123 protein-coding genes, 7 pseudogenes, 1 riboswitch and 1 other annotated feature (2 of these 132 cut by a window edge) are annotated in these 115343 nt (G+C 34.6%); of the genes and pseudogenes, 44 read left to right on the forward strand and 86 right to left on the reverse strand.

Going from position 1 to position 115343, the window contains the following annotated elements; translation table 11 throughout:
• Together ACQKMV_RS12770 and ACQKMV_RS12775 are read left to right on the forward strand one after the other, a co-directional pair.
• A protein-coding gene (locus tag ACQKMV_RS12770; protein ID WP_427504348.1) for an Ohr family peroxiredoxin crosses the window boundary here: on the forward strand, positions 1-355 show its 3' portion. It extends 50 nt beyond the left edge of the window; only the last 355 of its 405 coding nucleotides appear in the window; its start codon lies beyond the left edge, outside the window; the stop codon is at positions 353-355.
• A gap of 28 nt (positions 356-383) precedes the next feature.
• Positions 384-1010: a nitroreductase family protein gene (locus tag ACQKMV_RS12775; RefSeq protein ID WP_427504349.1), complete on the forward strand. Its 627-nt coding sequence runs from the start codon at positions 384-386 to the stop codon at positions 1008-1010.
• A gap of 660 nt (positions 1011-1670) precedes the next feature.
• Here ACQKMV_RS12775 and ACQKMV_RS12780 read toward each other — a convergent pair.
• The 7 genes and pseudogenes from ACQKMV_RS12780 to ACQKMV_RS12810 all read right to left on the reverse strand — a co-directional run bounded on the left by ACQKMV_RS12780 (position 1671) and on the right by ACQKMV_RS12810 (position 7600).
• A complete protein-coding gene (locus ACQKMV_RS12780) occupies positions 1671-2330 on the reverse strand; it encodes an AroM family protein (RefSeq protein WP_427504350.1) in 660 nt (219 codons plus the stop codon).
• Positions 2323-2463 (reverse strand): hypothetical protein, encoded by a 141-nt coding sequence (locus ACQKMV_RS12785; protein WP_427504351.1) that lies wholly within the window; start codon positions 2461-2463, stop codon positions 2323-2325. The genes ACQKMV_RS12780 and ACQKMV_RS12785 overlap by 8 nt, the downstream gene beginning before the upstream one ends.
• A gap of 784 nt (positions 2464-3247) precedes the next feature.
• Positions 3248-4009, reverse strand: a pseudogene (locus ACQKMV_RS12790) (ANT(4')-I family aminoglycoside nucleotidyltransferase).
• 125 nt (positions 4010-4134) lie between these two features.
• On the reverse strand, positions 4135-4650 hold the full coding sequence (locus ACQKMV_RS12795; RefSeq protein ID WP_427504352.1) for a hypothetical protein: 516 nt from the start codon (positions 4648-4650) through the stop codon (positions 4135-4137).
• Positions 4651-5024: 374 nt separating this feature from the next.
• Positions 5025-5813 (reverse strand): class I SAM-dependent methyltransferase, encoded by a 789-nt coding sequence (locus ACQKMV_RS12800; protein ID WP_427504353.1) that lies wholly within the window; start codon positions 5811-5813, stop codon positions 5025-5027.
• Entirely contained in the window at positions 5801-6232 is a 432-nt protein-coding gene (locus tag ACQKMV_RS12805; RefSeq protein ID WP_427504354.1) for a BrxA/BrxB family bacilliredoxin, read from the reverse strand. Before ACQKMV_RS12805 ends, ACQKMV_RS12800 begins: the two co-directional genes overlap by 13 nt.
• 390 nt (positions 6233-6622) lie before the next feature.
• The gene (locus tag ACQKMV_RS12810; RefSeq protein WP_427504355.1) at positions 6623-7600 is read right to left on the reverse strand and encodes a transglutaminase domain-containing protein; all 978 of its coding nucleotides are present in this window, start codon (positions 7598-7600) and stop codon (positions 6623-6625) included.
• A gap of 655 nt (positions 7601-8255) precedes the next feature.
• Between ACQKMV_RS12810 and ACQKMV_RS12815 the strand changes: the two genes are divergently transcribed.
• The 6 genes and pseudogenes from ACQKMV_RS12815 (at position 8256) to tnpC (ending at position 13437) form a co-directional block, all read left to right on the forward strand.
• Positions 8256-8615 (forward strand): helix-turn-helix domain-containing protein, encoded by a 360-nt coding sequence (locus tag ACQKMV_RS12815; RefSeq protein ID WP_427504357.1) that lies wholly within the window; start codon positions 8256-8258, stop codon positions 8613-8615.
• Between the two features lie 151 nt (positions 8616-8766).
• Positions 8767-10401, forward strand: a complete 1635-nt coding sequence (locus ACQKMV_RS12820) for a GIY-YIG nuclease family protein (RefSeq protein ID WP_427504359.1) — start codon at positions 8767-8769, stop codon at positions 10399-10401.
• Between the two features lie 229 nt (positions 10402-10630).
• Positions 10631-11109: pseudogene (locus tag ACQKMV_RS12825) on the forward strand (transposase); the annotation flags it as partial.
• A 211-nt stretch (positions 11110-11320) separates the two neighbouring features.
• Complete coding sequence (locus ACQKMV_RS12830) at positions 11321-11515, forward strand: hypothetical protein (RefSeq protein WP_427504360.1); 195 nt, start codon at positions 11321-11323, stop codon at positions 11513-11515.
• A complete protein-coding gene (gene tnpB, locus ACQKMV_RS12835) occupies positions 11512-11865 on the forward strand; it encodes an IS66 family insertion sequence element accessory protein TnpB (RefSeq protein WP_427504361.1) in 354 nt (117 codons plus the stop codon). The genes ACQKMV_RS12830 and tnpB overlap by 4 nt, the downstream gene beginning before the upstream one ends.
• A 62-nt stretch (positions 11866-11927) precedes the next feature.
• Positions 11928-13437 (forward strand): annotated as a pseudogene (tnpC, locus tag ACQKMV_RS12840) (IS66 family transposase).
• Between the two features lie 336 nt (positions 13438-13773).
• Here the strand turns inward: tnpC and ACQKMV_RS12845 are convergent.
• The 3 genes from ACQKMV_RS12845 to ACQKMV_RS12855 all read right to left on the reverse strand — a co-directional run bounded on the left by ACQKMV_RS12845 (position 13774) and on the right by ACQKMV_RS12855 (position 18170).
• The gene (locus ACQKMV_RS12845) at positions 13774-15027 is read right to left on the reverse strand and encodes a hypothetical protein (protein WP_427504363.1); all 1254 of its coding nucleotides are present in this window, start codon (positions 15025-15027) and stop codon (positions 13774-13776) included.
• Positions 15028-15176: 149 nt separating this feature from the next.
• A complete protein-coding gene (locus ACQKMV_RS12850) occupies positions 15177-16496 on the reverse strand; it encodes a hypothetical protein (RefSeq protein WP_427504364.1) in 1320 nt (439 codons plus the stop codon).
• A gap of 957 nt (positions 16497-17453) precedes the next feature.
• Complete coding sequence (locus tag ACQKMV_RS12855; RefSeq protein WP_427504365.1) at positions 17454-18170, reverse strand: DUF2278 family protein; 717 nt, start codon at positions 18168-18170, stop codon at positions 17454-17456.
• A gap of 1149 nt (positions 18171-19319) precedes the next feature.
• Between ACQKMV_RS12855 and ACQKMV_RS12860 the strand changes: the two genes are divergently transcribed.
• The 4 genes from ACQKMV_RS12860 (at position 19320) to ACQKMV_RS12875 (ending at position 21898) form a co-directional block, all read left to right on the forward strand.
• Entirely contained in the window at positions 19320-19937 is a 618-nt protein-coding gene (locus ACQKMV_RS12860; RefSeq protein ID WP_427504366.1) for a hypothetical protein, read from the forward strand.
• Positions 19938-20022: 85 nt separating this feature from the next.
• Positions 20023-20223: a hypothetical protein gene (locus tag ACQKMV_RS12865; protein WP_427504368.1), complete on the forward strand. Its 201-nt coding sequence runs from the start codon at positions 20023-20025 to the stop codon at positions 20221-20223.
• Positions 20224-20490: 267 nt separating this feature from the next.
• Positions 20491-20964, forward strand: a complete 474-nt coding sequence (locus ACQKMV_RS12870) for a hypothetical protein (RefSeq protein WP_427504370.1) — start codon at positions 20491-20493, stop codon at positions 20962-20964.
• 736 nt (positions 20965-21700) lie between these two features.
• Positions 21701-21898 (forward strand): hypothetical protein, encoded by a 198-nt coding sequence (locus ACQKMV_RS12875; protein ID WP_427504372.1) that lies wholly within the window; start codon positions 21701-21703, stop codon positions 21896-21898.
• 453 nt (positions 21899-22351) lie between these two features.
• On the opposite strand, the gene ACQKMV_RS12880 is transcribed toward ACQKMV_RS12875, so the two are convergent.
• Complete coding sequence (locus ACQKMV_RS12880; protein WP_427504374.1) at positions 22352-22852, reverse strand: hypothetical protein; 501 nt, start codon at positions 22850-22852, stop codon at positions 22352-22354.
• A 638-nt stretch (positions 22853-23490) separates the two neighbouring features.
• Here ACQKMV_RS12880 and ACQKMV_RS12885 point away from each other — a divergent pair.
• Positions 23491-23793, forward strand: a complete 303-nt coding sequence (locus ACQKMV_RS12885; RefSeq protein WP_370078802.1) for a PadR family transcriptional regulator — start codon at positions 23491-23493, stop codon at positions 23791-23793.
• Complete coding sequence (locus ACQKMV_RS12890) at positions 23790-24233, forward strand: hypothetical protein (protein WP_427504375.1); 444 nt, start codon at positions 23790-23792, stop codon at positions 24231-24233. Before ACQKMV_RS12885 ends, ACQKMV_RS12890 begins: the two co-directional genes overlap by 4 nt.
• A 115-nt stretch (positions 24234-24348) precedes the next feature.
• Here ACQKMV_RS12890 and ACQKMV_RS12895 read toward each other — a convergent pair whose 3' ends face one another.
• Positions 24349-24828 (reverse strand): hypothetical protein, encoded by a 480-nt coding sequence (locus ACQKMV_RS12895; protein ID WP_427504377.1) that lies wholly within the window; start codon positions 24826-24828, stop codon positions 24349-24351.
• A 240-nt stretch (positions 24829-25068) separates the two neighbouring features.
• Here ACQKMV_RS12895 and ACQKMV_RS12900 point away from each other — a divergent pair, with 240 nt between their 5' ends.
• The 3 genes and pseudogenes from ACQKMV_RS12900 to ACQKMV_RS12910 all read left to right on the forward strand — a co-directional run bounded on the left by ACQKMV_RS12900 (position 25069) and on the right by ACQKMV_RS12910 (position 25747).
• Positions 25069-25329 (forward strand): helix-turn-helix transcriptional regulator, encoded by a 261-nt coding sequence (locus ACQKMV_RS12900; protein ID WP_427504378.1) that lies wholly within the window; start codon positions 25069-25071, stop codon positions 25327-25329.
• A pseudogene (locus ACQKMV_RS12905) lies at positions 25313-25456 on the forward strand (DUF2178 domain-containing protein); the annotation flags it as partial. The gene ACQKMV_RS12900 and the pseudogene ACQKMV_RS12905, both read left to right, overlap by 17 nt.
• Positions 25457-25489: 33 nt before the next feature.
• A complete protein-coding gene (locus ACQKMV_RS12910; RefSeq protein ID WP_427504563.1) occupies positions 25490-25747 on the forward strand; it encodes an ATP-binding cassette domain-containing protein in 258 nt (85 codons plus the stop codon).
• Between the two features lie 132 nt (positions 25748-25879).
• On the opposite strand, the gene ACQKMV_RS12915 is transcribed toward ACQKMV_RS12910, so the two are convergent.
• Together ACQKMV_RS12915 and ACQKMV_RS12920 are read right to left on the reverse strand one after the other, a co-directional pair.
• A complete protein-coding gene (locus tag ACQKMV_RS12915; RefSeq protein WP_427504379.1) occupies positions 25880-26125 on the reverse strand; it encodes a hypothetical protein in 246 nt (81 codons plus the stop codon).
• 734 nt (positions 26126-26859) lie between these two features.
• Positions 26860-27627 (reverse strand): alpha/beta fold hydrolase, encoded by a 768-nt coding sequence (locus tag ACQKMV_RS12920; protein ID WP_427504380.1) that lies wholly within the window; start codon positions 27625-27627, stop codon positions 26860-26862.
• A 171-nt stretch (positions 27628-27798) separates the two neighbouring features.
• Here ACQKMV_RS12920 and ACQKMV_RS12925 point away from each other — a divergent pair, with 171 nt between their 5' ends.
• Positions 27799-29025, forward strand: coding sequence for a helix-turn-helix domain-containing protein (locus tag ACQKMV_RS12925; RefSeq protein WP_427504382.1), 1227 nt, complete (start codon positions 27799-27801; stop codon positions 29023-29025).
• Positions 29026-29283: 258 nt separating this feature from the next.
• Here ACQKMV_RS12925 and ACQKMV_RS12930 read toward each other — a convergent pair whose 3' ends face one another.
• From ACQKMV_RS12930 to ACQKMV_RS12940, 3 genes are all read right to left on the reverse strand, one after another.
• Positions 29284-29931: a pentapeptide repeat-containing protein gene (locus ACQKMV_RS12930; protein ID WP_427504383.1), complete on the reverse strand. Its 648-nt coding sequence runs from the start codon at positions 29929-29931 to the stop codon at positions 29284-29286.
• Positions 29932-30086: 155 nt separating this feature from the next.
• A complete protein-coding gene (locus ACQKMV_RS12935) occupies positions 30087-30269 on the reverse strand; it encodes a hypothetical protein (RefSeq protein WP_427504385.1) in 183 nt (60 codons plus the stop codon).
• A 251-nt stretch (positions 30270-30520) separates the two neighbouring features.
• On the reverse strand, positions 30521-31123 hold the full coding sequence (locus ACQKMV_RS12940) for a TetR/AcrR family transcriptional regulator (protein WP_427504386.1): 603 nt from the start codon (positions 31121-31123) through the stop codon (positions 30521-30523).
• A 117-nt stretch (positions 31124-31240) separates the two neighbouring features.
• Between ACQKMV_RS12940 and ACQKMV_RS12945 the strand changes: the two genes are divergently transcribed.
• From ACQKMV_RS12945 to ACQKMV_RS12955, 3 genes are all read left to right on the forward strand, one after another.
• Positions 31241-32446, forward strand: coding sequence for a serine hydrolase domain-containing protein (locus ACQKMV_RS12945; protein ID WP_427504387.1), 1206 nt, complete (start codon positions 31241-31243; stop codon positions 32444-32446).
• 81 nt (positions 32447-32527) lie between these two features.
• Positions 32528-32932 (forward strand): VOC family protein, encoded by a 405-nt coding sequence (locus tag ACQKMV_RS12950; protein ID WP_427504388.1) that lies wholly within the window; start codon positions 32528-32530, stop codon positions 32930-32932.
• Positions 32933-33142: 210 nt separating this feature from the next.
• The gene (locus ACQKMV_RS12955) at positions 33143-34297 is read left to right on the forward strand and encodes a Ger(x)C family spore germination protein (RefSeq protein ID WP_427504389.1); all 1155 of its coding nucleotides are present in this window, start codon (positions 33143-33145) and stop codon (positions 34295-34297) included.
• A 300-nt stretch (positions 34298-34597) separates the two neighbouring features.
• Here ACQKMV_RS12955 and ACQKMV_RS12960 read toward each other — a convergent pair whose 3' ends face one another.
• From ACQKMV_RS12960 to ACQKMV_RS12980, 5 genes are all read right to left on the reverse strand, one after another.
• Positions 34598-35317 carry an MBL fold metallo-hydrolase gene (locus tag ACQKMV_RS12960; RefSeq protein ID WP_427504390.1) on the reverse strand — a complete coding sequence of 240 codons (720 nt, stop codon included), beginning with the start codon at positions 35315-35317 and terminating at the stop codon, positions 34598-34600.
• Positions 35318-35406: 89 nt separating this feature from the next.
• The gene (locus ACQKMV_RS12965) at positions 35407-35982 is read right to left on the reverse strand and encodes a GNAT family N-acetyltransferase (RefSeq protein WP_427504392.1); all 576 of its coding nucleotides are present in this window, start codon (positions 35980-35982) and stop codon (positions 35407-35409) included.
• A gap of 246 nt (positions 35983-36228) precedes the next feature.
• Positions 36229-37101 carry a DnaD domain protein gene (locus tag ACQKMV_RS12970; RefSeq protein WP_427504393.1) on the reverse strand — a complete coding sequence of 291 codons (873 nt, stop codon included), beginning with the start codon at positions 37099-37101 and terminating at the stop codon, positions 36229-36231.
• 189 nt (positions 37102-37290) lie between these two features.
• Positions 37291-37710: a hypothetical protein gene (locus ACQKMV_RS12975; protein WP_427504394.1), complete on the reverse strand. Its 420-nt coding sequence runs from the start codon at positions 37708-37710 to the stop codon at positions 37291-37293.
• A 214-nt stretch (positions 37711-37924) separates the two neighbouring features.
• Entirely contained in the window at positions 37925-38233 is a 309-nt protein-coding gene (locus ACQKMV_RS12980; RefSeq protein ID WP_427504395.1) for a hypothetical protein, read from the reverse strand.
• Positions 38234-38681: 448 nt separating this feature from the next.
• Between ACQKMV_RS12980 and ACQKMV_RS12985 the strand changes: the two genes are divergently transcribed.
• From ACQKMV_RS12985 to ACQKMV_RS13005, 5 genes are all read left to right on the forward strand, one after another.
• Complete coding sequence (locus ACQKMV_RS12985; RefSeq protein ID WP_427504397.1) at positions 38682-39221, forward strand: RNA polymerase sigma factor; 540 nt, start codon at positions 38682-38684, stop codon at positions 39219-39221.
• Positions 39199-40569: an anti-sigma factor family protein gene (locus ACQKMV_RS12990; RefSeq protein ID WP_427504399.1), complete on the forward strand. Its 1371-nt coding sequence runs from the start codon at positions 39199-39201 to the stop codon at positions 40567-40569. Before ACQKMV_RS12985 ends, ACQKMV_RS12990 begins: the two co-directional genes overlap by 23 nt.
• A 198-nt stretch (positions 40570-40767) precedes the next feature.
• Positions 40768-41271, forward strand: a complete 504-nt coding sequence (locus tag ACQKMV_RS12995) for an NUDIX hydrolase (protein ID WP_427504400.1) — start codon at positions 40768-40770, stop codon at positions 41269-41271.
• Between the two features lie 143 nt (positions 41272-41414).
• Entirely contained in the window at positions 41415-41840 is a 426-nt protein-coding gene (locus tag ACQKMV_RS13000) for a hypothetical protein (RefSeq protein WP_427504401.1), read from the forward strand.
• Positions 41841-42285: 445 nt separating this feature from the next.
• Positions 42286-42591 carry a DUF3784 domain-containing protein gene (locus ACQKMV_RS13005; RefSeq protein WP_427504403.1) on the forward strand — a complete coding sequence of 102 codons (306 nt, stop codon included), beginning with the start codon at positions 42286-42288 and terminating at the stop codon, positions 42589-42591.
• Between the two features lie 168 nt (positions 42592-42759).
• Here ACQKMV_RS13005 and ACQKMV_RS13010 read toward each other — a convergent pair whose 3' ends face one another.
• The gene (locus ACQKMV_RS13010; protein WP_427504404.1) at positions 42760-43041 is read right to left on the reverse strand and encodes a hypothetical protein; all 282 of its coding nucleotides are present in this window, start codon (positions 43039-43041) and stop codon (positions 42760-42762) included.
• A gap of 307 nt (positions 43042-43348) precedes the next feature.
• Between ACQKMV_RS13010 and ACQKMV_RS13015 the strand changes: the two genes are divergently transcribed.
• A complete protein-coding gene (locus ACQKMV_RS13015) occupies positions 43349-43492 on the forward strand; it encodes a YjcZ family sporulation protein (protein WP_427504406.1) in 144 nt (47 codons plus the stop codon).
• A gap of 330 nt (positions 43493-43822) precedes the next feature.
• Here the strand turns inward: ACQKMV_RS13015 and ACQKMV_RS13020 are convergent, their stop codons facing one another.
• The 3 genes from ACQKMV_RS13020 to ACQKMV_RS13030 all read right to left on the reverse strand — a co-directional run bounded on the left by ACQKMV_RS13020 (position 43823) and on the right by ACQKMV_RS13030 (position 45731).
• Positions 43823-44059, reverse strand: a complete 237-nt coding sequence (locus ACQKMV_RS13020) for a DUF5316 domain-containing protein (RefSeq protein WP_427504564.1) — start codon at positions 44057-44059, stop codon at positions 43823-43825.
• A gap of 359 nt (positions 44060-44418) precedes the next feature.
• On the reverse strand, positions 44419-45117 hold the full coding sequence (locus tag ACQKMV_RS13025) for a Type 1 glutamine amidotransferase-like domain-containing protein (RefSeq protein ID WP_427504407.1): 699 nt from the start codon (positions 45115-45117) through the stop codon (positions 44419-44421).
• 146 nt (positions 45118-45263) lie between these two features.
• Positions 45264-45731: an NUDIX hydrolase gene (locus ACQKMV_RS13030; protein ID WP_427504408.1), complete on the reverse strand. Its 468-nt coding sequence runs from the start codon at positions 45729-45731 to the stop codon at positions 45264-45266.
• Between the two features lie 385 nt (positions 45732-46116).
• On the opposite strand from ACQKMV_RS13030, the gene ACQKMV_RS13035 reads away from it, so the two are divergent.
• Entirely contained in the window at positions 46117-46647 is a 531-nt protein-coding gene (locus ACQKMV_RS13035) for a hypothetical protein (RefSeq protein WP_427504409.1), read from the forward strand.
• Between the two features lie 18 nt (positions 46648-46665).
• Positions 46666-46998 carry a chaperone CsaA gene (gene csaA, locus ACQKMV_RS13040; protein WP_427504410.1) on the forward strand — a complete coding sequence of 111 codons (333 nt, stop codon included), beginning with the start codon at positions 46666-46668 and terminating at the stop codon, positions 46996-46998.
• Positions 46999-47233: 235 nt separating this feature from the next.
• On the opposite strand, the gene ACQKMV_RS13045 is transcribed toward csaA, so the two are convergent.
• Positions 47234-47533 carry a hypothetical protein gene (locus ACQKMV_RS13045; RefSeq protein WP_427504412.1) on the reverse strand — a complete coding sequence of 100 codons (300 nt, stop codon included), beginning with the start codon at positions 47531-47533 and terminating at the stop codon, positions 47234-47236.
• Positions 47533-47832 (reverse strand): DUF2089 family protein, encoded by a 300-nt coding sequence (locus ACQKMV_RS13050; protein WP_427504414.1) that lies wholly within the window; start codon positions 47830-47832, stop codon positions 47533-47535. The genes ACQKMV_RS13045 and ACQKMV_RS13050 overlap by 1 nt, the downstream gene beginning before the upstream one ends.
• Before the next feature lie 341 nt (positions 47833-48173).
• Positions 48174-48257: riboswitch (cyclic di-GMP riboswitch) on the forward strand.
• A 239-nt stretch (positions 48258-48496) separates the two neighbouring features.
• Here ACQKMV_RS13050 and ACQKMV_RS13055 point away from each other — a divergent pair.
• Positions 48497-50908, forward strand: coding sequence for a M60 family metallopeptidase (locus tag ACQKMV_RS13055; protein WP_427504415.1), 2412 nt, complete (start codon positions 48497-48499; stop codon positions 50906-50908).
• A 429-nt stretch (positions 50909-51337) separates the two neighbouring features.
• Here the strand turns inward: ACQKMV_RS13055 and ACQKMV_RS13060 are convergent, their stop codons facing one another.
• The 9 genes from ACQKMV_RS13060 to ACQKMV_RS13100 all read right to left on the reverse strand — a co-directional run bounded on the left by ACQKMV_RS13060 (position 51338) and on the right by ACQKMV_RS13100 (position 56138).
• Complete coding sequence (locus ACQKMV_RS13060) at positions 51338-51958, reverse strand: NAD(P)-dependent oxidoreductase (protein ID WP_427504416.1); 621 nt, start codon at positions 51956-51958, stop codon at positions 51338-51340.
• A gap of 85 nt (positions 51959-52043) precedes the next feature.
• Positions 52044-52433 carry a hypothetical protein gene (locus ACQKMV_RS13065; RefSeq protein ID WP_427504418.1) on the reverse strand — a complete coding sequence of 130 codons (390 nt, stop codon included), beginning with the start codon at positions 52431-52433 and terminating at the stop codon, positions 52044-52046.
• A gap of 78 nt (positions 52434-52511) precedes the next feature.
• Positions 52512-52637 carry a hypothetical protein gene (locus tag ACQKMV_RS13070; protein WP_427504420.1) on the reverse strand — a complete coding sequence of 42 codons (126 nt, stop codon included), beginning with the start codon at positions 52635-52637 and terminating at the stop codon, positions 52512-52514.
• 228 nt (positions 52638-52865) lie between these two features.
• Complete coding sequence (locus tag ACQKMV_RS13075) at positions 52866-53168, reverse strand: hypothetical protein (RefSeq protein WP_427504421.1); 303 nt, start codon at positions 53166-53168, stop codon at positions 52866-52868.
• A gap of 228 nt (positions 53169-53396) precedes the next feature.
• Positions 53397-53597 (reverse strand): hypothetical protein, encoded by a 201-nt coding sequence (locus tag ACQKMV_RS13080; protein WP_427424144.1) that lies wholly within the window; start codon positions 53595-53597, stop codon positions 53397-53399.
• A 105-nt stretch (positions 53598-53702) separates the two neighbouring features.
• Positions 53703-54386, reverse strand: a complete 684-nt coding sequence (locus ACQKMV_RS13085) for a DUF1963 domain-containing protein (RefSeq protein ID WP_427504423.1) — start codon at positions 54384-54386, stop codon at positions 53703-53705.
• The gene (locus ACQKMV_RS13090) at positions 54376-54951 is read right to left on the reverse strand and encodes a DNA-3-methyladenine glycosylase I (RefSeq protein ID WP_427504424.1); all 576 of its coding nucleotides are present in this window, start codon (positions 54949-54951) and stop codon (positions 54376-54378) included. The genes ACQKMV_RS13085 and ACQKMV_RS13090 overlap by 11 nt, the downstream gene beginning before the upstream one ends.
• Positions 54952-54976: 25 nt before the next feature.
• Positions 54977-55573: a class I SAM-dependent methyltransferase gene (locus ACQKMV_RS13095; protein WP_427504425.1), complete on the reverse strand. Its 597-nt coding sequence runs from the start codon at positions 55571-55573 to the stop codon at positions 54977-54979.
• 1 nt (position 55574) lies between these two features.
• A complete protein-coding gene (locus ACQKMV_RS13100) occupies positions 55575-56138 on the reverse strand; it encodes a cysteine hydrolase family protein (protein ID WP_427504426.1) in 564 nt (187 codons plus the stop codon).
• Positions 56139-56231: 93 nt separating this feature from the next.
• Here ACQKMV_RS13100 and aac(6') point away from each other — a divergent pair, with 93 nt between their 5' ends.
• Positions 56232-56666 carry an aminoglycoside 6'-N-acetyltransferase gene (gene aac(6') / locus ACQKMV_RS13105; RefSeq protein ID WP_427504428.1) on the forward strand — a complete coding sequence of 145 codons (435 nt, stop codon included), beginning with the start codon at positions 56232-56234 and terminating at the stop codon, positions 56664-56666.
• 40 nt (positions 56667-56706) lie between these two features.
• Here aac(6') and ACQKMV_RS13110 read toward each other — a convergent pair whose 3' ends face one another.
• The 8 genes from ACQKMV_RS13110 to ACQKMV_RS13145 form a co-directional block, all read right to left on the reverse strand.
• The gene (locus ACQKMV_RS13110) at positions 56707-57693 is read right to left on the reverse strand and encodes an anti sigma factor C-terminal domain-containing protein (protein ID WP_427504429.1); all 987 of its coding nucleotides are present in this window, start codon (positions 57691-57693) and stop codon (positions 56707-56709) included.
• Positions 57677-58186 (reverse strand): RNA polymerase sigma factor, encoded by a 510-nt coding sequence (locus ACQKMV_RS13115; protein WP_427504430.1) that lies wholly within the window; start codon positions 58184-58186, stop codon positions 57677-57679. Before ACQKMV_RS13115 ends, ACQKMV_RS13110 begins: the two co-directional genes overlap by 17 nt.
• Positions 58187-58432: 246 nt before the next feature.
• Positions 58433-58624 carry a hypothetical protein gene (locus ACQKMV_RS13120; RefSeq protein WP_427504432.1) on the reverse strand — a complete coding sequence of 64 codons (192 nt, stop codon included), beginning with the start codon at positions 58622-58624 and terminating at the stop codon, positions 58433-58435.
• A gap of 481 nt (positions 58625-59105) precedes the next feature.
• Positions 59106-60722: a right-handed parallel beta-helix repeat-containing protein gene (locus tag ACQKMV_RS13125; protein ID WP_427504433.1), complete on the reverse strand. Its 1617-nt coding sequence runs from the start codon at positions 60720-60722 to the stop codon at positions 59106-59108.
• A 286-nt stretch (positions 60723-61008) separates the two neighbouring features.
• The gene (locus ACQKMV_RS13130) at positions 61009-61764 is read right to left on the reverse strand and encodes a hypothetical protein (RefSeq protein ID WP_427504435.1); all 756 of its coding nucleotides are present in this window, start codon (positions 61762-61764) and stop codon (positions 61009-61011) included.
• A gap of 327 nt (positions 61765-62091) precedes the next feature.
• The gene (locus tag ACQKMV_RS13135; protein WP_427504436.1) at positions 62092-63774 is read right to left on the reverse strand and encodes a methyl-accepting chemotaxis protein; all 1683 of its coding nucleotides are present in this window, start codon (positions 63772-63774) and stop codon (positions 62092-62094) included.
• A gap of 230 nt (positions 63775-64004) precedes the next feature.
• Entirely contained in the window at positions 64005-64442 is a 438-nt protein-coding gene (locus ACQKMV_RS13140) for a hypothetical protein (protein WP_427504438.1), read from the reverse strand.
• Positions 64443-64534: 92 nt separating this feature from the next.
• Positions 64535-64696 carry a hypothetical protein gene (locus ACQKMV_RS13145; RefSeq protein WP_427504439.1) on the reverse strand — a complete coding sequence of 54 codons (162 nt, stop codon included), beginning with the start codon at positions 64694-64696 and terminating at the stop codon, positions 64535-64537.
• Between the two features lie 503 nt (positions 64697-65199).
• On the opposite strand from ACQKMV_RS13145, the gene ACQKMV_RS13150 reads away from it, so the two are divergent.
• From ACQKMV_RS13150 to ACQKMV_RS13160, 3 genes are read left to right on the forward strand one after another with little or no spacing between them, the layout of a single operon-like run.
• Positions 65200-65661, forward strand: coding sequence for a sigma-70 family RNA polymerase sigma factor (locus ACQKMV_RS13150; protein ID WP_427504440.1), 462 nt, complete (start codon positions 65200-65202; stop codon positions 65659-65661).
• A 52-nt stretch (positions 65662-65713) separates the two neighbouring features.
• The gene (locus ACQKMV_RS13155) at positions 65714-66442 is read left to right on the forward strand and encodes an ABC transporter ATP-binding protein (protein ID WP_427504566.1); all 729 of its coding nucleotides are present in this window, start codon (positions 65714-65716) and stop codon (positions 66440-66442) included.
• Positions 66442-68961: an ABC transporter permease gene (locus tag ACQKMV_RS13160; protein WP_427504442.1), complete on the forward strand. Its 2520-nt coding sequence runs from the start codon at positions 66442-66444 to the stop codon at positions 68959-68961. The genes ACQKMV_RS13155 and ACQKMV_RS13160 overlap by 1 nt, the downstream gene beginning before the upstream one ends.
• A 159-nt stretch (positions 68962-69120) precedes the next feature.
• On the opposite strand, the gene ACQKMV_RS13165 is transcribed toward ACQKMV_RS13160, so the two are convergent.
• The 8 genes from ACQKMV_RS13165 to ACQKMV_RS13200 form a co-directional block, all read right to left on the reverse strand.
• Positions 69121-69645 carry a tubby C-terminal domain-like protein gene (locus tag ACQKMV_RS13165; protein ID WP_427504444.1) on the reverse strand — a complete coding sequence of 175 codons (525 nt, stop codon included), beginning with the start codon at positions 69643-69645 and terminating at the stop codon, positions 69121-69123.
• Between the two features lie 88 nt (positions 69646-69733).
• Positions 69734-70840 carry a DUF4179 domain-containing protein gene (locus tag ACQKMV_RS13170; RefSeq protein ID WP_427504446.1) on the reverse strand — a complete coding sequence of 369 codons (1107 nt, stop codon included), beginning with the start codon at positions 70838-70840 and terminating at the stop codon, positions 69734-69736.
• On the reverse strand, positions 70824-71366 hold the full coding sequence (locus ACQKMV_RS13175; protein WP_427504447.1) for a sigma-70 family RNA polymerase sigma factor: 543 nt from the start codon (positions 71364-71366) through the stop codon (positions 70824-70826). Before ACQKMV_RS13175 ends, ACQKMV_RS13170 begins: the two co-directional genes overlap by 17 nt.
• Positions 71367-71824: 458 nt before the next feature.
• Positions 71825-72541 carry a toast rack family protein gene (locus ACQKMV_RS13180; RefSeq protein ID WP_427504449.1) on the reverse strand — a complete coding sequence of 239 codons (717 nt, stop codon included), beginning with the start codon at positions 72539-72541 and terminating at the stop codon, positions 71825-71827.
• A gap of 262 nt (positions 72542-72803) precedes the next feature.
• On the reverse strand, positions 72804-73190 hold the full coding sequence (locus ACQKMV_RS13185) for an SRPBCC domain-containing protein (RefSeq protein ID WP_427504450.1): 387 nt from the start codon (positions 73188-73190) through the stop codon (positions 72804-72806).
• Between the two features lie 157 nt (positions 73191-73347).
• Positions 73348-74163, reverse strand: a complete 816-nt coding sequence (locus ACQKMV_RS13190; protein ID WP_427504451.1) for an ABC transporter permease — start codon at positions 74161-74163, stop codon at positions 73348-73350.
• The gene (locus ACQKMV_RS13195) at positions 74160-75170 is read right to left on the reverse strand and encodes an ATP-binding cassette domain-containing protein (RefSeq protein WP_427504453.1); all 1011 of its coding nucleotides are present in this window, start codon (positions 75168-75170) and stop codon (positions 74160-74162) included. The genes ACQKMV_RS13190 and ACQKMV_RS13195 overlap by 4 nt, the downstream gene beginning before the upstream one ends.
• 159 nt (positions 75171-75329) lie before the next feature.
• The gene (locus ACQKMV_RS13200) at positions 75330-76580 is read right to left on the reverse strand and encodes an MFS transporter (protein ID WP_427504455.1); all 1251 of its coding nucleotides are present in this window, start codon (positions 76578-76580) and stop codon (positions 75330-75332) included.
• 88 nt (positions 76581-76668) lie between these two features.
• Here ACQKMV_RS13200 and ACQKMV_RS13205 point away from each other — a divergent pair, with 88 nt between their 5' ends.
• A complete protein-coding gene (locus ACQKMV_RS13205; RefSeq protein ID WP_427504456.1) occupies positions 76669-77538 on the forward strand; it encodes a LysR family transcriptional regulator in 870 nt (289 codons plus the stop codon).
• Between the two features lie 339 nt (positions 77539-77877).
• Here ACQKMV_RS13205 and ACQKMV_RS13210 read toward each other — a convergent pair whose 3' ends face one another.
• From ACQKMV_RS13210 to ACQKMV_RS13245, 8 genes and pseudogenes are all read right to left on the reverse strand, one after another.
• On the reverse strand, positions 77878-78978 hold the full coding sequence (locus ACQKMV_RS13210) for a lactonase family protein (RefSeq protein ID WP_427504457.1): 1101 nt from the start codon (positions 78976-78978) through the stop codon (positions 77878-77880).
• A 193-nt stretch (positions 78979-79171) separates the two neighbouring features.
• Positions 79172-79621, reverse strand: coding sequence for an N-acetyltransferase family protein (locus ACQKMV_RS13215; RefSeq protein WP_427504459.1), 450 nt, complete (start codon positions 79619-79621; stop codon positions 79172-79174).
• A 51-nt stretch (positions 79622-79672) separates the two neighbouring features.
• On the reverse strand, positions 79673-80182 hold the full coding sequence (locus tag ACQKMV_RS13220; RefSeq protein WP_427504461.1) for a hypothetical protein: 510 nt from the start codon (positions 80180-80182) through the stop codon (positions 79673-79675).
• 216 nt (positions 80183-80398) lie between these two features.
• The gene (locus ACQKMV_RS13225) at positions 80399-81391 is read right to left on the reverse strand and encodes a sensor histidine kinase (protein WP_427504462.1); all 993 of its coding nucleotides are present in this window, start codon (positions 81389-81391) and stop codon (positions 80399-80401) included.
• Positions 81388-82059, reverse strand: coding sequence for a response regulator transcription factor (locus ACQKMV_RS13230; protein WP_427504463.1), 672 nt, complete (start codon positions 82057-82059; stop codon positions 81388-81390). Before ACQKMV_RS13230 ends, ACQKMV_RS13225 begins: the two co-directional genes overlap by 4 nt.
• On the reverse strand, positions 82059-83048 hold the full coding sequence (locus ACQKMV_RS13235) for an alpha/beta hydrolase (RefSeq protein WP_427504465.1): 990 nt from the start codon (positions 83046-83048) through the stop codon (positions 82059-82061). Before ACQKMV_RS13235 ends, ACQKMV_RS13230 begins: the two co-directional genes overlap by 1 nt.
• 136 nt (positions 83049-83184) lie before the next feature.
• Positions 83185-83607: a DUF1801 domain-containing protein gene (locus ACQKMV_RS13240; RefSeq protein ID WP_427504466.1), complete on the reverse strand. Its 423-nt coding sequence runs from the start codon at positions 83605-83607 to the stop codon at positions 83185-83187.
• Positions 83608-83733: 126 nt separating this feature from the next.
• Positions 83734-84145 (reverse strand): annotated as a pseudogene (locus ACQKMV_RS13245) (multidrug ABC transporter ATP-binding protein); the annotation flags it as partial.
• Positions 84146-84428: 283 nt separating this feature from the next.
• Here ACQKMV_RS13245 and ACQKMV_RS13250 point away from each other — a divergent pair.
• Positions 84429-85496, forward strand: coding sequence for a tetratricopeptide repeat protein (locus tag ACQKMV_RS13250; RefSeq protein WP_427504467.1), 1068 nt, complete (start codon positions 84429-84431; stop codon positions 85494-85496).
• Positions 85497-85669: 173 nt separating this feature from the next.
• Here ACQKMV_RS13250 and ACQKMV_RS13255 read toward each other — a convergent pair whose 3' ends face one another.
• The 14 genes from ACQKMV_RS13255 to ACQKMV_RS13320 form a co-directional block, all read right to left on the reverse strand.
• Positions 85670-86353: a hypothetical protein gene (locus tag ACQKMV_RS13255; protein WP_427504469.1), complete on the reverse strand. Its 684-nt coding sequence runs from the start codon at positions 86351-86353 to the stop codon at positions 85670-85672.
• Complete coding sequence (locus ACQKMV_RS13260; protein ID WP_427424118.1) at positions 86350-86844, reverse strand: ECF transporter S component; 495 nt, start codon at positions 86842-86844, stop codon at positions 86350-86352. The genes ACQKMV_RS13255 and ACQKMV_RS13260 overlap by 4 nt, the downstream gene beginning before the upstream one ends.
• Positions 86845-87075: 231 nt before the next feature.
• A complete protein-coding gene (locus tag ACQKMV_RS13265; RefSeq protein ID WP_427504471.1) occupies positions 87076-87468 on the reverse strand; it encodes a bifunctional adenosylcobinamide kinase/adenosylcobinamide-phosphate guanylyltransferase in 393 nt (130 codons plus the stop codon).
• Positions 87417-88016 (reverse strand): histidine phosphatase family protein, encoded by a 600-nt coding sequence (locus ACQKMV_RS13270; protein WP_427504472.1) that lies wholly within the window; start codon positions 88014-88016, stop codon positions 87417-87419. Before ACQKMV_RS13270 ends, ACQKMV_RS13265 begins: the two co-directional genes overlap by 52 nt.
• Entirely contained in the window at positions 87989-88765 is a 777-nt protein-coding gene (gene cobS, locus ACQKMV_RS13275) for an adenosylcobinamide-GDP ribazoletransferase (RefSeq protein ID WP_427504473.1), read from the reverse strand. Before cobS ends, ACQKMV_RS13270 begins: the two co-directional genes overlap by 28 nt.
• Positions 88766-88804: 39 nt before the next feature.
• Positions 88805-89380, reverse strand: a complete 576-nt coding sequence (locus ACQKMV_RS13280) for a bifunctional adenosylcobinamide kinase/adenosylcobinamide-phosphate guanylyltransferase (RefSeq protein ID WP_427504475.1) — start codon at positions 89378-89380, stop codon at positions 88805-88807.
• 11 nt (positions 89381-89391) lie between these two features.
• The gene (locus ACQKMV_RS13285) at positions 89392-90000 is read right to left on the reverse strand and encodes a histidine phosphatase family protein (RefSeq protein ID WP_427504476.1); all 609 of its coding nucleotides are present in this window, start codon (positions 89998-90000) and stop codon (positions 89392-89394) included.
• Positions 90001-90112: 112 nt separating this feature from the next.
• Positions 90113-91315 carry a pyridoxal phosphate-dependent aminotransferase gene (locus tag ACQKMV_RS13290; protein ID WP_427504477.1) on the reverse strand — a complete coding sequence of 401 codons (1203 nt, stop codon included), beginning with the start codon at positions 91313-91315 and terminating at the stop codon, positions 90113-90115.
• Positions 91302-92258: an adenosylcobinamide-phosphate synthase CbiB gene (gene cbiB / locus ACQKMV_RS13295; RefSeq protein WP_427504480.1), complete on the reverse strand. Its 957-nt coding sequence runs from the start codon at positions 92256-92258 to the stop codon at positions 91302-91304. The genes ACQKMV_RS13290 and cbiB overlap by 14 nt, the downstream gene beginning before the upstream one ends.
• Positions 92255-92938: an adenosylcobinamide amidohydrolase gene (locus ACQKMV_RS13300; RefSeq protein ID WP_427504482.1), complete on the reverse strand. Its 684-nt coding sequence runs from the start codon at positions 92936-92938 to the stop codon at positions 92255-92257. Before ACQKMV_RS13300 ends, cbiB begins: the two co-directional genes overlap by 4 nt.
• Positions 92939-93223: 285 nt before the next feature.
• The gene (locus ACQKMV_RS13305; RefSeq protein WP_100543083.1) at positions 93224-93406 is read right to left on the reverse strand and encodes a hypothetical protein; all 183 of its coding nucleotides are present in this window, start codon (positions 93404-93406) and stop codon (positions 93224-93226) included.
• Between the two features lie 270 nt (positions 93407-93676).
• Positions 93677-95035 carry an aspartate kinase gene (locus ACQKMV_RS13310; RefSeq protein ID WP_427504483.1) on the reverse strand — a complete coding sequence of 453 codons (1359 nt, stop codon included), beginning with the start codon at positions 95033-95035 and terminating at the stop codon, positions 93677-93679.
• Between the two features lie 843 nt (positions 95036-95878).
• Positions 95879-97216, reverse strand: a complete 1338-nt coding sequence (locus tag ACQKMV_RS13315) for a sodium-dependent transporter (protein WP_427504484.1) — start codon at positions 97214-97216, stop codon at positions 95879-95881.
• 708 nt (positions 97217-97924) lie between these two features.
• Positions 97925-98148 (reverse strand) — a binding site (T-box leader).
• Positions 98149-98337: 189 nt separating this feature from the next.
• Positions 98338-99090: a glucose 1-dehydrogenase gene (locus tag ACQKMV_RS13320; protein ID WP_427504486.1), complete on the reverse strand. Its 753-nt coding sequence runs from the start codon at positions 99088-99090 to the stop codon at positions 98338-98340.
• Positions 99091-99315: 225 nt separating this feature from the next.
• Here ACQKMV_RS13320 and ACQKMV_RS13325 point away from each other — a divergent pair, with 225 nt between their 5' ends.
• Complete coding sequence (locus ACQKMV_RS13325; RefSeq protein WP_427504487.1) at positions 99316-99936, forward strand: TetR/AcrR family transcriptional regulator; 621 nt, start codon at positions 99316-99318, stop codon at positions 99934-99936.
• 354 nt (positions 99937-100290) lie between these two features.
• Here ACQKMV_RS13325 and ACQKMV_RS13330 read toward each other — a convergent pair whose 3' ends face one another.
• On the reverse strand, positions 100291-101115 hold the full coding sequence (locus ACQKMV_RS13330; RefSeq protein ID WP_427504488.1) for a DNA alkylation repair protein: 825 nt from the start codon (positions 101113-101115) through the stop codon (positions 100291-100293).
• 251 nt (positions 101116-101366) lie between these two features.
• On the opposite strand from ACQKMV_RS13330, the gene ACQKMV_RS13335 reads away from it, so the two are divergent.
• Positions 101367-102320 (forward strand): TRM11 family SAM-dependent methyltransferase, encoded by a 954-nt coding sequence (locus ACQKMV_RS13335; RefSeq protein ID WP_427504489.1) that lies wholly within the window; start codon positions 101367-101369, stop codon positions 102318-102320.
• A gap of 139 nt (positions 102321-102459) precedes the next feature.
• Here the strand turns inward: ACQKMV_RS13335 and ACQKMV_RS13340 are convergent, their stop codons facing one another.
• The 6 genes from ACQKMV_RS13340 to ACQKMV_RS13365 all read right to left on the reverse strand — a co-directional run bounded on the left by ACQKMV_RS13340 (position 102460) and on the right by ACQKMV_RS13365 (position 107454).
• Entirely contained in the window at positions 102460-103086 is a 627-nt protein-coding gene (locus ACQKMV_RS13340; protein ID WP_427504490.1) for a hypothetical protein, read from the reverse strand.
• Between the two features lie 881 nt (positions 103087-103967).
• The gene (locus ACQKMV_RS13345) at positions 103968-104423 is read right to left on the reverse strand and encodes a hypothetical protein (RefSeq protein ID WP_427504491.1); all 456 of its coding nucleotides are present in this window, start codon (positions 104421-104423) and stop codon (positions 103968-103970) included.
• Between the two features lie 619 nt (positions 104424-105042).
• Positions 105043-105531: a magnesium transporter gene (locus tag ACQKMV_RS13350; protein WP_427504493.1), complete on the reverse strand. Its 489-nt coding sequence runs from the start codon at positions 105529-105531 to the stop codon at positions 105043-105045.
• A 184-nt stretch (positions 105532-105715) separates the two neighbouring features.
• Positions 105716-106216: a DUF4275 family protein gene (locus ACQKMV_RS13355; protein ID WP_427504495.1), complete on the reverse strand. Its 501-nt coding sequence runs from the start codon at positions 106214-106216 to the stop codon at positions 105716-105718.
• A 155-nt stretch (positions 106217-106371) separates the two neighbouring features.
• Positions 106372-107118 carry a permease prefix domain 1-containing protein gene (locus tag ACQKMV_RS13360; RefSeq protein WP_427504496.1) on the reverse strand — a complete coding sequence of 249 codons (747 nt, stop codon included), beginning with the start codon at positions 107116-107118 and terminating at the stop codon, positions 106372-106374.
• A 3-nt stretch (positions 107119-107121) separates the two neighbouring features.
• Positions 107122-107454, reverse strand: a complete 333-nt coding sequence (locus tag ACQKMV_RS13365) for a PadR family transcriptional regulator (RefSeq protein ID WP_427504497.1) — start codon at positions 107452-107454, stop codon at positions 107122-107124.
• A gap of 607 nt (positions 107455-108061) precedes the next feature.
• On the opposite strand from ACQKMV_RS13365, the gene ACQKMV_RS13370 reads away from it, so the two are divergent.
• A complete protein-coding gene (locus tag ACQKMV_RS13370; protein ID WP_427504498.1) occupies positions 108062-108292 on the forward strand; it encodes a helix-turn-helix transcriptional regulator in 231 nt (76 codons plus the stop codon).
• Positions 108279-108695, forward strand: a complete 417-nt coding sequence (locus tag ACQKMV_RS13375; protein ID WP_427504499.1) for a hypothetical protein — start codon at positions 108279-108281, stop codon at positions 108693-108695. The genes ACQKMV_RS13370 and ACQKMV_RS13375 overlap by 14 nt, the downstream gene beginning before the upstream one ends.
• Before the next feature lie 69 nt (positions 108696-108764).
• Here the strand turns inward: ACQKMV_RS13375 and ACQKMV_RS13380 are convergent, their stop codons facing one another.
• The 3 genes from ACQKMV_RS13380 to ACQKMV_RS13390 form a co-directional block, all read right to left on the reverse strand.
• Entirely contained in the window at positions 108765-109223 is a 459-nt protein-coding gene (locus ACQKMV_RS13380; protein WP_427504500.1) for a hypothetical protein, read from the reverse strand.
• Between the two features lie 134 nt (positions 109224-109357).
• Positions 109358-110260, reverse strand: a complete 903-nt coding sequence (locus ACQKMV_RS13385) for a CPBP family glutamic-type intramembrane protease (RefSeq protein ID WP_427504567.1) — start codon at positions 110258-110260, stop codon at positions 109358-109360.
• A gap of 417 nt (positions 110261-110677) precedes the next feature.
• Positions 110678-111091: a hypothetical protein gene (locus ACQKMV_RS13390; RefSeq protein WP_427504501.1), complete on the reverse strand. Its 414-nt coding sequence runs from the start codon at positions 111089-111091 to the stop codon at positions 110678-110680.
• 330 nt (positions 111092-111421) lie between these two features.
• On the opposite strand from ACQKMV_RS13390, the pseudogene ACQKMV_RS13395 reads away from it, so the two are divergent.
• The 3 genes and pseudogenes from ACQKMV_RS13395 (at position 111422) to ACQKMV_RS13405 (ending at position 113928) form a co-directional block, all read left to right on the forward strand.
• Positions 111422-112605 (forward strand): annotated as a pseudogene (locus ACQKMV_RS13395) (IS110 family transposase).
• Positions 112606-112867: 262 nt separating this feature from the next.
• Entirely contained in the window at positions 112868-113248 is a 381-nt protein-coding gene (locus ACQKMV_RS13400; protein WP_427504503.1) for a DUF7668 domain-containing protein, read from the forward strand.
• Positions 113249-113619: 371 nt separating this feature from the next.
• Positions 113620-113928: a hypothetical protein gene (locus tag ACQKMV_RS13405; protein WP_427504504.1), complete on the forward strand. Its 309-nt coding sequence runs from the start codon at positions 113620-113622 to the stop codon at positions 113926-113928.
• A gap of 187 nt (positions 113929-114115) precedes the next feature.
• Here ACQKMV_RS13405 and ACQKMV_RS13410 read toward each other — a convergent pair whose 3' ends face one another.
• Complete coding sequence (locus ACQKMV_RS13410) at positions 114116-114475, reverse strand: hypothetical protein (RefSeq protein WP_427504505.1); 360 nt, start codon at positions 114473-114475, stop codon at positions 114116-114118.
• Positions 114476-115250: 775 nt separating this feature from the next.
• Here ACQKMV_RS13410 and ACQKMV_RS13415 point away from each other — a divergent pair.
• Positions 115251-115343: pseudogene (locus ACQKMV_RS13415) on the forward strand (IS110 family transposase) (its annotated part continues 342 nt past the right edge of the window); the annotation flags it as partial.

Below are 115343 nucleotides of genomic sequence, written 5' to 3' on the forward strand. Positions count from 1 at the left end.
TAAATCGTATGCAGAGGATCAATCGTTATCATTAAATATTGCACCACCTGGCTCGAAATTAGCGGATGTTACAAACCCAGAACAACTATTTGCAGCAGGTTATAGCGCTTGCTTTAATAGCGCGTTAGATTTAATTAAACGCCAAAAGAAAATTCAAGGGGCATCAACAATTAAAGCAACAGTTAAATTAATAGAGAAAGCTGCATTTGACTACGTGCTTGCTGTTGACATTGAAGGACATATTGAAGGCTTATCAATTGAAGAAGCACAACAATTATTAGAGATTACACATACCGTTTGTCCATATTCAAAAGCAACAATGGGCAATATCAACGTAACAATTAAAGCGATTTAATTAATATCTAGAAAAAGAGGGAAATAAAATGACAACAACTACACCAGTAAAACAAATTATGCACGAGCGTAAATCGGTTCGTAAATACAATGCTAACACAACGATTTCTCGTGAAACGATTATGCAACTGTTACAAGATGCAACTTCAGCACCATCTTCAAGTAATTTGCAGCCATGGCGCTTTATCGTCATCGATGATAAAGAAATCCAAAAGAACATTAATATTTTTTCGTTTAATCAAGAACAAATCGAAACAGCATCTGCCATTATCGCTGTCGTTGGAGATGCAGAAATGTATCTAAATGCAGAGGAAATTTATGCAAAAAACGTTGAGCTAGGCTATATGCCTGAAGAAATTGCAAGTAAGCTTGCTCAGGACTCTCTAGCAATGTATGGTGCGATTCCAAAAGAGGCGCTACTAAATATCGTTCACTTTGACGCAGGCTTAATTTCAATGCAAATTATGCTATTAGCGAAGGAAATGGGCTATGATACAGTCGCTATGGGTGGCTTCGACAAATCAAAATTTGCTGAATATATGGAATTACCACCGAACGAAGTGCCTATTTTATTACTAGCGATTGGCGAGGCAGCTGGACCAGCGTATGGTTCTTCACGTCTTCCAATTGAGCGCCTTGTACGCTTCAACAAATAATTCTTCGGTTGTACGAGCGGATTATTTGGTAATGTCCTAGAATACATTTGGAATTGCTTTTTTATAAATAGAACAGAGCAGTGAGGAAAGCATGGACAAGCATCCAGCAGAAAAGGTCTGAAAGGAATTATAGATGTTTAAACAAAAAAAGACTAGGTACTCATTTTAAAAATGAGTCCTGGTCTTTGCTTAAATAATTGATAAATAACGAAAGAATTTTAAAATACACAAAAAAACTTACTAAATAGATTTTGCATCCTGTTTAAAATTGAACGCCAAGAGAATAAAATAATAATGAGTTTCCAGTCGTTTTTGAACCTAAATCAAAGATAGTACATAAGAAACAAAATACTTCTACTAGTAATATTGGTTTTGCTGGTCATTGCTTGCTGCATTGTAATATACAACCCAACTAAACAGGCAGTTGTCATTGTTGTTCAATAAGTTTTCTGTTGTAGGGTTTAACAACTTAGCTTTCTTTCCTTTTCATTTCATTTATAACCCCCACCGTTCCTTCAGCCTAGTCAAAAAATTATCTTGCTACCATCATCACCGCATGCATCTTGCGTTTACACCAATAAATTCCTATAAAATGAAAAAGACTGTAGACTTATTTATCCATAGTATCTATACTTCGGAATGATTCTTCTTATTTTTGATTTATAAGTATTCAAGAACAATTCTCGCCACTAAAGTACGTGGCAAAATTGTTAAAATACCACTCTCTTTTCTAACTAGCTCCTTATGTTCTTCATTGTATCCCATACAATCCAAAACAATTAAATCTACTTGGTAATTTTTAAGATAATGTGCTGCTTCTTCAAAGTTACCATAATCATATGGTGAGGCAATAGCAACTGTAATTTCATCCGAAATATTTTCCCACTTTTTTAGCATGCTTTTCCTCTGTTCTTCATGCGGGATAATTAAACCTATCTTCGGTTGATCGGCCATAGCAGCAATAGTTTGTGTTACGATTCGATGAGCATATAAAATGGGCTTTTCACATGTAAAAGCCGAAAATTCATCTGTGGATAATACCATGACCATATCCACCTCTTGTTCTAGCTTTGATAATTCATTTTGTAATAATGGTAGTAGCTTTCTTTTGTTAATTATTATAGATCTGCCATCTCGTAATCGTGAAACACATATGTTCTTTTCTTTTCTCGCAATAACTGTTAGTAATTGCGCTTCTTTTAAGGCATCCAATGCCCCTCTTTCCACAATTTCAATATTTTTATTAAACATTTCTTTAAAAGTTGGTGTAATGTCTGAACGAGGTGATTGTCCAATAGTCAAAAAGCCAACTTTAGTCATTAGTAGGCACCCCTAAAGTTTTATAGGAAGCTTCTACACCTTCATATCGTTCAAATAGTTGTACCACTTTTTCACCATTTACTTTTGGATGATCCAATACATCTAAAATCAATAATGAATGTTTTAACACCATATTTATTCCTCCACAGTTTTCCATATAATTTTGGCTCAGCAACTTTAGGTAGTACTCTTTTCCATCATTTAAAATGAGAATATTCGGAATTATATAAATCCAACAAGACCTTTTTTCCACTTTGATCAATTAATATCTTCTAATTGAATACATGTCACTTCACTAATATCCAACGTATTACCTGTTATAAAAAATACGATCACTTCTTCACCATATACAAAACCGATTTCATTGAAACAAAGCAAATTGAGAGAAAAGATATTAATGAACATTGTTACATAAGTTTAAGTATATTAGAACATTTATCGTAATAAAAAATTCAAAAGAACTATAATTTTTACAATATCTAGGAATTCATTACATAAAAAAAGAGTAGATCAAAGCCTGTCTACATCTGAAGGTTCTATCCGTCGCTTCTAAAACATCCCATCTTTTTTTTCGATAAATTGGACAAGGGGCAGCCTCGCTCATGCGAAGCCACCCCTTTAGTATTTAATAGGTAACATTTTCGTAAATTGTAAAGTCTCAACCCAATCATCTGGGGAATATTATCTCGAAACAGTATATGTTTCTTCACCGCGGTAAAATTCCACTGTGTGCTCTCTAACTTAAGCAACGCAAACCCAACCTTCTTTTGCGTCCTTGCAGCCCCAAAGCATGCGCCAGTGTGAATAAGTATCTTCAAAAACAAAAGCAGAATGCCAGATTACGGAAATATGCCACCTAAAATAGCACGGTTCCTATTATAGCACATAGTATTTAGAAAGTAAAGATTTCATTTAAATTACCAAGGTATAACGGTTGAACATTCAATATGATATCCATGTTGAACAGACCATTTTAGTAAAGAATCCCAATAGTTCTCGCAGATAGCAAGTATTTGTTGTGGATCTGAGAGATTACCAGACATCACCATCTCACATAGAACATCAAATCCCTCAGGCTTATCTATAAATGACAATGCTTCTGGCAATACCTGTGCAGAGGTAGTGAAAAATTGTTTATTGTGTAACCCTAAAATCATTGCACCTGCTGTAGCAAATTTCATCGCCAAAATCGGTAAAAATGTTTGAGGACCTTGTATTTCGATATTTTTCAATTTGCCAATATACTCGTACATTTCTTCTACTAAAGTTCTACAGATAGCTTCTTTAAATATCGAGTAATCTACTGAGCTGGCTTTTGCTTTTAGTTCAGGAAAAAAATCATTCGGGTCTTAAATAGGTAGGATGTTGAAAAATTGGCCATGCGTCAGTGGCCATTCTTCGTCAACGGTAGTCGCTTCTTCGATAATATCTTCTGCGCTGTCAAAATTCACTTCTGCCTTCCAATCCCCTGCAGTCCATTCATAGCTAAAGCCTTCATCTAAAGAGTTTACAATACATTTAATTTCTATATCTGAAAAAGGTCCATCTGTTTTTCGTGCTAATGAACCGTATACCCCGATTGCTTGAACCTTTGACCCATATCTTTCTAGAACTTGATTTACAATGGAATAAGCAATCTCCATTCTTTCTTCTCTCGTTACTTTCTTCGGACCAATCATATTTGTCTCTCCTTTTAATTAATTTTATGAGATTATAATTGGCAGCGGAGGACCACGAGCTTAACGAGGAATTTTATCTGCCGTCATGTACAAAATGACCATTCTTTAATAGATATTCTCCTTTGCTACAATCGTTTTCTTTTCTCCAGCAAATCGAAAACTTCGTCCATATCCAATTCAAACATCACAGAATCTTGAGATAGAGGCGCAAAATAATATGTAACTTTTTCTTCCTCATATTCTTTCTCTAACTGCAACCACTTTTCAGTTGGCAGCACACAAAAAGCCAAAGTATCTCCGCCAAGTGAATCCATGTACCAACGGATTTGATATTTTGGTGCAATAAAGCTTTGAATAGCTTTCAAGGTTGTGTCTCTATCGGTCCTTTCTTCGTCATACGGGATTGCTTTCTTCACCTCATCTTTTATTAAGAAAATATCAACGCCCCTTGGCTTATTATTTTCAATGAGTTCAAATTTTATTTTATCTTCTTCAAGTAAGTATTCGTTAAAATATTCTACAATAGAATCGTCAAAATCTTTCCAATCAACCCAAATTAATGCTTCACTATCCCAAAAGCTTTCCTCTTCCACTAAAGGATTTTTCAGAAACAACTCGATTTTTTCATCTATTTGGCTCATATACATCCTCCTAAAATTTTGATTTTCATTGCTCAAAGAATTTCAATTTCAAAGATTAATAAAATTTCTCCACCTCAAGAGCATTTTCAGGCAATCCTGATACTTACCCATCCCCAACCTCAAAAATAAGCCATCTACCATCAACGGTTTTCCCTAAGATGAAGGTTTAACTGAACGAGCTAACGTAATAAATACGTCTAAACAAGGCGCTTCATTATCATAAGTACTCTCTTAGCTGATGCATGAAAGAAGAATCTAATCTCTATGAACAATTGTCAAAAGCCTTCATCCTTCACTGTTTCATATTACCATATTTGGAATTTTGAATAAAAATAGAGGCAAGTCCAAAATGAACAAGCCCCTTAAAAATATTTCTACACATTTAGAACACCATAATGAAACTTCGCTGTTGTTCTTTCAAATTGTTGAAAATGATATTTGGCAAACCATTCAGAGCGAAAATGAGCCTTTAACACCACCCGTTTTCTCGCCACTCGTTTCGCCTCACTTACCCATTCATCCGTTAATGTCACATGTTCCCCAGCTAAGCGTAATGCCTCAAAATTATTCGCTTCTTCAATAATCTCTTCAAACATCGGATCCATGTACACGACATCAAAAGTATTGTCCGGCAAAGTTTTCAAATAGCTAACTGCTTCAGCCTGCACCACTTCAATTTGGCGCATACATGCAGTTAACGGCAGCTCTGTCGTATCGTAGGATTCCATCCCCTGCCCAACAATAAATGCCACATTCGGGTTCGCTTCTAATCCAACGACTCGCCCCGCTTCACCAACTGTATACGTCGCCAGCATAGCATCCGCAGCAAGTCCAAGAGTGCAATCAAGCACCGAATCTCCTTTTTCAAGCTGTGCCGCTTCTAAAAACGGCTCCGCTTCCCCACGAGCTACACGCTTTAAGCGAAACGCTGCTGAATTCGGATGGAAGAAAAATGGCTCATTTGCTCCAAAAGCATAATACTCAAAACGATTTTTCCCAGCAACGATCACATGTGCATGCAATTCCTGAGAGATCTTCCGAACAGAACGCTTTTTTCTTGGTTCAAAAGAAGCACCTAATTGTTCACACGCAAAAGCAGCGAGCGCCAACGATAAATCGTCTGGTCTGCCCGCTGTCGTAACAATGGTTTTTATTTCTCGCATGTTTGCTCTAAAACACCTGTTAAATGTGTAACGATTTGCTCCACAGGGAATCCTTCAATTTGCTCGCGTGGAATGAAGTAAGCCAATTCCCCATCCTTTAAAATCGCCATCGAAGGTGAACTTGGTGGCACATCCTCAAAAAAGCTACGCATCGCAGCAGTCGCTTCAGGATCCTGACCCGCAAAAACAGTCACAAGATTATCAGGCTTAACCGCCTCCACTGCCTCACGAGCAGCCGGACGCGCCAACCCAGCCGCACAACCACAAACCGAATTAATCACAACCAACGAAGTCCCCTTCGCCTCCGCCATAAACTCATTCACCGCATCCGCAGTCGTAAGTTCCTTAAATCCAGCCTCCACTAACTCCTCACGCATCGGCTTCACTACCTGCTTCATATATTCATCGTAAGCGTTCATGCTTTTACCCTCTTTCATATGTATTCGCAAAGGTTATTATAGCAAGGTTTTTCACGAATGTACAAAGACTTGCCTTTTGCCCGATTTCATGCGTTTTCGGGGGAAATGTGACTTTTTCGTGATTTTGGTGACTTTTTTGTGTAACGGATGGTGGTTTTATTTAGGGCCGTTACACACCCAAAAAATGGGATTGATTTGTAAACAGCTTTAGGATTTTTGAGCATAAAAATTGAAAAGCCCAGGCTCAATTAATTGAGTAGCTGGGCTTTTTTGATTTTCTATGTCCTCCAACTCTTCAATTAACCACTTACCCTAAAAAACAACAAATATTTTTAATTACAAACCTAGAGTAATATAAAGCCTGTAAATTTCAGTAAACCAACCTTTATGTTATTTCTTTGCTTTCATAGTTTTGTGTTGTTTTTCGTAATTATATGGTTTAATCATACTCATTTCGAATTTTGTGTCTGTGGCTTTGAATGCTATCTTGAGTGGTATCTCTGTAGTTATACCGTCGACTGTGTTTGTGTAAACTGTATCCGTCACAATCTCACTTTGAGCTCTTTCTGCCTCCGTCATTAAAAGATATTTTGGATTTTTCTTATCTCCTCCATCATAAAAAGTTGCATCAGAATGATACCATTTCCCTCCAACCTTCACGGCATTCCATACATGACCCTCACCAGTACGTGTACTAACTCCTGGTAAGATTCTAGACTCAATTCCAAATCTAACATATAAAGATGCTGCTAAATTCGTATAACCCATACAAACACTATAATCATAAGTGTCTAAGTATGGATGATCCTTAGGTATCTTCTTGCCGTAAGAAATTTGACTACCTACGAAATCGTTTACAGCGAAAACAACATCATAATCTGTTTCTAATTTATAGTTATCCACAATGTATTTCTCAGCCTTATCCATCTTTTTATACCAAGCATCCTCGTCTTCCTTGTCACGTCGATTACTGATAAATATAGTGTTTTTGTAAACACCTTTACTTATTTCTTCAGCATAACTCGAAACACTTCTCCCATAAACGGCATAACCAGGAATATCTTGGCTGATATCTTTCAAGAAAAATGAATATTCAGAAAGTTCCTTATTATAATCCTTGTTAGTGTAAACCACTACATCTTTAGGTTCAAATTCAGGACTGTTGTACAAGGCGATCATCGCTTGCTTTACTTCCGCTAAAGTTTTGAACTCACTAGCTTTAGGTATGTACTCCTTGTAAATCCAACTACCTCCTGGCGTTAATTGCCATTCTGCGTGAGCTGTTCCACTTGTGGCTACAGTGGCGAACATACCCGTTGCTAAAAGTGCACCTGCTACCAAAACTTTTAATGTTGATTTCTTTTCCATTTGAATCCCTCTTTCCTTCTTGGTTAATTGCTTTTTCTAACAAATTGATAATCTTCTTTGTATCACTAGGATTCAAAATAAAATCATCCACCATCCCCGCTTTCTTCAATCTTCAACACTCTTTCGTTGTATTTTTCTAATTCTTCAGATGTCAATTCTCGCAATGTGCTTTCATACTTGGAATTGTTCGTGAGTGTAAACAGCGTCGTCTGTTTCCTTGTAGCTGTCCAATTTTACCTATTATAAAATACTCTAGGTAAAAACACTTCCTTTTTTATTAATATTTACCGATTAATTTAAATAAATGGATTTTTAGTAAATAAAATCTATACTATATACCAAATAATAAATCTTTATCGAAGCAAGACCAGCTAGGCTAAACTAGTTTTGCTGGTCATAACTATTATTCAGCCGGATTGTGCGGCCTTGCCTATCAAGTATTTTAATGCACTATCCAATCCAAAATCGTAGAGAATTATTAGATATAAGTAAGTTATACATAGGGAATTATCTATCATATGCAATGGCATGTGGATGCTACCTCAAATACATTCTGCATTATGTAGCTTAACAACAACGATTCTTCATTTCGAAGAAAATGTTTTATTCTACAAATTATAGCGTTATAATTCCAATTAAGGAAGGAGGTACATACATGGATTTCAGCACACGCTTAACTTCTTTAAGGAAAGAAAGATATCTTTTACAAGCTGATGTAGCGAACAAAGTGGGTATTGCTCGTGCTACATACGGAGCATATGAACAGGGAAGTAGACAACCTGACTTTGATACATTAGAGAAACTCGCTGACTTCTTTGGAGTATCATTTGACTACCTTCTTGGTCGTACAAACACCCCTGCACTTACACCACAAGAAGAAAACGAAGCTGCTTTCCAAGCCTTCGCCAACGATCCAGAACTAAATGTATTTTACAAAGAGCTTCCTGAGTCAGATGAAGAAGCTGTACGTAAACTTCGTAATATTTGGGAGATTATTAAAAACGAAAAAAAATAGGACATGCTTTTTTAATAAAAAGAACAGTAATCGTTTATGGTTGAATATAGGATTTTCTAGCTTCAGCATTGCTATAACTTTTTATTTTTATGCTTCATATAGTTCTATTTACGCAAGTCGTTAGAATCAATATTTCTAGGAGGCAATTGGAATGGCAAAACAGAAAGTAAAGTATAAATGGTACAGTCAATGGTGGTTTATTATTCTAATGTTAGTTTTAGCGTACGCTACTGCATTTATTACATTAGGATTTGCGATTGCAGGATTTATACTGCGCTCAAATGAAAGAAAAAGAGTTGAAGGCGATTTAAAGTTTGCAGAAATACATGTGCTTGATCAACTCATTGATAGCCAAAAGGTCAAACTCACCGAAATGGAAGCTCAAATAGAAGAGAAAGATAATTTCTTAATAAAACTCGAGCGAGAATATAAAGAGGAAATCCGTCTTGAATATCAATCCCAAGCATCTCAAGTTATTGAAAATGCTAATACTCAAGCATCTCAAATAATTAAGGAAGCTGCAGATAAGTCTGCACAGACTTTGATAGATCTACAAAAGTATATTGAAGAAAAAGATCTTTTAAACGAAGAGCAAACTACCCTACTGAAGAATGTAAAAACAAATGAAAATAAATTATTAAAATTAAAAACTGAGTTTATAGGGATTAGAAACCTGATAAATACTTTCCCCGATGCTATTAACATGAATTTACTTGAGTCTGAGGTTACTGCCCTTGTGAATCATTTTGATGAAAATTCAATGCTATACAACCTAGTAGAACTAAACTGTCACTATAAAAACTCAAAAGAACTACGAAAAGAAATGAATCGTAATAAAAAAGAATTAAATAAACTATTAGAAGCATATGTAGATCGCTACACAACAAAGGCAAATCGTTCTATCTATCAATTAATGGTTATTGGTCTCCAAGCTGAATTGCAAAATATCCTTTACACCCTTTCTTATGACAAATTAGAAAGCGCTCAGGAAACCGTAAAAGAACTCATTCGCAAGTATCTAGCTATTTGTGCAGACGGGAATCAATCCATTTTACCTACTATAACTAGATTCTTAACAGAAATAGAACCTATTTTCTTGGAGGCAATAGAAGTAGAGTATCACTACTATATTAAGCGTGAACAAGAAAAAGAAGAGCAACGAATTATTCGTGAGCAAATGCGCCAAGATGCTGCTGAACGTAAAGAATTAGAAGCTCAAAAGAAAAAACTAGAGCAAGAAGAAGCTAAATATCTTGTCGAAATGAATAGAAATCGTGAATTACTTTTAACTGAAACTGACTCTGAAAAGATTTCTGCACTTGAAGCACGAATCCTTGAACTAGAAGCTCAGCAATTGAAAGTTACAGAAGAAAAAGAAGAAATTTTAAAACGCGCAAATGGGAAAGCTGGCTATGTTTATGTTATCTCAAATCTAGGATCATTCGGTGATCGAATTTTCAAAATCGGCATGACACGTCGTATGAACCCTATGGATAGAGTAGATGAATTGGGTGATGCTTCTGTTCCATTCCGCTTCGATGTCCACGCAATGATATTTTCTGATAATGCAGTGGATTTAGAAAGTAAACTACACGAAGAATTAAACATACAAAGGGTAAATAAAGTAAACCTTCGTAAAGAATTCTTCGAAACAAACATTAATGACCTACAAACGTTAGTAGAAACAATTGACCCTACTGTGGAATTCCGCACAACACTAGTTGCCCAGGAATTTCACCGCAGTTTAGAGATAAAAAAGGAACAATTAAGCGAACAAATAGCATAACTTAGATTACCTTTTTCATAGGCATGTTCTTTATTACTACGAATTACTGAAATTTTTAAAAACAAGAAAAATTGAGGCTGGGACAAAACCCATCTCTAAACTAAAAGCCGGTGAAATTTTACGATCAGTAAAATTTCACCGGCTTTAAATTTTTTTTCATAAAAAAATAAGAACCACTTCTGATAAAATTAAGTCACCACAACAAAATTATACAGAAAGAAGGATCCTTATGTTTAAAGATTATAACATGAATCAATTAGTTTTGCCTTTAGATTTAGAAGTGAAGTTACAAAAGAATGATATTGCCTACCATGTCCACTATTTAGTCGAAAGTATCCCGCCCGAAGCATTTGAAACATTCCTTCGAAATGAGGGCTGTCCTGCCTACCATCCACGCATGATGCTTAAAATTATCTTGTGTGCCTACACGCAATCTTTCTTCTCAGGGCGCAAAATTGAAGCGCTTTTAAAAGATTGTCTTCGGATGATGTGGTTAGCTCAAGGGCATGAACCAACCTACCCGCACAATCAACCGATTCCGTGTCCAACAAGAGGTGAAAGAGTTGATTCGTCAATGCTTCGTTCAATTCCGCTGCCAGCTGGTACAGGAAGAATTAATTAACCAGGAAGCTATTTTTATTGATGGAACAAAGATTGAAGCGAATGCGAACAAATTTACATTCGTGTGGAAAAAGTCGATTGAGAAATATCATAGCGGACTAATTGAAAAGTCAAACCAGCTATACGATGAGCTGCTTGAAAAAGAAATCATGCCAGAAATTGAACGGGAAAATGAAAAGGAATTAGCATTAGAAGACCTAATGGCCGTGAATTTAGTAAGCCCGTAATCAAATAACGCATATAAACAACTAGGCACCTCCGGTACGATAGACGTATCAAATGAAGGAGGTGCTTCTTTATGTTAACTACCAAACTAACAATTGTCCCTGTGACACTCCATCCTATCACTGACGAATTTTCTTCTAATCATTCACCTCAATATTCCGATTGCACAAGCTGCGTCATTAAAACAGCTACCGCAGAAATCTCCTTCTTCAACGGCGTAGATGAGCACATCATTCAAACGATTATGAAGGAGTTGAATAATCGATGAAGCATGATTTTACGAGCGTAAAAAATATCTATATTATTTGTGGCAAGACTGATATGCGTAAAGGAATCGACGGTCTCGCAACGCTCATTCAGGATTCTTATGAACTCGATCCCTATAGCGATTCCATCTTCTTATTTTCTGGAACGAGCAAAGATCGTTATAAATGTTTGTATTTTGATGGGGATGGCTTCGCCATGCTTTATAAACCATTAGATAACGGGAAGCTACAATGGCCAAAGGATGAAAATGAAGTTCGAAACTTAACACAACAGGAACTTCGCTGGCTATTGGAAGGTTTATCTCTCCAGCAACCAAAAGCGATTGCGAAATCCGCAAAAGGTGTCTTTTAAATTCCTTCATTAAGATGGTATAATCATCCACAACTTATACTAAACGAAATGTGGTGAATGATTTGGAAAACGCTTCTATTACAACTGAAAAAGTTATTCAACTTCTTGAAGAACAATTAACATATATGAAACAACAAAATGGAAATTTATCTAAACAAAATAAAGACTTACTGAAACGAATTGAAGCATTAACTGAACAGGTTCATCAATTAACCAAGGCTTTATATGGTTCAAAATCAGAAAAATCAAAGTATCAAGCACCGGATGGACAAGGTTCTTTATTTGAAGATGATCCGTCTTTTAACGATTCTGAGCAGACAGAAGAACAAAGCACGCCAACTGTTACTTATACCGTTGTCCGTAAACTACATAAGAAAAAACGGAATGATTCTTTTCGTGATGGGACTGAAATAGAAGAAATTCACCACCATCCCACCAATACACAATGCGAATGTTGCCTTGGCCAAATGACTGAAGCCGGTACAACTATTGCGCGTGAAGAAGCAAAATTCATTCCGGCAAAAATGATGCGCATCCAGCATATTGAACATGCCTACGAGTGCAAGCACTGTAAAATGGATGCCACACAAAAAGCACAAATGAAACGTGGGAAAGCCCCACAAGCTGCCATTCAGCGAAGCATTGCGGGACCTACCGTTCTAGCAAAACTCATCTATGATAAGTTCATCCAATACTTGCCTCTTTACCGTCAGGTAAAGGAGTGGGAACGATATGGCCTGCTTACGAATGATAAGAACTTATCAAACTGGGTGATCCGTGCAGCAGAAGATTGGCTTCTACCGGTTTATGAACAGATGAAGCAGATATTAACAGCAAAATCTGTTCTGCATGTAGATGAAACCTATGCGCAAATAATCAAACGTTCAGACGGAAAATCCGGTCAATCGAACGCCTATAATTAGGTGTTCCGAAGCGTGCCAAGTCAAGGACCGATCATCGTTCTTTTTCAAAGTGCATTATCGAGAAGTCGTTCTGTACTAGAAGAATTTACAGAAGGCTTTAAAGGAACCATAATTTGTGATGGTTATTCGGCATACGGTAATCTACCTGAAGTCACGTTCGCCAATTGTTGGGCGCATGTAAGACGTTATTGGCTGAAAGCCGATAGCAAAAACGGGCAAATTGGCGTAGATTACTGTGATCAACTGTATCACCTAGAACGTCAATTCAAGTATCTTTCACCAGGTAAACGCCGAAAATCACGGCAAAAACATTCAAAGCCGATTGTAGAGAAATTCTTGAAATGGGTGGATGAATCGCCTTTCTTCGGAAAAAATGCCTTAGCCAAAGCTGCGGAATACACATTAAATCGTACCCACGGATTAAAAGCGTTTCTGTTCGACGGTAGGATTGAAATCGATAATAACCCGGCTGAAAATGCGATTCGCCCTAATGTGATCATCGTAAGAACTGGCTTTTCTCTGTTAGGGAAGCAGGCGCTAAAGCAAATGCGATCTGTTTAAGTTTGGCTGAAACGGCATCGATTTCTATCAATACCTAGTGACGTTAATGACAGAATTGCCAAATTTACCGATTCATCAGCAGCCATAGATTTTAAATAATTACATGCCTTGGTCGAAAAAAATCCAAGCCACATGTTCAAACTAGCCATCTATCCGAAAAAAATTAGGATAGATGGCCATTCGTCGTGTGTACCGAGAGGGTGTGCTTTTTTTATATTTCGGGCTTACTGAATTTAAGAAAATTCACAGCCATTAGCTAAGAGCTATCTGGAGACAACATAAAAAATAGAGAAATCCGAATTTGAATGAATTCAAATTCGGATTTCTCACTAATTGAAGCTAGTTATGTCCTAGCCTCTTCCTTTCTTGCATGTGTCATTTTTCATTTAAAATTGATAAAAGGATTATTATTTTCCCACTAAATTTAATTTTTTTTTAGCTCTTTAATTAAAAATATTAAATCCCAAATTAAAAGGTTAATTTTAATTGATTCGAAACACTTATACGCAAATTCAATTAGATATAACTCATATGGTGATTGATTTTCATAAATAGAATTAAATTTAATTAATTGCGTATTTGGATCATACGTATAATTATTATGTCCAATAGGATTTCGAAGTTTCGTATCCAAAGATTTTTGGAAAATAACAGATAATTTGTTACTACTATCAGACAAATATTTTAATTTTTGACCTTTAGTGAGCTTCTTAAAATCATTAATAGTTCTAATTTGCCCCCTTCCAACATTAATAGAAGAATTAAAATTATTTACTGAACCTCTTACCACCAAATTATCAAACATCATAATTAGATTCGAGTTTTCTAATAAGGTCTCATAAGTATTTTGGTATAATCTATCTAATTTTTCTAGTGAGACCGTATTTAATCCTTCGATATGTTTTATTTTTTCAATATCTTTATTAAGTGCTTCAAAATAAATTACAGGTAATAGGTATCTGTAATGATTTATAAAAGAATTGAATAAAGAAAATAATTGCTTTTGAATATGAAGTAAATCGTCCTCAGTATAATAATTTAGAAATTCCAAAAATTCACTTGGGCTTTGGTTTGAAATTTCCTTCAAAGTAGTAGATAAAGATTCTGCAGAGTACTCTGATATTGGTTTTATTGCTGAGAGTGTCCGAAAAACAGTGGTGATAAGTTTGCTAACACTAGAGTCTTTCTCGTAAGGGCTAATAGTAATATTAGGGCTCTCTCTTAACTTATTTATTTCCTTTTCTATATATTCATCTCGTTTATTAAAATAAAGATTAGCAATTCTCTCTATTATTTTCCATTCCTTATTTATAAAGCTAGGTAGCATCCCCTGCAAAATCTCGTACATTTCGATTTTGCCATGAGGTGCATATCTTATAAAAGGAGAGAATGCGCTAGCTAAAAATGTTTCCTCTGTAAATTTGGTAATTTTAATTGATGGAAATTCACCAGAAAGGACTAGTATGTAATCTCCATCAAATCCCGATTTATTTGTAGCATTATTCAGGTTATATTCTAGCCATTCATCATTATGATTAATTATCTCCCCGTATATATTTGTTAGACATGTGGGACAAGAGTAATGAATTGGATACTCTTTTAAAGTTCCGACTTGAAATTTTACAAGTGTTTTGGTATCACAAACTTCACAAGTAACCGTTTGCGTAACTACAGCCATAAAATACCTCCTTTTTAACTAACATCACAATTATTCCAACCCATATCAATAATAAATAATTTATTTTACCTAAAAGAGTAACTACAAAATTAATCAAATAATTAAGCTAAATTATTTAGGATTAAGTAATTTTTATACCTAATAATTAATTACTCTTCTAAAAAACTCATGTCACAAAATGTAAATGTTAGATTTATTTCTATTTCTTCCTCTTCATTATCATTGTGTGGGTTTGGATGAGACCTATATGTATTATAGATATAATCTCGATTCAAAGCGTAATTATAATATTCTTTAGATAGTTCAAGAATCTCGAAGTTTTCAAATATTTTTTTTAAAATCATTTGGTCTTCTTTCGAAATCCTATCTATTTCTTTAGATTTTTTTATTCCCACACCGAACAAACCACTGTCCATTATTTCATTATCATACTCCCTAACAGTAGTATCTACATAATTTTCTAGAATTAAATACAGTTTATTCTTCAGGTATATGTTTGTGAGAAATTCCAAAATTCCATTATTTTCTTGAGTGTAAAGCATTTTGATATCTTTTAATTCTTGTTGAGTAATCTTTGTTGAAAGGTCTTCATCATCTAATAAATCGCTAACAATTGAATCTCCCATAATTAGAAAAGAATCATAATCTTTTGAAATTAAATATAGAAAATACGAATCTTCTTTAGTAAAGGAAATTTCACACATTAGACAGTTCCCTTCATATCCTTTTTCCCCAGTATCATCCAAAACAAGGTTTGCTTTAACAAAAAAGTTTTTACTACAGCAAGGACATTGATGATATGAAATGTAAACCTCTTTTTTTATTTTCCCCTCTTTTCTTTGAAATTCACCTGGAGTATTTTTGATTCTTTCTATTGTTTTCTTCCCTTCTGTAAATTTTTTATTTAATGAGAAATAACGTATAAACTTCCACACATTTAATTCTTTGACTTGTGTACTCCCAATTAAATTTAAATCATGCTCATTCACATAATAAGTAAAATCAGTAATTAACTTTTTATAAATCGGAAATACAACACTGATTACTTGAGTAATCAGATAATTTATTTGTTTACCTGTAAGATCATACTCATGGTGTGTAATAGCATTTCTTACTTTGTTTAAATGTTCAATACTCCCATAATCAGTTTCATTTATCTCTAAACTGTTTAAAATTATCGCTCTTTGAACAGCTTCCATAAAAGATATAGTATTTCCGTTAAAAGTTTTATTTCCTTTTTTTATCATAGAATTCATTTTCATTGAGAAATAATCATTTAGATTATCATATATTAGTAATTTATTTGTATCTTGTACTATATATTTAAAAAGTGTTTCAATTGAATGATGTAGGCTTAAAACAATGTCTTTTGCGATTAACTCTCTTTCAACACCACTTTTTTCATCCAATATTTTTAAATTATGTATAGCTTTTCTATAAGAATGTAAACCATTATCAATAAGATTCATTTTAATCCTCTCCAATTAATTTAATTCATTCACATTAATAACAAATTTACTAGTTTATGTTATTATACTTGAAAGCTCAAATCTTTTGTGGAAGAAAGCAGTAATTTTTGTTTACTTTTCGTGAATTCATGCTTTTACCCTCTTTCATATGTATTCGCAAAGGTTATTACAGCAAGGTTTTACGTCATTGTATAATGTTTCGATTTCACCGTTATTCGCTCGCATTCGGTATTTTGGTTGCTTTTTTGTTGCTTTGGTTGCTTTTTATTTTTAGCCAAACGTTATATTTTAACAAAGAGTTATGAAAACAAAACGCTCGGGTCTTCTTGGATAATAGGATAACTGATCACAGTAGTCTGTTTTTTGTCTGTACTTTAATCTCTCAATTCCCTAAAATAGAACTATAAAGGAAAGAATTTTCGGAATGGAAAAATATTCTACATTGGATTATTAAAAAAAATGACAGGTGTGATTAAATGATTGATTTTATTATTGCAACATCATTTTTGCTGAATCCCATACTTGCCCTAGTTTTTTCATTAAATCTATGTATTTTTATTATAAGAGTTTCTAAAAATGATTATACAAAGATTAAGACAAACATAGTATGGATTTGTTTATCTAGTATGTATATAATCTTTACCTTAACATGGATGTTTGGCAATACAGGTAATGTATCCTAAAAATTACATATTAGCTGTTTTAAAAAATAATAATGGTGATTTAAAGACGTACGTTTGTAAAAAAGATGTACTGTTTTGAAAATAGTTAAATCGTTTATAGAAAATGATAAACTGAAATATTCATAAGGAAAGAAAGCTTGATAAGTAGTTGGCAAAGGCCCCCTGTCTTCTGGACAACAGAGAGAATCTGGCTCTCCTAAAAACTAATATAAAGCGGAACAAAATAAAAAAGATACCGCTTCAAATAAAACAGTATCTTCTACTAATAATATGACTAAAAAAATTCTATCGCTGATTTCCTATTTGCATGGTTACACACACTAACCGGCTTCGTAGCATGTCCATTGTCATCTGTACACCAAGACTGCGACTGGAATGCAAGGAATATACCCACCCATCTGTTTTCTTCCTCAAAATGAATGAGTACACCACCATCTTGCCAAATCCCGTCGTCTTGTCTAAAATCCTTACTATTTCCTTGATTCATATGGATATCATGAATGCCTCTGCCTGGAGAAAACCCGAAATATTTATCTTTTTCATCTTCAATTTTAAATTTTTCTCCGTAAGCATAAACAGTAGCTTTTTTAGTCATTGCCTCTTGCATATATTTATTAACTTTCTCATTTAAGTCATTGTCTGGTCCATTCTTTGTTGCAGGGAGAGGAATCATTTTTGAAGGATCGAATAAGCCACCACGAATATAATCTAATGCAATTTCACGATTTTCACTAGTAACTTCTGTAAATCCTTCTTCGTAATTCGGAATAATTGTTATTTGATTCGAGTTAAAATCTTCACTAACAAAATATAGGACTTCTGAAGGCTTTACTTTAGAGGCAACATTAATCGCAATTCTATAATTCTCCTTACTATTATCGTTCTTTGTTGCTCGAATATGCACTTCGTAATGAGGAGTCTTATCATATGAATCTACAGGTCTTACGTCAACAACTTTACCTTTTAACACTCCGTATTTGAATAATGGCATAAATTATAACCTCCCTATAAAGTTATTATTATTTAATCATATTCATTTTATAGATTTTATATAAAGTCTTTATAGCTTGATTAGCATATTGAAGTACCTCGTCTCCTCTGATGTCTTTATGGTTATCTCACTAAATACTCATTTGTTTCAACTCACTCTACAACACTAATTCTATCATTCCAAAAAATAGAACTTCAATCATTTATTCACGCCAAATTTCGACGTTCGCACCACCACTTTGTTGGTTAAACTGTTCTTTATTGTGAATGCATTGGCTAATGTTTTTGCTGGTGAGAATATTGATTTTCAGTCAAGCGAACCTACCATTTGCAATTCGCTTAACAAGTGCTAGATAAAAATTCTAAAAAATTGTTGACTTTTCCCTATTTTTTGTTTTATATTTACATTATCCATGTGCTGTTTAACAGGTAACTGTTAAGCAGCCTTTTCTTTAATTCAATATTTCTCATGTTAATTTGTATATTAAAAAAGAAAATTCACTAACTATTTCGCATCTAAACCACCACTTCCACACTAATACCAAGCGTTCTTGTAACGATAATTTTTCCCATTATTTAAATTTGAACATTTGGTACCTCTAATTATTGCAGGCCATAAAAAAATACCTTATCCCTTCCATGTAATCAATTTTCTGACTAACCTGTAATGCATCTAAAATACGAATAATGTCATATGCTCGTTCATATCTTACATAATTAAATTATCTGCAATTACACCAATAGCTAAGTAGATCTCCTTTCGATTCTTAATTTTTTTCATAACATCCACCATGAAAAGCCCCCTCCAATATTTCGTAATGCTTGGTTGATATTATAAAGCCCACCCTATACATCATGGCAGCCGCTGCGCTATCGGCGTTTAGCGATTTATTATGTAGCCATGTCCCTTTTTCAATCTAGAGATATAAAACGAATGTATATTTTAGGCTTTCATCATTTTGATGTATGGCTTTAAATAGTTTTTAACTCTTTATCAGTAAGGTGAATATATTGCAATCTTTAATAGAAGTGAAATTATTTAACGGTTATCATGAACGATAATTTGTAATTGATTCATGTTAAATTCTCCTGAATTTTATCGAAGGCACCTTTCTTTTTTGATTATTTACAAATAAAGGAGTTGTTATTAATGTCTTCAAAAAAAGTATCTATCGGTCTTACACAATTTACAGACTTTACTTTCAAAGGCGTTACTGGTAAAACTTCAATGGTTAGACAAATAAAATATCAAGATGAATACAATCCTGCTTTTGATTACTGGAAACCTTTACGAGATGGTATCCGAAAATTTCATGAGAAAGAATTTAGTAAAGATTACCTGCTTTCTCTTGCTGAAAAAGTTTCTCAAACTAAACAGAAAAATTACCTTGAAGCTGTCAAAGCACATTTAAAATTTATTAAAAATAAAGAAATTGAATGGTTTGAACCAGGCAAATCCAATTGGTATAACGAATATTTAACTGTTCGTTCATCACCTGAACTTGGATTAAAGATTGATGGTGTTCCATACTTAATCAAGTTATATTTCAAAGGGAAAGACGAACGAATTGATAAAAACAAATGCCGCTCATCTTTGACACTATTAAATCAATCTGATTTCAGCATTGATCATTCTCCTGAGATAAAACCTGCAATTTTAAACGTCCAAAAAGGGAGATTGATTTCAGATGAACCTTCTACTGAAGATCATCTAATCGCACTTGAATCTGAAGCAGCACAATTTATGGTCATCTATAACAAAATTTAATGAAGTATAGGGAGCTGTAGTGTGTGACGACGCTGCGGCTATCTTTATGTTATAATTTACATATATTACACAATGAGGTGATTACATGGAAAACGATAAATTAGTTTGTAAATCATGTGGTAGTGATGCATTTACACAAGGTGAATTAGGTGGATCTCATGCAAATGTAAAACCCATTAAGCTCGATATGCTCCATTTTTCGAGTTCACCACTAATTTTGACTATTTGTAAAAATTGCGGAGAAGTAGCTTCAATGAAAGTTAAGAAACTTCATAAGTTCCAATAGTCTCTTATTGTTACATTTAGTGTCACTTTCAGCATAGTGACCCTTTTTATAGTTTCTTTCCTCATATTGATCAGTTATAAGTCGGTCTAACAAACTTTATAACTCATTAAGAATAATCAAGAAACATTTTCCAATCCCTTTCGTCCTCTAATTTGAAAAGGGGTGAGATGTATTATATCCGGTCTGCTTAATATACGAAAATTTCAACTGTGGTTTGTATGCTTTATTTTTAGTGTATCCATTTTACTTTTAATGCTTTTTCTTAGTATGAAAGGAATTTACTTACAGATTGGATTTCCTCCAGCAGGAATTCCTCATTATTTATTGAAATGGTTTTTCATGTTCTCCACTTGTATATCCGGTATTTATTTAATTCATTCTAAATTTAGAAATAAAAGAGACACTGCGATAGCAGTATTTTACAGTTTTTTCATTTTAGCTTTAACATTCGTTAATGGATTGCTATCTTCAGATGCAAAATATACAACTTTTTCATCTCCAAATAATCAAGAGAGTTTTGTCGTTGTTGAAACGTATCACGGAGAAATTTATCAATTGTCAAATACACGATTATTTATGAAGCATTTAGCAAATATTAGCACTGATGATGTCTATAAACCATTTTCAAAAGGGGCATATCAATTAAAATGGAATGAACCGAATAAATTAGTGATAAGATACGCGTCTGATTACATGAAACCGCACGATTATAATCAGGAAGTTACAGTAGAATATAAATAGTATTTTTAACTTTGCACTAACCTATGTTTAGTTAAGGGTCACTTCCAGCATAGTGACCCTTTATTAATTTCTTTCTTTAGAATGCCTCCCCCATACTGCACATTTTCTTTCTGACAAGATTGTCATTCCACTTCTTTCTTAATCACTCTATATTTATGGTATAATTACACAAAAAGGGGTTTTATTAGAATAATGCTTGTAATATTATTTTTTATATTATTAATTTGGTTTTTGATTAAATTCATTAACTTGAAGGAAGAACAAAACAACTTACAGGAGGAACAAAACGAAATTCTAAGGAATATATACGACAAGCTAGATAAGTAGAATACATAGATGGGAAATCCCATCTTTTTTACTAACAATATCTTTCTATTAATCCTCATAGTGTACATTAAGGTTTTTTGTTATAAGTTAACCAAATTTTTTTGACTGACAAGAGTTGAATATTACTTAACTCGGTTATCGGTTTGACATTAAGTTCAGTAGGAGGATATAGAATCTTTACAAACTAGAAGCTAATAATACTTTTTCAGCAGATTCAACGCCTCCACTTTTATAAATAAAATCACATATCCGGAACCATGACGCACAACTGATACCTCAATCACTTGTTTAATTTCTTTTTCTTTTGGTGAAGTTGATTCTTTAGAACAACTCACTGTTAATCGAAAGTAAGATTGCCTAATTATGTTATGATACGAAAAGTGACAATCCATAAAGGAGGTAGTTTCATATGAAAATTCATACTACAATTGGAAAAATCATTTATTGGTTAGGTTTCATTTTGTTTATATGTGGACTTGGAACATCTCTCGGTTCATTTGATTACAATTCATTTATTCCGAATAAATCTGTGGCACTAATATGCTTTTTTATAGGAATTGCTTTTTTGTTAACCTCTAACTTTTTTAAGAAAAGAACAAATCAATAAGTGATATTTTTCCATCGGTAACAATATCTCTTCATTATATATTCCCCCACGATTGCGAATGCTAAACAAATAACAACATGCCAACAGTTAGGCTTTAATAGACCAATAGTGTGATAACTAAAGCAAAAGCAATTACTGCAATCCGTTTCCAACTTCTTGTTCACAAACTAATAATAATGCTGATACTTTTCTTGTTAGAGATGAGGAGACTTTCTTTGGATTAAAAGAATAGTTGTTAAAAATACTACTTCAATATCAAGAACTCATAGATGAGGTAGTTTAACCAGTTGATTCATTAAGTGGTTAATCGTTTTCGAATCATGAAAGATGCCCTATTTTTCAAGTTCTTTCGCAATACGACGATACCCATAGCGGCCTTTCCTTCATAAATATTATTGAATTTAGGAGAATCCTTTGTCTACAAATCATCTTATTTTCACTACGGATATCATTTCATCTCGCATTCATTGATTTAATTTTTAAAGTTGTAGCATTTTTCTCTTTATCATAGTCCTTAGTTATTTCATAATCGACAGTGAAATTTTTAGTTTCGTCATGCAACGTAATGATGAATTTTTTTTGAGATTCATAGACTTTTAGAGAATCTAAAACATAGGTAAAAGAATAAACATCACCTTCAAGTGAAGTACTACTAACACCCCTCCCCGCTGCTACAATAGCAAAGTTTACCTTATTTTCTGGTGTATCATAAATGACTATTAAATCTTTTTTTCCATCTCCATCAATATCAAACATTGCATCATTGTACACTGTAGCATCAGGGACTGATTTCTCGAATTTTCTAAACAATCCATCTCTATCATTACTATCTATATCCACATTTTTTTCAATCGGGTCTAATTTACTTACCTTTTTTTCTCGCTCTTCATTACATCCGCTTATGAAAAGAACTAACATCATTATTATCATACTCTTCACAACTACATTCTTCATTTTCCTCCCCCTTTTAATAAAATGAATATTCTGTTATTTAAATCCTACATTGAAGAATTTACCATAATAATTAGTATATGTACCGTAAAAATATAATAATGAGGTTAGACTAATGAAAAGAACACTCAAAAGTTTGTATCCATTTTATTAGTGCCTCTACTGATCCTTCGGTTGCTGTAGATACCGTATTATTCTTTGTTTCTTATTAAACCATCTGTACTTTACACTCCAGTCTACATATTCCTTATAATGGAAATGTACAGGAGGATGTTTGTGAAATGAAAAAATTAAATTTTAGTACTGCACTCGTATTAAGTTTGGGATTAGCTGATTCCATAATAATAATTCATCACCATAATAATTTAAATTACTAAAAATAACTATATGCCACTATGCATAATTAAGGGTAATACTTTAAACCTAAAGTCTTCCATAAAATTAGACACCTGTTCCTTGTGATTAGGGTTATAACACGAAAAAGTAATGTTTGTGTTTTGACAAGGAAAAGTTAATGGCAAAAAATCTAGGCCTTTTCTCTCTTTTAAATAGCTTATTATTGCACGCATTGTAAATATCAGGTATTATTACGTTATACGTTATATCGCCAAACGTAATAAACTTTTAAAAGGAGGTATTGTATGAAAAAGGATAGATTTTCAGAACCTTCATTGTTTATTTTGATTAGTCTGGCAGAAAAAGATTGTCATGGCTATGCAATTATGGAGGATATTGAAAAGAATTATAGTATTAAGTTAGGTGCTGGAACTTTATATGGAGCAATTACACGTTTAGAAAATGCGGGCTATATTCAAGTGCTTGAATCAGATGATCGCAAAAAACCTTACAGGCTAACAGATGCCGGACGTGAATATTTAAGCAACCAAATTAAAGATATCCAAGCAATAACTACACTTGGTGCAAAAAGGCTTGGGCTTATATGAAGTGGTTAATTTATTTGTATCCAAAAAGTTGGAGAAAACGATATGGCGATGAATTATTTGATCTATTAGAACAAAAAGATTGGACATTCTTTATGACGATTGATTTACTCAGAGGTATAGTTGATGCTTGGAAAATCGAAATAAATGAACGAGAAGTTTTTGGCATTCGAATGAGTAATGTATTATTGCTTGTCGGTTTGATTAATATACTTATTATTCTACAATACAGATCATCACAGGAGGTCATTTTTATGGAACAAATTGCGTTAGTCATTGCAATGGTATCGTTTTTCTTAGCAGTATCTATTTTCATTGTGCATCTTTTTAAAGAAGGATTACAAAAGGCTTTTTCAATCAGCACTAAATTATCGAAAATGAGTCTCGGATTTATGGGCATATATGGTTTGAGTTTTATTACATTTTTAGTACTAACTAATTAACTATCGTATAAAAATTCTATAACATAAAACTAATTATAAATAATAAAGCGTATTCGATTTCTCCCGAATACGCTTCTATTTTCTAATGGCGAATAAATTAAAATCGCCCCATTCTTTAATTATCCTTCGCCAATTCTAACTTCCTTTTATGTAAATAATTCGAATAAAATAAAACGATTAATACTAGACCTACGATAAATGATACATTCCCTATTTTCATAAAAACTATCTTTGTATAATTGTCTAACGGAGTCAATTGGAAAATAAAATATAGCGTCAAAGGTATTGCAACTAAAGAAACTAATAATATATTTTTATTTTTCCAATAACCAAATATCGTTTTTATGAAATAGGTGAAAAAAATCCAAAGACTAAAAACGATTAAAGCATGCGATATTCTATCAGCTAATTGTCCCTTCAGTACAGTTAAAAAAAGAATAGAAAACACGACTACTGTAACAAAAGGAGCAAACACAATTAACTTATCCATTCTTTTAATCGGTAAATGTAACTTTGAATCAGCCACCAATGAAAATGATGCTCTTTGTAAATATAAAAATAAACAAGCAATCATTATCAATCCTAAATATAACATGATAATACCTTCCCTCTGTCCTTTATCCTGATAAAGGAAAATTGTTTTCCTTAAAAAACATAGAATATTATACTAAAATACAGAACCTTATACTACAATTTTTGCATGATTATTATCACCCGTTTCCACCAAAAACCATAAATTACAACAGATCGATGAACCTGACAGAATCATGAATTTCGTCAGGTTTTTGCTGCATTCTGGCTCTTGTTAAATTATTTGATTCAAGAGGTGATGGTCATGAAGAAAGATTTTGGTGATTCGATAGCAAATAATGTTTATGAATATCATGTACTTGCCAGAATGTCTCAGCAAGAATTAGCAGAGAAAGACGGGGTTTCCAAACAAACCATCTTCGTAATGGAAAAAGGAAATTTTGTTCCGACACTGTTGTTAGCTTTTCGAATTGCCGAATTTTTTAGTGTTGATGTAAAAGATATATTTACTTATGAGAAAGGAAATGATCAAAATTATAACTTAGTCTATGTCAGATATCCATAACGCAATTTTTTCCCCTTTAAGGTCCTGGGCTGAACAATCTACGGGAAATTGGAATATTCTCATTGGAGTTAGTTTTTTTCTGGTCATGGCTAGTGCGATTTTTGCCTATGTATTTTATAAGAAGATTTTACCTAGCCGTCCAATATAAAAAGGATTTTTCATAAGGAAAGGTCGGGGTTCGAGACTCAACCAAGGAGCAATCGATGGTCTGATTGGAAGAAACGGCGCTGGAAAAACTACCCTGATGAAGATTATAACGCAAACCATTCAAACTTATGAAAGATCAGTTGCAGACAATCATCAGGTAGGGTACATGATCGAGGAACCAAAGATATTAAGTAGTAAGACGGGATTATTCCACTTAACTTATTTTTTGCAGGTGTATCCACAATTTCACATTACCCTAATTGCAGAATAATTAAACAGTACCAATACAACTATACTTTAGAATCTCATTCAATTTTCTACACTCCTTTGTTTTTAGCATATGAGAAAAATTTGAAATTGCTAAATCATTCAAAAAGGAAGAGGAAAACGCCCTTCCTTTTTATTAATGAACAGCCTTTTTATCGATTAGCTTAGTACTACCAAAAGCAATTACTAACGCCATTAAAGATATAACAAGCGGCGGAATAAAGCTTGTATTTCCAAACACCACTTGCGATGATAAAGTCGAAGCCTCTTCCCACTGCTGTATGCTAGGTGTATAGAACATTGTTAATAGCATACCTGATAACACTTGCAATACTACAAATACTAATGTAAAAATCCCTGCAAATAATAAGTATTTTTTCAACATAATCCCTCCCCCATTAATTAATACTACGACTTAAGTTTAAATAAGTTTCACAAAATTCTATTTTCATCATAGATAGTAAGATAGAGATTATTCTATATTAAGGGTCACTAGGTAGAAAATGACCCTCTTTAACGGTTTCCATAAACAACTCTGCAATTAGCTCCGCTTCATATACCTTTCCCATTCACATCGAAACGAAACTCAATGACGTTGAAGTAGTCAATCATATGGAAACGAAAATTTATACAATAGATGAATCACTTTAACAAGTGCACGTCAAATTAGACAACCTCACTCAACAAGTATTTTCCAACAGCGAAGAACTAACAATTTTAAAACAACAAAATGCTACAAACACTGAGATGCACGAAGTAATTGTTAGAGTAGAGCGCCTTGAGACAGATGTTAAAATTATCAAGAAAGCTATATCATCTTAAGCAGCTTAAAATTCTATTACAAAATTAAATAGAGATCCCTACAAAGAATCAAAAGCATGAACACCTACATTCTGTAAGCATTCATACTTTTTTTAAAAGCTTCTTTCGTTGTATAACCTTTTATTGTAATATCCTTTAAAAATGTAATGACAAAATCACGGAAACTGCTTACAACAAATGGACTTTTCTTCTCTTAGCCCTTCGAAATCACTCAGACTTATACTTTCCGCCATATCTTTCCACAAAGCTTTGTTTCAACTTCACCAGATTCATATATACAGAATTTGGCTACTTTTAATCTTTTGAGTACTTCTTGTCATTCTCAACTACACTTAAAATATCTCTTAATATACCAATAACAACGTCTGGTTTATCAATATGTATCGCATGTCCCGCATCTTCAACGATAATATGTTGCTTATTGGTTGACAGGTTTGCAAGCTCTTCCTGAAATTTCATCCAAATAGCCATTGATTCCTTTGTGTGAAAAGGCTGCAGACCGCCTGTAACGACAATCAATGGAATTTTTCCAAAAGATTTATTTCGAACTTGCTCTAAACTTTCTTCAACTTCATGAAGAGATCCTTCCACAGTGAATTGATTATAATATGCTTCTTGGACTTCTTTTGTAAATAAAGGAGGCAGTATTTTATTTTGATCCTCATGAGATGAATCTAAGAGAACTATTCCTGCGACTTCCTCTGGATATGTACTTGCAAATAATCTTATATTTAATCCCCCTATTGAGTGGCCTACTAATACATACGGAGGCTTTACATCTGCTTGTTTAAGTAATTTACGTAAGTTCTCGACACTTTGTCTACTATGTCGAGGTCTGTCATCCATTCCACTTTTTCCGATTCCTGCTCTGTCATAAATAAACATTCTTGAGAAGTTTGACACTTCATCTTTAATCGAATTCCAGTTTTCTAAATTAACCCCGTACCCTGAATCGAATACTAAAGTTGGACCTTCGTGATGCTCCCCTATCAATTCATAGTATAATTCGATACCACCTATATTTAGTTTTTGCCCTACTTCATTTTTGATAATTTCACTCATATATAATCCCCCAATTACTATTTTGATTTGTAAAAAAACTCATTTCTATTCTATCTTCCTTTTGTAAAGTTCAATCACATTGAACTATATCGTAACATTTACTAATTGTCTTTTCAAGCTGAAGTTTAATATAATTGAACTTGTAAATTGAATTTCAAAGGATGTTAGAACATGAATGAGTTAGGAAAACGAATCAAAAAATTAAGAATAGAGAAAGGTCTGACACTTGTTGAACTAGCAGGTGGTAAAATGTCAAAAGGGATGTTGAGTATGATTGAAAACGGGCGCGCAAACCCTTCGATGGACAGTTTAAAATTTATAGCTTGCCAGTTAGGTTGTGACCCTCAATATTTATTAGGAAACTCTACATCTGATGAGCTAAAAATTTTGTTTAATAAAATAGAGGAAGCGTTTGAAAAAAATAATGATGAACAGATAATTAATTTGACTCAAGACATTTTTGACCGACAGTTTCCCATTTCATTGGAATCTGCAAGGATATTAGAAATTTCCGGAAGAACAGTTATGAAGTCAGAACAAAACAATGGAGAAATGTTGATAGATCAGGCAGTAACAATTTATGATCGGTTATCTCTTTATAGTCACAGTTTGTCAGCTAAAGTATACGTAGTAGAATACCATGCGAAAAATGGCGAGTATCTTAATGCCCTTAAAATGTTACGAGATGTAAGAAAAGAGTATGTTGAAAAAGCAACCGTGATTGATATGCTTGTTGAATTTGAAGTGAATTACGTTGAGATGGTCTTACTTTTCGGGCTAGGAGAATATAAATCAGGAAAGGACAAACTTCAACAATTAATTGAAATGTCTAAGAAGAAAATGGTCTATTGTAAAATGGATAATATTTTCCGAATTGCAGCTTTCCAAGCCCTCCTTCATAACAATGAAAACGATTATGCTTATTTTATAAAAAAGTCAGAACAATTCGCTGTTTTTAGTGAAAATGATAAGTCCTTAGCTTTTACACTGTTGCTTCAAGCTCATTATTATAATCAAATACCAAAAGATTATGAACAAGCTCTTCTTTACTTAGATAAATTTGCTACGGTATTAAAGGGGAATATCGGAAGTGATTTTTATTATCTTGAAAAAGGTAAGGCTTTATTAGGAAAAGGACAGCTCACTGAAGCCTTAGAAGTGTTTGAAAAGTTTAAGATGCCAGGCTCAACTACTTACCCGCTTGAATTATGTATTCTTTACACAGCTTATTCATTTCGGGCAATTTGTCTTATGCAACTTGGAAAATTAGAGGAAGCACTTATATATGCGAAAAAGGCAGCTAGCAAAATAGATTCATTACCCAAAACGCATTATCAAAATTTTATTACAAACACAATTGAGTTAGTAAGTTCATCTTTGAAAAATAAAAAACGGTAAAAGCACTTTTTCAATTTAGATACTACAGATTAAACATTCTAAAAAAAGAAGAGACCAGGTTAATCCACAACATGCAAAAAACTGGTCTCTAGTGTTATACTGCAACGCCCTTGCTCATTTGTGAGAATTTTAGTTGTTTCATTTTTATTTCCCCACCCCTCCTGGATTAAACATCTATTTTTCTTAAGATCACATTTCTCTTTTAAAAGCCTTTAGCATGGGTCCTTTTTAGCGATAAGGAATCTAGAACAAGCTATATCATCGTTTAACCTTTAAACCCAGCAATTCAGCAAAGCCAATTGCTTGTTCAGAGGAAATCACACAGCCACTTAAATCTTTTATAGCTACATTTAATCGTTCAAATGTACACGTGCTTATATCTACATTATTTAATGGAGTATCGCTAAAATCAACTTCATCAATATCACAGTGTTCAAATTTCACTTTCTTAAATTGGCAGTCGTAATAACTAGTACCACGTAATGATGACTGATCAAAACAAATCTGTTTTAATCTCGCTACTCCAAAGTTGCACAAATTCATCATACAACCTTCAAAAGAAACGTTCCCTAAATTTGCCCCTGAGAAATCAACACCTAACAGTTTACAGTTTTTAAATGTAACTCGATGGATAATACCCTCATTAAATTTTGAATTAGATAAGTCACAGTTTTCAAAAATCACATCAGTCATATCAATTTTGTAGAAATCCGAGTTAATCAAAGATACTTTTTGAAAAATAACTTTAGATAAAAATAAACGTTCAATACTATCATTCTCTCTACTTGTATTCGTAATCAGTTGATTCGATAGATACGGTTCTTCGTCATAAAAAACGTCTTCAAAAGTTCCTTTAGCCAAATCATTTGGAATAAGCGGGAGTTCAATTTTAAATTTTATAGTCATTCTATTTCTCATTTCTCAATTTTATTTCGCTACTTAATTCTTTATAAATAGTTTACATTAAAACTTTATTATAATGGATATATTAGTTTTTTCTTTATTATGTATAATTACCACAACCCAAAGATTGTGGTAAGAATTTTTATGTGTCTTCCTTATTATTTATTACATTTTGAGGAAGTGTTTTCGTTATGTTGTTTTTCATTATTTGAATTGTTCTTTTGTTCTTTTGTTAGATCATTTTCTTCACGCACATCTAAATCGTCAGGGCTTAAATCTGATCCAAATTCTACTTGGTCTTCTTCACTGTTATGTCGCTTTTCTTTTGTCAAAATTATCACCTCCGATATATAAATTATCCATTTTGGCGTAATTTATACTTATAAATATTACACTATTTCTTGGGTAATAAAGTTTGCTGATATTATTTGCGAATGTACCTTTTCTTACCTTGATCAATTATGCCTCAGTATAATTGCGTCTGGAATTGTCTGCGCGAAAGCGAAGCGGCAGCGACAACAGCATGATGTTGTCACTCAGTTTATTGCCACAGGACGTGGCGTTCTTAGACTGAGTTCCTTTATTTCAGCAATTATTTGCTGAAAGAAGTTAAACCATTTGATAAACATTCAATCATTTTTTTTACAGTCTTCCCGAATGCTTGCTCACCAATTTCTTCTCGATGTAAAGGTAGAAGCATCATTAGTCGAAAAAGGCCGATTAGAACTTCAGGATCTTCTTCAGTAACCCCTTTATTCTGTAAAAATTTCACAAAATCTAACGAACTTTCCAAATCTTCTTTGACATGGTCATCGATAAGTTCTTTAGGGAGTCTATTAACTATTTTCTCGTACTCCCCTCTTTGATAAAGATTTTGTAAAAATGCATTTTCTTCTATTGCTTTAAAAGAAATATCAAAAAATTTAATTAAAAGATCTTTTGGTGGTAAGGATTCACTCATCACCTCAGCAATGATTTTCTTTTTTATTTCTTCTTCTCTTCGCAATACAGCATAAAATAATTCTTCTTTTGAAGGATAGTATGAATAAAAAGAACCTTTTGCAATCCCACATGCATTTACTATGTCATCAATACTTGTTTTAGAAAAACCATACTGAATAAATAACTCTTTACTTTGGGTGAGTAGTGTTTCATGTATTTGTTTCCTCTGTTCAGTTGATATTCTTGCCATCATAATGCCACCTCTTCATTTGACTATTTGTTGATTTTTAGTCATATATCTGTTAAGTTGATTTTATTAAATTTATTCTTTTTTGTAAAGAGATGGCTTATTCAGAAGGAGAACAGCAATATGAGATTAAAAAATAATATTCCTATCCATGGTTTTGTTGCACCCGGTTTTGAATTAGTGAAGGAAGAATTTATTAAGAATTTTACTAGTAGAGGAGAAGTCGGAGCTGCATTTTCTGTTTATATTAATGACGAACCCGTTGTTGATTTATGGGGCGGATATCGAGATCGAAAAACTAGTGCTGAATGGGAGAAAGATACCTTAGTACAAGTATTTTCTGCTACAAAAGGGTTTGCTGCATTAGCTTTAAGTCTAGCGCATTCAAGAGGATATATTGATTATGATGCGACAGTTTGTACATATTGGCCAGAATTCGCTCAAAATGGCAAAGAAAAAATTACAGTTAGACAGCTTCTGGCACATCAAGCTGGCTTGTGTGCTCTCGATAGGCTTAATATTGAAAATTTAGAAGACCTAGATACTTCACGCTTATCACAGTCCATTGCTGCCAGTAAACCTGATTGGGAGGTGGGAAAATTTCATGCGTATCATGCATGGACAATTGGGACATTAATTGCAGAGCTCGTTAGAAGAACTGATCCGAAACACCGTACCCTAAAAGATTTTTTCAAAGAAGAAATAGCTGAACCGCTAAACGCAGAATTTTATATTGGATTACCTGCAGAAATTTCGGAAGATAGAATTACAACTATTGAAGGAATAAACCACCCTATTCAGTTACTTAAAGGAATGACTAAATTGCCGCCAAAGATGTTACTTAACTTTTTAAATTCTAAGTCACTAGTAGCTCGAAGTTTAGTTGATCCTAAAAAATTTGTTGCAAATAATAATTTTAATCATCGTCCTATTCTATCTATTGAATTCCCTTCAGGTAACGGAGTTGGACAAGTAAGAGGGATGGCAAAAATTTATGGTGCATTTGCAAGCCGTGCAAAAATACTCGGATTAAGCTCTTTAACATTGAATGAATTAAGCATAGGCGCCACACCTCCAAAAGAAGGCTTCTACGACCATGTGAATTGTATAGACATAGCATATTCTCTAGGCTTTTGGAAACACTTCTCTAATATGCAATTTGGTCGAAGCGAAAGCTCTTTTGGACATCCTGGAGCTGGAGGTTCGTTCTGCTTTGCTGATCCAGACGAGGGATTAGGATATGCGTACGCTATGAATAAACATGGATTTGGCATGGCTAATGAACCAAGGGAACTTGCCCTACGGAATGCGCTGTATAGTTGTCTTTAAAGATAGTTAGATGTTATATCATATCATTAGTGATGTAATTTATATTAAACTATGAATATAAAGCAGAAGGAGAAATAATTTATGGCTGAAAAATATGTGCACCACATTTGCATACAAACGAATACATATGTTGAATCTTTAAATTTTTACACTGAAGTATTAGGATTTGAACTAGCACAGGAGTCACCGAATTTCCATGATAGACATTATAATACTTGGATTAAGCTCGGAACCTTTTATATTGAACTCCAAACTGGAAAATATAATGAAGATCTTGATGCTTTCAACTCAAATGCTCAAGGCATTGTACATTTCTGTTTATGGGTTGACAATCTTAGTCAAGAAGTAGAACGATTGAAGGATATGAATGTTCATTTCATTCGTAAAAACGATGAGATTATTTATAAGGTTGAAAATGGTCAACTTTGTAAGTTAAAAGCACCTGAAGGAACTATTATAGAAATTCGCGATAATAAAGGAATTTAAAATAATCATGGGATATTCTTCATCCCTTTTCGTTTTATTCAGAAATACAGCCAGGTCTCATTATTTAAGATGAGTCCTGGTCTTTTGTTTAAATGGTTACATGCAGTTATCCTAAGTTTTTCACTACTTATAATCCTCTCATTTTTTGTCCAAGCTATATACAAAACCCCTTTAAATTACACAGAATTTCTAAAAGTAGGGATCAAAAAAATGAAAAAAAAAATTACGTTAATAGTGAGTTTAACAGCTGTACTATTGCTTTCTGGATGTTGGGATGTTACTGAACCACAAAGAATGTACTATATTGACGGAATTGGTATCGATTATAAAGATGGTCAATATGAAATATATATGCAAATCATTAATTTTGCGAATGTAGCTAAATCTGAAGGGCCTACTCCTCAAGCAGCACCGTCAGAAATTGGATTTGCTAAAGGTAAAACGATGGAAGAAGCCTTATTTAATTTATATCGCTCCATCGACCAAAAAGTATTCTGGGGACATATGACTTTTATTGTTTTCTCAGAGGAAGCCTTAAAAAGTGAGAATTCCATTGCTGTTATTGACAGTTTTTTACGTCATCGGGAAACTAGATATCAAATATTAGCTTATTGTACACAGGAGCCAATTAAAGATGTTCTTTTAATCACACCGATATTAAATAAATCACTAACAGCTTCAAAACTAAGCAACCCATTGCATACAAAAGAATTAGCAACTTATGTAGAGCCTGTTGATTTACGAAAACTACTTATCTTCTTAAATGAGCCGGGTCATGAAGTAAATATTCCATTTATTGAGATCAACAAAAACTGGGAGACGGCCAAAGAGCCAACAACTGAAACAGCATTAACAGGTTTCGGGCTAGTTTCAAGGAAAGGATTTAAAGGCTATCTGAAGGATGGAGCTGCAAGAGGTGTCCAATGGGTCTATCATAAAAAAACTCGTGGAGACGTAACCATTAAATTAGAAAATAAAGAAAAAGAATATTTAACAGTCGATTTAGAAAAATTAAGTACAAAAATTAAACCAATTGTAAAAAATAATGAAGTAACATTTGAAGTTGATATAAAATTAAATGCAATCATCAATGGTTTCAAAGGAAAAGTTTCCACCGACGAAATAAGAAAAGGTATTATTAAGGAGGTTAAAAAAGATATAAAGAAATCATATGAAGAGGGCTTAAAATTAGATGTTGATGTTTTCCGCTTATCAGAGCAGCTATATCGAAAAAACATAAAGGCATGGAAAAAATTACAGAAAGATGGCAAGGTACCTTTAACAGCAGATTCACTTAAATTAAATGTTACCGTAAATAAAGTTAATCCTGGCCGAAAAACATTTGCTGAAACAATTAAAGAATAGCTATTTACCAAAGCCCCCTCAAATTAGACTATTTGAGGGGTGTTTGCTTTATCTTTACATACTTCCTTTTGTAACCTGTTATTGTCGACCTTTGACTCAAATATGGCAACTATTCAACGATAAATTCAATTCACTGAAATAAATTCTCATTTAAACTTTGATTTTCCATACTATGTGTTATAATGCTGTTAAATGGCTCAGCCATTATAAGGGCAAGACCAATTCTGCGCTGTAGCGTTGTCACACGCTACAGCATTTTTATGTTGGCATATCAGGAGGTATTCCGATTGCTATATTAACTTAAAATTCGTTCGTCACAACATGAAACCCTAACGTTTCAGCTTCTTGACGGTCAAAGCCTTCATCTAAATGCATACACCAAAATTTTGAACGAACATCAGGACTCACTAGCTCACTAAGTTTTCGTAATGACAAGTGCACATTGCCTTCATAATCAGCTTTGCAAGTATCGACATAAACGTAATCGTAGACTTTACTCGATTCATTTGGAGTTCGTAAAGATGCTTTTAGGCTATTTGTATCTCCTGTATAATAAATAAGCTTGCCATCTATATATAATTCAATTGAATAAGAAGGTATTTCCTTAACATGACTAGATCTCTCGAAAAGTACTTTACAGAAATTAAGAGTGTATTGTGTATCTGATTGCAATTTTTTTGTAAAGCAATGAACTTCTGGGGTAATGCCATTAATGGATAACAATTCTTCAATTTTTACATCATGAACGGAATAAACAGTAACATTAGATTTTGCCATTTCACCATGGCAATAATAGCTATAAAAAATAAAATCAGCAAGGCTTCCTACGTGGTCCGCATGTGTATGGGTTATCAATACATGGATGTGTTCGATACCTTTCAGTAAATTATTTTCCTTAATGCGGTGAAAAATACTGCTACCACAATCTATAAGTAACATCTGATTCCCCACTTTATAATATGCTGAATTATTCCCTAATTTCGTATTAAATGCACTACCTGAGCCGATAAATTTCAACATAAAGCAGCTCTCCATTTCCAATAACTTGGTTATTTTATAAACGTTTAGTTTTTTACTACCCTCTAAAGCTAATTTTAACCTCAAGAATGTTATACATGCTTGAGATTATTATATTCCCTTTTCAAAATAGAAAAAATAACTAGATCCACATATTTTCCTTTTTCAAATTCATGCTCTCTTAACATACCTTCTTGACAAAAATTTAATTTTTCTAATAATTTAACGGAAGATATGTTTTCAGGGTCGACCTTTGCTTCTATTTTGTTAACTTTCATCTTTGTAAAAGCAAAATGAATGATCGTACTCAATGTCTCTTTCATTATGCCCTTCCTCCAGTAAGAAGGAATTAAATCATAACCGATTTCTAGACGATTATGGGCTTTTTCATAATTTAAAAAACCACATGTTCCAATTACTTTTTTGGTGGCAGGTTCTTCTATAACCCATCTTAAACCACTCTGATCCTCGAAAATTTTTTCATACCAAATCATTTCACTTTTTGTATCCTCTTCTGAGTTAAAAGGTTCCAATGGTATGTATTTCACAACACTTTCATTTGAATAAAGCTCAAAAAGATCAAAGCAATCATTTTCCTGTGCTTTTCGTAATATAAAACGGTCTGTTTCTAATACAGGGAAATCCGTAAAGGTGAAATGTGTGCTCATAAGCATGCCCCTTTGCAATATAGTCAACTTCCATTTCATAGTACCATATTATGCAAAATGAGGTTTATCCTTGGATATATCAGAGAGATCTTCCGTAGAGAGTAAAACAGTAATTGCTATGAATTTCATAATCTTCATTTCTTATGCCTCCTCTTTTATAATTTCGGGACATGCAGTTAGCTGACAAAAATGTCATCATAAAAACAGCTACAAACTCGGTTAATATCATTCACCTTGCACTCTTAGTTACCTCCCTAATGTTTCTAAGATTTTTTGACGCTCAGCTTCAAAATCAATAGCTTCTCCACCTTCTATATCACTGTAATTTTTATGGCGTTGATGGAACCATTCAGGGACAACCTCTTTACGCCCTTGATGGTTGGATCGATTCGTACACTGTTGTCGTTGGTTTTTTTGAGCCTTAAATCGAAGTTTGTCCGCTTCCACCTCTTCAATTGTTTTAAACTTCTTATCAATCCAAGCGTGTAAAATTTTTTCAACGTAATTCCAACGAGGCGCATTGCTTTCTACTGCTTGCTTCATAGCATGAATAACAAGGTCTTCCGAAAGATCATCAATCCAATAATCGATTTTGTGCATGACATGCTCAACTAGAGAACCAAAGCCATTTTGCTCGTAAAATTGGAATGCCATTTGTGGTTTTGGATAATTCTCTTCCGAGGAATGGCTCTTATAACAATAATAACTACTATTTAGTACATTATTATTTAGTGATTTATTATTAATTAGTAGTGACGGTTTTTCCGTTATCGGGTTTACCGTCAACGGATTTACCGTTATCGGATTTTCATTAGACGGTTCAACTTGTGGTGTTTCGAACACCAAGAGTTCTGTTATGCCAAATCTCCCTTGATTTGTTCTCCCCTGCACCTTGTGAATATAGCCAGCTTTAGTTAGTTCCTTGATAATGTTAGCAGTAGAATCACGACTACATTTGCTCCGAGTGGATAAATCAGAAATACAAAATGACCAATCATCTGGCAATGACAACATGTAAGCGAGCAAGCCTTTTGCTTTCCAGCTTAAAAGTTTGTCATTCAAAAATCCTTTGTCTAACACAACATAATTCGCCTTTTTATGAACCCTAAATATAGCCATAATGCCCCTCCTTTTGTTTTGTAAGTTCTTTGAGTTATTCTTCATTCATTAACTTATATACAAATTTTGTACAACATAAGGGACAAATATTTTGTTGAAAATATGGACTACCTCACTTTAGAATGCAAAAAAATAGGACATGCTCCAATGACATGTCCTATTTTTTCCTTTTTATGGTCTGCGAATGTTTTATTTATATAATTCTTTATAAACGATTACTTTTAGCGCCATAATTTCTTCGTCTGTTAATTTACCTTCCATTTCTTGAATAACTTGCTCTTTCGTCATTGAACCATTTTGTACTTTTGTTCTTATATTATTAAGCTCCGAGATACCAACTTTTTGAATCAATACTTTCGTAGCCTCTTCTTTTGTTGTAAACGGCAACTTGCTGCTATCTGCAGTTTTAGCTTCTTCCATAAATGATTTTAATTGAGGGTCACGTTCAATCGTAGTTTTAATTTCATCCATTTGACCATTTTTCTCTAATTCTGTTGAAATAGTATCAACAACCTTATCGGATGCAAACTGCATACCGTAATGATAAACACCATAACCAATAACACCGAGGATAATTACAATGATCAGAAGGAATTTAATGAATCTCATATTCTCACACTCCTTAATTCTAAACTTTATAATACTATATAGTATAGAAAGATGAGAAATGATAACCTTGCAAACACGTCATTTTTCAATAACATTCCTCTGTTAACAATTCCATGAGCCTGTACAAAGTGATTACGGTGAATGAAAGGCCTAGAGAATTTATATAAAATAATAATCTCCCGGTTAAAAAATTTTTTACCGGGAGATTTTTTGTTCATTTTACATACTTCAAATACTTTTTCGCAAAATCTATAATGTAATGCACTTCTTCTTCCGAAATATCGAAAAGACTGCTAACTTTTCGTAATTTAGCTGGTGATTTTAATTGTTCACGCACTTGATCAATCTTCATGTATTTACATTTACGAGGATTTACACTATCGCGAATCTGCTTGTATCGTAGGTAAGCATAGCGAGCAAAAGCATTTAACATCTCCCGCTCCTGCTCATCTCGTTCTAATTTTTTTGCAGTTTCATCGATTATTTCTGAATCAAATGTCCATGTACCATCTGTTAATTGCATAGTACCACCTCTCCGTTGTGTAAAGTTGATAACAAACATGGTTGCATCTTAATCAACTGGCATTAAGATTGCCTCCATCACTTCTATTCATAGCTATTAGATGCATAAGAAAGAGCCACATCTGGTTAAATGTGACTCTTTTAGTATTTTTGTTAGTTTTGTTCATCTTCAAACATTAACTTAACAAAAGTTGTAAGTTTTATTTTTAGCTTCCGCTTCAATGCATGATTTTTTGGGTTACTGCTATTTTCTAATCTTTACTACTATTTTTAATATAATTAAAATTATAGTTTCAATTTTAATAGACTTGAATGCCCCTATTAAAAACGGAGAAACGAAGTACTAATGTTTATAGCCTGTTTTAAATAGAATCTTTTACAAAAAAAATTTCCATCCACTTGAGATTTTTTCAAATATTTTACGTTTTTAATGTAAGGAGGTGGATTTTGTGAATGAACAGCTTATAGAAAAAATCATAGCCGGTGATCAACAGGCTTTTCGCATCATTGTTGATACATATAAGCAGCCACTCGTCAGCTATTTAACGTATCAGACGAAAGACGAAGAGTTAGCGAAGGATATTGCACAAGAAACGTTTATAAAATGCTATGAATACTTACCAAAGTTTAAGGGCGGCTCTTTTAAAGCATGGCTCTTTCGGATTGCGATTAATCATCTTATCGATTTTAAGCGGACGCATAAAGAAGATGCGACACCACTTGAGGAAACGCCATCATTATGTACACCAGAATCAGTATTGATTGCTAAAGAACAGAAAGAGTTGCTACAGCAATGCCTTACAACATTGGACGATAAAACGCGTCAAATTTTTATTCTTAAGTATGCCAGTAACTGCACGTACGAAGAAATCGCTGAAACACTTCATATTCCCATAACCGAGGTGCGAAATCGTTTATATAGAACAAAAACTCGGCTAAGAAAATCCAAGTTGAAGGGAGTTTTAAATGGTGAATTGCTTATCGACTGAAGAAATGTATGATTTTATCGATGGACAACTTGAAGAGTCAACAGCGCAAATTGATACGCATATCCACTCATGCGCAACTTGCTCAGCACTTTTTGAGGAGCTGCTTGAAACGGAACATGCAATAAGCACTATGTTCTCACCTGTGAATGTTGAGGCTGCTTTTACAAATCAGGTAATGAATCAATTATCGTTGGAAAAGACTGTACATCCGAAAAAACGAGACTGGCGAGCAGCTTTAGCAACTGTTTTCGTCACAGCAGCTTTATTATTTCTAGTATTTTCGATTTTACAGAAGGAATCCTCAACTAGTTCTTCCTCTGTAACGATTAGCGTAAAGGACGTTAAAGTAACGGATGCTCTCATAGAAGTAACATTAGCTACATCTGGCTATAACGGTGATGAACTTTTCTTCAATAAATCGAACGAAGGTAATGTAAATGATATATCACTCGTTCTACCAAACGGGGCAACCGAATCTATAGGTAGTTATGCAGAACCATCAACAAATGAAATTACCTATGTGTTTCCATTATTTGATGTGCCCTACCCTGAATTTAAATTAGTTTTCGACTTTAAACACATATATGACATTGATGGACAGTGGTCGTTTGAAGTACCTATTAACCGACAGGAATTGTTAGCCAAAACGGATAATATCACACTTCATTCTTCTTTTAAAAAGGACGGCATTGACGTAAATTTCATACGTGCACAGCATGGACCTTACAACTCTATCTTCAAATTTGAAACACAATTCACGAACGATATGGCAACATTTGTAGAACAACAAGTAGCACAATATACTGCTGATTTACCTGTAACTGAAAAGGATACTTATGTAGGTTATAATGCACAAATTCTATATGATGTAATAAATGCAGATGGAAAAACTTTAAAACGCTCAATTCCTGAAGATACTATTAGCATTCAAAATGATTGCCTAGCTCATACTGAAACACTTAGCACATTCCCAAGCATACGTGATGGAGGTTATTTATCTGTAATTGGAGCAAAATTTGAGCTACCAACGAATGTAAGACATGCACTAACAGTTGACCAATTACCTTATTCATTCACCTATAAAGGTACATCATATGAAGTGAAGCTCCAATCAGATCAATCTCTTGAGATTTCTTCAGATGCAAAGTCAACGACCATTAGTAGTTGGGATATTAAAGTCGATCATAAAACAGCATGGGATACAGCCCGATTACGAACAGATAAAGATAAAACATATACGACCTTTACATTAAACAAGGACATTCAGTTAGATTCTTTTATTCTTTACGGTCAAACTGAAACAAAATTTGTTTATTTTGATGAACCAATTGATGTTGATGTTCACTAAAAGTGTATACAAATTACTTTGACTTCCTGAAATAATTCAACTCGAAATATTATCTATTAAAAGGCCTTCTGAATTTGACATAAGATCTATTCAGAAGGATTTTTTTATCAAGTTATTAATTATAATTTACATATATCTTTTAATTAACTAAAATGGAAATATAATGATTTTAATAAATAATTAAAAGGAAGTATTCAGATGAACAACCAAACTTATGTGAATTGGAGCGGTCATCATCTTAAACTGACTTGGCTACCAAATGAAATAGTTGAAGATTACAGTAAAGTAACGAGTGTACATGGAGTTTGTTTTTATCAAGGAAAGGTTTTGTTAGTTTATGTAGACGGAAGAGGATTTAACTTTCCTGGGGGTCATATAGAAAAAGGAGAAACACCAGAAGAAGCATTGCATAGAGAGGCATTTGAAGAAGGCTATGTAAAGGGCCAAATCAATTATATTGGAGCAATTGAAGTCAGTCACGAAGAGAACCCTTTATACAATGCTGATAGTAAATACCCTTTAATTGGCTATCAAATGTTTTATAGCATGGAAATCCAAGAGTGTCTCCCATTTCTTCGTGAGCATGAAACGATTTCACGCATTTGGGTTGAGCCAGAAGAAGTACCTTATGTAATCAATGACCATGAGTTTGCACACTTAGTATTACAAGCAACTTTAAGAAACAAACCTTCTTATCGATAGCTGTTTTAGGCTGTAGCTTTATACTTTATTATAATGGAAGGCAGCTAGGAATTAACGTTTTACAGAAGCATATTCATCAAAAAAAGACTAAGCTCCTTCTTCAGTCTTAAGATATTTTGATTTTATATAAGGAGAAAAAATTAATGAAAAATAAGCTATTATGGTTAGCGATAATTGTTGGTGCATTACTTATAATTTCGGGTATCATTTTAGGTGTTGTTGGTGCCGAAATTTTAAATATACCTTTTATTCGAATGGATTTAGTCCCAATAGGTGTTGGATTTTGTGGAGTCATGCTAATAAGTACGGGCTTCACTAGAATGATAGATGAAAAAAATAAAACTAAGGAACAGCTTATTGATGAAAATGATGAACGGAATATTGTAATAAGTCAAAACGCCAAATCAAAAGCATTTGATTTGATGATCAATTTATTTGGCTTTAGTCTACTAGCATTAGCTATATTTGGTTATATGAACAAGGTTTCTTTTTTTAGTCTCATAGCACTTTATTATACCTGCTATGGTTACTACTTATATTGCGTTAAAATAAATAAGGCGAACATGTAGAAGATGTGACTTATACATAATTTCAAAAGTTCACCTGTAACTTTTATTTTTAAATCTAATTCACAGGCATTTCACTATACAAGCATAACTATCAAAGCATATTTATAGTAGTGTAAAGCTAACTTAGCTTTGCGCCTCCTAGTTTGTGGTTTAGGGTCACTTTGGTTCGAGTGACCCTTATTTCTTCTCTTTTATTATTATCCAATTTCCCCAACTTTTTTTGGAACTGTGCTGATAAATATATAGACATTATCTAATTTCGGGTTAACTATCTAAGATTTTGCATGATGGAAAAACTTTATGCTTTTTTTCTAATTACTCCCCTTACCTACTTTCCTCAATTAATCCTCGTATTGCGAGATAGATCAACTTCAGTAATAATTTGGAAAACCCCTTCTCATTACATTCGTATATTAATTAAACTGATATAAGTGAGGTGACGAAAATGATTGCTGGATATGTTACTTGTATTGTTCTCGCTATACTAATTATTTTCATGGGTTATCTTATCCATATAAAAAAGAAACTGGAGCTTATTGCGGGTTACCAAGAAGATATTTTTATTGGTGATAAAGATAAACTAGCTAAGCTATTTGGGATATTCTCTTACATAGTAGGTATTGCAACCTTACTGTTACCTTTTGGACTAGAGTTTTGGGGTAACATTAGCGGTATTATATATGCCGTTTGTATATGCCTTGGTACAGTAGCAACTTTGGTCTGGAAACAAAAAATTAATAAGTCACTTTAAAAAGAGTCTTGCTTAGGCACTTTTCATTTCCCTTGATAATTGTAATAAATATAAAATATCCCCTTGAATGTAGACATGGATTATATTGTCTACTTCAAGGGGAACTTTTTTACGTACATTATGTCATTCTCAAACGTTTCGTTAGTCATTCTACCACTTTTAATTTATCTAAACGATACTTTTTCTTTTATCTTTCCAAACAACGAAAAACATATATAGGTTAAATAATAAAATGATGATGACTGTTACTGCTAAAGAATATGTATCCGGAATCTTAAATAAGAATAAGTTCAAAGAATTTAATAATCCCGCTAACATCAATAATATCCAAAAGCTATTTTTTCTTTTTAATTGATCACCGTTACCTAGATAACTAGCAGAAAGCCAGATAAAGAAAGGTAAGTAACATACAATTGAAAAAATTAAAATTGCCCATCCAATAATCGGCATAGTATAAACACCTCCTAGAACCTTCCTTATTTTATACGATTGAAATTTGTAATAGTTTCAATTTTATTATTCTATAAAAATGAAATTACTTTTATTAATTGAAGTAGAATAGTCTCTTTCTCGAAATGTCGTATGTCTAAGAAATCTCAAAAATTCGAGATCCACTTTCACATAGTTGTCCATTTTTTTGAGTAATTCCTCATAAATTTTTTTCAAATTTTTAATCCAACTGAGTAAATTTTAGATGAATAACTCCTCTCCTTTCAACACCTGAGCATATTATAGCTTGTAGAAAGGGGGGATATTTATGGGATACTGGCAAAGTGGAAATATTGGTAGTGGAGGTTGTGGCTACTATTATGGCGGTGGCGGCAATGGTTCAACATTCGCTTTAATCGTAGTCCTCTTCATTCTTTTAATTATTGTCGGTGCAACATTCATGCGCTATTAATTAAATTTTAAAATATTTACTTTCTATTCAGATGTTCAATTAAAAAAGTTAATGCTATTTATCATTGTCACATTCACTCATTTTCAAAACCTCTGTTACAAAATAACGCATCCTAAATAGTAGGATAATCACCAGCCTTACACCTACAGTAAAACAAAGAGGTCACTTTTGTCCGAGTGACCTTTTAGATTAGATGGTCAACTTTCATCAGGCTAAAATATTATTTTAGAAAAATCTAGGAAATTAATTTTTTATTTGAGGAGGAGTAAAGGAATTACAGTCATCATCTAGAACTTCAAAAAAGGCTCAATAGTGCTGAGCGCTCTTTTATTATTTACTAAAATAATAAAATAAAACTGCAACAATAATATTTGGTAAAGCAATGTATAAGGAGTTTATAGTAATTTTATTGCGTTCGTCCCTATTTTCAATTGATTCGGTAGCAAAATTTGCCCTCATCCTATCCCCACTAGCCAAGGACCCCGAAAAAATCATTGAAATGACAATGAAGATACAGCCAACCGTGCCTGAAACTAAATAAATCTTTTCCATTCCCCACAAAATCATCGATATCAGGACACTGCATAATGATAAGAAAACACCAATTAATAAATACCTCAACGCAAATCACCCCTCTCCTTATTTTACGTTTAATTACCAAAATTTGTTTCACTATTTTATAGTGCTTAGTTTACTTTTCAATTTAATGTACGGTAGCACCTGTCTTTGGATATAGTGACAGTGCGAAATGTGTACTGGTTTTACGTCTTTTGATCATAATACATAAGCCAAAAGGAGTTTTTGAAAAATATGTAACTACTCTTAGAATAGTTACGAAGACTAAAATCATAAACTATTTTCTTCTAAAGTAAAAATAAGCCATTTCGAGACAAGAAAGTCAGGAGTAGGCTTATTCTTTGAAGTTCTTAAATACTTCCTAAATATTCAACAGTTAACTCTTGCTCATTGATATCCTTATCCAAGGATACCCTATATGCTTTACCATTAGGTTTTGAACTAACGATTTTATGGATTTCTTGATCGATAAAATGAACGGCTACTCCATCATCAGCGGCAATTCCAGATGAGAGTTTATTAGCTTTAACCAAGTTATGATAAGCTGGTCTTCGATTGATTTCTCCATCGTAATGAGGACAATTACTTCCTGGAAGAAACCCTAAACATGTTATCGGCTCTAAATCTCCCCCAAATGAATCTGTTATTCCTTCGTCAAACCAACAAATTGAGCCAGCGCTAATGCCTGTTAAAAGGATACCCTCATGCCAAGCAGTCTTAAAAATGCTATCTAATGACCATTCTTTCCATAAAGCTAAAAGGTTTTTAGTATTTCCTCCCCCAACATAAATAATATCCTTTTCCAAAACAAAACTTTCTAAATCACGAGTAGGAGGAGAAAAAAGAGATAAGTGAGACGGAATACATTGTTGTGAATCAAAGAAAGAATAAAATTTTGAAATATAATTTTCAGAGTCTCCGCTTGCAGTAGGAACAAAGCAAATCTTAGGATTGGCTTTGTTAGACTGCTGCAAAATATATGTATCTAATAACGGATTATGAGGCTCCATAGAAAAGCCCCCTCCTCCTAATGTAATAATTTGTTTCATCTTTCCCACTTCCCTTTTGAAAATATTGTATATTGATTATATAACACCCCTGAATATTCAGTCTATTTCTATAAAATTAATAGATTCCAAATGAATGCGAAAAATAGATGACTTCACTAAGGAATCCCACCCATTTAAGATCTTTTTCATTTTATTACTGGAGTTGGTATACCATTGCTCCAATCCTTAATAAATGGGGATTGGTGAGGATTTAGATTGAATGGTATTTCATTTTTCGATAGAAAGTGCAATTCGCTACTTTCATCATTGATTTGTAAAGTACCTTGATAATCACTAGAGTAAAAAATTATTTGAACACTAAATACTTTATCTCCATTTGAGTACTCTGCAAAACCATTTTTACCTGAATATAATCCAAACAATGAAACGTTGTTCAGAATAAGATTAGTTTCCTCAAAGACCTCTCTTCTAACTGTTTCTTCAAAAGTTTCTCCGATTTCCAAGATGCCTCCTGGGATTCCCCAAATATCATTGTCGGTCCTTTTTTGTAAAAGAATACGTCCCCTATCATCTTCAATTATTGCTCCACAACCAATAGTCAATAGCGTTTCATGCCCAATCATCTGTCTCATCGTTTTAATGTAATCATTCATAATTGATGCCCCCATTCCTTGTTTGTAGACCTCTTAAATGTCCTTTTTCATAATATATTTAAAAAACTAGCCTAGTACATTAAAAGTTGAAATCACCATAAACATCATTATTTTACATTATTACTTCTAGTAAAAAAACAAAGGAGGAATTTCCATTCAAGAAATCTCACGTTGAATAAGAGGGAATCATTAGTTCTTAAAGATGGGTATATGTGTGAATGGCTATTTCGTGCCCTTCTTCGTGTTTACATCCTTTGGATTTTTTTCTGCATTTTCGCCCACAATGAATAATAATAACTCTTTTGATGTTATTTACTCATGTGGCAAAAACAACTGCACTACCGATTTCCAAATGTTATATTATTAGGAAGGAGTGTTATTGTTTTTGATAATAAAGGTAAAAGAAGAGGAATTTGATCTAAACTGTTCCAATCTAAGTCAAATGTGCTTCGAACCGCTAATTAAGATTTATAAGGAAAGAATGTCCGAAGAAACTAATATCGGTGTTAAAGAATGTTTTTATGAGGAACTTACTGAAGGCCAAAGAGCATTATTTATGTTTAATGTCTATTATACCCATATTAGTAAATCTCTTATCGAATTTTATTGGTGGAGTTCTTATTTCATGGCTCAGCCTAATAATTGGGCAGCTATCAAAGCATGCTTTAAGTATTTTAATGACCAACCTTTTCTATTACTCCTTGAGAAAATTGAACAGGAATTAAAACAACACAATCATCCTACAACATTAGAGAATTTTTCAATTACTCGAGATGAATTAAATCAAAACAAAGAGCTCCATGCTTCATTTGAATCGTTATATGCAATATTCGAAAATATTAATCCAGTTACTTTAGCAAAAATAAATTCTGCGATCGAAAAGAATTTACATGAGTTTATACAAATTGAAAATTAAATGAAGGAGTATTTTTTTATGGCAACTATAGAGGACTTTATGAACCTTGATATAAGAATTGGTACTGTTATCCAAGCTGAAGAACTTCCGAAAGCAAGAGTTCCTGCCATTAAAATGAAAATTGATTTTGGGGAAGATATTGGAATCAAGCAATCCTCTGCTCAAATTACGAAACGCTATACACCAGAAGGAATTATTAATAAGCAAGTAGTAGCAATTGTTAATTTCCCTCCCCGTCGTGTAGCAGGCTTTAAATCTGAAGTTTTAGTGATTGGCGGAGTTCCTGTGGAAGGAGATGTAATTCTATTAACTCCTGATCAGTCTGTACCAAATGGAACTAAAATTAGTTAAAGATAGAGATCTTATGATTGTTGATTTATACTCTATATTTTTATTTTTTAATGAATCTATTTCTCAGGCACAAAACTAACTAAAATAACTTCCAGAACATAAATATAGTAGTGTAGAGCAAATTTAGCCTTACACCTCCTGACTTGATACTAAGGGTCACTAATGTGGCCCTTTTATTATTTTACTGGCGTTGTTTCATTTGAAAAAAGTTTGATCACTCTATTTTCTATATTCATTAACTAATATCATGTAACTTCATTTTTTCCAATTCTTTCTTTCTTTTATTTTTTAGTGATTCCCTTCCTTTAGCCCAAGTTCCTAATAAAAACACCGAACCACCAACTGCAACCTTAATAAGTGAATATGTATTGACATTATCCATTTTAATGGACCACCATCCGAAAATAAAAACTAAATACAGAATAGGTACAACTACTCCCCAGTAAACTTTTGTTCTTCTAGATAAAAAAGATTGAATTCCTATTATTACAATGGCTATCAAAATGGCTATTATCCATTTATAAATTGAATCCATTATTCATCATTCCTTTCGCTTTTATATTTATCAATAATCATTTTTGCCGTCTCTAAACTCAACCGTTCATCAATTACCAAATTCTTAATCATATTTACAAATTCCAGGTCTTCAGTATTGCTATTTAGTTCAATTTTTTTAATTAATGTATCTAATTTAATTCTTACAGTCGGATATGATACACCATAAATTTTAGATATATTCTTTAAAGACCCAGAATTTATAATAAATTTTCTTATAAATTCAACAGATTCTTTATCTAAAGACAAAATCCAAGCTGGTACTTCATCACGGTTCATATTACCCCCTCCTTTTTAATAATGTTAAATAAAAATTAAATAAAATTCAAGTATCCATTAATATTATTCATTTATTTTTAAGGTTATTTTAAGCTAAATTGCTTTTTTAGACGAGGAAACATATGGCTTATTTAATCTATAATGCTGACATAAGTAGCTGATAGTTAAGCAGTTTAACCATTACTAAAATCACTCACGCGTAACATATTCCCCATCGATAAATCTCTTTACTTTTCCATTAGTGAAAAAAATCCGGCATTTTACCCTAATAACAGGCGTCAAAATATAGTACAAATTGTTCTTTGGTAATTATTTTCATTATGCTATTCTTTACTGTAGAATAATTGAATAGGCAAACGTAAAGAAATTTAGGGACGCAAAGCTATAGGGACTAAGGTTTATAACTATGTCAGCCAGTTGCCAAAGAGTACATAATACTTTTTGTTTAATAAGTTCGTAAAAAATATTGCATTTATCTGCAATCCACTGAAAAATGATTTTTTAATATAATTTCTTAAAGACGAATTTTAATCTTTTAGCGTTTTCAGTGCCCTCATTTTTTTGTGGGATTTTTTTATGATTTCCTTATTTGAAATTAAGCTACTCTTCTTTGAGTAGCTTTTTTATGTGCTCCGCAGGAAAAATTCATTAGGAGGAATCATGCATGAAAACGGTAAAATTTGTAATAGTATCTACCTTGGCTTTGAATTTAGTCGGCGGTCCATTGAATGTTATAGCAAGTGAAAATCTGAATGGAAACATTGTCAAAACTTCAGATGAAGCTAGTACTAATCCTACGATCGCTTCGGTGAAAGTATTTGATTTGTATGGAAAAGAGATTTTACAAGCATACGATGACGTATTTAAAATGGCGAACACGAACATTAAATCGATCACTAACAACGGTGGAAGATATGCTAATTCTACTATTGTTAAAGCGATTGATGGCGACATGAATACACATTGGGAAACTGGAAAACCGAACAGTGCATCATTTACAAATGAAGTCGTTATCCAGTTTAATGAAGCGTCTACGTTAAATAGAATTGTCTATGCTGCTCGTCAATCTTCTGCGAAAGGTAAAGGTTTTGCTCAGCAGTTTGAAATTTATAGCTCCACTACAGATACAGGCAATGATTTTACACTCGTTTCATCTGGTGAATATACAGGTTCTACAGGAGATATCGTGGAAATTCAGTTCAAGCCTACAGAATTTAAACGAGTAAAATTTGTTTTCACTAAAGCAAATCAAGACTGGGCAAGTGCATCAGAGTTTCAGTTTTATAAAGAAGATACCTTAGATGATAAAATGGCGAAGTTATTTACTGACGGTACAATGAACAAAGTTTCACCTGAATTCAATAGTATCGAGCAAATTAACGCACTAGAAGCAGAAGCAACAACGCATCCACTATATGCTACTTATAAAGAGAATACAGAGTTAGCTAAGAAAGTTATTAATGGTGAAGTCGTTACAGAAGGAAAAATAATAGTAGCCGAGCAACATGGGAATATGGTAAAGCATGCGAATGAAAAATTAAAGTTTGGCTTTGGCAACAATTTGCAACCAACTGGACTTGCTGCTCAGCCAGGCGATCAAATTATCGTTTACGTTGACGCATCGACATCTGGGCCATTACCACGCTTAGCTTTTGCGCAACAAGAAGGTGCTTGGGATAGTTGGAGACAAAGTGTAAGCTTAAAAGTCGGTAAAAACGTCATCACTGTTCCTGCAATCCCTAAAACTTCTCAATATAAGAAGGCAGTCACACCGGGTGGAACAATTTATATTGAAAACCCCTATACAGCTGAACAGCAAATTAAAGCACCAAAATTAAGATTTGAAGGTGTTGATAGCATTCCTTTTGCAACGAAGTCCACAAATGTCGATGAGTTCAAACAATTTTTAATCGACTATAAGAAAAAAATTGATGAAGATATAGCAAAATATCCTAATGTTGAAGATCGCGAAGTACTAGATATCGTAGAAATCGTTAGTGACCATTTATTCTGGACAGGTACTGCAACAGGTGCTTACAAAACGTATATAGAAAATGGCTATAGCCCACTACAAACAATTGAATCGTATAATCGTCTAATGAACGAATTATTTAAGTATTACGGTTTAGATGGACGAAATGAAAAAAATGACCCTAAATTAATTAGAGACAACGTACGACTTGCACAGCCTTATGCGTATATGTATGCGGCTGGCGATCATATCGGTACACTGGATGATGTCGTATCCAATATCTTAGTTCCAATTGAAGAAAAAGGCGGTTCATGGGGCGTTATCCATGAAATCGGTCATCGTATGGATATTGGTGTACGAACTATCGGGGAGGTAACAAACAATATGCTTCCACAGCATATTTCAGCATTTTATGGCAAAATCGATGGACGTATTCCGTATGAAGCGAACGTCTATAAAAACGTACTAAAAGAAAATTCAAAAGATTATAACAATCAAGCTCTATTTGAAAAACTAGCTGTTTTTTGGCAACTTGAAATGTATAGCCCAGGGTATTGGGGTAAATTAAATTCTTTATACCGCGAACGAGATGTGACACTTTCAGATGGTGATCGATCTAAACAACAATATTTAGTTGAATTATCTTCAGAAGCACTTGGTTTAGATTTAAGTGAACATTTTGCTCGTCATGGCTTTGTCGTAAATAACGAAACAAAAGCAAAAACGAGCAAATATCCAAAACCAGATAAAAAAATATGGTATTTAAATAATAGTGCAGCTGGCTATAAAGGAAATGGTATGAAAGGTAAAAATGTAAACGTAAAATTTGCTTCAAACCAAGCTGCCAAAACAAATACGCTAAATTTATCGGTTGATAAAGCGGATCAAAAGGATTTCTTAGGTTATGAAATTTTTAGAGATAATGAATTAATCGGCTTTACTAGTACCGAACAATTTATCGATAAAAATGTAGATACAACAAAAAGTTATACGTACAAAGTAGTTGGCTATGATAAAAAATTAAATACGCTAAAACCAGTAGAAGTAAAGGCAATTACCCCTACGCTATCTGCTAAAGAGAATGTCACAGTTAAACTACATTAACCAAATAACGTTATTAAATGTATTAACGTAAAATTGTAATTGAGCTTGTATATGTTGAGACTTGATTTCATTTGTTAATGGGTATCGGTAAAAAGTTATACATCTATTGTTCGTACCGAAGAAAACATCTTATTTAATAAGTAATTTGATAACGTGATTACTTTTTAAGTATATCTCTGCCTAAAATTAAATTAAGTATATCTTTGCCAATACGGCAAAGATATACTTAAAATCACATATGACTGCATTTACAGCCACTTTATGTATGGAGACGTTGAGAGTCGCCCCCCCTGTTTGATTAAGATGTATTATCCTCCTTCGATAAACGCAACTTTTTTGTTGAACAGGGTCTCCCAACTTCCACTCCTATTGATTTTTCAGACTCTTTTTGTCCTCTTCTTATATTTAATTACGCATTTGATTGAAAATCTAGTATGCAATCCCTACACGCGATTTCACATATTCCATGCTCTGAATTTGTTGATATACAAACTCCGCGGTATCTGCTACAGATATTTCTACCCCACCATCCGGTAAAAAGTCTCTTTCGATACGATAAGTACCCGTGTATTGACCATCAGGTAAGTATGTGGGACAGACGATTGTCCAATCAGTGTCGGATTTCTTCAATAGATGATAGACTTTGTGATGCTCCTCTGCTGCAAAGGTTGATTTTCTTTTTGATTCGCTCGATTGATAACGTAAAATACTCGGCGTCAAACGACTTTGAAGAATACCAGCTGTTCCAACAGTTATAATTCTTTTCACATGCTCTTTTTCCATTGCATCAAGAATTAGCGGTATACTTTCTGTTAAAGTATTTGTGCCATCTGTGTTTAATGCACTAATCACAATATCAACATTTGCCATGACATTTTCTAAATCTTGTTTTTCTAAGACATCCCCTTGTACAATATGTAAATTTTCATCATTTATCTCTAGCTTATTTGGGTCACGAACTAAAGCAGTAACGCTATGTTCATCTTGTAACGCTAGAGAAACAATGTGGCTACCAACGCGCCCAGTGGCACCTAACACTAAAATCCTCAAAATGATCACCTCTTTACTTGATTATAACACTTAGAGGTTTCTAACCATCCTTTTAATGCAAATGTATTTATTGAACAAAGCATTGTTAATGAACATCAATAAGTCTGATATTTACCATAAACAACTGTAGATCATTATTTTCCGCAATACTGTTGACGATATTTTGGATTTCGCTTTCTGTACTCTTATCAAATTTATCTAAATTGTGTAATTGTATTGTGATTACTTGATTGTTTGGAGAATCAATTAAATAACCTATTGTACTATCTGGATAATAGCCTGCTGCTCGTAACGCTACTAAAATTTTTTTTGTAAAATTTGTATTTTGTAATTTCTCACCAATTTCATCAGCATAATTTATTTCGGGATTCTTTTGAATGGGTCTTTCAGATGAAGGTTGATTATATTTAATCAAGGCTGCAGTTATTACTATCAAGGAAAATAAAATAAAAAGGCCTTTAATTAACCCTCTCATATATTCTCTCCAATTCATCTTTTTAATAGAATACGCTTATCTCATAAAAAAAATTCTGCTGGTCTACTTTTCTTACAGTCACGCTTTCTTCAATGAAAACAGAGTATAGATCGTATCAATTTCATGGGATGCTTCCAAAACCCACGAGGTTTGGGCTAAAATTCGCTGCAATCCCTCCAGCCCAAGATTATGATTTGCATCCATATTTTTCAACTCCACCTCACTATTAAAGATACCCTCAAAGGACAATCAAGAAATTTCAAAAACTAATGAAAATCCAACTTCAACAGTGGATCAACAAATCTTATTTGTCGATTCACTCTACGAAGTATGAATTATTTATAAATAGTCCCCTTATTATTTTTGCCAGGCTAACATGTTAATAGCCTGGCAAAATTGGTATAAGGTAAAGACAAAATTCACCTTAAAAGTTTATTCATTAACGATGACTTTCACAACAGGTTCTAATTTTCCTACATATGCATCTCCAAGATAATCAACATCTATTACTATGGCTTGTGGCACGAAACGTTGAATGCTTTCTATAAGACGTGCGGTATTACGTCTTTTGACAAGCTGGAAAGGTGGAAGAGTGTCTAGTCTAAAACCAAAATCTCTGTATAAAGGGCAAGATATTACGAAAGTAGATAATATAAAAGCTACATTTTGTAATATTTCATCAACACCTGTAGCATTACAATCAATATTGCTGGTGGCGGTTACTTGATGTGTCATCCTATCAACCTTTCTTCTACGATACACGGAACGATGTAAGTAAACTTTCTTATTATGAGCTTTTCATCGAAAAAAGAGCACTTTGTTATTTATGCTACATGCTCAAAAGTTATGAATGAAGCACACATTCACTATTGTATGTATACGTTGCAATGTATCACTAAACAATTGCACAGTATCAGGTTCCATTTCCGCTTCTATGATAGGATTCCACATGCTAGTCATTTTTTATCTTATTATTGCGTAATAAATTACATACAACCAACTTAAACAACCATGTATGATTGCCCATATGATCGAATGATTGACACTCCAAGAAATAGTAATGGCCAATACCGAGCCAAAACTAATACCGCTTTTAATAACTGTTTTGTTTTCCATTTTCTTCACCTTCTTTACTCTTTTAATGTCGGAAGTATGCCTCCTCATCTTCATTCCTCCTAATCACGTCATCAATGGATGTATGACTGTCACATCTATCTTAAGTATGCTGTCTTTTCCTCTTTTATTCCTTATAGATTAATGGTTTTTCTGCTAATAAAAATCGCAATGAACACGCCACTCATTTAGGTCTGGATTAAAAAAGAAATAGAAATTCCCATTATCGACGATATTGAAATACGCCTTCTCGTCTGAGGCGATCTGTAAAACAAAGGGGAAGTCCTCACCGTAATCACGACCACTTTGGCAAAAAGCGGGATAGCCACCTATTTTATGAACGGCGTATATTTCCTCTACGATATCATCGAAGTACTCAAAATCTTCCTCGTGCTCTAGCCTCAAAATTTCATCCTCTACATCAGATGGAATCCCTCCCCCATCCCATGTCGGATAATCATTGTCAATAAGTTTTGGAATAAGCGGGAAAGCACGGATATGGTCATGCTGCCAATTTTGCTGTATTAATCCTTCTATAGATGTATATGCTCTTATTTCAAAAAAACAGCTAAGATCATCTTCTATGAGGTGATCAAATATTGCTTCATTGATAAATAACGTTAGCAGCTCAATATGCTGTAGTGATGCGGGTACAAAAGGAAGATCTTTTAAAAATAATGTAGCTAGTGGCTGAAACCCTTGTGGCCTCTGTTCTCCAGGTAATGACCATCCTACATAGCCAATCCAGCTTTCTAGCATGTCATGTGTAGGTCTAACTCCACCAGTTTCAAAAATCGTTGCTTGTCTCACTAGCTGTGCCTTAATTTCATCAATTTTCATCCGCTGATCCCTCACTGCGACAAATACAATCTACGATATGATCATTAACCATCCCTGTTGCCTGCATAAATGAATAGCAAATCGTACTTCCAACAAATTTAAAACCGTCTTTTTTCAATTGCTTGCTCATTCGTTCACTTATCTCTGTTGTAGCAGGTACATCTGCTATGGACGACCATTCATTGATGATCGGCTGATGATCCACAAAGCCCCAAATATACTGAGAGAAGGAGCCATATTTCTCTTGTATTCGTAGAAAAGCTTGAGCATTCGTCACAACACTAGCAATTTTAAGCTTATTACGAACGATGCGAGAATCCTGTCTCAGCTCCTCTAGCTTATCATCCGTATAGAGTATGATTTTTGAAGCATCAAATTGGTCGAATGCTGCCCGGTAGCCCTCTCTTTTTTGTAGAATTGTCCACCAGCTAAGTCCAGCTTGTGCCCCTTCTAGACAGAGCATCTCAAATAAATGCTGATCATCATAGACAGGAATACCCCATTCCTTGTCATGATACTCAACATATAAAGGTTCATCTAGCTTGACCCATTCACATCTTTTCATTTATATATCCTCCATTTTCTATGTATTATTTAATCCCTGTTATACAAAGCCATCCTTTTTGAGTGTTTTCCCGTATAGTAACGGTTTGAAACCCAACGCTTTCAAACAACTGCTTGATTTCAGGTTTTGTTTTATAGGCTTTCATATGATAATTAATTTTATAGAGCTCCGAAATTATGATAAACTTTCCATCATCCTTCAACACTCTGAATACTTCCTTCACATCATTTGCTAAGTCTGGCCAAAAATAATGTGTTTGGAACGCTGTAATCTTATCGAAAAACTTATCTGAGTACGGAATGCTCGAAACACTTGCTTGCGTCACGATCACTTTTCCATTTGCTACATCCATTTGATTTGTTTTTATGGAGTCTTTGACAGATTGCTCAGAAAAGTCTATACCATAGATTTTACCACTTCGATTAATTTTCGATAAGGATTGAAGTGTTTTTCCACCCCCACATCCAATATCTAACACAATATCACCATCATTTATTGCTTCTTGTCTAATTAGCCAAGTATTCATACCACTATGTGCCTTGTTCATAATTCGTAACATCAATGACCCGACGAATCCTCTTGGTTTCTTCGCTTGCTCAATTAATCGTTGTAAAAGCGTCATTTCAATTTTCCCCCTTGTCATTTTCACTTTCAAAAATCTGCTGCGAACTAAGGATTATGATGTCTTGTGTAGCTAGCTTAGTTAAGGCAACTTCCTTACTTTTATCTGTAGCACCTGCGACAGCATCCTTCACAATAGTTACAGCAAAATTTCTAGCTAGAGCCCCTGCCACAGTTGCAGTGACACAGCCTTCAATAAATATCCCTGATATTATTAATTCGTTAATGCCATGCTTGTTTAGATACGTTATTAAGCTAGGATTACTAAATGCATCCGCTTTCTTTTTTGAAAAATACGCACCCTCGGCTCTTATTAGTCGTTCATCCAGTTCAGCACCTTTACTCCCTTTTAACGCAGTGAATTTTCGTAATAGATTCGATAGTAATTGCGTTCGCTCAAATTCATTCCTAATATAGAGGATAGGGACATTTGACTTTTCAGCGCTTTTTATCAGGTCATTAATGCCATTTAAAGTTGGCACAATTTGTTGCTTGGCGATAGGCATTCGGGCATGATTACTAAGATAATCATTTTGAATATCAAGTACCATTAACGCTTTCTTCAAATTATTAACCTCCCAGTATTTTTTTTCTGATATTTTTACGTTCTTAGAAATAAAAGGTTTCAATTTTTACCATTTTATAAAAGGAGACTCGATATGATAAAACAAGCCGTCATAGAAGATGTTCAAACAGCAGCATTATTAGTACTACAACTTTGGCCAAATCATACGTTAGAAGAATTTAGCGAGGAGATGGCACAACTTATTAATGCTGAAAACGCTGCGATTTTCCTTGCCTATGAGGATGATGAAGCAGTCGGTTTTGCACAATGTCAACTTCGAACAGATTATGTTGAAGGTACCCACTCAAGCCCAGTCGGCTATTTAGAAGGACTCTTCGTAAAAGAACCATATCGACAGAAAGGCTTTGCAAAGCTACTTGTCGAGAGTTGTGAGCAGTGGGCAAAACGTAAGGGTTGTAGTGAATTTGCGAGTGATTGTGAATTACAAAATCACGAAAGTCTAGCCGTCCATCTTAAACTAGGTTTCACAGAGGCTAACCGTATAATTTGTTTTACGAAGGAATTATAAAAATAAGGTCAATCCCCTATGGAATGACCTTATTAAAATGTTAATATTTATCCGTTATAACTCCGATTGAAGACGCTTTAATAAAATCAAGATTTTGCAAGTTTGCGAGCGTCTTCTTATTACCAGTTACGACAGCCCCATAAATAACTAGATCATTAACTGACAACCCATCAGCACCTCCAATTTCTTTTTCCAACCGTTTATATTCATCTTGAAAACTTGATTTCTGTCTAGTGCCACTACTTATTGCACGCACAAATTGCTCAGCTGGATTCTCTGCTACATCACCGTTCGCGTTTAAAAGTGAAAAACCATATACATCTTGTTCTGAACGAAACACATTGTAACTATCTACAACTTCTCCATTTTCTTCTATCTTACCTGTGTGATCGTCTGTTTCATTCACATCCTTAACCCATAGCCAAGTAGTATTCACATCTTTTGGCAGCTTCGCAAGTGCTTCCTGCATTGAATAGCCCTTATCAAAAGATAAAGCAACCTCCATTATTTTATGATCATCCATTTCAGGCAACAATGCTAAATCATTACGCTTCTTTTGATAATTTATAAATGGATAAAAAAACAACATTTCACGCTGTCCAAACTCATTATAACGTTGAGAATTTAAATCTTCTTCTCTGTTACTTCCAATTGAAAGAACAGAAACAGCACCATCATATAACACCTCGTCTCGTAAAAAACCGTAGCCCAGTGCGTCATCTCCAGTTAGAACTACCTTTCCCTCAATGTATTTGATTGTTTTATAATGCATTTCACCGCCTAAAATGCCAGGATAATTCCTAATTGATCCAATAAATTCATTTGCACCTTTCACTTGGTGTAAAGTATAGAAGGAATTCTGTGCTTGGCTTTGCAAAAATCTAGTAATAGCATCATTAGCTATTTTCCCAACAGACAAAGTCACAATTAAGACGCAAAACGTGATAAAGATCGTTTTCCATGTTGCGCAACGTTGTGCTTTTTTCATTGTTTTTGTCATCTTTTCTGTATTAAAAAGATTGTCCATCTTCTAACGCCTCCCACTGTTTTTTAAATGCTTTTCGCGCTCGCTGTAAATAAGTTTTTACATGTGACTCACTCACCGCGAGAATCGCAGCGATTTCTTTATAGGACAATTCCATATCGTATTTCATTAAAAGTAATTGCTGGAATGACGGCTGTAGCCCCTGCAAGGCTTCATTAATCTTTGCATTTTGCTCTTTTTGTAAATATTGTTGCTCTACATCATCTAATGCAATTTTTAATTTTTCGATTTCATTATCACCTATTAATGTTGCGCGCTTTTGCTTGTTATACAACGTATAGTAACGATTAAGGGCAACCTTGAATAACCAAGCTCGTAAATTATCATGTCGAATTGTAGACAAACATTCGATTGTTTTAATAATTGCTTCTTGTATAACGTCCTCGGCATCTTCTTTTGTAGCCCCTATTTTTATCAAATATTTGAAAACGACTTCTGCATGCGCAAGCAATAGACGCTCCCACTCTTTATTCATACATCACCAACTTTTGGATATCCATTTCGTAGTTAACTCATCTATATAACCAATTAAACCCTAAAATGTATACAGTTAATTGCAAAAAAAAGAAAAAAATCACAAGTGCTTTTCTTTACACACTTGTGATTTATAATTTTTTTCGATATAGATCTATAATAAATATGAATACAAACTTTAATAGTTGGAACTAAATAAAGATATGTAATAAGTCAAAAGGTAAAATTTTTTATACTTCAACATTTTTTAATTTAAATATGTATTGTTTGAAATGCTTCTTTCACGCTCGTCAATAATTAGGTGGATAATAAATGCAAGTTGTTGCTCAATTCGCACATTGTTAAGATGCAGGATGTCCGCAATTACATTTTTTTGTTTCTCTTCTAATTCTATCTTCTCAAGCAGTAACATAATTTCTTCCTTCGAAAGCCCAAACATACTTTTTTCACCTCCGCTTCACCTTTTTATTATTTCACAATCATTATTCGCGTTTTTCAAACAACGAACCAATACAACCATTCCATGAACTATTTTTACTGAATATAGATAAAACATGGAACTTAATCAATCCAAAATCTACTTTATTTTAATAAAATGTTAACTTCTACAAAAAATTATTATTATTTAGTAATAATTTTTTGTGAAGTTACTGTAACGATATTTGTATTCATTAATTCTATTATAAAAATAACAAGTGCTTTTGTCGAATTTTAGTATTCCTCGTCACAGCTTATAAATCACAATTAGAAACCGTTTACATAAAATTATAATGAGCAATGACAGAACGTAGATTACACACTTTTTTAATATGTATTCATCTTTATTATACATTTTCCTCGTTAATACAGTGCTTTTATTTAATAAAAAAAGTAATTTCAAAATAATTGAAACTACTTATCTTACTATTTTATTCGGTTAACTACACTGTTTTGTTAATATTATTCTTCGCAAGAGTTATGTTAAATTTTTGTAAATTTTCAACTGATATTTGTATTTTTTCATCTAGTTTTTGAATATTGGCTGTTTCTGCTTTATTTAATACATCATGCTTTGTCTTGTCACTAGTACCGACTGGCAAATAAACTATTCTCGACGATGCATCGCTCTTCCACATTGTCTTGTTTGCATACCCCTCGATGAATAATTGACTATACCCCTGTACAATAGCAGGTATCTTTACAGCAGTAACATCTGTGTGTACCAGTTCAAGTAAAGATTGATTGGACATCGCTAAAAATGGCCGATCAGCTTTATCAATCGTACAATACTCAATACGCCCCATTGACTTATCAGACCAAACTATTGCATATGGACCTTCAAAACAGTTGTTAAATTCACTATTTGCCACTTCAAAAATTGCATCAATACAAGTAATCGCATTCCCGCTAAAATGTTCAAAAGTACAATTATTAGTAAATAGTCGAGCATTATTTATATAAATGTGATGACTTTTGAGCTCTCGAATTGTTATGTTCTGAAGCGTAATCTTGGCGTGATCATTGCCATAAATACCACCTGCTTGCCCAAATTGAATCATACACTGATTGAGATTTAGCCCGCTCGAATCGACAATAAAGTGAAATTGCGGGTGTTCTTGGAGATCACATTGTGTCATCGATACATCGGCTTCATTAACAATCGTAACTCCTGTTGCCTCTCCCTTTTCAATCCTACATGTACGAAACTCCGCTTTACTATTATCAATTAAAAACTGTGACTTCGCATGTCGAAGGATTTTACAATCATATAATATCGCCTTAGATTTTTCTCCAATATAAATGCCGTTCCCTACTCCATCAGAAAAGATAGAATCCGTCACCAACAACTCACTTTGATGAACAACCAACTGTGTATCTTGATGGTGCTTGAATTCACAGCCATCTATCGTTAGTTTCGAGCTATCGAAAACTTGCATCCCTACACCATGCCCTTGATGAATAAGTGTATTGGTCATTGAAATTGAACTGGAGGCTACTACAATTTGTGCCTTTTGATGTCCATGAATTTCACAATCCACAATCTCCATTTTCACATCCCGTATTGCATAAATGCCATTCGTGTGCCCTTCCAACAACATGCAATTTGTCAAAGCTATCTCACTATTTTGCACAATGATTTGAGCCTTAGCATGTTGCTGGATAGTCGTATCCACAAGAATAACGCTCGAACCATTATCAATTCGTATGCCAAAATGATTGACAGGACTCGCTAAAATATCAACATTTTTCATCATTAGACTTCCGAAGCTAACGGTCACTTGTGCTTGCACCATTTGCTGCTCAATGACACAGTTTTCTAGCTGTAAATCTCCCTTTACATACAAACCCTGCCCTTGAGTAAAGCGCAAATTTCGCATATTCACAAGTGTCTGATAGCGAATAAAAACGCCACCTTTAATGGTCACATTCCCCACTCCATAAAGTGTCAGCCTTTTGGAAATTTCGAAGCTTTCTTCATATATCCCATCCCGGATTTCAATAAAATCTCCCGGCTCTGCCTCTTGAATCGCCTGCCCAATACTTTGGTATCGGTGCATAATATTCCTCTTTACAACAAGTGTCGCCATCTCCACACTCCTTATCGAAGCTTTTTCATGAATCATGAAATAATTATCGGTTTTATTTTATTTATATACCCATTGAACTTCCTATTATTCAATTTTGTACAAATAATTTATAACCGGTATTGTGTTGGCGACAATTGCTAAGAAGTTAAAGGTGTTTTGTTTGCTCCACTTTAATGGGCAAAACGTTAGTTAAAAAGAGACTTTACTATTAGGATAAACTCCCCGATACTCGAATAACATCTCACTATATTAATCATTAAGAATTTAATAGCGAAGGAAACCCAGCCCGAGACCATAGCCATAAAGGCGTATGAACATCAATTGCTGCTATCCCTGTTCCTTCAAGCACTTTCTCCCAAGCGTTAGCTACTACTTCTCTATCATCGGCACTACCATTTAATACATCTTCCGGGCATAATCCTAATTTAACAGTAGCCTGCAAAACATGGGTATCTGGTGCTATTGTAATAAGTTCTCGAGACTTCCAACGGATATCTGTGTAGCTCTCTAAAACATAAAGCCAATAATTAAAGATTTTTGGTCCAGATAGATAAGGAAATTCAGATTTTCGAGTATTCTGCATTATTTCTTTCAAAGAATGAACATCATATCGAACAGCTTCAAGAAGGCCTTGTACATTTCCTTTAGTGGAAAAATTAACAATACCTTTCGCTACACGTTGCCAAATTTCCGGATGTCTATTAGGTTGCAATCCTACACGATGCAAAAGTAATGCCTCTCGTAAGACATTTAAATCGCTATTTACCACAATTTTCGGATTAAATATCCACTTTGTTTCTTCATCTTGATATGCTTTTACAACTGCTTCCCATAAAGTAAAAGAATTTCTTTGATAATTTAAAGCCATAGCTAATGTTAATACTTCTTGTAAGTCCTCTTTTGGTACAATGCCAATTAAAACGTCTTCAGGCATTGTTTCTCCTCCAAGCTGTCCTTCTGAGTGCATTTTTATCAATGTTTTTACATTCGTTAAAAATTTGTCTATTGTCATTAAATATCCTCCAAAATTTATAATCAAAAATAAATAAATTCTTCAACAGCCTTCTCCGTTCATGTAAATACATTTCTTCAAAATGTCTTCATCGATTTTAACATAAATATCCAATAAAAAATTGCCTCGAAGAAATAAAAGATGTAATTTTTTTGTCAAACGTCATCACGATTTTCCAATCTTTTACTTAACCCACATAATAAAATAAAACCAACAATCACACGATTTTCTCGTCAATTGCTGGTTTAACAGATTTTTTAATTTTCGGTGTAGCATTTGTAGCATTTACTGTCTAATTATCATTACGCATTAAATGCATGTTCAAAATTATAATTTAAATTTCCTAACAAGATCGTTTAATTTCTCTGCCATGTCCGCTAAATTGGATGAACTATTTTTGATTTCATCCATCGAGCTTGCTGCTTGTTCGATTGTTGCCGAAGTTTCTTGTATGCCTGCAGCGGATTGCTCTGATACAGCAGCAATTTCATCCACTGATTTATTAATATTGACAGTGTTTTGTACTACGTCTTCTAACTTTGTCGTCATGCTATCAATGCTTGTTGACATCGAGTAAACTGCCTCTGCAATGTGTCCGAATGTTTCATTTGTAGATGTAATTTGAGTTGTACCTTTTTCAACCTCTTCATAGCCGTTTTCTAGTGAAGATGTCACCATGTTCGATTCTTGTAGGATTTTTTGGACAATATCCGTGATATCGTCCACTGATACGGCTACTTGTTCAGCTAGTTTACGGACCTCATCTGCAACGACCGCAAATCCTTTACCATGCTCCCCTGCTCGGGCCGCTTCGATCGCTGCATTAAGTGCCAGTAAATTCGTTTGTGCAGCAATATCCTGAATGACCGCCACGATTTTTGAAATTTCCTGTGTTTGTTTACTTAGTTCGTCCACCTTATGAACAGCATCCTTCACAATATGATGAATGGATGTCATTTGCTCAGTAGATGCATTCATTAAACCTTGGCCCTCTTTCGTTAAAGCCATGACATTTTGGGAATATTGCTGAACATCCGCACTGCTATTATTGACATCTGTCATTTTAAATGTGAATTCTGTCATTGTTGTTGCTACATCTGATGCATTACTTGCCTGTACTTCTGTGCCACTTGCGATTTCATTGACTGTGTCGACAATTTGTTCTGTACCCGTTTTCACCTCTGTCGCTGATTGCATGAGCTCTTCACTATGCGCAGCTACATCATTGGATACTGTTTGAATTTGCTTTAATAAACCATTTAAAATATCGGACATCGTATTAGTCGATTCCGTCAGTTGTCCTATCTCATCTTTTGATTTCACAATAAGTGCAGGCTCACTTAAATCACCTTCAGTAATTCGTTTCATACGATTTGTCACAGCGATGATTGGTCTTGAAATTACTCGAGCACTAAACAATGCAATGATAATTGCAACGATAACAATCACAGCACCAACAACTATACCTGTAAGCTGCTTAGTCTTTCCTGCTTTAACAATGTCTGCACCCAACGCATTAATCGATTGTTTACGATGCTCAGCTAACTTCTCAAAGCCTTCGCGTATTTCCGTAGCCTTTTCACTCATAATTGCTAAATTTTTCTTCGCTAGTTCATCCTGGCCCTGATCATAAACATCAAATACCTCTTTTTCAACATAACTGCTCCATTCCTTAGCCATTTCTGCAAATTTGTTGAAATCTCCTGAATTTGTTAACGCTAAACGTATTTTCTCGTTATCTTCAGCATGCTTTACATTATCTTCAAAAATTTTCTTATACTTTTCTTCACCAGAAAGTATATACCCTCTAGCTGCGGCAATTCTTAGCCCTATCGTTTGAGCTTCTTCATAATCTGTAATTAATAATTGCATATCTTCATCAATAATTTGCTCAGTTGCAGCGTTGCTTTGCTTGACTGCATAAAAATTGTAACCAATGTATAAAACCACTACTGCTACTACAATGCTGAAGGAAAAAACGATTCTTTTACTAATTGACTTAAAATTCATTTCAAATTCTCCTTACTTTTCAAGTGCAAGCTAATATGCATTGTCATAATTTGCACACCATTAGTAATCTAACACTCCTGAGCAAAATTTGGGTTGATTTGGGATATTCCCTAGATTAAATGAAATAACTAGGTGATTTTTATGTATTTCTCAGCAGATTGTTAAATCTATAATTTTCCAAAAGATAAAAAGAACAACCTCAAAAGTAGGCTGTTCCTTCTATTTAAATATTAATCCCAATAATTAAACATAACATCTCCGATTGTTTTACTATCAAAGTGTGAAATGTATTTCCATTCCACCTCAGATAAACTATGCAACTCCTTATCCTGCATCAACAATGTGTTTAGTGTATCGGCAGTAAGGCATTTACGCATCGGAAAATATTTGTGTAAATGTGATTTTGTTAAAAATTGAAAGCTAAGCTCTTCATCAAACTTAGCAAACGCAATATAAGGCATCAGCCTATGATGAATTATCGTCAAACGTTCATCTTCCAGTTGAATCACCGCTTGCATATAAACAAAATGAGGCTGATCAATAAATTGTACAGCTTTTGCTCGTTGTTCACTTGTAACTAAATGATAAACCATCGACTGGAAAGATCTCATATCCTGTTCAATTAGATGGTCTGCATCAAAACCTGAAATTCCTTTAGTTAATCGCAACGAATCACCCCTTTATTATTGTGTCTATATGACCTTCTAGTAAAGATAGGCAGATTCCTTCAATAAGGATCTATTTTCTTGTTATTTAATAGTTAATTTCTAAAAAAGACAGAGAGGAAAAAACGTATCTTGTGTATAGCCATTAGAGTTGTTTCATACCATTGCCCATGCAGCTTAGGGTTTTGGGTATAATTCCAAGCCTCGTCGATGGGTGCTCGTATATCCACCTCCACATAAATAGGCTTTTTCTTCATCTATAATTCCTCCTTAATACAAGCTTATTGGTTATTTCAGTTTACTTTCTATAAACTTCCATAACTCCCACTCTATTAATGGTATTATAGCAATAAATTAATTTTTCACCATAAATTGGGCTTTATATATTAAATTGGAACAACACCATAACGTAGGGTTGATTTCCGTTCCGACTGAGCGCTTTCGCACAGATAAAACATTGTTGCTGTCTTTGCGCCCCAGGGTCTCATCTGTGACGCTAATTCGCGCAGTCTTCACTCCAATCAGCTGATATACTTTGTATAGTCTTTAACAAATGAAATACCCATTTTTTGGTGACGACCCACTTTATTTCCCATAAAATAAAAAAGTTGAATCGAAATGATAGTTTGCCAAGTCTAATAGTCGGAAGGAGGCGATTTTCATTACTACAAAGCAAGAATCATTAGTACAGCTAGCACAAAACGGAGATGAGCAAGCCTTTTATCAACTTATAGAGCAGGAGCAACATAAGTTATATCGAATGGCATATGTTTATGTCCAAAATGAAAATGACGCCGTAGAAGTTTTTCAACAGACCATTATCCGTGCATATGAGGGTTTACCTAAATTAAACGACCCTCAATATTTTTCTACCTGGTTAACGCGCATTATTATTAATTGCTGTAAAACCTATCTTGCCAAGAAAAATTCGGTACAGCTTGTTGAACCACATACATTAGAGGATCTCAATAGTACTTCACCTACATACATCGAAGAAGAACTTGATTTATGGCATTCTCTCTGTGAGCTAGAAGAAAAATATAAAACGGTTTTACTGTTACGTTTTTATCAAGACTACTCGGTAAAGGATATTGCAGTGATATTACAATGTCCTGAGGGTACTGTGAAAACGCATATTCGCCGAGGCTTACAAGCTTTACGACAACAATTAAAGGGGGCATATATAGATGAATGGGTTCAATCCGTTGAAAGGAGTCATTGATGGGATTCCGATTCCAGAAGGACGTTTAACAGAAGTGCTACGTGTTGAAGGGATGTCAAAAGTCTTTCAACAAAAGCATCATTCGGTCAATGCATTAAAGAATATTCATTGTACGATTTATCAAGGGGAAATGGTGGCCATTATGGGGACGAGCGGTTCTGGTAAAAGTACACTCCTTAATATGATTAGTGCCATCGATGAACCGACTGAAGGCGCATTATTCTTATTTGGGAAAGAAGCACATGATATTTATAAAGAACCAAATGCATCGAAATTCCGTAAAGAGAATATCGGCTTTATTTTCCAATCATTCCATCTGTTGAAGGATTTATCAGTTGAAGATAATATTGCGCTCCCTCTTATCCTCAATGATTTACCGAGTAAAGAGATCAAAGTACGTGTACAGCAAATGATGGAAAAGCTTAATATAGCTGCATGGGCAAAGCATCGACCAAATGAGCTTTCTGGTGGTCAAAAGCAACGAGTGGCCATAGCCCGTGCCATTATTGCAAATCCACCAATATTACTGGCAGATGAGCCGACTGGTGCATTGGATGTAAATACGACAGATGAAATTTTAGAGCTATTAGTTGATTTACAAAAAAATATGAATCAAACGATTTTACTCGTGACACATGACCCTTATGTTGCGACTTATGCCAATAGGGTTTTATTCTTCCATGATGGTGCCATCGTGGATTCCTATCAAAACAATCAAAATAATGAAGATTTAGATTGTATTTTAGCGAAGTTCAAGCTTATTACCAGAGGTGATGTGTAATGTTTACGATGCGTACTATTGCTCTGAAGCTATTTCGTGCAGCGTGGGCCAATGTATTAACGAGTATTAGTATTATCACCATTTCTATTTGTCTAGTGATGACGATAGGTGTCTACATCTGGAATGCCAATAGTCAAATGAAGGAAGAAATACAAACATTATTTGGCGAAATGGATATAATGGTCGGCTATAATCCCGAGCAAAATATGCTATTAACAAATACGCAAATCGAAAAATTCGAGGCAATGCCAGGTGTTACAAAAGTGTCTAGTGTGTCACTAGCCCAAACTAGAGTTGAAAATGAACAAAACACTACTTTTTATACAGTTGGTGTTGAAAACGATAACCTTGTAAAAAGTCGCTATCATTTTAATGTCAATATGGGACCGAATGATGTTGTTATTGCTGAAAATGTAGCGCGTCTCTTCCACAAAGAAGTTGGCGATACACTAAACATTACTTTCAATAAAACTGGTGGAGATTCTGTTGGAGCAGATACAGGCAACTTTACGATTCAAGAAATCCTTCCACCTCTTAAAGGCACAGATAGCCCTAATTTTATTCTTATGCAAAATGATGTATTAAAAACGCGGATGGTAAAAAGTGATGAACAAACTTCAGGAATGTATGCCCTTATTAAAACGGAAGACAATGAAGCAACCACCGTTGGTACGGAAATAAAGCAGCTTGATGAAACATTACGTGTCGATGTCATGAGTGACTATGATGAATTTAAGAAAAATTTACAGGCCTTAATGATTTTCATGGTAGTGCTTTCATTCTTTATATTACTTATTTCAAGTGTCTTACTTCTGGCAACTTTCCAGCTATTATTTTACAAAATTAAAGAACAACTTATGGTGTTAAGGGCACTAGGTGCGTCCTCAAGGCAGGTAAAGCGCATTGTACAATTGCAATTATCTATAATCATCAGTTTCGGAGTAATACTGGGGACATCTGTTAGTTTATTAGTCGTCAAGATTTGGCTACCACAGCTCATTAGCTTAATGAAATTGCCAGAAGCAAAAACTGATTTTCCGATTATTTTTGTTTTTGGGATTGCCATTACGAGTTTTGCATTGCTTCAGCTAGTCACACAATGGCAAGTAAGAAAGAGTGCAAGCTTGTTACCTTTACAAATCGCAACAGAGAATGAAAATTTAAGTTTACGATGGACAAAATGGAAAACAGTTTTTGTGAGTGGTTTTGCAATCGTATCCCTATTTCTGTTTTTAAACGCGAAGAAAGTAGGAACAAGTGGTGGACAAGGTGCGCTCATGATTTTAATTGGTACATTATTTGTTAGTGGGATTTTACTATATATGATGCCGTATCTCTTTACAGCATTATTCAAAATTTCATTGAAGTCAATTCGTACTGTGTTTGGCAAAGAAGCATACTTAGCATATCAGCAGCTCATGCCACAAGTACGAAGAAATATGCCAATTATACAAGGTATTATCGGGTTAATGGTCATTTTAATATTTGGTAGCTCTTTATTTAAAACGATTCAGCAAAGCTCATATTGGGAAATTAACTCTCAATATGAAACATCGATTAAAATTGATAATGAGTTAAATGATCCAACCATTACACCAGCTTTAATAGAAGAAATCGAAACATTGCCAAGTGTGTCCTATGCCTATGCACGAAGTAATTATGCTAATATCGATTTAAATATAGATAATAATTGGAGATCTAAAAATGTTACCGCGATTGATGTCCAAAAATATGTACAATTAGGTAAACTAGAGGCTATTAAAGGTGATTTTAAAAATGGACTTATTGTCACAGAAAGTTTTGCAAAAGAACATAAATTAGCTGTTGGGGATCGCTTCAAAACAGGTGCTTATGATGAAGAATTACAGCAGGTTATCCCTATCGGCGAATTACAAATTATTGATATTGTAGATTCTTCAATTAATAATTCTGATCTAATAGTTGATTGGTCATCTTTCCTTTCAAGCATTGATAAAACTAGTATTGGTAAAACATACATTAAAAACATTATGGTGGAAACAGATAATACAGAGCAAGCATTAGCTGACCTCTCTAACTTAGTAAAGCGTTGGCCAGCTTTAAAAATCACTGATAAAGAGACGCTCATTGAGCAAACCAATGACTTAACCTTCCAGCGCTGGAGTCTTTTCGCTGGAGTCTTTGTGATTTTGATTGTAACTACTTGTCTTGGGGTATTACAAACATTGCTTCACTCCATTTATGCAAAACGTGGTGATTATGCCATTCAACGACTGATTGGCCTTTCACCGAGTGGATTAATCAAGCTGATTTTGACGCAAGCGTTATCCTTTGTGCTTTATGGACTGACAGTTGGAACATTTCTCGGACTTCTAGTAACAAAATTGATGAGCACTATTGACGGAGCACCAATATATTATGACTTCGTATCATTAGGTGTGACGAGTATCGTATTTTTAGGTGTCACTCTCATTGTCTTTACGCTACAAGGTTACTGGATTAGTCGTAAAAAATTAGCGAATGAAATGCTAGATATTTAAACGAAAGCAGACCCTCTTAAGTAGCAGAGGGTCTGTTTTTCATTTATCACTCAAATTTTTTAGTTTATCGCACTATTTTTCTGATTTATCGACCAACTTTTTAAATTTATCCCCTAACTTTTTCAGTTTATCGACCAACTTTTCAAATTTGTCGACATCTTACGCTCCTACAAACAGCACTGCCTGTCCGATCGCAATAAAAAAGGCTTCATGCTGTATTGGGCTGTTGTCTTCAATTTGCAAGGTAATCTCAAAATGAGTTTCACAAAAGGCAGCCTGCCAACGTGCAATTGGTTGATCTTCTAGAGAAAATACTGACCAGTCCTCCATTTCTTTGTTCAGATTTATTTTTTGGACGCCATCTGTAATGATTAAATCAGGGATCATAATTTGCCAGCCATCATAGGCAATCATATACTCTTTACCTGTGACGAAATCCTTCCCTTTAAAATGCACTCGCCCTCGTCGCGACATCTTCTTACATGTGAAAAGAGGCTGACCAGCGACATCGCTAACATCAAAACGTACAAAATAACGATAGTCCATTGTGCGGTCAAACGCTTTTTTCAAGCCATTCGAATAAACACGTTGAACAGTAGACGATACTTCCCCCGCTTCATTTACAATTGCTACTGCCTCTGTTGATTCAATCGCCGCTGGTTGCTTGTATGTATAAATCTTCAATATATTCGCTCCTTCATTACTGTTGCTCCCTTTAAGCTAACACAAAATAAGCGCCAAATACAAAAGGTTGTATTTGACGCTTGAATGTTTATTTAGTTTGCTTAGGTACTTCTACTGTGAATGGTTGGAACTTCACTTCTTTTAGTGATGACTTATCGAATGGTATTTTTGTTTCTGTGCCATCCTTATCAATTTGTACGCCGCCTCCGCCAGAAGGAAGTGCTAAATAAGGGGTAATCGTTAATTTTTGAACATCGTCTGAAATCGGGTCAAAGGATTTATTGCTGCTAAAGTTCCATACACCATTATCGAAATGACCTTCTCCGCCACCAGAATGCGAAGTAATCTCCTTGCCATTTTGATCGGTAATACGGAATTCTATAAACGATGCACCTACTTGTGAATTATCAATTGTCCCCTTTTCAGTAGCTTTATAGTCAAGTGCTATACCTGATGGACTTAATGAAATTTTGGACACATCCAGTTGAATTCCTTCTGCTTGTTGCTGATGGTTGACAGGAACATAAACAATATCCGTAATTTTTTTAACTGGCGCTTTGAATTCCCATTTTTCCCCTCCTTCGCCTTTTAGCACTAAGCCCATTTCAAAGGAATCTGGCATGTTATCCTTCACATCAAATGTCGCGATACCTGTACGAACCGTTGGACTTATAACTTTTTCTCCATAGCTTCCAGAACTCGCGTTAGGGGATTTACCATTAATAGTAAAATCAAATCCTGCTCCGAAGTAATTCTCACTTAATTTCTTTTCAGAATCAATCGTAAGTCCTACTGTAATATTAGATTCGTCATAAAGGACTTCATCTACTGTTACAGAAATACCGTTAATTGTCTGCTTTTCTCCAATAGTGCTTGTTAACCCTTGTTCACTAGCTTGTTTTAACCCAGGTAAGCCAGAGTTACTGAATACCGACCCGATAATTGGTAGCTGTGATAATGTGCTTGCGAAAGTCGGTGAGACATAAGCGGCCGAACCTATCATAATACTAAATGCGGCTGCCGTACTTGCTAAATATATTAATGGTTTACGTTTGCTTTTTCTTTTAATTTGTACAGGTGTTTGAGTCATTTTTGTTTGCTCCTCTGCTTTTTGGATTCCTCTGGAAATTGCTGCTCGTACCTCATCTCTTGGGAATTCTGGAAGGGTACTGTTTTCATTAAATGGCTTTTTCATTGAACATTGCACTCCTTTCTAATTCTCGCTTTAATTGTTTTTTCCCACGATGTAAATACGTTTTAATAGTGCTAACTGGCTTTTCCATTACTTCCGAAATTTCTTTTATTGATAAATCATGATAATAAAACAAAATGATGGCCATTTGCTGAGAATGATTCAAATGCTGTATTGCATCCGATAAATCAATTGGATTCGCCATAACATTTTCTTGCTCCTGTAAACGATTTAATAATTCACTTTCTTCGTAAGGAATGATTTTCTGCCCTTTTTTTAGCAACCGATAGCATTCATTTATTAAAATACGAAACAGCCATGTGGAGAAAAATTCCGGATGCTTTAATTGATGAACCGTTAGATAAGCTTTACATGCTGCTTCTTGAATAGCATCCAACGCATCCTCTTTTTGGCCAACATAAGAAAGAGCGGTATAGAATAATTTTTCTTCTTCTAGAATGAGCAGATGCTCAAACGCTTCCTTATTCCCTGCAATAGCCTGTTTGACGATTGATAAATTATGTTCCATGCTGTTTCCTCCTTTCAATACTTAGAGTAAATAACTATATGAAAAGGTTTCACTTTGATAAAATTCTTTTTCTTGAATATAACGTGAGATTGATTTTTTTACGACTGGGCGCTTTCTTGGGCGTCCAACCGGAACGAAAATCAGCCAATAGTCATTTGCATATGTAATAACAAATGTCTTCCTAACTATTGGTGATAAATAAAAAAGGGGCCTTCTTCAAATGTTTTTGGGTGACGTTCAATCCGCCACCTTGACTCTTCTATCGTGCACTTTGATCGTTCTATCCACGACTTTGGTTGTTCTATCCTCAATTTTGATTGTTCTATCCATCACTTCGGCTCGTCTATCCTTCACTTTGGTCGTGCTATCCACGATTTTGATCGTTCTATCCGTCACCTATGTTTCTACCAACCAAAAAAAGTAGACTACTTCATCTAAGTAGCCTACCAATTTTTTCTTTATTTATCCAATTTAAAAGTAACGTTGCCAACTCCGATTTCTGAATTGACCTCTAATATTACGTCTGCTTCATCATACGCTTCGTTTACATAAACCCCTTTGCCTTTAGAAATGAAGCCTTCTACATCTGAAGTGCCTATGCCTTCTTCCGTCGTAAGCTTTACCCCAACCTTTGACGGTAAGATGACAGTAGTGTCCCCAACACCCGCTTCAATATTCGTTTCGAAGCTTTTCTTCCAATCACCACCTAAATTCACTTTGAGATCGCCAACACCTGTTTCAATATTTAGTTTTTCGAGCTGCAATCCTTGTAAATCTAGTTCTGCTTCTGACGCGCCGGTTTCGATAGAGAGATCCATTGGAATATTTTCATTCAATTCGATATCCCAAATATTTTTTATTTTTCCTAAACGCACGCCAGTAGAGCCTTTATGCTCAATCGTTATTTTTCCTGTATTGCCACGTAAGTCATATTTTACTTTTGGTGCGAGCTTATTAATATTATATTGAGCAGTACCCTCAACCCAATCCTTAGCACCCTTTTTCACTGTCATGTCTCCAATACCCAGGTGTAATTCAACATCTAACTTCTCTGCTGTATCCTTTTCTACTAGGATCGTTTCATCTTTGGTTTTACCTGTTATGACTGAGTTGCATCCCGATAATGCAAATATTGAGGCACCTATAATCAAACCAAGTCCCATAAATTTTTTCAATGTAATTTCCTCCCACTATATAATATTCCAATAATTTCATTATATAGGAATTGTCAAATATAAAAACGACCCTCCGCTTTAAATTCGTCTAAGACCTAAGACGTAGTGAACCCTTTTATAATGGATATATGTCACCTTTCAACAAAGGTGAACTAGTACAGCTGTCCTTCTGTTCTTTTAACATTTTGCTCGCCTCCACAAAAGACTGGTGAACAACGAAAAAGTTTCATGAAAAAATACAATTTTTCCATGAAACTATTTATTAAAGAGTATCATTTCTATCCACTAAAGTTTTTAAGTTAGCGAGAGAAGCCTCGTAGCCGCTCGAATTAAATGTAACTTTCGTGCCATTTTGTTCTTCCTCTAATAAGATAGCGATCAGTGTCTCTTCATTACCCAAGTAAAACGAAAATTCTCGATTTGGCGTTACATTTTTAATTGTTAACACCATCGGTAATTTTTCTGAAAGCTGATTATGTTCATTCGGCAGTAACGTGAAAATTATCTCTGCTCCAGACTCTAATTTTGGGATTTCCCAAGTTGAATCTTGGGCGTACCATTGCGACAACAGCTGCTCCTCTGTGACAGCTCGCCAAACTGTAACAATACTTGCATCAATCCAAATCGAACTTTTTTCTTTATCCAACATTGCATTCCTCCGTTCACCGAATCCATTCCTCTTCCTTTCATTTTATCCTATTATTGGAACCAAAAACAGTTACAACTTCTGTTCTTTTTATGTAAAATGTGTTTTGACATTGGCTTGTGCAAAACACACTCTTTTCATTTATTAATTAGGACTTTCTTTATGTTCTACGCATATACGCTTTCACTGTTAGTGGCGCAAAGATGACGACAACTACAGTAGCTCCAATGAGTGAGGCCGATAAATCCCAACCTATTGTTCCTGAATTCGTCAGTTCTCTGACAGCCGTCACGAGATGTGAAATCGGATTAATTTTCACAAACCACTGTAAAAAATCTGGTAGCGTCTCAGCTGGAACAAAGGCGTTCGAAAGAAATGTTAGTGGAAACAGTACAAGCATCGAAATTCCCTGTACACTTGAAGCTGTACGTGCAATAACACCAAAGAAGGCAAAGATCCAGCTTATGGCCCAGGCACACACGATAACTAAAAGCCCCGCAAGTACAACATGAGCCAATCCACCTTCTGGTCGATACCCCATGATATATCCCATGGTAAAAGTGAGAACAGTCGCAATGGTATAGCGAATAGTATCTGCCAATAGTGCCCCTGCTAGCGGCGCAATGCGGGCAATCGGCAGTGACTTAAATCGATCGAACACCCCTTTATCCATATCTCCCCGCAATTGGACTCCTGTAACGATTGAAGTAGTGATGACAGTCTGCACGAGAATTCCTGGAATGATGACTGGCAAATAGTTTTGTACATTCCCCGAGATGGCTCCCCCGAAAATATAGGTGAACATCAGAGTGAAAATAATCGGCTGAAGAGTTACATCAAATAATTGCTCAGGCGTACGTCGAATTTTTAATACGCCTCGGTAGGCCATCGTTAGCGAGTTTCTGATAGATTGATTGATGCTTGCTTTATGTAACAATTGTCGTTCAGCTAGTGGTTTTATCGTATTACTTTTCATATTCTTCCCTCCTCTAGTTGAGGAACATTCTCTTCTACACTATTACCAGTGATTGTCAGAAACACTTCATCTAAGGTCGGTTTTTGTACACTTAACTCGTCAAGTTGAATTCCTTTTTGACGAAGGGCAATCAGTAAATCCGTCACTCGGTCAACATCTGCCATTGGGGCTGTAATTTTTCCAATATCCTGTGAAATGGTTGTTTTGACTTGAAGTATTTGTTCTACTGTCTCACGAGCGGCTATCATTTCCTGTGAATTTTGAATGCTCAAATGTAAGGATGAAGTACCAACAGATGCTTTTAGCTCATCGACTGTCCCTTCTGCAACTACACGCCCATGATCTATAACCGCAAGCCGATCTGCCAGTTCATCTACCTCTTGCAGATACTGTGTCGTTAACAGGACAGTTGACCCTGTATCTACTAAACGACGAATAGTATCCCACATTTGATTACGTGTACGTGGATCTAGTCCTGTCGTCGGCTCATCTAAGAAAATCAATGGTGGCTGTGCGATAAGACTAGCTGCCAAATCTAAGCGTCGACGCATACCACCAGAAAAATTTTTCAAAGGACGTTTCGCAGCCTCTGATAAACCGAACTCTTCCAGTAATTCAGCTGCCTTATTTCGTGCCTCTGTACGTCCCAACCCTAGTAAACGGGAGAAAATAATCAAATTTTCCGTTGCACTCAGTGAATCATCAACGGAAGCATACTGACCAGTGACGCCAATTAATTGACGTACAACATGTGGCTCTTTCACGATGTCATAACCGAATATTCGTGCCGTCCCAGCATCCGCTCGTAGAAGAGTTGCTAGCATTCTGATAGTTGTCGTCTTTCCTGCTCCGTTAGGACCAAGTACACCATAGATAGTGCCGGCACGTACGTTTAGATCGACACCATCAACAGCACGATTATCTCCAAAATGTTTGACTAGACCGCGTGCTTCAATGGCCCACTCTCTATTCGCTAACGGGCTTTTCATTCTATTCACATTCCCCATTGTAATTCCTCCTTCACTTATTGCCTTCAGTTTTTTATAAGACGGATGATACTACAAATTTATGAACTGAATGTGAAACGAATAATTTTAGTCATTCATTAATTTTGATTGGGACCTTATCTTCTATTCACTATATGTCTGCATGCAGTTACGATGATACTACAGCGTTTTTGGACTAATCTTCGTATTTTTAGTCACCCTATACAAATTCATTGCACCGAGTGCTACAACTATTGCAACAATATTCAACGCTACTTGATAACTTGAAAATGTCGTTACCATAAGACCATATAACGAAGGAGCGATGACGATAAATAATTGGTTCAACGTCAAGGCTGCACTCACAGTTAGACCAACATAATGTGGATTCGATTGCTCTGTCACACAGGCGATAAACAATGAATACCAGCCAAGTGTTACGAAGCCTAATAAGAAACAAAATAATAACATCAACATTTTTGCATGTAGCAAAAGTGGCAAAATTATGGTAAGAATAACTGCACTAGCCATCACTATTATTAATAAATGCTCCCGCTTCTGTACAAAAAATTGATCACTAATCCATGCAATAGCTACCCTTCCAACCATTCCACCTATTAATACAAGGCTTAAATACTTCCCCGCCTCTGTTAAGGAATAACCTCCTTCTTGATGTAAATAACTCATGAAATGAGCTACGAGTATCATTTGTAAAGTCATCATAACGATTCCTACAATATAAATTGGATATAAATCCTTATTATTTTTAATAGCTGAGAGCTTCTCTTTAAAAGTGACAGAGGTTGCAGCTACTGCTACACGTTTTTTAGGTTCCTGATAAATAAGTAAAAAGAGCAGGCCGCCAGCAATAGCCACTAAGCCTTGCACAAGATGCACGGATGTCAAGCTATAGTGATGATACATATATGTGAGTATGACAGATGCTAAGGCTCCACCGATTGGAATACCTGTTTGTCGAATGCCAATCGCCAGCCCGCGATGTTTATCTGGAAACCACTTCACAATTGCGGTGCTACCCCCTGTTTGTGCACTTCCGTACCATACTCCAACGACTAATAATAAAAATAACAACACCGCATAATTATTGACCAACATGAGTAATAAAGCTGAGAGCCCCAGCAAAATAGAACCCCATCCGATAATTTGTTTTTCCCCTTTTTTATCCATTAGATAGCCGAACAAAATCATCGAAAAGATTGGACCAAGATTAACGGCAGAAACGATAAAACCTGTTTGGAGCGATGATAAATTCCATTCAATTTGATAAAATGTTGCAATTGGTCCCATGCCGTACGTAACAAAAGTTGCCGCAGTTTGGGAAAGAGTGGCCACTAATACGATTATCCATTTATAATATGTATTCATAAAAATTCCTCCAATGCTGTTACATAATTCTTTAACGTTTTGCATCTAAAGTTTACGCTTGCTAAATGAATGCGTAAAATAGAGGAAAATGATAGTGGCTATCAAAAAATTTAATAGGTGCGTGAAATACAACATGAACATAGCAGAAATAGCATTGAAAATCGAGATTTTGGAAAGGCAAAATCTTAGTAAATCCGCTGAAATTACGAATTATACTCAATCTGCCTTAACCTCTAAAGTGAAGAAAATGGAGGCTGAAATTGGTCAGGAGGTTTTTAAGCGTACACCACAGGGCTTGAAGATTACAAATGTAGGAACACAATATTTAAAATTTTTAAAGCTTATCTCACAGGAGTACGATGAATTTTTACAGGAGATTAATTCGGCACAAACGAATACAAAAATTAGCTTTGGCACTTCGCATACAACGATTAAAATTTATGGTGCATCCATTATGAATGCCTTGCAAACAAATAATATACCGTTAGATGTCGATTTCACTGTGGAATCCAGCACTTCCTTAAATGAAAAAGTACATAATGCTGAAATGGATTGTGCACTGACGAGTAATCCTATTAAACACTACCCTGATTTAAATTATGACATGATTGCAACAGAAACATTTGAAGTCATTTCGAACAATTCACATATTATTAATTTTGAGAACCGTTCACCTATTACACTACTTGTGTTAAGCAGAGGCTGTATGTATACACGTGCAATGGTTGATTGGTTAAAAAAGAATCAAGTACCATTTACGATGAAGGAAATAAAGTCAGTTAGTAGTATCCTTGATTTCCTACAAATAGACAATACGATTGCTGTGTTAAATACAAAACTAATCGACCTTTATAACTATTCCAACATACACTATTACAATTTGCAGCAGTTAAACAAAATAATCGAAACTGTCTTTATTTACAAGAAGAGCGAAAGTCAACAATCTTCTACTTGCCAATTAAAACAAGTTATTGAATCATTGCTGGAAGACCCTATCGAATGAAGCTAGTTTGATAGGGTCTTCTAGTGATTTATCGGAACAATTTTGTGATTTATCGGAACATTTTTAAAGTTTATCGGAACAAATTTTTGATTTATCGGAACAATTTCAAGGTTTATCGCCCTAATTTTTAAATTTATCGCTCAACTTTAATTTATCACCTAACTTTTTGAATTTATCACCTAACTTTTTGAATTTATCACCTAACTTTTTGAATTTATCACCTAACTTTTTTTATTTATCACCCAACTTTTTGAATTTATCGCCTAACATTAATTTATCGCCTAACTTTTTGAATTTATCGCCCAACTTTTTTTATTTATCACCTACTTAACAATAAAATCAAAGAACCGCCAACCCCTGCGAGCCAAAATAAGGGAGTTGAGTCCATGTGGCAACCTGCAACCTGACTAGACTTCCACCCTCTTGAATGGCAAAAGCGGAGACTGTTCCTTGATTTCCGTTAAGGGTGTAAAAATGCCGTCCATCTTTACTTACTCCAACATCCATCGGCAGTCCTGGAGCCGTACCTTGAGGTGTACTGGTAATATGTCCTGCCACTGACAGTACACCATTGGTTTCGATTCGGTAGGTGGAAATAGTGCCACTTAGAGTATTAGTAATGAATGCAAAATGTTCATCTCTTGTCGTGATTACCCAGCATGCGGTATTATATCCGTTTGGTACAGAACCACTGATCACCTGGAGAGTCCCGTCGTTGCTCATTGAATAGGATGAAAGGGCATTTGAACTTGCTTCAGTAACTAAGAGGAGTCCAGAAGAGAGAAAATATGCACCCAGCGGGCCATCACCATAAGAATCATTAACGATTGGTGCTGTAACCGTACCGTTCTGATTTACGTTGAAAACACTAAGACGATTTGCAGTATACTCGGTTACAAGGAGCTTACTGCCATCATGTGTGAAAAGAACTTGAGCGGGCTCGGCATTGAAAGTGCTGAGAGAACGTGAGGAGCCTGCAATAGGAGTAAGGCGCCCGTGTTCATCTATGCGAAAACCCATGATGTTGGATGCAAAATTGTTTGCGGCATACCCTACATTGGCAACATAGACAAGATCACCAAATATATCTACACTATTAGGCTGAGCACCTCCCGATGGCTTTACGTCCACGAGAACAGGCACACCGCTGTCACTAATGATAAAACTGCTAATACTATGGCTGCCCGCGTTTACTGCAAGAAGAAAACGACCATCACGGGACAAGGTTAAAGCTCCTTGTGACGTAAGGGGATCGACACCATTGTTTGGCGTTGCAGCAGAAACTTTCCTTGTGCCAGTACCTCTACCATTAGTTGGATAGGCACCCAAAAAGGTGAGCATTCCATTTGTGTCCCTGTTAAAGGCAATGATTTGATTCATGACATCATTATTCGTCATCATGTAAACCATACTCACATTAGTAGGGGAATTCTTGTTCATATAAACTTTCCTCCTTTTATAGTTTTATATGGTTCATTAACGTTTTCGATTCCCTGTTTTTTTATTTAGGCTGTTTTCTAAAAGATTGATGTTAAAACATAAAAAAAGAGTTAATCTACAAAATGTGTAAAATCAACTCTTTTTTTATGTTTGATATTTCGTAAATTGAATATCAAAAGCACCTGAAAATCATTTATTTGGATATCCATTCATATTGAATATCAGCTAAATTTTCTTCATTTTCATGTCCTCTACCTATGATTTCAAACCCTTGTCTTTCATAAAATCGTTGTGCATTTTCATTTACTTCAAATGTGTATAATGTTAATCTCCCACTTGATTGTGCTTTTACTTTATCTAGTAATGTATGACCTATACCGATTCCTTGATAATCTATATGAATATATAATTGGCTTATTTCCCTTTCATTATAGGCAATCATTCCAACTACTTTTTCATCAATTAACGCTACATCTATTTGAAACTGTTCAGATAATATATGATTTAAAAAATAAACGTGACTTTCAAAGCTGTGAATTTCTTTCTGACCAATAGCCTGTTCCTTGCTATCTCGCCACATAGCTACTGTTTGTTCAGCGTATTTAGGATTATACTGAGTAATGATCATTTTGTGTTGGTTCACTACAATGCCTCCTCAAGTTTTGTTTACCGTGAGCACAATATCAAGTAAATGTTAATTTAATGGGGATTTAATGTTTTTGTTTAATTTCTCTGCTTGATTTATGAAGGAATCCATATTTGTACTTATACTAATATTTATTCCTAATCCTACCTCTCGAAGTGTTTCTCGTAACTCTTCAAAATTCTTTTTATCCTCTTCGGTTAAATCAACAAATTTATATAATTCATCTTTAGGAAATTGACTTAATTTAGAATATAAATGTTCAAGAACTTCGTTGTCACTTTTAGAAAGCGTTCCTAATTGCTTTCCAGTAGTCATACCAAGCCAAATTCCATTCAATACATCTCCTAATTTAGTTGTAACCAAATTAGGTTCAGACCAATTATCATCAATCTGATATTTTATTAAACCTTCCAGTTCTACTAAATTATGCTGTACTTCCGTAACGAGAACTTGCTCTTTAACAAAATTCATTGTTATCATTCCCCAAGCTACAATTGCGATAAGAAAAATGTTCAAACCTATTGAAATCCGAAATAACACTTTTTTCTTTTTACTCAATTTTATTCTCTCCTCCAACAAGATTTTACCATAAATATCCTTTGTTGTTATTGAAGAGTTCTGCCCCGTTAGTTTCATAAATAGCAACAATCTTTTAGAAAAAGCCTTTATTTAAAAACAACAATTAGACTGTAGAATCAGCTATCCAATTGTTGTGCAGTAACATCTAGCTTTTTTTCGATATAATAAAAAACAACGGCAAAGTAGCCGCTGTTTTTAGGTTGAGATAGAAAAACAAAATGATGTCCCTTCTTCGTTTGTATGGATTGCATAGTTTATTTCAAGAATTCTAGCGATGTCATCAATAATCTTCAAGCCTAGACCCTCACCTACACGATTTTGTTCAAAGCCAATACCATTATCCATCATGAAAACCTTATTATCTTTCATTGTTACCTCAAGCTTTGTAGCATTGGAATGTTTCAATGTGTTTTGGAACACATTATCGAACATTCGTTGTAGCCATAGTTCATTGCTCATCAATGTTATATCGGTATCCTCTGGATGATAAATTATTTCGATGTTTTGCATTCTATATAAATAGCTCCATTTTTTTATCATCGTTTCTAGCAATGTCGTGAGTTGCACTTCCTCCGTAACGATATAAGAATTCTCCATTGTGTCTAAGGACTGTAAATTAAATTCATTCGTTAAGCTAGCGATATATTGAATTTGCTCATTCAAGGATTCTACCAATTTGGGTTGTTCCTTATAGGTATCTTCTAGATAAAATAATTGTAAACGGATAGCGGTTAACGGTGTATTAATGTCGTGCCTTAGCTTTTGCAGTAACTCTTTTTGCAGCTCTTGCTGTTGTTTAAGCTCTAATTCCCGATAAGTAGTTCGCTCAATTAGTATATTAACCGACTGAATTAACTGTCCAATTTCATCCTCACTACCAACCTCTAATGTACTCGGTATTCTTTCATTACTCGCTAAGTCGCGAATCGTTTTATTTAACATATTAATTTTCGATAGTAAAGAATTGATCGATTTCGAAAATAAAAATGCTAGCAAACATAATGATAGGAAAAACACAACCAGCATGGTTGGATAGGCGAAAGATTCGTGGAATGGCGTGCCTTTATTTCTAGTTTTAAAAGCGAATTCATAAATAATAGACATCGACACACTAATCCCTAACAATACGATTGGAACACTGACTATAGCAGTAAATAATAATAATCGATATTTTGTCTTTAGTGTCATTTCTTTATGTAGGTATTTAATCGATACCCTTCTCCGTAAATATTTTGTAGGATGATACCTGATGAATCATTAATTTTCGTTCTGATCTTTTTTATGTGAACATTGATGATATTTTGATTTCGATCTTCAAGCGGCCATAAATAATCAAAAAAATGATCCTTCGTTAACACCCTATCTTTGTTGTCAAATAAATAAAAGAAGATTTTACGTTCGATTGCAGTCAATGAAATTTCATCATGTATATTATTTTTAAATAATTTGCGATGCTCAATATCAAGCAATAGATGCTGGATTTGCGTAAATGTTCCATATTGCTGCTCTAGCATTTTTTGCATTCTTAAAAGAAGCTCTCTCGGATCAAATGGTTTTGTCATATAATCTTCACCAACTGTTAACCCTTGAAGCTTGCTCTCAATATCATTGCGAGCTGAAAGAAAAATAATGGGGATATTTAAGCCTAAGCTTTTAATGTTCTTCGTCAGCTGATAGCCATCCTCCCCTGGAAGCATAATGTCCATTATTACTAAATCGATTTGATGGATAAGGTTCATAATTTCACGTCCATCAGTTTTCCATACAACGTCGTAGCCTTCTCGTTGTAGTATTTTTTGCATCAAATCGCCAATCATTTGGTCGTCTTCTACTATTAAAATCGTAAATCCTTTCATTACCTCGACCTTTCTTTGTTGTCAACTTTAGTCTTCATAAATTCTATAGCAAGATTATAAATCTCATCAGGTTTATATAAATAGATACTATGGGTACCACTTAATTCTTTCACATCTGCTATGTTAATTTGCTCGGCATATTCCGCATATTTCTGGCTATTGTACTTCGTAAATTTCGAATCTTTATTTTGTTCAGCAATGGCATCTATTAATAAAATAGGTGTATCTTTTGGCTTCGGAAGCTCTTCTGATTTCAAACTATTTTCATATACATGAAGTAGCTCATTTTTCATATCATCATTAAAAGTCTGTTTATATGATAATGCTTTATAAATTTCTTTTTCTTCGTTAGTTAAAAAAGATTGCTTCATTACTTCTGGATTATACACTTTCGAAGGTATTAGTCGATGTACACCCAATCTCGTTAGCAAATTCATTCCTTTAACAGTCCATAAATCGACTACTCCCATTTTATGCTCCACATATTGACTTGGCAAACCAATATCAAGCGCGATAATCCCTTTAATTTCCTCAGGATATTTTTGTGCCCAATAAATCGCTTCAACCCCTGAAATGGAGTGTGGTACTAAAATATAAGGAGGCTTATTTCCACTTTTCAGGAGCGCTTCTCTCGTTTGTGCCAAAATTGTATCAATATCTCGTTCGTCCTTCGAGACATCGCTATAGCCATATCCCGCTCTTTCAATAACAGCAATCTTATGTTGTTGCGAAAATTTACTGTAAAGCCCCTTCATTTCATAAATGGGTGCCGCAACCCCTGAACCTGCCATAAACACATAAGTGTCCTCACCATCACCCTCAGTGTAAACATTGATTTTTTGATGATCTACCTCAACAAGTGTACCTTTATTCCCCAAAAGATTAGATTCCTTATTAAGCTGATATTGATGATAGCTGAAAATCACCACTAGTCCAATAAGCATGGCCGCTATAAAATAAATAACTATTTTCTTAAACTTCTTTTTCATATAATTCCCCTTTCAGTTGATAATGAAAGGATAAACAAGAAAAATAAATTTCTAATTAATTTTTTGTGATTAGGCAAATAAAAAACTGTCTAAAAGTGGTGTTTACTCCACTTAGACAGCTTTTGATTCTAGAAAATTATTGATCAGGATAGGTCTCTTGTAAAAAGGTTACAGATCGTTGGATGAGCGACTTTAATATCTCCACATCAATATCCGCTAGTTTATTAATATAAATACAAGCTTTTCCTGTTGTATGTTTACCAAAATCCTTTAATAAATTGTCACGCTCACTGTCGCCTGGCGCAAAATATAAACTGGTTTTAGCTTTTCGAGGAGAGAATCCAACTAAAGGTGCATCGCCCTCATGTCCAGATTTATATTTGTAATGATATCTACCAAATCCTATAATACTTGGCCCCCACATTTTTGCTTCATACCCTGTTACTTCAGCAAAAATATCCAATAGTCGGTAAGCATCTTCACGCTTTTTAGGATGCTCTACATTTTCAATAAATTCAATAACACTCTCATCAGTTTCTTTTGTTTTTAATTCGTACATTTTAATACCTCACCTTCGAAAGTTGAATTTTGATGCATCATTACATTTCCCAATGTCTTCCACAATATCTATAAACAGAAACTGTCTAATAAGTTTATAGGTACTTAATAGATAGCCTTCAATATTTTATTCCACTTTCTCAAGCAAAAGTTGTTGCTGGAGATTACTATAAATACCTTGTGTTTGCATGAGCTGTTGGTAATTACCCTGCTCAACGATTTCACCTTGTTGAATAACAAGAATTTGGTCAGCATTTTCGATTGTTTTTAAACGGTGCGCAATAACAAAGCTTGTTCGTCCCTGCATTAAATGCTGTAAACCTTTTTGAATATCGACCTCGGTTTGCGTATCTACACTCGATGTAGCCTCACTCAATTTAAATATCCGAATTTTCTAAAATTTCCCGGGCAATAGCCAATAATTGTCGTTGACCTTTACTTAAGTTTGCCCCATCTGCCTATACAAGTGTATCATACTGTGCTGGTAAATATTTAATAAAGTTATGGGCATTAGCGATTATAGCAGCTTCTTCAACCTCTGCATATCTCAAATGGCAATTTATTTTGTGTCTAGTAATATTCGGGAAATGAAATTTCAGATAGAAAAGGAGATTTCACCCTTTTTTTCCAGTATAATAATTATAATGATATATTGGCTCATTACCATAACGTGGGGTTGATGTTCGTTCCGACTGGGCGCTTTCCTGGGGGCGTCCAACCTTTACTCCATTCAACTAAACGATTTAACAAATATCAGCTCTAATTTTTGGTATGAGCCCTAAATTAATTAGTCCATTATTAAAGCAGAAGAGAGGATAAATCATGGAAAACACTATAGAAAGAGCATTACATCTACGAAGACAAGGAAAACTACAAGAGTCGAAAGAAATGTTTTTGATTTTATTATCAAATGATCAGCTCAATCCTTCCCTCCACTATCAATGTGCACGCAGCTTTGATATTTTAGCTGAAGAGACAAAGGCAATACCATTTTATGAGAAAGCAATTGAATTAGGCTTATCAGATGAAGAACTGGAGGACGCATACGTCAAATTAGGATGCATTTATCGAACACACGAACGTTTTGTAGAGGCGAAAAAACTATTCCAAGAAGCATTTTGTAAATTTCCTAATAAGGAACAAATGAAAGTTTTCTACGCGATGGCATTATTTAACTTAGGAGAAAATGCTGAAGCAATGGGCTTCTTAATTGACAACCTCGTTTATATGACAACTAATCAAGATATATTAAAGTACTCTCGAACAATTTCTTATTTAGGTCATCGATTAGATTGTAGTAGTGATCAAATTATCACACTTGCTACAAATCAATCATTACAAACAGAACCTTCTACAAAATCTATTGTAGAAAAAGTAACAGAGGGACTTAAAAATGTTGGTCTTGGAGGTTTTTATACTGGTGGAGGTTGTGAGTATGACGAATATTTTAATTATTTTAATGATCGTGATTTAGAAACACGAAGATGTGCCCTTGCCGCTTTTACAGTAATGCTCGGTAAGTGGCATGCTCGCAGTGGCTTTACCTTTATTCCACAGCACGACCGAAAATATTTAGGTGGATATGACCCAAATGAACCTTTTCATGAATTGAATAATTACATCGAGGCCATCGTTGCTCATCATCATCAAATTAAACAAGATTTCCCTGTAATGTTTGAATATATTATTAATTTTTTAATTTCTATAGAAGAAGAAAGAAAAGTACCTTACGAAAAATGGTTTCCAGAATTAAATGCTCAACTCGTTCAACGATTAAGAGATGAGGTATTACTTCCTAATAAATCACTTTTAGAAGCCCCTACTGAATACAAATACTTTTTAAAGGAAGCTGGCATCCCACCATTTTTCGAAGACGATTTTTTTAAATAACTAGAGAAAAGCCATGTTAGCATGAATCACGCTAACATGGCTGTTGCTGTTATCTTCTACATCCGTCGCTCTAGCACTGGCTCTGTACACCAAAAGTCAAACGTACGATTCATTACTGCATTTAAGCTTTAATCTGTTAAATAATCCGTTACCTTTTCTCTAACCAAGCCCAATTACAATGCAGCTTTACTTAGTTTTTCAAAATTTCTAGGAAAAATTTTTTGTGCTAGCTGCTCTTTTTCTGGGTGTATACCTAGCAAAACTACTGCACATGGACCAGCCGATTTTTTAACATCTAATGAACTTTTGACCTGTTCTTCACCAAAAAGTCGGGTAAATTCTGATTGCAGTCCTTTTGATCCAACTGGCCATACTTGCTGCACTATTTCCTCTTTCCACGCCTGAAAAATAGGTTTTAACTGTGCGATATCTTCAGGCTGTGCAAGGACTTCATTGCCTACAAGCGGCAGTCCATATGTGTACCAAGTAAATTGCTCATGCTTAGTTGGTGTGCTTTTCTGTTGCTCACCAAGCATCGTTATAGACAAACCTGATTGTAGAGTCGACATATTGGACTCTGTGCTACCGTCTATTAGCGGACAAATAAGACCAACCTCATCAAATACCTGTTGAATACCTGCAACATAACGAGACCATGCTGCATCCCCTGAAAAATTAGCGAGCAAAATATGCCTTGGTAAAGCATTTGCGGCAAGCTGCTCTAAAAAAGTAACACGTGCAGTTAAATATGCAGTTAGTTTGTCTGAAGCAGATACAACATCTTGTGGTTTTTCACCAATTGCTGCAGCATTATCTGTTGTAGCAATCAGCTCACCTACTTTTATTGCATTTCTCAATGTACTCGACCTTCCTTACGCACAAACACCTTCGACAGAATTGGCATCGCAATTGCTACGATTACTAGATTTATGAGTGTTGCCAATGGAAGACTAGTCAATGACGTCCAGTAAAATGCTGGACTAATGATAAAGTAAAATGGTAATGGTGCTACAACGCCATTTAAAATAAGTGCCACTGGCCATTTCCAGAAATGCATTCCTTTTTTATGCATAACTCCAAAGATCCATACAACAATAAACATTTCCACTGCGATAATAATATGTAGTGGTCCTAAGGGGAAGCCGGTAGTTAAGGCTGATATAAAATGCCCAATTACCCCCGCAACCCCAGCTAATACTGGAGATAAAAATACAACGCTCAAAAATGCTGGTGCAGAGTCAAGCGCAGCAGTTGATATAAATGTTGGAATTTTAATGACTGCACCCACTGCACAAATTGCCGCTACCATGGCAGTAAGCGTCAATTTCATTAATCTTTGTCGATCCATCCCATTCCCTCATTCCTTTAATATTTGGCTATTCATTATAACGTGTGGTTGATTTCCGTTCCGGCTGGGTGCATTGTGCTGTAGCATAGCAAAGCTTCCTAGGGGCATCCGATGAGCCGCAAGGAGTCGCCCAGCCTCCACTCCAATCAACTAATATACATAGCATTGGTTTTAACAATCATCCACCCAAACATTTTTAATGAAAAGCCTTCTAAATTTTTCAAATTTATATCATTTGATTTGTTCTCCGATACCGTACCAAATACGTACGATTTGTTCGGCTTCAGCAAATAATGCCTGGTATAATCGCCCACATGTATCACGCAGCAATCGTGCTTGTTTTTCCATCGGCACAACTCCACGTCCCATATCGGTTACTATTATATAGAGGGCACAATTTTCTTCAAGAGTCTTTAGTCTAGTCAAAATGGTTCTGACAAGGGGCTCATCATCCTCAAGATCTTGTGTCACAAGCCACTTCTCTAAGTTTTTAATAACTAGTACATCACAGGCTGGACTGACATCAGGAACATTGCCATCTACAAGCTCAACTTTTTGGCCTGAAAGTACTTTCATGACATAGTCGGTTTTTCCACTATAAGCTCCTCCGATAAAGACATGCATCTCGCTCCCTCCTCCCAAGCCTTTCTTGTAAACTTTAAAGAAAACATTTTATCATGCGGTGTTTGATACGACCAAAAAGGTTGCTCAGTTGGTGCAAATGCTACGAGAAGCGCTCGCATAACTCCACCATGCACAACGAGATGATAGACATCTTCATCTTTTGGTAATGCAGTGAACCCTTCAATTGCACGCGCACAAAAGGTATCAAAGCTTTCCCCTTTTGGAGGTGGTGACTGTACGGGATCATCTAACCATGCACAATAACGACTATCAGATTTTAAGTCCTCATATGTGCGCCCTTCAAATTCTCCGAAGTTCGACTCTCGAAATTTCCTATTAGACAGATATATTGCATTCGGGAAATAACGGGCAGCTGTTTCCCTACAGCGCAATAAATCACTACCATACACCTTCTTAACATCTTTATCTACAATAGTCAGCAAAGATGCGTCAGCTAATGAAGAATCTGTCCAGCCGATATAACGCTTTTCCAAATTTTCCTTTGTTGGTGCATGTCTCATTAAGCGCACAATAACAACGTCACCCATAGCACAACCTCCATTCCTTCAATTGATGCACCGAGTAAATCCCCAGAAACGCCACCAAAGTTGCGCACTGTAAATTGTCTAAAGACTAAAAAAGCAATCGCTAATACAGCCATCAACACTAATGGAATAATTGAAAAGCCTATGACAAACAACAAACTGCTATACGCCACAACTAGTGTTATAAGCATAAAACTGATAAGTAATCCCGGCTTAATATGTGTTTTAAAAAAGTAGGCAAGCCCTTTTTCTTTTGAGCACTTGAGCGACATAAAATAAAAGCTCATACCTACTCGTGTTAATAACGGAATAAACACAAGCATCCACAGTGCTAACTTTTGCTGCACGAACAGCTCATGCAGAATGACAAATTTGCCAAGCACTAAAAATAGCACTGAAAGTACACCAAATGCGCCAACACGTGGATCATCTAAAATTTCTAGCCGCTTCTCACGATCTCGATATGAAAAATAAGCATCCCCCATATCTATAAAACCGTCTAAATGTAAACCACCAGTAAATAAGGCAAATAATCCAACAATTACAAAGGAAAGTAAGACTTCACTGCTCGCAGTCCATTCTGTTAAACTATATATCACTGCTGCCACTGTGGTACCCATGAGAGCCCCTATCCATGGCAAAAAGGCGAACATCCCTGTAATAGTTGCCTTAGTTAAAGGTATTTCTTTATGTACCGGCAAAACTGTAAAAAATTGAAATGCAAGTTGCATACTATGCCAGAAATTTTTCATCGTCTTGCCACCTTCTTTTTATTTTCAAAGCGTCATTCATTATTTCCATTTCTTTACGACACCATAATTTATTTCATACGCCTCATCCGCTATAGACACGAACCATTGATGTAATTTCCCAAGCATTTGTCGGTATAACTCTACTTCCTCGTTAGCATATGGAGGCTCATCGAATAATTCGTTCGAGACGATAAAAAACGTCACCCTTTTCTCAAGTAACGTCTCTACCGCATTTTTTAAAACATTAAGCTTCTTCTCTAAACAGCCAGGTTGTTCTACACATGGAGTTCCCTTGTCAAAACCCTCGTAAAACGCATTTGTCAGCCATGTCGTAACACAGTCCCATAACAAGACATCTCCCTCGGTCAATTTATGCAAAGTATCTGCGATGTCATAAGGTACTTCTATCGTCAGCCATTCAATGTTTTGCGCTCGTCTGTCTGCCTGATGGCGCAATATTCTTTTCTCCATCTCTTGGTCCATCGCTACTCCAGAAGCAATATAAATAAGTCGTTGCGCTTGCATAAATTTTGTTTGATAGTGAGTAACAGCCGCTTTTTCAGCAAAGTGGGATTTACCACTGCGTACTCCCCCTGTAATGAAAATCAGTGGCATGGTTACGCCTCCTATTGTAAATGTTGAATGTTACCGATATCTTTAACGAGCCATTGTTGCTCGACTTGTTCAATAATCGTTACACTTGTACCATGAATAAATGGTTCTGCCCACAGCTGATTGATGCTACGCCCTAAAATAGCATTTATAATGCATTTAATCGTAACAGCATGGGACACAATTAAAACATTGTTCTCGGGATATTTTTCTGCAATTTTCCTTAACGTAAACATTGCTCGTTCTGTTACCGTTCCAAAGCTTTCCGTATGGGTTGCGACGAATTGTCCAGGGTAATCGGTATAAAATTCATAGTCAAGGCGATTCGTAGTCATAATGTCCTCGACTGTTCTCCCTTGCCATTCCCCTAAAAAAATCTCTCGTAAATTATCCTCATAAAATATTGGAAGCTGACGATTACCTAGAAGAATATGCAACGTTTCCTTAGCACGGCCACTTGAACTGCTATATGCCGCTGTAAAAGAGAAATTCTCCAAATGATCTCGAAGTTTTTCTGCATGTAAAATACCATTTTCAGACAACGGGGAATCTAACCATCCTTGTAGTCGATGCTCTTTATTCCACATTGTTTCACCATGTCTCACTAAATAAAATGTTGTCAACTTGCTCACCCCTAATTTGCAATCAATTATGCCCCGGCATAATTGCGTCCGGAATCGGCTTTGTGCTAGCACAAAGAACTCCTTTCCGATTCAGTGACATCCGCCGGAGGCTTTAACTTCTTTTAGCGGATGACTTTTGTACCGAAAGCGTAGCGACAGGTACAGATGATTGGACACCCGCTGAAAGGAGACTTAAAACCGCATTCATTTCACCACCTATAGTGTGAGACTTCTGCTGAAAGAAGTTAAACCACGCCTGCAAACAATTCTGTAAATACGTCATAGCTGTAATATCTTTAATTCCAATACGGAACCATTCACCATTTAAGCCCATAAAGTTTTTTGTATGGCGCAGTACGACGCCTTTTGCTAAACAATATGTAAAAAATACATCTGCTTGCTGATTTTTCGGTAATGCAAAACATACATAATTCGTTACACTATTTGTCACCTGACAACCTTTTTCTTGTAAATATTGCTGTAGCGATTCCCGTTGATGTTTAGCATAGGCAATGGCTTGCTCACAATATACATGTTCATCTAAACAGCCTGTACCTATAACAAGGGCAAAGGCATTCAAGTTCCAATGCGGTAAAATAGACTTTAGCTCAGCAACAACCACTGGGCTCGCCACTAAATAGCCAAGGCGTAATCCTGGAATTGCATACATTTTTGTCATCGAACGAACGACGATCAAATGAGGATTTTCAGCCACATGCGGGATCAATGAATAGGCTTCATCTACCCAGTCAATAAATGCCTCATCAATAACAAGCTCACAATTGACGTTTGCACCGTGAGAGATTAATTCAAGAAGCTCCTCTTTCTTTGGAAGCACCCCAGTCGGATTATTCGGTGTACAAATATATAAAGCATCTGCGTTCACCATTTCACGCTTCAGATGCTCCATCGGCAAAGTGTAGTGAACAATATCCACTACAATAACCGGTACAATTTCAGCGCCTGCTGCTGTTAATGTTCGTTCATATTCCGAAAAAGTTGGATGTACGATAATAACACGCTTATTGGCATAGCGTCTAACTAGAACACTAAAAAGCTCGGATGCACCGTTACCTAGTAATATAGAATCTTTCTGAACATCATGAAAAGCTGCCACTTTTGATAAAAACGGCTCACCGTCCGGATCTGGATAACGTTGAATGAGTGGATAAAATGTCCGCCAACGCGCCTCAACAAACGGGGGTGGCCCTGCCGAATTAACATTTTCGCTAAAATCATACACCTCTTCGGGCATATTAAGTCCTAACTGCTGATAAACATTTTGCGGATTTGCTCCGTGATTAGGTAATTGCAAAAATTAACACCTCCACTGTTAACATAACAAGAGTAAAGAGCAAGGTCGCTATACGCATATGAATCACAGACGTTGCAATATGCTCTTTTGTTAATGGAACTAATTTCTCGCCCATTATTGCTCGATAAGATACGACACCCTGATATGTATTTTTTCCACCAAGCTGTACCCCTAATTGAACAGCTGTAGCTGCTTCTAAATAACCACTATTAGGACTTGGATGCTTTTTCGCATCTAGTGCCCAACGTTTTAAGCGCTTACCGAGAGATACGTTTGTTTCATTTTTCGTACCTAACACCATCAATAGGCCAGTTAATCGACTTGGAATAAAATTTAGTACATCATCTAGCTTTGCAGCAAACATACCAAAATCTTTATATTTTTCGTTTTTATAGCCTATCATCGAGTCTAACGTATTGACTGCCTTATAACCCCATAACCCTATTGCACCAAATAAAAAGGCATAAAATAACGGAGCTGTTACACCGTCACTCGTATTTTCTGACACCGTTTCTACAACACCGCGCACAATTTCATCTTCATCAAGTTTCTTCGTATCACGGCCGACAATCCAAGAAAGCTTCACGCGAGCTTCAGCAAAATCTCCTTTGACGAGCGGTTCATAGACAGCCATCGCTGCTTCCTTTAAGCTACGCTGTGCTAGTCCAATCCCAATTAGTAAGCCCTCCACCAATATGCCAAATAGTGCGCTAACTTGATAGCTAAGTAGCATTATGGCCGTCACAACAAACATAGTTGTACCAACTACAGAGAGCGCCATCACCATGCCACGAAACTTTCTCATTCTACCTTTATTCCATATTTCTGTTTGAGATTGAATGAGCTTCCCTATCCAGCGTACAGGATGAGGCATTTTAGGAGGATCACCCACTACTAAATCAAAAACAAGCCCGATGATACAGGCAATCATCAGTGCCATCATAAAGGATTCTCCTCTTTGTCTTTTTTATATTTTTGAATGGCCTCACGCATCGTTTCATAAACACCGTGGCCAATAACTTTTCCTAGCATCGTAATCGGTCCTGCATATTGATGGTAGTCGCCTTCCTCTGTTGAAGCAATCAGCAAGCTATCCGTTGAAGTACCTGTAGCTTGTGTACCCGTTGTTGGATCTGTTATCCCCTCATCAATAAGTGCCTTGACCTTTGCCTCTGTCGTAGAAATCATTGCCTGGAATAAAGCTTCATCCGACAATCTCCCATTTATCAGTACCCACGTATTAATAGTCCCAGCATGATACTTCTCCTGACGATGAAAGGCACGCGTAATATCAACCGCATTGCCAAGACCAGCTGTAATCATTATGACAAGTTGAATTCCTTCATATGTAAACTCACGTATTGTTGCATACCGAGCATAAACAGCCGTCATCATCGCAACTGTATTGTCAATCGGAAAGCCCTCAGACTGTAAAAAACGTTGTAATTCTAACCGTGGTTTGCGTTCATCATATGTATAAGGCACTGAACGATTCATCAAATGTGTATAAAAGCCAAAGCCCGGATTATGTACTGCTGAGGATACGACCTTCATCGGAGAATCAGTTTGGACGGCAATATAATGGTCGGAAATATGAATATCTTCCTTGCGTAGTACTGGCATTATCCCGCCTCCTATTTAATGTATTGTGCATCAATAATCAACTACGCCTTGGCGTAATTATAGCTTTCGCGCAGAAAACTATGGCTGAATGAAGATAAAAATAAAAAAACAAATTCTTACAAAGAAGAATTTGTACTTTTCATTCTTAAATTAATGATTTACCCAAATTTGAACCTTCTGAATTTTCGTACAGCATTACAACTTCATAATACTCAAATTATTTATTTTTTTTGAAATTGTATCATAAATTCGCGTGTCATAACAATTCAATTTCGAGATTTTCCGTTATTGCCTTTGTTTTAAGGTTTTAAAACGAATAACAGAACCCGCAATGATGAATACCCAGCCTATACCGATATAGACAATTTTCATCGTTTTTGTTGAGGACGGTAATATATCCATAATAGTTAAACAAACAAATAGTATGCCAATCATTGATAGAAACATACCAATCGATAATTTTTTCAAAAGAAAGACCTCCAATCTATGTACGCCCTCGATTTTACCGTATTCCAGTCAAAAAGAAAACACTAATCCAGTTCAAGGATTAGCGCAGTAAACGGGCAATCATTTATTTGTACCAAAAGTGAAACGACAGGTACAAGACTCCCCCCACAAAAATTTAGCGAAAGCAAAGAAATTATGTAGATCATTAATTACCAGTAAAAGCCCGATTGGTGAAGACTATTAATCAGCGGGGTAAAGAATCCCCACTGATTAAAGTTTCACTTTATTTCCTTACACTCTTACATGTGCAAAAAATTCCTCATATAGTGCTTGTAAAATTTGGTTTTCATATTCTTGTAGCACACCGAATACTAGACTAACTTCAGATGAACCTTGATTAATCATTTCTATATTTGCACCTGTTTTCGAAATCGCAGTTGCAGCACGTGCCGCTAGACCTGTGTTATTACGCATGCCTTCGCCTACTATAACAATCATAGAGAAACCATGACGCATTTGCACATCATCTGCTTGTAATTCATTTTTCACACGAGAAAGAATTCGTTCTTCATTTTCAAGTGTTATTTGATTTGAACGCATAATGACAGAAATATCGTCTAAACCAGACGGTGTGTGTTCATATGAAATATTTTCATCTTCTAAAATTTGTAGAAGCTTACGTCCAAAGCCTACTTCACGATTCATTAAATATTTTGATACATACAAAGTTGAAAAGCCACTGTCTGCCGAGATACCTGTAACTGGACGCGCTGCTGCAGAGCGTCTTGGTACGATACGAGTACCTGGAGCTGATGGATTATTTGTATTTTTTATGTTAACTGGCACCCCAATCTTGTAGACAGGCATTAACGCTTCATCATGGAAAACTGAAAAGCCTGCATAGGATAATTCGCGCATTTCGCGATACGTAATTTCTTTAATTTCCACTGGATCATTCACGACTTTCGGATTTGCGGAGAACACACAATCCACATCCGTAAAGTTTTCATAAAGTTCTGCTTCAACAGCTGCTGCTAAAATAGAGCCTGTAATATCAGAGCCACCGCGGTCAAATGTACGCAATATGCCCGCTTTAGTGTAACCGAAGAAACCTGGGAACACAATGATTTCTTTGGTGTCTTTTAGAGGTGCTAAATTTACATAAGCCTCTGGTAATGCATACGTGCGTTCAGGTAAATCATTGACGACCAAACCATCTTTTGGACTTACGTAGCGGGCCGGCATACCGATTGAATTAAAATAAGCAGCGATCAGCTTCGCATTATTGTCTTCCCCTGCAGCTTTGATGCTATCGATAAATAATTCCTCATTCGATTTATCACCTAGTACACGTTCACGTAAATCTTCAGCAATCACGTCACAAATTGTATGATCTAACTCCAAACCATCCGCAATCGCCATAAAGCGATTCACAACGATTTGCAATTCGTCTTCAATATCTTCATTTTTTAATGCTGCCATTGCTAAGTTAATTAATAAATCTGTTACCTTTATATCTTCACCAGAGCGCTTCCCAGGTGCCGAAACGGCTACGATTTTACGTGCCGGATTAGATTTTACAATGTTTGCTACTTTTTGAATTTGTTCTGAACTTGCTACAGATGTTCCACCAAACTTACATACGATCATAACCATCAAATCCTAACTTTTTAATTTAAATGTATTCCTCCAAAAAACAATTGAATGTACACAGTGTACAAATTATCGTTCCCCACGTCAATACAATTTAAAAAATTCACACAATTAACCGATGGAAATGGACAATTTTCACGCTGTTTGATTTATTATACGGATTTCGTATGAAATAGTTAAGGTTTTTGCAAATTTTTTTCGTAGAATTCTTATAATCGTAAAAATATTTGTCTGAACTAGCTGAAATCATTTATTTTATAGAATTTTTAACAGTAGATTAGACATGACAAAACGAACCACGTCTTAACAAATATAAATGTGGATTTCAATTTGAATAATTTTGCTTGTATAAAGATGTATCACTTCAACTGCTGGATGTGAATCATTATTACAACAACAAGTCGAAACTATTCGGGGATGACTTATGGCTTGATCCCTTTTCTCAAAGTGTCGTAATAAAATCAAGTTCCAAAATGTGTACATCGTGAAATAACTCTTTTGTGCATACTTAAAAGTTTTGTAACAAAGTGTTTTGCAGCAAACTTGATTGAATTGTAGTGCCTTTCTTCCATATTAATTGAAGAAAACGCTTTCTCCATTATGATATGCAGAAAAAATTGTGATGTTTGTGCTATTTCCGATCGATGTCAAGTCATTTTTTAAATATTTCATCTTTTTTGGGAAGGTATTACTTTGATTTGGGTAGGTTTCTGCTTGTATTCCGTTGAGGGCTGTATTCGTAGGGACCGGAGGAGTATTTTAGGTGACCTGAGCAGTTTTTGGATGATGGTTTGATAACGAAAAGCCCTAACATAACGTTATGCTAGGGCCTTTTGTCTGTTAAATCAATCCAATTACATTTAAAAATACGATAATAATTGCAATTGGTGCTATATAGCGGAGTAAGAATAACCATAATACAAATAATTTATAGCCTTTATTTTTACTTACACCCAGTTCATTCATTAATACATCTTTCTTCATTTTAAACGGTACGAAGATCGCAACTAATAAAACACCAAGTGGCATAAGAATATTACTTACTGTAAAGTCTGCTAAATCAAAGATAGTTTTTCCGAATAATGTAAAATCACTTAATACACCATATGATAAAGCCGATGGAATCCCTACAACAAAGATTAGTAATCCTACAATCAATGCCATTCTTTCGCGTTTCCCTTTACCTTTTGTCGTTAAAGAGGCCACGCTAATTTCCAACATGGAGATGGCTGATGTTATTGTTGCAAAGAAAAATAGTAACAAGAAAATGATGAAGAACAATTTTCCGAATGCCATTTTACTGAAAATCGCTGGCAAGACAATAAATAATAGACCTGGCCCTTGAGATGGTTCCATTCCAAATGCGAATACTACTGGGAAAATAGCAAGTCCTGCAAGTAATGTAATCACAAGCGTTAAACCGACGATAGAAAATGCGGAACGCGGTAAACTTTCTTCTTTCGGTAAGTATGAGCTATACGTTACCATTACTCCTACACCGACAGATAATGAGAAGAATGATTGCCCCATCGCATATAAAATAATTTCAGATGTTACATTTGAGAAATCAGGCTGTAAGAAGAAGCGAACCCCTTCTCCAGCTCCATCTAATGTAAGAGCACGAATAATTAAGACAAAGAATAAAACAAATAGTGCTGGCATGAAATATTTATTTACTTTTTCAACACCGTTTTGTACACCTTTACTTACGATAAAAATAGTAATTAAAATAAATAATAGTTGTGATCCAACCGCTAAAAATGGATTGGAAATGATTTCACCAAAGGTTGCTTCGTACGAGCCATTTCCTTCCCATAGTCTACCTGTAATTGCATTCCATAAATATAATAAAATCCATCCTCCAACAACACTATAGAATGAAAGCAATATGAAGCATGTTACAATCCCTAGTTTACCGACCCAAGGCCATAGCGTCTTAGGAGCAATAGTTCTATATGCTTCAACAGCCTCTTTTTGTGTACTTCTTCCAATAACAAATTCCGCCAATAATAACGGTAAACCAATTAATAACGTAAAACCGATGAAAATAAGGAAGAACGCACCGCCACCTCCAATACCGGCCATATACGGGAACTTCCAAATCGCTCCAAGACCTATTGCTGAACCTGCTGCGGCTAAAATAAAGCCTAATTTCGATGTCCATTGCTGTGAATTCATCTCTTTATCTCCTCTCATTTTCTATTTCTTTGTTTATTCCAATCCGGGCTTTTTTCATATTGGTCTTTCGTGACTCCTTTCTCATACAACCACTCTCTTCCATATAAAAATCGCCCCTACGAAAACGTAGGGACGATAAAAATATCGCGGTACCACCCTAGTTATGAAGATATAACAAGAGTAAAACCTTAATAAAAAACGTCCCTACGTAAATACGTAGGGACGATATAATATCGCGGTACCACCCTAGTTATGAAGTTACAACAAGAATAAAACCTTAATAAAAAAAAGTCCCTACGCAAATACGTAGGGACGATTATATATCGCGGTACCACCCTAGTTATGAAGTTACAACAAGAGTAAAGCCTTAATAAATAAAGTCCCTACGCAAATACGTAGGGACGATTATATATCGCGGTACCACCCTAGTTATGAAAATACAACAAGAGGAAGACCTAAACCAATTATGCCTCGGCATAATTGCGTCCGGAATCGGCTTTGTGCTAGCACAAAGAACTCCTTTTCGATTCCGTGACATCCGCCGGAGGCTTTAACTTCTTTCAGCGTATGTTTTTTGTACCGAAAGCGTAGCGACAGGTACAGATGTTAGGACACCCTCTGAAAAGTGACTTAAAACCGCAATCATCTCACACCCATAAAGGTAGGAGATTTTGCTGAAAGAAGTTAAAAAACGTCCCTACGTAAATACGTAGGGACGATATATATCGCGGTACCACCCTTGTTGTGAATAAAATTCTTCACCACTTTATTTGATAACGGTATTCACTACCGTCTTCCACTTCCTCACAACGTGTGATTTATGAAAGATGCTCCAGGTCGAAATTCATGATCATCTATATACTGATTCGCACCAACCACCAGCTCTCTGAAATAGGGAGATTTTCACTACTTTATCCTATCATTGCCCAAATATTAATTTCCCGAATTGATACTATCATTTTTATCACACATTAAATACTAGCGTCAACAGTTATTTTTTTGATTCTTCATGTATTATCTTCTTATTTTCGTTCGCGGATGTTTTTATACTCACGCATTCAACAAAAAAACTAGGCTCACATTCTGTGTGAAACCTAGTTTTTAAGCTTAATTATTCTTTGTTAAATAGCTGTCCAACCGCCATCAATAACTAATTCTGCACCTGTCATAAAGCGTGATTCGTCAGATGCTAAAAATACAACGCCATAGGCTACATCCTCTGGTTCACCAAAGTATGGGAGTTGTGTATACGTTTTATAGAAAGGTAGAGCTCCTCCCTCTTCCATCGTTGGTGCCGTCATTGGTGTTACGATAATACCTGGATGTACAGAATTTACACGGATTTTATCTTTACCGTATTCAATTGCCGCTGATTTTGATAGTACACGAAGTGCTCCTTTAGCCGCTGTGTATGGACTTGTACCGGCCATACCAACAATTCCCCCGATAGAAGAAATATTGATGATAGAGCCTCCACCTGCTTTTTGCATTTCAGGAATCACATATTTCATACCAATAATGCAGCCATTTAAGTTAATGTCCATTATTTTATTCCATTCATCCATTTCCATGTTGGCAATTGTTTTTGGTGAAGAAACACCGGCATTGTTAACGAGTACATCGACTTTACCATATGTCTTCACTGCTTCAGCAATAACGGACTTCCATGCATCTTCAGATGTCACATCATGCTGGATCCCTATAGCTTCCCCGCCACTTTCTTTAATTTCCTTAACTAATTGGTTCAATGCCTCGATTTGAACATCTGTTGCGATAACTTTTGCTCCCTCTTGAGCAAATAATTTTGCTTCAGAAGCTCCCATTCCCATTGCTGCCCCTGTAATAATAGCTACTTTTCCATTTAAACGACCCATATTAAAACTTCCCTTCTATACTTGTTAGATATCTAATCCAATTAATAAAATGACTAATTCATGAACATATTAACAACTAGTTGTATTATCGACACGATGTCGTTAATATAATTATAACAACCCTCTTCAAAAGAGCAAACAACACATTTCATAGATTCGACGCTTTATCAACGAACTTCTAGCCAGTGTTGTAAAAATAGAAAAAATAAGACAAGGAGCTTAAAAATGTCGAATAAAAAACAAAAATTGGACCCTCGGGTTTTGAGGACGCGCAAATTACTAAGGGACGCGCTTGTGGAATTGATAGATGAACAGGGCTATGAAAAGATTACGGTACAGGATATTACAGAACGAGCGACCTTAAATCGTGCGACCTTTTATCTACATTATCGCGATAAGCTTGATCTTCTCTATCAAAGCTCAAAGGAAATATTAGATGATTTAGTGGGAAGTATTAATGTTACATTTGATGACAAGATAGAATTTGATTTTTTAAAAGATGAAGATGAGCCACACGATACATTTATCCATTTATTTGAGCAAATTTCTTTAAATAGCAAATTATATAAAGTGTTTTTAACTGAAAAAGACATTCCTTATTTCTCTTCAGGCATGAAGGAAATCATCATCGATTTTGTCTCAAATGGCATAAACTTTACGCAGCCTGATGATAAAAAGCTGACAGTTCCACGTGAAATGGCTGTCAGATATTTTGCCGCTGCCTTTCTTGAGGTGATTGTTTGGTGGCTAGAAAACGATATGCCTTATTCACCAAAATTTATGGCTACTCAGCTAATGAAAATAACAGTGAAGGGTCCCTATATTGACCTTCCTTTTGGAAAATAAAGTTGGATTTCAACCTAACAACTTCATAAGAAAAACCATCCTTCATTAAAAATGTCCCTAACATAGGGTACAAAGGATGGTTTTTTTCGTATTAATTTAGGGTGGTTTGTTGCTTTATCGTCGTTGAAAATCATCCTTATGTTTTTGTTACAAATCTTAATGATTCTGGAACTGTTGCAAAGAGCATAACTGTAGATATTTTAAAGAAATATGATTTGATTAAATAATAAAATAGCTATATAAAAGAGAATTTCAACTAATTTTGAAATTCTCTTTTTAACAAGATTTGATATTATACGGAAAGCATAGACCCCTACCATCCTAACTGAGTTTTATTACCTTCCCCTTTATTATTTAACCTTTTACAATTGTTCTTTGAGCCTTTTTAATGATTCTCTCAGTTGCCTTATTTGGAGATGCTTTTTGCCATTCATCACAAAGGTTTCTTACCCACTCTGGTTGAGTTTTGCTGGCATCATTTAACCAGTTGCCAACAGAATCTTGAACATACTTTGAAGGATCTGTTTTAAGTAAATGTAGAATAGGAAGTGCGATTTGCGGTTCTTCCTTTAATCTTTCGATATGCTTTGTCCATACCCCGCGAGGACGGATTGATTCTAAACTAAATCTACGAATGTTTTCATCTTCACTTTTCGCCCATTCTGTTAACAAATCTACACTACTCTCAATATTTGCTGAAAGGTCCTCCCTAATTGACATCCAAGCAATTTCTCGGACACCAAAATGATGATCTGCTGCGAAAGAACGGATATACAACAATTTCTCTTCTAAAGAAAGATCGTTGTTTTTATTCATAAATGCTGCCCAACATCGGACACTATCAGATACATGTTGGGAGCAAATTTTGATTAAATCCTCTTTTTTAACAGCACTTTCATCAACCAAGACTGTATCTAATAAACTCCCTATTAAACGTATAGCCTTCATTCCCATTTCAACTTTTTGGTTCTCTATCTCTGTTAGTATAAAATCCAACTTTTCTTCTAGCCCTATTGATGGTATAACATTTTTTACTAAAGTAATATGGTGAACAGCTTGCCATTCCGTTAAATTAACACTCTCTATTTTCCCTTGATTCAACAATGTTAAAACGTCAGTAGGGATATCGCTAGCCTTTCTAGCTCCCTTTCTATGTAAAACGTCTTCTTTTACAACCATTTAACACCCTCCTGTAGTTGTGGTTATTAAATCCGTACTGTTAAAATTAATGTCTATTTTATATTATTTTTTCTTACAAATTATTTCCACTATTTCCTCTAATCAATTTTATCTAGCCATAATTATGAATCGATATTGATATCGAGTGGCTTGATAGAGACACCTATGATACGATTACCAATAAACAACTTCATTTTTTTATGAACGTTAGTGAAATCAAGTGAACAACAATATTAAAGGATGGTAAACAATTGAGTAACGAAAAAAATAACAGTAAATTTATATACACATATGTACATCATGTTGACGAATACGATTTATGTAGAATGGAAATGCGTTCATTTTTTAGTTTTGATTCCCAATCAAACTATATAATAAGCCCTATTAAAATTGATCCAAGCCGAAGTCCTTTTATGCAAGACAGACTTGAAGTGCTATATGAAGAAAATAATATAGAGAGCCTCAAGACCTTAGTGACGGATATAGAAGTAAATGAAGCTACTTATAAAGTGGTTTGTTTAAATAGTATGGATATAGGTGAAACGAAGAAAATTCATCTACCAGAGCGTCGATTGATTGAACGTGAGATAGGATTATGCATTGATGGCGAACCAGACCTAAATCATCCTGAAATTGTGTTTGGTCTTTTGCTAATAGATGGAACATGGTATTTTGGAAAGTATATGAAGAGTGAATCCATTTGGCGTAAACATTTACACAAGCCAAACAGTTATTCAACGGCACTTAGTACTAGAGTTGCTCGCGCTGTTGCGAATATAGCAGTTCCCCACCCTCAAAATATTCGCGTTATTGACCCTTGTTGTGGTATAGGAACAGTAGTAATTGAAGCCCTTTCCATGGGAATTAATATTGAAGGGCGAGATTTATATTACAATGTTTGCAAAGGTGCCCGAGAAAACATCACTTATTTTGAATTAACAGGCAAAATTACTGTAGGTCCAATCGCAGAAGTAACAGAACACTATGATGTTGCAATAATTGATTTACCCTATAACTTATTTACGCATTCATCACCAGAAGATCAATTTGATATTATAAAACATGCTCGTCGGATTGCCGATAAGGTTATTGTCGTTACAATTGAAACAATTGATGACATGATAGAAGATGCAGGTTTTATTATAAAAGATAGATGCGTTGCTAAAAAGCAATCGTTTTTACGTCAAATTCTATTATGTGAATAACTTTATCAATCATTAGCTGAATATCATTTCTAAAAGGGCTACATAAAACAGAGACCTTGACAACTATCAAGGTCTCTTTCTGTTGGTCTGAAATAAAGTTTGAATAAAAATACCTCGCTACATTAAAACCTGAAATATCCTAAGCTTCTTTGGATCCATTACTAGCTTTGTTCAACAGTCTATGGCCTGTAATCCAAACCGCTACCCCGGTCCCCCACAATATCAAGGCTGAGATAAAACCAACAGATGTCCACCATAGCATAATTTGATGATTCCCCCAGGTAATTTTTATAGGAAAAGTAACCAGTGTGATTGCAGAAATCAAACAAAGAAGAGAACCAGAAATATAATAGATCTTGACCTGGAAAAGGTGCGCTAGGGGAAAGAAATGAGCACCGACGATAAGAGCCATAACAGGGACAAACAAATCCAAATGATTGGTAGATCCACATATTCCGGCAGCGATGGCTATCAACACGCCTTCTAAACCGAAAATAATACCGAACCACATATTCTTTCGTTTCCAACGCAGGGAATCCCCTTCCACCATCTCGTTTGATAAGCTTTTTGAATTCATTATCAATACGATTCCTCCAATAAGCAATACTACACCCATCAATAGGGATAAGATCAACAGCCAGAGAAATCCCCAGCCCTGCAGTCCTCTAATACCAATTCCCGCCCACAGAGTACCGAAAAATGCCATGAAGATAACTCCAAAAGCTGTACCTCGCACAGCAGCTCTAGGAATGATGGTTTGAGACATATCATGAACCCTCCTCTTTCAATTTCATTCAAAAAAGATAAAGGATGCTGACTCACTATTACGGAAAATTTCGCCAAAGTAAAGATAATAATAATATTCCTTATTTCTGAAATTCATTCACTATACATTCCATACAGTTGTAATTTATATGAGATACCTTCTTTGATATAAAGTTTGATCAGAAACACCCATAAAGCTAGCATTCTTCAATAAATAAAAAGAATCCACTTTGAAAAAAGATAGTTCAAAATGGATTCTTCTTTAGCCGATTTAAGTTTGGTTATTATAAAAAAGTTTGATTATTTTTACATTCCTTATTCCGTTCAGGAGCATTTTGTTTAACTTCTTTCAGCGAATGTTTTATGTAGCAAAAGCTATAATTATGCCGAGGCATATGTTCTAACTGAATAAATACTTATCACCGTGTTATAATTCATATTAAAGATGTATATAAAATATATAAGACCATTTAGTGTTACTGCACCAAATGGTCTCGTAACAAGACGAATCGCTTCAAAGGCGATTTGCAAAGTGATAAAGTAAACCACTCACATGCTTGCGAGGCTAGGGGCGGTTTACTTTTTTTGTGTAAAAGTAAATGACAATGCAAGTACAGAAACTATAAGTGTGGGGAAACTTATAGCAACCATCATATCAAAACTTTTTTATAAAACGATATATAAATAAACAACGAATCTATAAAGGTATATAGAAACTTATTAGGGAAGTATTTTTATTTTATTTTGGCTGTTTTCTCAATGATTATTTTGATATTTCGTGAATTGAAAATTTAACTAAAGTCCCCGTTAGCCATCCATGAAGCACAAAAATTAGTACTTCACCACAGAAAATGAAAGATGATTAAGTTCTTTCATGGGAGTTCAACAAGGTTTTAGTATTTTTTCAAGTACAATAGGACCCGTTTTCTTAGTCTTTGTATTGACTGTCCGAACTTTGATACGAGTAGGTCGCATTATAGGAGAAACTTCATCCAAATTCCCAGCCCAAGTAGTTTCTCCATATTTAGTTAAAGGAGACAATGAGAAAATCCAACTTATTTCTTTCGGAATATATGCTAATACTTCATAACCATCATAATCCCCAAAACTAGATGGTTTTGGTAAATGAAGTGCGTGAACACTGAGACTTGTTCGTTCATCATTAAACTTTCTTTCAATATTATAAATCAGTGCTACTCCTCTGGCATTTTTAGGTACGTTTTTTGTTGGTTCAAGTATTGCTGAACAAGGTGGCAACTCTTCAATTTTATTCTCAGAGTATGTTTGTGAAGGAAGAATTACTAAAACAAAGATAAGGCTAAAAAGCAATTTTTTCATTTCTGATTCTCCTTAAATTTGTTTAGTATCATTATTCCCCAAAACTCCATATTTATTGTATTTCAATCGCTCCTTGTTTAACTATCCTGCCCCGTTAGCACAAGAAGCGATCGCTTTAATTGAACAATCGTATCCCTTTAGCTTAGGAACAGCACATCACTGCCTTATCCATATCTTTTTCATTTACTAAAACACTACCATTATCATCAATAATGAAATCAACCTCGGCATTAGTAAGCCTTTTTATCGCTGAATCAATACTTTCTTGAGTTTGAGTTGATGAATCAACCCATACGTTATAGCTTTTTTCTTGCGAACAGCCAACTAACAGAACACTAATTACTGTAAATAGAATAAATAATTTTTTTATAATACCACCTCTTTTATAATAGTTAATAACTGCATAAATTTTATTAATTCGACGCTATAAATGGAAGGAGTTCCCAAACTAACCTACGCCGTTAGCACAACAAGAAAAAAGAGCTGCATATGCAACTCAATGGTCTTCAAGTAAAGTACCCGTTAGCCATCCATGTAGCGCAAAAACCAGCGCTACATCACAGAAAATGAAAGATGATTAAGTTCTTTCGTGTGAGTTCAATAAGAATTATTTATATTTTTATCTTTCTAATACTATACAATATTGTTCGTTATATTTTTCATGGTTCCTATTGTACATTTGTACCAGATGATTTAGAGATAATTCTTCATAGTAACATCTAATATACGGTATATTTATTTCATTATCGTCATGACCAATCCATATTCTCCATAGTTCTAATATCTGTCCTTCTCTAATATTTTCTTTTAGGTACTCCAGTAATTGCTTTGCCCTCAATTCCGAATAGATAAAATTCACTTCATAAATGAATAGATAACTTGTATATCCACTTACATCATAGTAAGCGTCCTTTTTAATGACCAATTCATTTAAATCTTCTTCATTTTCAACAAATAATATTTGGGCATTAGGGTCCATCTTCTCCCAAGGTACCAACTCATGTGGTTTTATTTCTAATTCAATAGCTTCCTTAACAGTAATATACTTCGCTTTTGTTTCTACTTCTGGCATTTCATAATTTGTTGCTATAAATGAACAAAAACTCATTTAACCACCTCCTAAATTTAATCCTTTTTAAATTATCCTGCACTGTTTAATAAGAAAAAAAGAGCTGCCTATGCAACTCAATAATCTTCAAGTAAAACACTCCGTTAACCCAATAAAAAGACTATGCCCTTAGTTAGTCAGTAATAACATCTAAAATTTGTCCCCACCACTGTGAATCTTAATTTCAATTTATCTTATAAAGATATGGACCACACATTGATTCATGTGTATGAACATATGTCCAAGTAAAGTTTTTATCAAATATATATATATCTTGTTGAGTATCAAAATCCCTTGATATCACTTCATTAGCATTTGTATAAAGGGATATTATTGGTGAACCTTGATACATTACATAAAAATCTTCTTTAGATAAAGTATCAAATGCTTTTCTGGCAACTTCTTTTTTCAAGCATTCTTGCTTCTCATAACTGAAAATATGCCATTTAAACTGTTCATAATATATTTCTTCTTTTAATTCTTCACTAATGTTTTGTGCGAATGTCTTATCCCATAAATCAATAATTCTCTCTTCTTCATTAACTAATTCTATGACTACACCTTTTTCACGTAAGTTTTGTTTAAATATATAATCTTCTTGGATAAAAACTATTGACCAATAAACATTTTCTAATTCTTCCTCTGGTAAACAGTCTAAGATTTTATCAATTTTATCTCTAATCATCTTTTCCTCCAATAACGAATTATATAATCCGTTTTTTGTAAAATAAAAATCGAACTTTTTTATTACTTCTTCAACATAACTGCACCGTTAGTACAAGAAGAAACAAGTGCCCCTGCTTCAACACCTTGTTTAACTCTTGCACCTGTTTGTTAGTTCTATAAGGACTTTAACGATTTAAATATTAAGCTCCTTTTTTGATAAACCTTTATAATTCCCCATATTGAAAATAAAGGAATAGAGAAAGCGATACCCAATAATAGTGATAATAAAGCTAAATCATCAATACTCCTATACGTAATAAAGATAAACCACTCACTATCCCCATTACCTTCTCTAAATAGGTCAATGAATCTAATGTCAGGGGCCCATATTTTCCTTTCGTACTGAAACTCAGGTTTAGCTGTATCAATATAATTAAATACGTCTATTTTATTTTTTATATTGTAAACCTCAACCTTTGAAACCTGATTCGTGCCTTGAATTAAAGATTGAATTTTATCTTGCTTTTCCTTTGAAATGACACTACTAACATCGCTTAAAATTATAGATATATCATTATTTATTTTATGCCGTTCATTCTGATTGCTTTTTTCAATTGACATAATGATACCAAAAGTAAGGAGGCTCAAAGCAAGAAAAAATATTGCAAAATAAAGGAGCCACCTTGTAAATTGTTTTTGCACGTCAAATAATTGACCAATCACTGTACGGATTTCTTTTTCTCCACCGAAGCGTTCAATTGCAATCCTAACTGCTTCCGTTTCTGACTTACTTTCTAATTTTAATTCGTGTACAGCTTCAATTAAATGGTTTTTCATTTCAGTTTTTAATTCTTTTATCTCATCTTTATTGCCATCGAATTTTTGATAAACGGAATCTATAAAAGCATCAATTTGTTTCAATTTCTACTCCCCCTCCAAAAAAGAATCCATTATTTTTTTTACAAAACGCCACTCTGAACGCTTTTCTTCAAAACACTCTTTTCCAAGTGGAGTAAGTTTATAATATTTTCTTCTCCCCCCTGGTCCTTGTTCATCTCCCCAGTATGATTCAACCCAATCATTTTTTTCTAATCTTTTCAAAGAGAGATAGAGTGTACCTTCTTTTATTTCGAACTGTTCTTCACTTTTATATCTAACAAATTTAGCCAACTCATATCCATACATATCTTTTTTGTGTAATAGAGATAAAATCAGAGTATCTATATGCCCTTTAAGAACCTCTTTATTAATTTCCAAAATTTGCACCTCCTAATAAATTAACTGTAATACGAGGTACTCTATAATACAAGGTAATAATTTATAAAGATGCATTATTTCTTGTTTCATTAGCCTGCGGCGTTAGCTCCACAAGAAAAAGGCTGCCCAATTACAGCCTTGATCTTCAGCTATTGCACCCGTTAACCATCCATGAAGCACAAAAATTAGTACTTCACCACAGAAAATGAAAGATGATTAAGTTCTTTCATGGGAGTACAATAAGTGGGCTCGTCAGATTTATGCGGATTTACAACGATAAGATTTCAATTTTTATACACGATTTTATTCATCAAAGTCGATGGTGCAACATTACTTCAAATGCTTCAAAAACCTTTCTATGACTGACTTTTAACAAAAGTGCATAAAACAACGCATAAACAATGTTCATAATAAAAGCCACAAACGTTGATTTCACAACATTCGTGGCTTTTTGGTGTATTTCCAAACTTGTATTTGGGAACATTATTGTTATTTTAGATGCAATACCTATACAAAATTTAATTTAACTTGTAATTTATGTTAAATAACGATAGAATATGAAGTAAGCTTCACATGAAGTTCACTTCATATATGGTGGTGAGAGATAGTGTTAAACAAAGTAAAAGAATTTAGAAATAATATAGGATTAACACAAAAACAGCTAGCAGAGTTAGTATGTGTTTCCCAACGCACAATCATCTCATTAGAAAAAGGGCAATATAAGCCGTCTATTATGTTGGCTTATCGACTAGCCTGCGTATTTAAAACAACAGTTGAAGATTTATTTTGTTTAGAAGAAAACTATAGAATGGTGGTTTCGCAATTTGAGGATTTATAACAAAAAGAAATTCGTGTACTCTCTACTAGGTATAACTTTATCAATATTAAGTTTATTTGCTTTAATTACAAAAGGATTTGATTTAAAACTGTCTGTATTAACAGTAATTTTATTTCCAATTTCTCTATCATATCTTCGAAAAAGCACCTCAAAAGTAGAGGTGTTAAAAGAAAAGTTTGAACAAAAAGATGAACGAAATCAGCTTGTTTATCAAAGTAGCAAGGCTATATCATTTAAGGTAACCCAATATTTTGTTATAGGATTAGAAATTCTATGTATTATTTTGTATAGCTTTTATAAAGGCGAAATGGTGCTAGCATGTATCATTATTTTAGCTGTGATAATTAAGGTTACATTTCTTTCAGAAATTTTCAGTGGCATCTATTACGAAAGAAATCTTTGATATGTTATTTATAAAATTGAACGTATGTACAAAAAATAAACACCCCATTCAATAGAATCGGGTGTTTTGTTACCTAACTTTCATTTGGGAACGTTTTAGGTATGAGTAGTACACTGGTTGATTTAAGTTTAAGTCAAAATTTGTCGCCAACATAAAATATATATTGGATGCTCCAGGTGCTTTCGGGAAATCTAAACGTACAAGCCATGACTTTTCAGCAATTTCTTTGCCACAAAAGGTTTTTGCCATTCCAAAATAGGCTTCTTCTTCCTTATTACCAATTGTATTGGGAAAAGGTTTAGCACTTACTACATTCCACTTAGTATACATGTCAGGAAAGTCATCTATTCCAATTCCATAAGTTTCTGGTATTAAAGTATTTAACGCTTCTATTACATCTTTTTTATCCTTAAGTGATGTTTTCTCTAAATCACTTAATACAGGACAGTTTTTAGGCTCTGCATAAGATTCAAATGAGACAAAAGTAAATAAAGATATGATTAAAATCAGTGCATAAAGTTTTTTCAAGATAAATTCACCTCTTTTCTAATCTTTCCGAATTAGAAAAGTGTTATCCATCCTTCTTCAAGTAGCCTGTGCCGTTAGTTGAAGAAGAAAACTGAAGTTTATTCAACAATTACGCCTGTTTGTTTAAAATTCCCTCAGTTACCTAATTCAACCTCAGAAGAAGATTGCTTATATCCCAATTTACCCTTTGTAAAAATCAGAATTATCAAAGCGAAAAGACCTAATCCTAGAGCAACAGATAAATCAGATTCTTTCAAAGAAGGGTTAGTAAGATAAGGTTGTATTAAACCAAAAGTATTCAAACTAGCGTGAACCAACATAACAATAAACAAATTTCCTTGTTTGGAGTTGAACACCCAAGTTAAAATGATGGAAACAGCTAGGCATAGCACAATGAAAATAGAAAAATTATAAAAAAAGAGGGAAATGTTTGAACCCGGACCACCTCTTTGTGCTGCGGTTAAAAAATGAGGTAAATGCCAAAGCGCCCAAAGAATTCCGAGCAATAGCGTTGCCTTTAATGACCCAAACTTAGATTGCATTCGAGGTAAAGCAAAACCACGCCAACCGATTTCTTCTGGAAACGGACCACCAAAGAAGAAGACTACAACAAGATAAATAGGGTATGTTGCGTAAAATTGCGTTGTAAGCCCTTTAAAAGTTGGAATCCCTCCATTTAAAATTACAAATCCCAAATATATTACAGTAGGAATGACAATAAGAGCAAATAAGTACCATTTTAAACCTACTTTAAGTTTCCATATTCCTTTTATAAAAACTTTCCATTCTCCTTTTCCTTCGAGGGTCCGAATCATAATATATGCAGCTAACATAGGACCAACGAAAGCATTAAGTGCAAAGAAAACATCAAAAATTTTAGTTTTGGGGATGATATTCCATTGAGATAAGATAAATGGAGTTAATACAATCCACGAAAATAAATATGCCATAACAAAGAATGAAGTTAATGGATGGGATTTTAAAATTTCTTTTAGATTTCTTGATGTACTTTTTGATTCTGTTAAAGGTTTCAGTATAAACCACTCCCTCGATTATAAAAGACTTCGATAGGTATTAATATTGGTTTAAAATAAAGTTTGATCAATAACACCTCGTAAACCCACATTTTAGGCTAAATAAATTTAATCCGTTTTGAAAAAAGATTGATTAAAACGGATTATTAATCCCCCTGGTAAATTAAACTATGTTCATCAATCTGGCCCAATAGTTGAACATAAGTTAAACAACACTGTTTGACTAACCTGCCTCTTTAATCACAACAACCTTCATCTTTTAAATATCCTCCCATATTAAGAGATGTTCAAAATAGCAAAAGTATTACCTCCTTATTCAACTAAACTGCTCCGTTAGCTCAATAAGTAAAAAGATGCTACCGCAGCAACATCTTGTTTAATTCTTGCACCCAGTTAGTTGAAGAGTTAAAAGACTGGGGATTACTTTATTAATTCTTCCCCCGTTAAAATTTCATATAGATTTGCTGAATCTTGCTTTGTTAATTTCACATATTTATGGCTATCCATAACAATTTCTAAATTTTTACCATTTGGGCTAACCCAAAGTGAATAAGAGGCTATTTTGTTTTCGCTACTGTTCTTAAAAGGAAATTGAAATTGGTAGTCAGCATAGCGTGCCATTTCTACTTTTTCATTTTCCCAATTAGCATTTTTAACTATATCTATCGCTTTTTTCACCTGCTTTTTTTGGTTGACTTCATTGAAGTCTTCAAAAATATTTTCTTCACCATTTCGTTTCTGCACAGTTATTTTTTGCCCAACCATTTCATTCAAACAACTCGAAGTCACTAACAAAACACCTAACAAAGAAAAGAATAGTAATATTTTTTTCAACCTGTTCCCCCCTTATTTTTACTTTCATATAGCACTAAACTTCATCTTTATTTGAATAAGAAAAAAGAGCTACCTGTGCAACTCAATGTAACTTCAAGTAAAGCACCCGTTCGTATTATAAGGTCAGCCAGAGTAATCTGTTTGACTATTTTTTATTCAATTTATAGATTGATAGTAGCCGGGGTCGAACTGAAGCACCCGTGGGACTAGATCCCGACAACTAAATAACAAGCTAGATAGAGGTTACCGGTCAATACACTACCTTAGGAGGAGATAAACTATGAATCCAGAGTTGGTCTGGATGTCGCAAAAGGTGAAAGTCAGGTTCAAATGTTCTTGGATAAAAAAATGCCCTATAAAAGCAGCGTGAAAGTTGATCATACGGTGGAAGGATTGAAAGAGCTACACTCTTATTAATTTGATTTAGAGCGTCAAACAGGGATGAAGCAACCGGTTGTTTTGGAATCAACGGGTCACTATCATGCTCCAGTTGTACAGTTTTTAGAAGCAAGAGAATACATTGCCATTATCGTAAATCCATTGGTATCTTACCGAGCAAAAAGTTCTAGCTTACGAAAAACCAAAACAGATGCCATTGATGTTTATCACTTAGGGGAACTGTATTACAAAGAGGATTTAGCGCCTCAGAAAAAGCGTGGTGTACAGTTATTAAACCTTCGGCATCTAACAAGGCAACATGAAAATATGACGGGAATTATGATTCATACTAAGCTTCAATTTCAAGCCGTATTAAATCAAATATTCCCTGAGTACAAAGGAGTTTTTGGCGATTTATACGCTGAGATTTCCATAAAAACTTTACAAGCTTACCCTACTTCTGAATCAGTCAAAGAAGCAGGTGTAGAAGAGATCGCACAATTCATTGATACACATTGCAAAGCACGTTCGTTTAATTGGGCGCTTGAAAGATCGGAAAAATTAATCGGAGCTGCAGAACGCAATCCATTTCAATCAACTCTTTATCAAAGTCTTCTAGTCAGTTTGAATATGTATATTGATTTACTTCAAGTGTACCGCCAACAGCTTTCTACGTTGGAGCGTGAGATTGATGAGTTGCGGCACAACTTGAAGAATATGAATTACTCCAATCAATTCCCGGTATAGGTGAAAAAATCGCTGCCACGATTATTTCAGAAATCGGAGAAATTGATCGGTTTAATCATCCGAAAAAGTTAGTGGCTTTTGCAGGACTAGATCCAAGTGTATTTGAATCAGGACGCTTTAAAAGTACGAAAAATCACATTACTAAACGTGGCTCAGCAAGGCTTCGACACATGTTTTATACAGCTGTTCGTTGTTCTATTCGAGATAGTCGGAAAAAGAAAACAACACCTGAAACTATAGCACGAAATAAGCGATTACGAGCTTTCTATGATCTAAAACGAGAAGAAGGTAAACCATATAAAGTAGCTATAATTGCTTGTGCTAATAAGCTTTTACACTGGATTTATGCCATGTTAAAAACGAAAACACCATTCCAAGAAACTATATAGTAACAGTATTTTCAATTTCAACAAAAACCTTCCAAATTGAATTCGGAGGGTTATTTGAGTTACGCTTTTTAGTATAGCATGAGGTGTTTTTTAATTTAAAAGATTTTTATTGACAATCTATTAGCTGGTTTAGTTGAAGAAGAAAAAGATGGGATCTCTGTGGAATCCCATCTTTAAGTATAGCACTCATTAGTTTAAGTGAATTAAATGTATGATATTATACAGTTGAATAGAAAGACAAATTAGAATTTGGGGGTTCAATATGAAAAGTGAAGATAAACAATATGCTTTAACTGTTATTACTAATATATTAAAAGTAATGCACAGTAAAGAATATGAAAACATTTTAAATTATGTGGATGAATCTGAAGTGGATGATATTTGTGAGTTATTCTATTATGTCCAAGAAACATTAAACTTAAATGGATTTGATTCATTTGATGAATATGGGGCTCCATGTAATTTCCACCCAAAATACGAATATTCACAAATCAACTTCTATGAATTCAAGGATAACAGTGGATTTGCTGTTGATTATGATTTAACTTCAAATTCTAAATTGGCAGATATGTGTTTGCAAATGGAGTTTTTATATACGGATGACGGATTAAAAAGTGTTTTTATCACAGTTGACCCACAGTAAAACAATAATTCGAAAGAATTGCAAGAATATAGATATGAATTCAAGGAATTATTGAAAAAATTAGTGAGTTTTATAAATATTAGGATATAAAAAGAAACATTGAACTTTAGATTTTAGGAAATGATGGGTTATGCAGAATTATCAATATTCAAAAAACATATGAAACCTTAAAGAATATTTTGAATTTGTTATCAATATTGGAATCTATTTTGGATAAGCCAGTAAAAATCAACCAAGGTTATTAATAGATATGGGATATTCAAATTCATTGTATGAGCTTATCAATGGTTCAGAAGTTCGACTTTTGGTTGAATTAGCGAATAAAATCAAGAATAAACAACTTATAAATCTAAATATTAAAAGGAGAACATATGGAAATATACAGTATTAATTTGAATATTCATTATTCTGCCCCACAAGAAGTTTGGGATAAGTTGGAGCGTTTATATAGAGAAATGCCTAACTGGAACAACTTTGTAAATAGCTGTCCACAGTGGTATGGTTCAGATGGTAAATTGATAGAAGTAAGTATTGAATCAAGTGGATTACAATTCTATGCTAAATTAACATCAGAAGAATGGAATGAATGGATTACATTATTTAAGAATAGAGCTACAAAATTATTGGGATATGAAGTTGGCGAACCAGAAGACGGTTTTGATTTTCACTATTATGATTAACCCTACAGATTCCAAGTTGTCCATAAGCTTAATTTGAAAATACATAAGAGACTTCGGTTTCTTTTTTATATTATCGACAATTCTTCCAATCACCTAATTGCTTTTCAACTAACCTGCACCGTTAGTACAATAAGAAAAAAGAGCTGTCTAAGCAGCTCTTTGGTCTTCAAGTAAAGTACACGTTAGTTTAAGAACATTTTTTCTTCCCTAGACTCTTTAGTGTTGTTCCAATTAACATAAAAAAAGGCCCTATTATCGTGCCATTATGAAAATTGGGGTTAATTCCTAGTGGTTCAAATACCCGTAACATAATCAATACAAATCCAAAACTTGAAGTTAGCTCTCCTATTGCGTTTTTATTAAACTTCTCTATACCAATTAGATCACTGATAAAGATTAAAAATACTCCAAGCAAATAACATATCAAGAAAAATTTAAAGGAAAAATCCACAATAAAAATACTCAAAAGAATTATGATTACGCCTAAAGAAACAAATTTAGTTCTTTTAGATAAACTATTTATAAATTTTCTTTCTTCTTTGAACAAATCCCCCCACCTCGCTAAATATTTTACCTTAAAAACCCACATAAATTATTAAACTATTCTTCACAATTGTTCAAAGAAAGAGCTGCCTATGCAACTCAATTATCTTTAATTAACCTGCACCGCTAGTGAAAAAGCGATTGTTCAAATTGAACAATCGCCCCCGTTAGTTAAAGTATGATTCTTCACAAATTCTTTGGTATTCGCAGTAAGTAGTTGATAACCCTACTTATTAATTTCCACATATTGTGCAGTAAAATTCTGATTACATAAATCAACATAACATCTAAAACACAATATTTGCGAAGCCATTAAATAATTCAAATCTATTAAAATAGCCAGAATTACTTTTCTTTTTTATTTCGCAACACTACATTAATAATTATGTAGATGAAACTTAATAAAAGAAGTAATAAGCCACCTAGAATGATTAATCCTATCAATTTCAAAACTATGCTCCTCCTTCCTATACGTAAAGCTGAACATTATCTTTCAGATATTCATTCAATATAGTGATGAAATTTAAAATCCCACTTTTGTATATCTATTTAAAATAACCTTCTACTCCTTATTATTCAACTAAACTGCACTGTTAGTTCAATAAAAAAAGAGCTGCCTATGCAACTCAATTATCTTTAATTAACGCCCCACGTTACTTGAAAAGGAAAAGGGATGCTTATTCCACAAACGCGCCCGATCGTATTATAAGGTCAGCCAGAAAATATTTCTGGTTGACCATTTTTTATATCGATATATGATAACGGTAGCCGGGGTAGAACCTGAATATAGTAATGTTTTTGGAAACTTATATTCGGATGTTTCTTTGAAAAGACTACATGCATTTCCTACTTCAGAGGATATATTGAAAGCC

Origin of the sequence: Lysinibacillus sp. NPDC094403, from assembly GCF_050278745.1 — a bacterium.
GTDB lineage: Bacteria > Bacillota > Bacilli > Bacillales_A > Planococcaceae > Lysinibacillus.

Bases quoted from the DNA above. Each gene is read 5' to 3' on its own strand.
- ACQKMV_RS12775 (WP_427504349.1), top strand. From the start codon at position 384: ATGACAACAACTACACCAGTAAAACAAATTATGCACGAGCGTAAATCG.
- ACQKMV_RS12780 (WP_427504350.1), bottom strand. From the start codon at position 2,330: ATGACTAAAGTTGGCTTTTTGACTATTGGACAATCACCTCGTTCAGAC.
- ACQKMV_RS12785 (WP_427504351.1), bottom strand. From the start codon at position 2,463: ATGGTGTTAAAACATTCATTATTGATTTTAGATGTATTGGATCATCCA.
- ACQKMV_RS12795 (WP_427504352.1), bottom strand. From the start codon at position 4,650: ATGAGCCAAATAGATGAAAAAATCGAGTTGTTTCTGAAAAATCCTTTA.
- ACQKMV_RS12800 (WP_427504353.1), bottom strand. From the start codon at position 5,813: ATGCGAGAAATAAAAACCATTGTTACGACAGCGGGCAGACCAGACGAT.
- ACQKMV_RS12805 (WP_427504354.1), bottom strand. From the start codon at position 6,232: ATGAACGCTTACGATGAATATATGAAGCAGGTAGTGAAGCCGATGCGT.
- ACQKMV_RS12810 (WP_427504355.1), bottom strand. From the start codon at position 7,600: ATGGAAAAGAAATCAACATTAAAAGTTTTGGTAGCAGGTGCACTTTTA.
- ACQKMV_RS12815 (WP_427504357.1), top strand. From the start codon at position 8,256: ATGGATTTCAGCACACGCTTAACTTCTTTAAGGAAAGAAAGATATCTT.
- ACQKMV_RS12820 (WP_427504359.1), top strand. From the start codon at position 8,767: ATGGCAAAACAGAAAGTAAAGTATAAATGGTACAGTCAATGGTGGTTT.
- ACQKMV_RS12830 (WP_427504360.1), top strand. From the start codon at position 11,321: ATGTTAACTACCAAACTAACAATTGTCCCTGTGACACTCCATCCTATC.
- tnpB (WP_427504361.1), top strand. From the start codon at position 11,512: ATGAAGCATGATTTTACGAGCGTAAAAAATATCTATATTATTTGTGGC.
- ACQKMV_RS12845 (WP_427504363.1), bottom strand. From the start codon at position 15,027: ATGGCTGTAGTTACGCAAACGGTTACTTGTGAAGTTTGTGATACCAAA.
- ACQKMV_RS12850 (WP_427504364.1), bottom strand. From the start codon at position 16,496: ATGAATCTTATTGATAATGGTTTACATTCTTATAGAAAAGCTATACAT.
- ACQKMV_RS12855 (WP_427504365.1), bottom strand. From the start codon at position 18,170: ATGCCATTATTCAAATACGGAGTGTTAAAAGGTAAAGTTGTTGACGTA.
- ACQKMV_RS12860 (WP_427504366.1), top strand. From the start codon at position 19,320: ATGTCTTCAAAAAAAGTATCTATCGGTCTTACACAATTTACAGACTTT.
- ACQKMV_RS12865 (WP_427504368.1), top strand. From the start codon at position 20,023: ATGGAAAACGATAAATTAGTTTGTAAATCATGTGGTAGTGATGCATTT.
- ACQKMV_RS12870 (WP_427504370.1), top strand. From the start codon at position 20,491: ATGAAAGGAATTTACTTACAGATTGGATTTCCTCCAGCAGGAATTCCT.
- ACQKMV_RS12875 (WP_427504372.1), top strand. From the start codon at position 21,701: ATGAAAATTCATACTACAATTGGAAAAATCATTTATTGGTTAGGTTTC.
- ACQKMV_RS12880 (WP_427504374.1), bottom strand. From the start codon at position 22,852: ATGAAGAATGTAGTTGTGAAGAGTATGATAATAATGATGTTAGTTCTT.
- ACQKMV_RS12885 (WP_370078802.1), top strand. From the start codon at position 23,491: ATGAAAAAGGATAGATTTTCAGAACCTTCATTGTTTATTTTGATTAGT.
- ACQKMV_RS12890 (WP_427504375.1), top strand. From the start codon at position 23,790: ATGAAGTGGTTAATTTATTTGTATCCAAAAAGTTGGAGAAAACGATAT.
- ACQKMV_RS12895 (WP_427504377.1), bottom strand. From the start codon at position 24,828: ATGTTATATTTAGGATTGATAATGATTGCTTGTTTATTTTTATATTTA.
- ACQKMV_RS12900 (WP_427504378.1), top strand. From the start codon at position 25,069: ATGAAGAAAGATTTTGGTGATTCGATAGCAAATAATGTTTATGAATAT.
- ACQKMV_RS12920 (WP_427504380.1), bottom strand. From the start codon at position 27,627: ATGAGTGAAATTATCAAAAATGAAGTAGGGCAAAAACTAAATATAGGT.
- ACQKMV_RS12925 (WP_427504382.1), top strand. From the start codon at position 27,799: ATGAATGAGTTAGGAAAACGAATCAAAAAATTAAGAATAGAGAAAGGT.
- ACQKMV_RS12930 (WP_427504383.1), bottom strand. From the start codon at position 29,931: ATGACTATAAAATTTAAAATTGAACTCCCGCTTATTCCAAATGATTTG.
- ACQKMV_RS12940 (WP_427504386.1), bottom strand. From the start codon at position 31,123: ATGATGGCAAGAATATCAACTGAACAGAGGAAACAAATACATGAAACA.
- ACQKMV_RS12945 (WP_427504387.1), top strand. From the start codon at position 31,241: ATGAGATTAAAAAATAATATTCCTATCCATGGTTTTGTTGCACCCGGT.
- ACQKMV_RS12950 (WP_427504388.1), top strand. From the start codon at position 32,528: ATGGCTGAAAAATATGTGCACCACATTTGCATACAAACGAATACATAT.
- ACQKMV_RS12955 (WP_427504389.1), top strand. From the start codon at position 33,143: ATGAAAAAAAAAATTACGTTAATAGTGAGTTTAACAGCTGTACTATTG.
- ACQKMV_RS12960 (WP_427504390.1), bottom strand. From the start codon at position 35,317: ATGTTGAAATTTATCGGCTCAGGTAGTGCATTTAATACGAAATTAGGG.
- ACQKMV_RS12965 (WP_427504392.1), bottom strand. From the start codon at position 35,982: ATGAGCACACATTTCACCTTTACGGATTTCCCTGTATTAGAAACAGAC.
- ACQKMV_RS12970 (WP_427504393.1), bottom strand. From the start codon at position 37,101: ATGGCTATATTTAGGGTTCATAAAAAGGCGAATTATGTTGTGTTAGAC.
- ACQKMV_RS12975 (WP_427504394.1), bottom strand. From the start codon at position 37,710: ATGAGATTCATTAAATTCCTTCTGATCATTGTAATTATCCTCGGTGTT.
- ACQKMV_RS12980 (WP_427504395.1), bottom strand. From the start codon at position 38,233: ATGCAATTAACAGATGGTACATGGACATTTGATTCAGAAATAATCGAT.
- ACQKMV_RS12990 (WP_427504399.1), top strand. From the start codon at position 39,199: ATGGTGAATTGCTTATCGACTGAAGAAATGTATGATTTTATCGATGGA.
- ACQKMV_RS12995 (WP_427504400.1), top strand. From the start codon at position 40,768: ATGAACAACCAAACTTATGTGAATTGGAGCGGTCATCATCTTAAACTG.
- ACQKMV_RS13000 (WP_427504401.1), top strand. From the start codon at position 41,415: ATGAAAAATAAGCTATTATGGTTAGCGATAATTGTTGGTGCATTACTT.
- ACQKMV_RS13005 (WP_427504403.1), top strand. From the start codon at position 42,286: ATGATTGCTGGATATGTTACTTGTATTGTTCTCGCTATACTAATTATT.
- ACQKMV_RS13010 (WP_427504404.1), bottom strand. From the start codon at position 43,041: ATGCCGATTATTGGATGGGCAATTTTAATTTTTTCAATTGTATGTTAC.
- ACQKMV_RS13015 (WP_427504406.1), top strand. From the start codon at position 43,349: ATGGGATACTGGCAAAGTGGAAATATTGGTAGTGGAGGTTGTGGCTAC.
- ACQKMV_RS13020 (WP_427504564.1), bottom strand. From the start codon at position 44,059: ATGATTTTGTGGGGAATGGAAAAGATTTATTTAGTTTCAGGCACGGTT.
- ACQKMV_RS13025 (WP_427504407.1), bottom strand. From the start codon at position 45,117: ATGAAACAAATTATTACATTAGGAGGAGGGGGCTTTTCTATGGAGCCT.
- ACQKMV_RS13030 (WP_427504408.1), bottom strand. From the start codon at position 45,731: ATGAATGATTACATTAAAACGATGAGACAGATGATTGGGCATGAAACG.
- csaA (WP_427504410.1), top strand. From the start codon at position 46,666: ATGGCAACTATAGAGGACTTTATGAACCTTGATATAAGAATTGGTACT.
- ACQKMV_RS13045 (WP_427504412.1), bottom strand. From the start codon at position 47,533: ATGGATTCAATTTATAAATGGATAATAGCCATTTTGATAGCCATTGTA.
- ACQKMV_RS13050 (WP_427504414.1), bottom strand. From the start codon at position 47,832: ATGAACCGTGATGAAGTACCAGCTTGGATTTTGTCTTTAGATAAAGAA.
- ACQKMV_RS13055 (WP_427504415.1), top strand. From the start codon at position 48,497: ATGAAAACGGTAAAATTTGTAATAGTATCTACCTTGGCTTTGAATTTA.
- ACQKMV_RS13065 (WP_427504418.1), bottom strand. From the start codon at position 52,433: ATGAGAGGGTTAATTAAAGGCCTTTTTATTTTATTTTCCTTGATAGTA.
- ACQKMV_RS13070 (WP_427504420.1), bottom strand. From the start codon at position 52,637: ATGGATGCAAATCATAATCTTGGGCTGGAGGGATTGCAGCGAATTTTA.
- ACQKMV_RS13075 (WP_427504421.1), bottom strand. From the start codon at position 53,168: ATGACACATCAAGTAACCGCCACCAGCAATATTGATTGTAATGCTACA.
- ACQKMV_RS13080 (WP_427424144.1), bottom strand. From the start codon at position 53,597: ATGAGGAGGCATACTTCCGACATTAAAAGAGTAAAGAAGGTGAAGAAA.
- ACQKMV_RS13085 (WP_427504423.1), bottom strand. From the start codon at position 54,386: ATGAAAATTGATGAAATTAAGGCACAGCTAGTGAGACAAGCAACGATT.
- ACQKMV_RS13090 (WP_427504424.1), bottom strand. From the start codon at position 54,951: ATGAAAAGATGTGAATGGGTCAAGCTAGATGAACCTTTATATGTTGAG.
- ACQKMV_RS13095 (WP_427504425.1), bottom strand. From the start codon at position 55,573: ATGACGCTTTTACAACGATTAATTGAGCAAGCGAAGAAACCAAGAGGA.
- ACQKMV_RS13110 (WP_427504429.1), bottom strand. From the start codon at position 57,693: ATGGACAATCTTTTTAATACAGAAAAGATGACAAAAACAATGAAAAAA.
- ACQKMV_RS13115 (WP_427504430.1), bottom strand. From the start codon at position 58,186: ATGAATAAAGAGTGGGAGCGTCTATTGCTTGCGCATGCAGAAGTCGTT.
- ACQKMV_RS13120 (WP_427504432.1), bottom strand. From the start codon at position 58,624: ATGTTTGGGCTTTCGAAGGAAGAAATTATGTTACTGCTTGAGAAGATA.
- ACQKMV_RS13125 (WP_427504433.1), bottom strand. From the start codon at position 60,722: ATGCACCGATACCAAAGTATTGGGCAGGCGATTCAAGAGGCAGAGCCG.
- ACQKMV_RS13130 (WP_427504435.1), bottom strand. From the start codon at position 61,764: ATGACAATAGACAAATTTTTAACGAATGTAAAAACATTGATAAAAATG.
- ACQKMV_RS13135 (WP_427504436.1), bottom strand. From the start codon at position 63,774: ATGAATTTTAAGTCAATTAGTAAAAGAATCGTTTTTTCCTTCAGCATT.
- ACQKMV_RS13145 (WP_427504439.1), bottom strand. From the start codon at position 64,696: ATGAAGAAAAAGCCTATTTATGTGGAGGTGGATATACGAGCACCCATC.
- ACQKMV_RS13150 (WP_427504440.1), top strand. From the start codon at position 65,200: ATGGCATATGTTTATGTCCAAAATGAAAATGACGCCGTAGAAGTTTTT.
- ACQKMV_RS13155 (WP_427504566.1), top strand. From the start codon at position 65,714: ATGTCAAAAGTCTTTCAACAAAAGCATCATTCGGTCAATGCATTAAAG.
- ACQKMV_RS13160 (WP_427504442.1), top strand. From the start codon at position 66,442: ATGTTTACGATGCGTACTATTGCTCTGAAGCTATTTCGTGCAGCGTGG.
- ACQKMV_RS13170 (WP_427504446.1), bottom strand. From the start codon at position 70,840: ATGAAAAAGCCATTTAATGAAAACAGTACCCTTCCAGAATTCCCAAGA.
- ACQKMV_RS13175 (WP_427504447.1), bottom strand. From the start codon at position 71,366: ATGGAACATAATTTATCAATCGTCAAACAGGCTATTGCAGGGAATAAG.
- ACQKMV_RS13185 (WP_427504450.1), bottom strand. From the start codon at position 73,190: ATGTTGGATAAAGAAAAAAGTTCGATTTGGATTGATGCAAGTATTGTT.
- ACQKMV_RS13190 (WP_427504451.1), bottom strand. From the start codon at position 74,163: ATGAAAAGTAATACGATAAAACCACTAGCTGAACGACAATTGTTACAT.
- ACQKMV_RS13195 (WP_427504453.1), bottom strand. From the start codon at position 75,170: ATGGGGAATGTGAATAGAATGAAAAGCCCGTTAGCGAATAGAGAGTGG.
- ACQKMV_RS13200 (WP_427504455.1), bottom strand. From the start codon at position 76,580: ATGCAAAACGTTAAAGAATTATGTAACAGCATTGGAGGAATTTTTATG.
- ACQKMV_RS13205 (WP_427504456.1), top strand. From the start codon at position 76,669: ATGAACATAGCAGAAATAGCATTGAAAATCGAGATTTTGGAAAGGCAA.
- ACQKMV_RS13210 (WP_427504457.1), bottom strand. From the start codon at position 78,978: ATGAACAAGAATTCCCCTACTAATGTGAGTATGGTTTACATGATGACG.
- ACQKMV_RS13225 (WP_427504462.1), bottom strand. From the start codon at position 81,391: ATGACACTAAAGACAAAATATCGATTATTATTATTTACTGCTATAGTC.
- ACQKMV_RS13230 (WP_427504463.1), bottom strand. From the start codon at position 82,059: ATGAAAGGATTTACGATTTTAATAGTAGAAGACGACCAAATGATTGGC.
- ACQKMV_RS13235 (WP_427504465.1), bottom strand. From the start codon at position 83,048: ATGAAAAAGAAGTTTAAGAAAATAGTTATTTATTTTATAGCGGCCATG.
- ACQKMV_RS13240 (WP_427504466.1), bottom strand. From the start codon at position 83,607: ATGTACGAATTAAAAACAAAAGAAACTGATGAGAGTGTTATTGAATTT.
- ACQKMV_RS13250 (WP_427504467.1), top strand. From the start codon at position 84,429: ATGGAAAACACTATAGAAAGAGCATTACATCTACGAAGACAAGGAAAA.
- ACQKMV_RS13260 (WP_427424118.1), bottom strand. From the start codon at position 86,844: ATGGATCGACAAAGATTAATGAAATTGACGCTTACTGCCATGGTAGCG.
- ACQKMV_RS13265 (WP_427504471.1), bottom strand. From the start codon at position 87,468: ATGCATGTCTTTATCGGAGGAGCTTATAGTGGAAAAACCGACTATGTC.
- ACQKMV_RS13270 (WP_427504472.1), bottom strand. From the start codon at position 88,016: ATGGGTGACGTTGTTATTGTGCGCTTAATGAGACATGCACCAACAAAG.
- cobS (WP_427504473.1), bottom strand. From the start codon at position 88,765: ATGAAAAATTTCTGGCATAGTATGCAACTTGCATTTCAATTTTTTACA.
- ACQKMV_RS13280 (WP_427504475.1), bottom strand. From the start codon at position 89,380: ATGCCACTGATTTTCATTACAGGGGGAGTACGCAGTGGTAAATCCCAC.
- cbiB (WP_427504480.1), bottom strand. From the start codon at position 92,258: ATGATGGCACTGATGATTGCCTGTATCATCGGGCTTGTTTTTGATTTA.
- ACQKMV_RS13300 (WP_427504482.1), bottom strand. From the start codon at position 92,938: ATGCCAGTACTACGCAAGGAAGATATTCATATTTCCGACCATTATATT.
- ACQKMV_RS13310 (WP_427504483.1), bottom strand. From the start codon at position 95,035: ATGATCGTATGTAAGTTTGGTGGAACATCTGTAGCAAGTTCAGAACAA.
- ACQKMV_RS13315 (WP_427504484.1), bottom strand. From the start codon at position 97,216: ATGAATTCACAGCAATGGACATCGAAATTAGGCTTTATTTTAGCCGCA.
- ACQKMV_RS13320 (WP_427504486.1), bottom strand. From the start codon at position 99,090: ATGGGTCGTTTAAATGGAAAAGTAGCTATTATTACAGGGGCAGCAATG.
- ACQKMV_RS13325 (WP_427504487.1), top strand. From the start codon at position 99,316: ATGTCGAATAAAAAACAAAAATTGGACCCTCGGGTTTTGAGGACGCGC.
- ACQKMV_RS13330 (WP_427504488.1), bottom strand. From the start codon at position 101,115: ATGGTTGTAAAAGAAGACGTTTTACATAGAAAGGGAGCTAGAAAGGCT.
- ACQKMV_RS13340 (WP_427504490.1), bottom strand. From the start codon at position 103,086: ATGTCTCAAACCATCATTCCTAGAGCTGCTGTGCGAGGTACAGCTTTT.
- ACQKMV_RS13345 (WP_427504491.1), bottom strand. From the start codon at position 104,423: ATGAAAAAATTGCTTTTTAGCCTTATCTTTGTTTTAGTAATTCTTCCT.
- ACQKMV_RS13350 (WP_427504493.1), bottom strand. From the start codon at position 105,531: ATGAGTTTTTGTTCATTTATAGCAACAAATTATGAAATGCCAGAAGTA.
- ACQKMV_RS13355 (WP_427504495.1), bottom strand. From the start codon at position 106,216: ATGATTAGAGATAAAATTGATAAAATCTTAGACTGTTTACCAGAGGAA.
- ACQKMV_RS13400 (WP_427504503.1), top strand. From the start codon at position 112,868: ATGAAAAGTGAAGATAAACAATATGCTTTAACTGTTATTACTAATATA.
- ACQKMV_RS13405 (WP_427504504.1), top strand. From the start codon at position 113,620: ATGGAAATATACAGTATTAATTTGAATATTCATTATTCTGCCCCACAA.